This is a genomic window from Streptomyces sp. C10-9-1, assembly GCF_024497955.1.
GTDB lineage: Bacteria > Actinomycetota > Actinomycetes > Streptomycetales > Streptomycetaceae > Streptomyces > Streptomyces sanyensis.
Genome location: NZ_JANHKP010000014.1, coordinates 57,147 through 170,124, shown reverse-complemented (window position 1 = coordinate 170,124; position 112,978 = coordinate 57,147). Strand labels below are relative to the sequence as shown.

The window sequence follows — 112,978 nt, the reverse complement described above, 5'->3', positions numbered from 1 at the left end:
GGCCGGATAGACCTCCGGGTCGCCGCTCCGCCCGCCCTCGGCGGCGACGGCCTGGGCACCAACCCGGAGCAGCTGTTCGCCGCGGGGTACAGCGCCTGCTTCCACAGCGCCCTGGTCATCGTCGGGCGGCGCGCCGGACTCGACCTGAGCGGGTCCACCGTCGCCGCCAAGGTGGGCATCGGCCCCAACAACGCCCGCGGCTACGGGCTCGCCGTGGCCCTGAGCGTCTCCCTGCCCCTGGTCGACCAGGACCTCGCCGCCCGGCTCGTCTCGGCCGCGCACCAGGTCTGCCCCTACTCCAACGCCACCCGCGACAACATCGACGTGTCGATCCTGCTGAGCTGAGCCCCGCCGCCCCCGCGGCCGGGGGCACCGCCGGGGCGTTGCACCATGGGGGGATGCACGCGAGCGAGGGAGCACAGGTGGGGGACGTCCGGGGCACGGTGGCCGAGGGCTACGAGGCGGTCGCCGACGCCTTCGCCCGCAACGCCGAGCAGCGCGGCGAGCGCGGCGCGGCCGTCGCCGTCTACCGGCACGGCCGCAAGGTCGCCGACCTGTGGACCGGCACCCGGGACGTCGACGGCACCGAGCCCTGGGCCGTCGACACCGCGCAGGTGGTGCGCTCGGCCACCAAGGGCGTGGCGGCCGCCGTCGTCCTGCTGCTCCACCAGCGTGGCCAGATCGACCTGGACGCCCCGGTCGGCACCTACTGGCCCGAGTTCAAGGCCGCGGGCAAGGAGCGGGTGCTCGTCCGCCATGTGCTCTCCCACCGGGCCGGACTGCCGGTGCTCGACCAGCCGCTCACCCCGGAGCAGGCACTCGACGGCGTCTCCGGGCCCGCGGCGCTCGCCGCGCAGGCCCCCGTCTGGGAGCCGGGCGCCGAGCACGGCTACCACGCCCACACCTACAGCTGGCTGCTCGGCGAGCTCGTCCGCCGGGTGACCGGGCGCCCCATCGGCCGCTGGGTGGCCGAGGAGATCGCCCACCCGCTGGACCTGGACTTCTGGATGGGCCTGCCCGAGGAGGAGGCCCACCGGGTCGGCCGCGTCGGTCCCGTGCCCGAGCCCGGACCGGCCCAGGGCGGAGGGCCCAGGCTGCGGCCCAAGCGCTCCGTCGCCGCCGCCTACGAGGACCCGGACTCGCTCACCCGCCGCGCCTTCTCCGCCGTCGCACCGCCGCCCGACGAGAACGCCCCCGCCTACCGCGCGGCCGGCCTGCCCGGGTCGGGCGGCATCTGCACCGCCCGGGCCCTGGCCCGCTTCTACGCCGCGACCATCGGCGAGGTCGACGGCGGCCGCCGCCTCTTCGCCCCCGCGACCCTGACCCTCGCCCGGACCGAGGAGTCGGCGGGCCCGGACCGGGTGCTCGTCGTGCCCACCCGCTTCGGGCTGGGCTTCATGCTCCACGGGCCCGCCGCCCCGCTCCTCGGCCCCGGCTCCTTCGGCCACCCGGGGCGCGGCGGCTCGCTCGGCTTCGCCGACCCCGAGTCGGGCACGGCCTTCGGCTATGTGACCAACGGGCTGCGCAAGGGCGTCACCGCCGATCCCCGCGCGCAGGCCCTGATCCGCGCGATACGGTCCACGCTGTAGGGGGTCCGGCGAGGGGGAGTGCCATGAGACGGTTCGACGGGTACGGGGTCCTGGTCACCGGCGGGGCGCGGGGCATCGGCGCCGCGATCACCCGCCGCCTCGCCTCCGAGGGCGCCAGGGTGCTCGTCGCCGACGTCGACGCCGAGGCCGCCGAGGAGACCGCGGCCGCGGTCGACGGCGCCGAGGCATGCCGGGTGGACGTGGCCCACCGCGCCGACGCAGAGGCGGCCGTCGCCCGTGCCGCCGAGCGCTTCGGGCGGCTCGACGTGCTCGTCAACAACGCCTTCTCCGCGATCGACCATCCGGGCCCCTTCGAGGAGCTTCCCGACCAGGAGTGGGCCCGCGACCTGGACATCTGCCTCGGCGGCGCGATGCGGTGCGCCCGCGCCGCGCTGCCGTCCCTGGCCGCCGCCGGGGGCCGGGGCGCGATCGTCAACATCGGCTCCGTCAACGCCGAGCAGTCCTTCGGCGGCCACGCCTACAGCGCGGCCAAGGCCGGGCTCGCCTCGCTGACCCGCACCCTGGCCGCCGAGGCGGCGCCCCGCGGCGTCCGGGTCAACCAGGTCAACCCCGGAACGGTGCGCACCCGCGCCTGGGAGGGCCGGCCGGAGGTCCTCCGCGCACTGGGGGAGGTCTACCCCCTCGGGCGGGTCGGCGAGCCGGAGGACATCGCGGCCGCCGTGGCCTTCCTCGCCTCCGGTGACGCCGCCTGGATCACCGGGACCACGCTGCGGGTCGACGGCGGCCTGCTGGCCGTCAACACGCAGTTCCTCCGGCTGACGGGCCAGGACGGGGGGCCCGCGGGCCCCCCGGAGGCGGGGCCGGCACCGATGTGAGGCCGGCCGGCGCGGCCGGACCGGTCGCGCCGGCCGACCGGGCCTTCCCGGCCCGTTCGCCGTTTGCCATGATCTTGTCATGGACCGCGAGACCTCGCCCGTGTACCAGGCCCGCTACGGCTTCGACCTCAGGACCTCGATGATGGTGGCGCTCTCCGCCGCCTTCACGGCGGCCCTGCTCCTTCCGGACACGCCCCTGTTCGCCCAGGTGCTGGGGCTGCCCCTGTTCGGAGGGGGCGGGCTGTTCATGGCGTACACGGCGCTCAGCCGCAGGGTCGCGTTCCGGGTCGACGGGACGGGCGTGCTCCTCGGCGGGAGCCCCGCCCGGTACCAGGCCACCACCGCCCACGTGCCCTGGGAGGACATCACGGGCTTCGTGCTGTGGCGCCAGGCCGCGGGGTCCGCCTCCGTGCCCTACGTCGGCGTCACCCGGCGGGAGGGCGCCCCCTCGCTGCCCGGGGACGGCCCGAAGGCCCATGCCGCCCTGCGCCTCCTGGTGCCGGTGCCGCCCGGCACCGCGGTCTCCTCCCGGGCGGTGACCGGGTGGCACTTCGACAAGGAGCGGCTGGAGGCCGCCGTCGCCCACTTCGCCCCCGGCACCCCGGTGCTGGACGGCCACTGAGGGCACCGCACGGCCGAGGGCGCCCCGGGGCGCGTACCACCCGGGCGCGCCCCGCCCCTCAGCGGGCGCCCAGCACCGCCGCCACCACGGGGCCGGCCGCGTCGCCACCGTGGCCGCCCGCGGACACCACGGCCGCCGCCGCCAGGTCGTCCGCGAAGGCCGTGAACCAGGAGTTGGACTGCCCCTGGCCGTCGACCTCGGCCGAACCGGTCTTCGCGCCCTTGTCGCCGCCGACCGCGGCCATGGCCTCGGCGCCCGTGCCGCCCGGCGCCGCGCCCGCCCGCATCAGCCCGCGCAGGGTCTCGGCCATGCCGCCCGGCATCCGCTGGGCGACGGCCAGGGGGCGGTCGTCGAGGGACGCGGGCACGATCACCGGCTGGCGGAAGCCGCCGTCCTTCACGGTGGCCGCGATCGAGGCCATGTTGAGGGCGTTCATCTGGACCCGGCCCTGGCCGATGTAGGACGCGGCGGTCTCGGAGCCCGTGGAGGCGGGCACCGAGCCGTCGCGGGTCACGACCCCGCTCTGCCAGTCCTTCCCTATGCCGAAGTACTGCGCGGCCGTCTCGCCGAGCGCGCTGCCGGCCGCGGCGCCCAGCGGCTTCACGGGCTTGATGAAGGTCGTGTTGCAGGAGCGGGCGAAGGCCGTGCGCAGGGTGGCGCCGGGCACCTCGAACTTGTCGAGGTTCTGGAAGGTGCGCTCCCACACGACCGTGGGCGGGCACTCCACCGGGGAGTCGGCGCCGTTCACCAGCCCCCGGTCCAGCATCATCGCGGCCGTCACGATCTTCATCGTGGAGCCGGGGGCCTGACCGCCCTGGAGCGCCGTGTTGAAACCGGCGGCGGGGCTGTTGGCCACCGCCCGGATGTGCCCGGTGCTCGGCTCGACGGCGACCACGGACGCCTTGCCGTAGCGGCTGACCGCCTGCTCCGCCGCGGCCTGCACACCGGCGTCCAGATAGGTCGGCACCGTGCCGGGCTCGCCCTCCGCCAGGGTCAGCAGGGTCCTGTCCGGCACGCTGCCGTCGTCGGAGGCGAGCACCAGCTCCACGCCCGCCGTGCCGCCCGCCTCGGCGCCGTACTTCTCGCGCAGCTCGTCGAGGATCCCGGCGAGCGAGGGGAACTTCTCGGCGGTCAGCTCCACCCCGTCCCTGTCGACCGCCCTGATCGGCGGCGCGGTGGACTCGGAGGTGCTGAGCGAGGTTCCCTCGGTCAGCTCGGGGTGCACCACCGAGGGGTCCCAGTCGACCACGGCCCGGCCCGTGCTCAGCCCGCGGACCACGGTGAGGCGGGAGGCGTACTCCCAGGTCTCGGAGGTGCCCTCGTACTCCACGGTCGCCGAGACGGTGAACGGGACGGTGGCTCCCGTCGCCGGTCCCGGGGTGATCTCCGCCCGGGTCACGTGGGCCGACGCGGAGTACCCGGCGAGCACCGCCTCGGCGGCCACCGGGTCGTTGGTCAGCCGTGCGGCCGCCGAGCCCTCACCGGACGCCCAGGCGGTCAGGAAGCGTCCGGCGGCCTCCTCCGTCTCGGCCGCGTCCGGCGGCCCGGTCTTCCTGGGGGCGGACCTGGTGGAGAGCCCCCCGTCCCCGCCGTCCGCGACCGAGCCGACGAGGTTCCACCCCGCGTACCCCACGCCCCCGGCCACGACGGCGAACACCCCGCCGACGACGGCGACCTTCATCCCGCTGCGCATCCCCCTGCAACCCCTCCCCGAGGTGTGCGCACCCCTGGGTCTGAACATGTTCAAGGGGCGCGTCGGGTGCAGCCTACGGGACGGGTGAGCCGCGAGCGGCGGCCGTTATCCGACCGGGACGCGACCGCACGGATCCGGCCGACGCGGCTTCGGCCGGATCCGTGCGTCCGCCGCACGCCCTCAGATCCACATGTCCAGCCACATCCTGTTGCGCCACTCCTCCATCGGGAGCGGAGCGCCGGTGTAGATCGGATGGAAGTAGACGAAGTTCCACACGATCAGCAGCACCAGCACCCCCGAGCCGATGGCGCCCACCGCCCGCCGCCGCTCGTCGCAGCCCGCCGGGCCGAGCAGCGCGCCGATCATCATCGCCACCGCCAGGCACAGGAAGGGGACGAACACCACCGCGTAGAAGTGGAAGATCGTGCGCTCCTGGTAGTGCAGCCAGGGCGCCCAGCCGGCCAGGAAGGCGCACAGGATCGCCCCCGCCCGCCAGTCGCGGCGGAACAGCCAGCGGTAGCCGACGTACAGCAGGGCGAAGCAGGCCGCCCACCACAGCAGGGGGGTGCCGAGGGCCAGGACCTCGCTCGCGCACTTGTCCGCCGTGCCCTGCGGGCAGCCGCCGGTGCCCGGTGCGACGTCCTGGTAGTAGTAGGAGACCGGGCGCCCGACGACCAGCCAGCTCCACGGGTTCGACTCGTAGGTGTGCCCGTCGGTGAGGCCGACGTGGAAGGTGTAGACCTGCGACTCGTAGTGCCACAGGCTGCGCCACCAGTCCGGGAACAGCCAGCTCCAGGAGCTGTCCCGCCCGGGACCGGAACTCGCCCACTGCCGGTGGTAGCCCCCGGAGGTGGCGATCCAGCCGGTCCACGACACCACGTACGTCGCGAGCGCCACCGGCACCGTGGAGGCGAACGCCGGGACCAGGTCGCGGCGGAGCACGGCCGCGTACGGGCGGACCGCACCCGCGGTGCGCCGCGTCCCGACGTCCCACAGCACGCTCATCACACCGAAGGCCGCCAGGATGAACAGGCCGTTCCACTTGGTCCCGGCGGCCAGGCCCAGCATCACGCCCGCGGTCAGCCGCCAGGGCCGCCACCCCAGGCGCAGGGTCTCGGCGACGGTGCGGTCGGGCCGCAGCACCCCGTCCCCGTCCACCGGGAGGGCCGCCGCCATGCGGCGGCGGCTCGCGTCGCGGTCCAGCAGCAGCGCACCGAAGGCGGCCAGCACGAAGAACATCAGCACCAGGTCGAGCAGCGCGGTACGGCTCATCACGAAGTGCAGCCCGTCGACCGTCAGCAGCAGCCCCGCCAGGCAGCCGAGGAAGGTCGACCGGAACAGCCGCCTGCCGATCCGGCACAGCATCAGCACGGACAGCGTGCCGAGGACGGCCACCATGAACCGCCAGCCGAACGGCGTGAAGTCGAAGAGCTTCTCGCCGAGGCCGATGACCCACTTGCCGACCGGCGGATGCACCACGTAGCCCGGGTCGGCCGGCGGCAGCACCGCCGATCCGTCCCGCAGGATGCGCTGGTCCACGTCCTTGGGCCAGCTGCCCTCGTACCCCTGGTTGACCAGCGCCCAGGCGTCCTTGGCGTAGTAGGTCTCGTCGAATATCACCGCGTGCGGCCTGCCGAGGTTCCAGAACCGCAGCAGTCCCGCGATCAGGGCCACCAGCAGCGGGCCGCCCCAGGCGGCGATCCGCGCCAGCACGGCGCCGTCGCCGGGCCGCACCCCCAGCGCCCGCCAGAACCCGGCCGACGGGCGGACGAAGGGCGGCACGAGGCGGTCGCGCAGGCCGGTCACGGGGCGGGGCACGTAGCCGAACCGGCGCAGCCGGTCGAGCCGCCCGGGCTGCGGCCCGGCCTCCTGGCCCTCGATGGTGTGGGGCGCGGTACTGGTCACCGCGCCATCGTAGGGAACGAGGCCGTGCCCGTGGCGGCTGCCGTCCTGGGAGGATGGAGTCGTGACTTCCAAGCCCGGCACCCTCGTCCTCGCAGGCACCCCCATCGGCGACGTCGCCGACGCACCGCCCCGGCTCGCCGCCGAGTTGGCGGACGCCGACATCGTCGCCGCGGAGGACACCCGGCGGCTGCGCCGCCTCACCCAGGCGCTCGGTGTGCAGACCTCCGGGCGCGTCGTGTCCTACTTCGAGGGCAACGAGGCCGCCCGGACGCCCGAGCTGGTCGAGGCGCTCGCCGGAGGTGCCCGGGTGCTGCTGGTGACCGACGCGGGCATGCCCTCGGTCTCCGACCCCGGCTACCGGCTGGTCGCCGCCGCCGTCGCGCGGGACCTCCGGGTCACGGCCGTGCCCGGCCCCTCCGCCGTCCTGACCGCCCTGGCGCTGTCGGGTCTGCCGGTGGACCGCTTCTGCTTCGAGGGCTTCCCGCCCCGCAAGGCCGGGGAGCGGCTGGGCCGGCTGCGCGAGGTGGCCGGGGAGCGGCGCACCCTCGTGTACTTCGAGGCCCCGCACCGCCTCCACGACAGCCTGGCGGCGATGGCCGAGGTCTTCGGCGCGGACCGGCGGGCCGCCGTGTGCCGGGAGCTCACCAAGACCTACGAGGAGGTCCGCCGCGGCGGCCTCGGGGAGCTGGCCGAGTGGGCCGCGGAGGGCGTCCGGGGCGAGATCACCGTCGTCGTCGAGGGAGCGCCCGCCGCGGACCCCGGCGATCTCGGCCCCGAGGAGCTGGTGCGCAGGGTGCGGGTGAGGGAGGAGGCGGGGGAGCGGCGCAAGGAGGCGATCGCGGCGGTGGCCGCCGAGGCCGGGCTGCCCAAGAGGGAGGTGTTCGATGCCGTCGTGGCGGCAAAGAATGCGGCACGGCCCGCACCGTGAGACGGTAAAGGACTATCGTAAAAGGCAAAGCGCAGACCGTGCCCCGGCCGTCAGTGCATGGGAATCCCCAAATGCGCGCCATATTGTCGGAAGGCGCCTGTGCGCTCCCGCCGGAAAGGGCGTCCACTGGACACAGTGGAGAGGAGCTGGCATGAGCGAGATCACGGACACCACCCCTACGGTGCACGAGGCCTATTCCTTCGCCTGCATGCGCTGCGGATACGGCTGGGAGCAGTCCTACGAGATAGAGCACCACGTCGACACCAAGGGCCGGGCGTTCGTCGTCTACCGGGCGGACGGCGAGCGGGTGCCGTCTCCTCTGTCCAGCCCCACCTGCCTCAACTGCGGGGGGCACGTCGTCCGCATCATGCGGGCCGGGAGGGTCTCGACCGTCCAGGAGTTCATGGAGCACGGCCACGCCACCGAGCCCCACGAGGACCGGCCCGCGGCCGCCTCCGTGCCGGCACCCGCCGCCGAGGAGCCGCGGCCCTCGTCCGAGGCGGCCCCCACCGGTCGGCACCGGCGCCTCTCCGACCTGCTGCACCCCTTCCACCACCGCAGATGAGCGGTGCCGCCGGGGCCGGTCGTCCACCGGGCCGGGCCCCGCACCGCGGACGGGCGGCGGCCCGTCGCCCGCACCCTCCGGCGGAACGCGCCGGTGTGGGGGGCGGGGGGCGGGCCTCGTAGGATCGCGCCCATGAGTTCGAAGTCCGCACCGCCGCCGCTGCCCGAACCGCTCGGGGTGGCGGTCGCCGATTCGCACACCCACCTGGACCTCCAGGACGGCACCGTCGAGGAGGCCCTTGCCCGGGCCGCCGCGGTGGGCGTCACGACCGTGGTGCAGGTGGGCTGCGACGTCAAGGGCTCCCGCTGGGCCGCCGAGACCGCCGCCGCCCACCCGCAGGTGCACGCGGCCGTCGCCCTGCACCCGAACGAGGCCCCCCGCCTGGTGCTCGGCGACCCGGGCGCCGATCCGTCCGGGCCGGGCCGGGTGCGGCCCGGGCGCGAGGCGGGGGGCGACGCGGCCCTCGACGACGCGCTCGCCGAGATCGACCGCCTGGCCGCCCTCGACGAGGTGCGGGCCGTGGGCGAGACGGGGCTCGACTACTTCCGGACCGGCCCCGGGGGAATCGCGGCCCAGGAGCGCTCCTTCCGCGCGCATATCGAGATCGCCAAACGCCACGGAAAGGCGCTGGTGATCCACGACCGGGAGGCGCACGCCGACGTGCTGCGCATTCTGGCGGAGGAGGGCGCACCGGAGCGCACCGTGTTCCACTGCTTCTCGGGCGACGCGGACATGGCGCGCGTCTGCGCGGCGGAGGGCTATTTCCTGTCCTTCGCGGGCAACGTCACCTTCAAGAACGCGCAGCCGCTGCGCGACGCGCTCGCCGCCGCCCCCGCGGAACTGGTGCTCGTGGAGACCGACGCGCCCTTCCTCACCCCCGTGCCGTACCGGGGCCGCCCCAACGCCCCCTATCTGATCCCGGTCACCCTGCGGGCGATGGCCGCGGTCAAGGGGCTCGGCGAGGACGCCATGGCGGCGGCCGTCGCCGACAACACCGCACGCGCCTTCGACTACTGACCCTCCAAGCCCCCGGGAGGACGCCCCCGCCGTCCCGCCGGGCCCCCGGAGGGACGCCCCCGCCGGTGACCGATCGGGCTCCCGGAGCGTTGTGCCCGGCGTGCAGGGCAGACATCCCCCGGCGTACCCCGCCGCACCGGCCGCGGCCCCCGCGGCCGCGCCGACCCTCGTCGCCGGCTCGGCGCGGCGGTCGCGGCCGCCCGGCGCCGCCGTGCCCCCGCCGCCCGGCGCGCCGGGCCGCCCGCCCGCCCCGACGCCCCGGGCACCGGCCGCCCCCGCCGATCCCGGGCACACCGTCCTCGACGTCCGGGTCGCGGCCGCCTACGCCCCCACCGTCGCCCACCTGGACCTCTCCGAGGCCCCCGGGACCGCCCCGCCCCGCGGGGAGGGCGCGCCCCCGCCGGCCCGCCGCCGCGCCCGCAGGGGTGCCCGGCGGCGCGGCGGGCGGCGCGCAGGGCGCGGTGCCCGGCGCCGGGCACCGGCACCCGGCACCGGGGCGCTGCGGCGGCTCCTGCCCCGGGCCCTGGTCCTGGCCTTCCTGGCGGGCGGCACCACCGCCTTCCTCGCCGCGGACAAGGAGGTGCGGCTCTCCGCCGACGGCGACTCCCGCACCCTGCACACCTTCGCCGGGGACGTCGAGGCCCTGCTGCACGAGGAGGGCCTCCTGCTCGGCCCGCACGACACGGTCTCCCCGCCCCGGGCCGCCGGACTCGACAGCGGCGACCGCGTCGAGGTCCGCCGCGGACGGCCCCTCGTCCTCACCCTCGACGGCCGCCGCCGCACCGTGTGGACCACCGCCGCCACCGTGGACGAGGCGCTGCGCGCCCTGGGCGTGCCGGCGGACGGGCCCCGCCCGGCGGCCGCCCGCACGCCCATCCCCCCGACCGGTCTCGCCCTCGACGTCCGCACCGGGCGTACCGCGCCCCTGCCGGCCGGCCACCCAGAGGCGCGCCCGAGCGCGCCCGGTGCAGCGGGTGGCGGATCCGCCGCCGCACCGCGGCCGTAGGCTGTATCGGTGAGCACCACTGACCCCGACGCCCTGCTCGGCCCCGCCGACATCCGAGAACTGGCCGCCGCGCTGGGCGTACGCCCGACCAAGCAGCGCGGGCAGAACTTCGTCATCGACGCCAACACCGTCCGCCGGATCGTGCGCACCGCGGAGGTCCGGCCGGACGACGTCGTCGTCGAGGTGGGCCCCGGACTCGGCTCGCTGACGCTGGCCCTGCTGGAGACCGCCGACCAGGTCGTCGCCGTCGAGATCGACGACGTGCTGGCCGGGGCCCTGCCGGCCACGGTCGCCGCCCGGCTGCCCGAGCGGGCCGAGCGCTTCCGTCTCGTCCACTCGGACGCCATGCGGGTGCAGGAACTGCCCGGGCCGCCGCCCACCGCGCTGGTCGCCAACCTGCCGTACAACGTGGCCGTACCGGTGCTGCTGCACATGCTGGAGCGCTTCCCGAGCATCGAGCGCACCCTCGTCATGGTGCAGGCCGAGGTGGCCGACCGGCTCGCCGCCCGGCCGGGCGGCAAGGTCTACGGGGTGCCGTCCGTGAAGGCCAACTGGTACGCGGAGGTCAGGCGGGCCGGGGCCATCGGCCGCAACGTCTTCTGGCCGGCCCCCAACGTCGACTCCGGCCTGGTGTCCCTGGTGCGCCGCAGCGAGCCGCTCGCCACCACCGCCTCCCGGGCCGAGGTGTTCGCCGTCGTCGACGCGGCCTTCGCGCAGCGCCGCAAGACCCTGCGCGCAGCCCTGGCGGGCTGGGCCGGGTCGGCGGCGGCGGCGGAGGCCGCCCTGGTGGCGGCAGGCGTCTCCCCGCAGGCACGCGGGGAGTCGCTGACGGTGGAGGAGTTCGCGCGGATCGCGGAGGCGAAGCAGTGAGTGTCACCAGGGGCGTCACGGTACGGGTGCCGGCCAAGGTCAACGTCCGCCTCGCGGTCGGCGGAGCCCGGCCGGACGGCTACCACGACCTGGCCAACGTCTTCCTCGCCGTCGGCCTGTACGACGAGGTCACCGTGGCCGAGGCCGCGGCACCGGCCGTCACCTGCGAGGGCCCGGGGGCCGGCCAGGTGCCGCTGGACCGCACCAACCTCGCCGTCCGCGCCGCCGAACTCCTCGCCGCACGGCACGGCATCACCCCGAACGTGCACCTCCACATCCGCAAGGACATCCCCGTCGCCGGCGGGATGGCGGGCGGCTCCGCGGACGGCGCGGGCGCCCTGCTCGCCTGCGACGCCCTGTGGGGCTGCGGCTCCTCGCGGGAGGAACTGCTCTCGCTCTGTGCCGAGTTGGGCTCCGACGTGCCGTTCAGCCTGGTCGGCGGAGCGGCACTCGGCACCGGCCGGGGCGAACTGCTCACCCCCCTGGAGGTGGGCGGCGCCTTCCACTGGGTGTTCGCCATGGCGGACGGCGGCCTGTCGACTCCCGCCGTCTACGCCGAGTTCGACCGGCTGAACCGCGGTACCGAGGTCCCGACCCCGGCCGCCTCGCCCGCGCTGCTGGAGGCACTGCGCACCGGCGACACCGCGGGCCTGGCGGACGCCCTCGGCAACGACCTCCAGCCGGCCGCCCTCTCGCTGCGCCCCTCCCTCGCGGCCACCCTGGCCGCGGGCACGGACGCCGGAGCGCTCGCCGGACTGGTCTCCGGTTCGGGCCCCACCACGGCCTTCCTGGTGAAGGACGCCGAGGCCGCCGAGTCGGTGGCCGCCGCGCTGCGGGCCTCGGGCACCTGCCGCGAGGCACGTCCGGCCCTCGCTCCGGCACCCGGGGCGACGGTCGTCGCCGGGGGCTGAGCACTCCGCCGCGGCACCGCGCGCCCGGTCACGGCGGCGCCGGGTACTCAGACGGGACCTGAGTACCCGGGCGCTGTCCGCCGCCCCGGGCGGGCGGCACCGTGGCCCCCATGACCACGACCACCGTCCGCGAGCTCGCCCGGAACACCCCCGGAACCCGCGACCGCTACGCCGACCTGCTGCGGGTCGCCTCACTCGCCACCGTCGTCTGCGGGCACTGGCTGATGGCCGCCGTCACCGCCGACGGGCGGGTCGGCAACCTGCTCGCCTCCCTCCCCGGGCTCCAGGTCCTGACCTGGGTGCTCCAGGTGATGCCGGTCTTCTTCTTCGTCGGCGGCTTCGCCCACGCGCTCACCTTCCGGTCCCTGCGCCGCCGCCTTCCGGCGCGGAGCGTCTACGCGGCCTTCCTGCACGGCCGGTCGCGGCGGCTGCTGGTGCCCACCGCGGCGTTCGTGCTCGTCTGGACGGCCGCGGCCCTGGTCGCGGCCGTCCTCGGCGCGGACCGCGGGCCCGTGGGCGCGGCGCTGCGACTGGTCGCGCAGCCGCTGTGGTTCATCGGCGTCTACCTCGCCGTGGTCGCCCTCACCCCGCCGCTGCTGCGGCTCCACGAGCGGGCCGGAGCCCGGGTGCCCCTCGCCCTCGCCGGGGCGGTCGCCGCCGTCGACCTGCTGCGCTTCGCCTTCGGCGTGCCGTACGTGGGGTACCTCAACTTCGCCCTCGTCTGGCTCGCCGTCCACCAGCTCGGCTTCCTGCGCGCGGACGGCATGATCCGGCGCCCCGGCCTGCTCGCCGCCGGCGGACTCGCGGGCGCCGCCGCGCTGGTGGCCCTCGGCCCCTATCCGCTCTCCATGGTGGGCATGCCCGGCGAGGAGGTCTCCAACATGGCCCCGCCGACCCTCGCCCTGCTCTGCCACGCCCTCTGGCTGGTCGGCGCCGTGGAGCTGCTGCGCGGGCCCGGCACCCGGCTCGCGGGCAGGGCGCGCGTGTGGCGGGCGGTCGTCGCCGCCAACGGGGTCGCGATGACCGCGTTCCTGTGGCACCTGACCGCGATGCTCGGTGTCTACGCGGCGCTGCTCGCCGTCGGTGCGCCGCTGCCCGCACCCGCCACGGGGGCCTGGTGGGCGCAGGTCCCGCCGCGGCTGGCGGCCGCCGCGGTGTTCACCGCCCTGCTGGTGGCGGTCTTCCGCCGCTTCGAGATGCCGGGCACTCCGGGTGCCTCGCCCCGGCCCGGTTCGGGACCCCTCGCGGCGGTCGGCGCCGCACTCTGCCTCTTCGGGGTGCTGGGCCTGTCCCTGGTGGGCTTCGGCGGCATCCTGGACGGCCGGACCGCCGTGCTCGTCGCGGTGCCGGTCTCCGCCCCGTCCGCGCTCGCCATGGTGCTGGGCGGCTGGCTGCTCGTCGCCCGGGCCGGCCGCCCCTCCGCACCGGTCGAGCCGCGCGTGTGGCGGCGCTGAGGGGCGGCGCGCGGGCTCGGGGGCGCTCCGCCGCCCCCCCCGGCGGACCGGCGCGCGGGCCCGCAATGCGGCGCGCGGCGCGGCGGGGGACGCCCCGTGCCGGGTGCGCTCCGGGGACGCGGCGACGCGGCGGGGTGCCGCGGCCGCCGTCGTGCGCCCGCCGGGGACCGCGGCACAGCCCTTAGGCTGGGACGTCGTTCGTTCCCCCTGGCAGGAGAGTCATGGCCGTCAACCTGGTCAACGTCGAGGCAGTCAGCAAGGTCTACGGCACCCGTGCCCTGCTGGACTCCGTCTCGCTGGGCGTCTCCGAGGGCGACCGCATCGGCGTCGTCGGGCGCAACGGCGACGGCAAGACCACCCTCATCCGGATGCTGGCCAAACTGGAGGAACCCGACAGCGGGCGGGTCACCCAGAGCGGCGGGCTGCGCCTCGGCGTGCTGACGCAGCACGACTCGCTCGACCCCGAGGCCACCATCCGGCACGAGGTCATCGGGGACCTGGCCGACCACGAGTGGGCGGGGAACGCCAAGATCCGCGACGTTCTCACCGGCCTCTTCGACGGCCTGGACCTCTCCGGCTTCCCGCAGGGGCTCGACACCGTCATCGGCCCGCTGTCCGGTGGCGAGCGCCGCCGGATCGCGCTCGCCAAGCTGCTCATCGCCGAGCAGGACCTGATCGTCCTCGACGAGCCCACCAACCACCTCGACGTCGAGGGCATCGCCTGGCTCGCCCGCCACCTCCGCGAGCGCCGCTCCGCCCTCGTCTGCGTCACCCACGACCGCTGGTTCCTCGACCAGGTCTGCAGCCGGATGTGGGACGTCCAGCGCGGAGCCGTCCACGAGTACGAGGGCGGCTACAGCGACTACGTCTTCGCCCGGGCCGAGCGCGAGCGGATCGCCGCGACCGAGGAGGCCAAGCGGCAGAACCTGATGCGCAAGGAACTCGCCTGGCTGCGCCGGGGAGCGCCCGCGCGCACCTCGAAGCCGCGCTACCGCATCGAGGCGGCCAACGAGCTGATCGCCGACGTGCCCCCGCCCCGCGACACCTCCGAGCTGATGAAGTTCGCCTCCGCCCGGCTCGGCAAGACCGTCCTGGAGCTGGAGGACGTGACCGTCCAGGCCGGTCCCAAGGTCCTGCTCCGGCACGTGACCTGGCAGCTCGGGCCCGGCGACCGCATCGGCCTGGTCGGCGTCAACGGGGCCGGCAAGACCTCGCTGCTGCGCGCCCTCGCGGACGCCGTCCGCACCGGGGGCGAGGTGCAGCCGGCCGCGGGCCGTGTGGTGGTCGGCAAGACCGTCCGGCTCGCCTACCTCTCCCAGGACGTCACGGAACTGCCCGGGAGCCTGCGGGTGCTGGAGGCCGTGCAGCAGATCCGGGACCGGGTGGACCTGGGCAAGGGGCGGGAGATGACCGCCGGTCAGCTCTGCGAGCAGTTCGGCTTCGCCAAGGACAAGCAGTGGACCCCGGTCGCCGACCTCTCCGGAGGCGAGCGGCGCAGGCTCCAGCTGCTGCGCCTGCTGATGGACGAGCCGAACGTGCTCTTCCTCGACGAGCCCACCAACGACCTGGACATCGAGACCCTGACCCAGCTGGAGGACCTCCTCGACGGCTGGCCGGGGTCGATGGTGGTCATCTCGCACGACCGGTTCTTCGTCGAGCGGACCACCGACCGCACCTTCGCCCTGCTCGGCGACGGCGCGCTGCGGATGCTGCCGCGCGGCATCGACGAGTACCTGGAGCGCCGGGCGAGCCTGGTGGCGGCCGCCGCCCCGGTGCCCGCGGCGGCGCCCGCGCCGACGGCGGGCAGGGAGCGCTCGGCCGCGGACGCGCGCGCCGCCAGGAAGGAGCTCCAGCGCATCGAGCGCCGGCTCGACAGGATCTCCGACAAGGAGACGACCCTGCACGCGCAGATCGCCGACAACGCCACCGACTTCGAGAAGGTGGCGAGGCTGGACGCGGAGTTGCGTGAACTCGGGAGCGAGCGCGAGGAGTTGGAGATGCAGTGGCTGGAGCTGGCGGAGGACGCCGGCTGAACGGGCCCCCCGGCGCACCCCACTCCCCTGGCCGCGGGGCGCCGGAGGCGGCGGCTCCGGCCGTGAACTCCCGTGCCCGGGCGCCGGTTCCGTGGCCGGATGTGGTTCGTGGAGGCGCCGTGGAAAGCGCATAACAACAGCGTCACGGGCCGGTCCTCCCTTGGGAACAGGGGAGAAGCGGCCCGTTTTCGCGTTCGTCGCGGGTGATACAAAGAAGCGCGCCCGACCACGGTCGGCCGAAAAGAAACAAGCGACGGACACGTCCGATCAGCTCCTTCCGGACCTGGGTGCTCCCACCGCGCCCCGGACGCCGGTGCACACGGGGGTGGGGGACCTTTCGGCAGCGCCCGGGCGGGAGACCGACGGGGTGCCGGGAGCAGCAGACCGGAGGAGAAGTACGCCATGACACAGCCGCCGCAGCCGGGCTTCGGAGCCCCCGAGGACCCGCAGGGCGTCTCCCCGCGGCCCGCGCAGCCTCCCCAGGCTCCGCCCGCCGGCCCGCCGCCCGGCTACGGCTACCCGCAGGCCGGGCAGCCGGGCCAGGCCCCCGGCTACGGCTACCCGCAGGCCGGGCAGCCCGGCCCGTACCAGCAGCCCGGCCCGTACCAGCAGCAGCCCGGCCCCTACAACCAGCCGGGCCCCTACGGCTACCCGGGGCAGCCCCAGTACCCCGGCGCCCCGACCCCGCCCCCCGGCAAGCGCCCCGGCTCCCCCTTCAAGGGCAGGACCGGTGCCGTCGTCGCCGCCTCCGTTGCCGGCCTCCTCCTCGTCGGCGGCGGGACGTACCTGGCGCTGAGCGGCGGCGGGAAGAAGGACGCCCCCGTCGCCGCCGAGTCCGGCGCGGCGACGCCGACCCCCGCCGCGGACGCGGACGGGGGCGGGGACGAGGTCGACAAGGGCGACGGCAAGGGCCCCGGCGGGGGCCGGGAGCAGGCGGAGGACCTCAACGCCGGACGCAAGGACGGCGAGTCCAGGGTCCTGTTCCTCACCAAGAACGACGTCGACCTGCCCCGCGGCGGCGCCCGGGTCTTCGGCCCGTGGACCGTCGGCGACACCGTGGTCAAGGCCATGTACCGGGAGATCGCCGGGTACTCGGTGAAGGACGGCACCAAGAAGTGGAGCGTCCCGGTCGCCACCACCGTGTGCTCGGCGCCCGACGCCCCCTCCGCCGACGGCCGGATCGTCTTCGGCATCGAGGACGGCCTGACCGACAAGGCCAAGTGCAACGACCTCCAGATGGTCGACCTCAGGACCGGCAAGGCGGGCTGGAAGAAGTCCATCCCGAAGCCGAGCGGCGCCTTCGCCTCCCTGGCCGACTACACGCTCGCCATCTCCGGCAGCACGCTGGCGGTCGCGGGCGGCAGCAACTCCCACGGCTTCTCGCTCGCCGACGGCAGGCAGCTGTTCGGCAAGCCCGCCGGCGACTGCAAGCCCTTCGCCTTCGCGGGCGGCCCGAAGCTGATCGCCGCCGCCAGCTGCCCGACGGGCGACTACAAGAACCCCAAGCAGCAGCTCCAGGGGATCGACCCGGCGACCGGCAAGCCGCGCTGGACCTACGACACCCCCGAGGGGTGGGAGATCGACAAGGTCTTCTCGGTGAGTCCGCTGGTCGTGTCGATCAGGCAGAACGAGCCCAAGAAGTGGTCGATCCTGTCGCTCACCGACAACGGCAGCCAGCGGGCGACGATCCAGGGCGGGGACGACTCGTACGCCCCCCGCTGCAACGGCGGCGCCTTCGTCGTCTTCGGCCAGAACCTCCAGGGCTGCACCGGCGTGGCCGCGGACTCCCGCTACTTCTACATGGCGACGGACACCGGCTTCGGCAAGGCCAACGAGGTCGTGGCCTTCGGCCTGGACACCGGCAAGCCGGTCTGGCGCACCAAGGCCCCCGCCGAGCGGGAGATGACCCCGCTGCGGATGGAGGGCGGCCGGGTCCTCGTCTACATGACCGCCCGCCACGACACGGGCGGCACCCTCGCCACCATCGCCCCGGCCGGCGGCGCACCGAGGACGGTGCTGCAGAACCCCGCCTCGACCGCGCGGATCGAGAGCTCCTTCCACTCGCCGAGGACGGCGTACGCCGACGGCCGCTTCTTCCTCGCCAGCGGGCGGGTGAGTGCCAGCAACGACGAGGAGGAGCTGGAGACGAAGACGCTGATGGGCTTCGGCTCCTGACGCCGCCCCGTCCTCCGCTCCCCGCCTTTCCCTCCCGTACGACGAGGTAGACGCAGATGACCCAGCCCCCGCCGCCCCACCAGCCCCCCGCGGATCCCCCGTCCGGGAACTCCGGGGGCGAGACCCCGGCCCCACCGCCGCAGGGTCCGCCCGCCGCCGGTCCCCCGGCCGGGCGCCCGGCAGGCGAGGCCCCCGGCGCACCGGCCTCCCAGGGCTTCGGGGCGCCCCAGGAGCCGCCCGCCGGAGGCTTCGGCGCACCCGTCCCGCCGCCGGCCGGGGCACCGCAGGACGCGGGCGCCTACGGCTACCCGCAGGGCCCGCCCCCCACCCAGCCGTTCGGGGCCCCGGGGGCCGCGCCCACCCAGCCCTACGGCCATCCGCAGCAGGGCGCCCCCGGGCAGCCGTCCTACGGCTATCCGCAGCAGGGCGCCCCGGGGCAGCCGCCGTACGGCTACCCCACCCAGCCGACGGCGCCTCAGCCGGGCCCCGGCGGACGCCGCGGGATCAGCACCTCGACGAAGATCGTCATCGCGGCCTGCGTCGCGATCGTGCTGATCGTCGGCGGCGGCATCGTCTACGCCTCGGTGAGCGGCGTCGAGGGCAAGGAGGAGGCCGGCAGCAGCGCCGGGGGCTCCTCAGGGGGCCAGGGGGGCCAGGGCGACTCCGGCAAGGCCCCGGACGGGTCCGGTCAGGAGAAGCCCGGCGCCCGCACCGCCTCGAAGGTCGCCTACCAGCTGCCCGAACCCGCCCGCGAGGACCTGATGGCCGTCCCCGGCTCCTGGGTGACCGACAAGACGTTCGTGAAGCCGGGCGCCGACTCGCTCGTCGGCTACGACGTGGCCGAGGGCACCGTCCTGTGGACCACGCCGCTGCCCGGCCAGGTCTGCGGAGCCTCCCGCCACACCACCGAGGACGGCCTGACCGCGATCCTCTTCGAGGCCAGGAAGCGCACCGCCCCCAAGTTCTTCGAGCGCTGCACCGAGGTCGGTGTCGTCGACCTGGGCACCGGCGCCCTGAAGTGGAGCACCTCCGTCAGCGGGGGCACCACGGGGGACGACAAGACGCAGTTCGAGCAGGTGACGCTGAGCGGCGCCACGGTCGCCGCCGGAGGGCTCTACGGCGGCGCCGCCTTCGACCTCGCCACCGGAAAGGTCAAGTGGAAGCCGACCGTCGACGCGCAGAACTGCCGCGACATCGGCTACGGCGGGGGAGAGGCCCTGGTCGCCGTGCGCACCTGCGGCGAGTACGGCAGCCGCACGGCGACCGTGCAGCCGGTCGACCCGGACAGCGGCGCCCCGCTGTCGAGTTTCGCGATGCCCGACGGCGTCGAGGACGCCCGGATCGTCTCCACCGACCCGCTCGTGGTCGCGGCCGACGTGGGCGACACCGGCTCCTACGGCATCTCGGACTTCTTCTCGATCGATGCCGCGACCGGCAAGCTGCGTGCCAAGATCGCCGCTCCCGGCGACAACTACCTGGCCCGCTGCTCGGCCAGCGACGGCGTGGAGGGCTGCCAGTTCGTGCTGGTGGGGAACGGCAAGCTCTACCTCCCGACCGCCGAGCACGAGGGGAGCGCCGACAGCACGGGCCGCACCAACGAGATCGTCGCCTTCGACCTGGCCACCGGGAAGGGCGCACCGGAGCGCGCGGACGCGGGAGAGGGCTACTACGCGCTGCCGCTCCGCATGGACGGAGGCAACCTGATCGTCTACAAGCGGCCCCCCTACGACAAGGGCGGGCAGGTCGTCAGCATCGACGGGGCCACGTTCAAGGAGACGCTGCTGCTGGAGAACCCCTCGGACCGGTCGGTGAGGGACGTCGAGACGCGCTTCACGGAGAGCGGGTCCGAGTACCGCTACCACGCGGGCCGGTTCTTCATCTCGCAGGACCTGCTGAGCAAGCCCCGTGAGAACGACTCGCAGTTCGGCAAGGAGTACCTGGCGGTCGCCTTCTCGGCCGTCGACTGACCCGCCGTCCGTCCGCCGACCGCGGACGCGGCGGGGGACACACCCCACGGGCCCGGCCCGCCGTTCCGCGGCGGCCCGGGCCCGCGGCGTCCCGGGGCACCGGGGCGCCCCCGGCGGGGGGCCGACGGGCTCCCCGGGCGGTCCGGTGCGCCGGGAACGGGCCGCTCCGGGCACCGGATCCACGGTGATCTGCGGTGATCGGCGGGCGCCCGGCGGTGCGAGCGTGTAGCTTGCCGGGGGTCAGGAGGGCCGGGGGGTCCGCTCCGACGGGGAGGGTTGATGGGCGTGCGGCTCATCGTGGTCGACGACCACAGACTGCTCGCCGAGGCTCTCGCCTCGGCGCTGAAACTGCGTGGGCACCGGGTGCTCGCCGCGGCCGCTCCGGCGGCCGGGGCGGCGGACCTGGTCGTGGCCCGCGCTCCGGAGGTGTGCCTGCTGGGCACGCAGGCGCCGGCGGCACCGGGGGCGTTCGACCCCGTGGTGCGGATCAAGCGCGAACGGCCCCAGGTGGCGGTGGTCGTCCTGGGGCCGGTGCCCAGCCCGCGGGGCATCGCGGCGGCCTTCGCCGCCGGGGCCTCCGGGTACGTGCGCCACGACGAGCGGATCGAGGGCGTCGAACGCGCCCTGCTGAAGGCGCGCGCCGGTGAGGCGGCGGTGGCCCCGCTGCTCCTGCACGGGGCCTTCGCCGAACTGCTGAACCCGGCGGCCCAGCCGGACGACGAGGGCCAGCGGCTGCTCGCCCTGCTCACCCCGCGCGAGGTCGAGGTGCTGGTGCGGGTGGCGGAGGGCGAGGACACGCGCCTGATCGCGGCGGGGATGGGCATCGCCCCGAGCACCGCCCGGACCCATGTCCAGCGGGTGCTGATGAAGCTGGGGGTCGGCTCCAGGCTGGAGGCGGCCGCGCTCGCGGCCCGCACCGGCCTGCTGGACCGCGCGGCGCACGCGGCGTCCGCACCCGAGTAGCGGGGCGCGCTCCGGCAGCCCCGCCGCGCCCGGCCCGTGCGGTGCTGCCGGAGCCGTCCCAGCCCGTCCGAGCCGATCGGCACGGGGACGGCCGCGGCACCGCGCGGCACCGCGCGGACCATGCGCGCCGATCCCGACGGGGACGACGGGGCGGAGCGGAGGCGCCCGCGTACGCCCGCGTGGCCCAGCGCACCGGCCGGTCAGGGGGCGCGCGGGCTCCGCGGTACGCGCCACCGGGTTCCTGTGCGCCCCGTGCGCCTCCGCCAGCTCCCCGCAGCCCCGGCCGCCCCGTGTATCCCCGCCGCGCGGCACCGGTCCGGCCCGTGCCCCTCGGGCCGGGTGCCCCGCCTCGGGAGCCCTTGCGCGACGTGAGCTCTTCACCGGCCGACGCACTAACGGCAAGCTGAAGTTCCTCGCGGGTTCCGAGTCCGGCATGAACGTGTTCACCAACGACGTGCCGCCGGAGCCGGCGGCCGTGCGACTGCGAGAGGTAGCGAGCTAAGTGAGCAAGAAGTACCTGGTCACGGGCGGTGCGGGCTATGTGGGCAGCGTGGTCGCCCGGCATCTGCTGGAGGCCGGACACCGCGTGACCGTGCTGGACGACCTCTCCACCGGGTTCCGGGAGGCCGTGCCGGACGGGGCGGAGTTCACCGAGGGCCGCGTCCAGGACGCCGCCCGGTGGCTGGACCCCTCCTACGACGGTGTCCTGCACTTCGCCGCGTTCTCGCAGGTCGGCGAGTCGGTGGCGCACCCGGAGCGCTACTGGTCCAACAACGTCGGCGGCAGCATGGCCCTGCTGGACGCCATGCGCGCCGCTGAGGTGCGCACCCTGGTGTTCTCCTCCACCGCCGCCACCTACGGGGAACCCGAGACCACCCCCATCACGGAGTCCGCCCCGACCGCCCCCACCAGCCCCTACGGAGCCTCCAAGCTGGCGGTCGACCACATGATCTCCGGGGAGGCCGCCGCCCACGGACTGGCCGCCGTCTCGCTGCGCTACTTCAACGTGGCCGGCGCCTACGGGGAGTGCGGGGAGCGGCACGACCCCGAGTCCCATCTCATCCCGCTGGTCCTCCAGGTGGCCCTCGGCCGCCGCGCGCACATCTCCGTCTACGGCGAGGACTACCCCACGCCCGACGGCACCTGCGTGCGCGACTACATCCACGTCGCCGACCTCGCCGAGGCGCACCTCCTCGCCCTGGAGGCGGCCGCGCCGGGCGAGCACCTGGTCTGCAACCTCGGCAACGGCAGCGGCTTCTCGGTGCGCGAGGTGATCGAGACCGTCCGCGAGGTCACCGGACACCAGGTCCCCGAGCTGGCGGCGGAGCGCCGCCCGGGCGATCCCGCGGTGCTGGTCGCCTCCGCGGAGGCCGCCCGCAAGCGCCTGGGCTGGCGGCCCTCCCGGACGGACCTCGCCGGGATCGTCTCCGACGCCTGGGACTTCGCCCGGGCGAGGTCCGGGGCCTGAGCCCGTGAGGGCCCCGGCCCGAGCCCCCGCCGGGCCCCGGCCCGAGTGCGGGCCGGGCACCGGGCCGGGGCCGCCGCCGACGGCCGCCGGGGGCGGAAGGCGTCGACTTGCGTCGCATTCCGAACACCCGCCACACCCGGAACACCGGGCGCGATCAGTTCTGCAAAAGGGCTTCCGCCGCAGCCCACCGTCCGTACTCTGATGCACACGCCGGTGGGGGCCGGTGTTGTTCAGGGGGCGAGACCGTCGGATACGGCGCCCCGGGCGGGGTATCACTCAGGGCACGGCGGCGGCCGGGTCCTGCGCCACTCCCTTCCCGGGCGCCGTGCCCGCGCAGCTCCGTCCTCCCCGGCACTGGGGGTGCTTGTGGTTCGTATCCGGGTTCTGGTCGTGGACGACCACCGAATCTTCGCCGAGTCGCTCGCCGCGGCTCTCGCCGCCGAGCCCGACGTCGAGGTCGCCGCGGCCGGCAGCGGCCCTGCCGCGCTGCGCTGCCTGGAGCGCGCGGCGGCGGAGGGACGGCGCTTCGACGTCATGCTGGTCGACGCCGACCTGGGCATACCGGCCGTGCCCGCACCGCGGGCGGTCGGCCGCTCGGACGAGGGGGCCGTGGACGGCATCTCGCTCGTGGCGGGAGTGCGCTCGCACCGAATCCCGGTGCGTTCCGTGGTCCTCGCCGAGAAGGACGACCCCGCGCGCGCCGCGCTCGCCCTCCAGGCCGGTGCCTCCGGGTGGATCGCCAAGGACTGCTCGCTCCAGCGGCTGCTGGCGGTGATCCGCGGGGTGCTGCGCGAGGAGACCCATCTGTCGCCGACCCTGCTGACCGGGGTGCTGCGCGAGCTCACCGCGGCGCGCCGGCACCGCACCGAGAGCGAGCGGCTGGTCGAGTCGCTGACTCCGCGCGAGCGGGAGGTGCTGCGGTGCATGGTCGCGGGCCTGGGGCGCAAAGCCGTCGCCGAGCGCCTCTTCCTGTCCCCGCACACCGTCCGCACGCATATGCAGAACGTGCTGGGCAAGCTCGGCGTGCACTCCACGCTGGCCGCGGTCGCCCTGGCGAGGCGGGCGGGTGTGGGGCCGGCCGACCTCTCAGGGGAGGTTGTCGAACGGGGCGGTCAGCTGGCGTAGCAGCCCGGCCAGCTCGGCGCGCTCGGCGCGGGAGAGCCGGGAGAGGATCGCCCGCTCCTGGGCGAGCAGCCCCGCCAGCGCCTGGTCGGCACGGTCCCGGCCCTCGGGCGTCAGCCGCACCAGGACACCGCGCCGGTCGCTCGGGTCGGGCAGCCGCTCGACCAGGTTCTTCTTGGCCAGCCGGTCGATGCGGTTGGTCATCGTGCCGGAGGTGACCAGGGTCTGCGTGAGCAGCTGCCCGGGGGAGAGCTGGTAGGGGGCCCCGGCGCGCCTCAGCGAGGTCAGCACGTCGAACTCCCACGGCTCCAGCTGGTGCTCGGCGAAGGCGATCCGCCGGGCGCGGTCGAGGTGGCGCGCCAGGCGTGAGACGCGGCTGAGTACCTCGAGCGGTTCCACGTCGAGGTCGGGGCGCTCGCGGCGCCAAGCTGCGACCAGTCGATCGACCTCGTCCTCCATGGCGATCAGTGTAGAGGGTCTGTCGACATGAAGTCTCTTGACGTCAAGATATATTTCCCGTGAGTATGGGGCAGGGTCGGGCCGGAACGCCGTCCGCTCGGCACCTTTCTTTCCTGCAAGGGGGAACGATTCATGCATTCCGTACCCACCTGGGATCCGGAGCAGTACCTGCGACACGCCGGACACCGCAGCCGTCCCTTCCTCGACATGCTGGGGCGGATACCCCATCTGCCCTCGGGCGGGCGGCCCCCGCGGATCGCCGACATCGGGTGCGGCCCCGGCAATGTGACCGCCCTGCTGGCCGACCGCTGGCCGGACGCGCACATCACCGGATTCGACGTCTCGCGGGAGATGCTCGCCCAGGCCCGCAAGGACCACGAGGGCGCCACCGCGGGCGGGGGGATGATCGACTTCCGGCAGGCGGACGCCGCGCACTGGACCCCGGAGGAGCCCTACGACCTGATCGTCTCCAACGCGGCCCTCCAGTGGGTACCGGGCCACCCCGAGTCCTTCGCCGCCTGGATCGAGGGCCTCACCCCCGGCGGAACCCTCGCCTTCCAGGTCCCCGGCAACTTCACCTCGCCCAGCCACGCCCTCCTCGGCGAGCTCTGCGACGCGCCCCGCTGGCGCGACCGCCTCGGCACCCACGGCCGCCGCTACGTCCACATCCTGGAGCCCGGGGACTACCTGGTGCGCCTCGCCGACCTCGGCTGCGACGCCGACGCCTGGGAGACGACCTACTACCAGCTGCTCGGCGGCGAGGACCCGGTCCTGGACTGGGTCAAGGGCACGGCCCTGCGCCCGGTGCTCACCGAGCTCGCCGACGACCCCGCCGCCGCGGAGCGGTTCCTCGGCGAGTACCGGGACCTGCTGCGCGCCGCCTACCCCCCGGGCCCGCACGGCACGGTCTTCCCGTTCCGGCGCATCTTCGCGGTCGCCCGGAAGGTCTCCTGATGCTCGCCGCCGTCGACCACGTCCAGCTCGCCGCGCCCCCCGGCTCGGAGGGCGCCCTGCGCGCCTTCTACACCGGGGTCCTCGGCATGGCGGAGGTACCCAAGCCGCCCGCGCTCGCCGCCCGCGGGGGGTGCTGGTTCGCCCTCGGTGCCGTCCGGCTCCACCTCGGCGTCGAGGAGGACTTCCGGCCCGCCCGCAAGGCCCACCCCGGACTGCGCGTCACCGGGATCGGGGCCTTCGCCCGGCGGCTGGAGGCCCGCGGGGCGAAGGTCGTGTGGGACGACCACCTGCCGGGTCACCGGCGCTTCTACTCCGAGGACCCCGTGGGCAACCGCCTGGAGTTCCTGGAGCCCGACGCCTGAGGCCGCGAGCCCCCGCCGGGGCCGGCCGCCGCGGCACGCACGGCGCCCCGCCGCGGATCCGCGGCGGGGCGCCGTGCACCGTCCGGCTCAGCTCTTCCGGTGGCCTATCAGCCGGGGCTTCGGCTCCAGACCGTCGAGCCCGTGCCACGCCAGGTTCACCAGATGCGCCGCGACCTCGGCCTTCTTCGGCCGGCGGGCGTCCAGCCACCACTGTCCCGTGAGCGCCACCATGCCCACCAGCGCCTGGGCGTACAGCGGCGCCAGCTTCGGGTCGAAGCCGCGGTTCTTGAACTCCATGCCGAGGATGTCCTCGACCTGCGTGGCGATGTCACTGATCAGAGAGGCGAAGGTGCCCGTCGACTGGGCCACGGGGGAGTCCCGCACCAGGATGCGGAACCCGTCCGTGAACGTCTCGATGTAGTCGAGCAGCGCGAACGCCGCCTGCTCCAGCAGCTCCCGCGGATGCCCCGCCGTCAGCGCACCGGTGACCATGTCCAGCAACTGGCGCATCTCGCGGTCCACCACGACCGCGTACAGGCCCTCCTTGCCGCCGAAGTGCTCGTAGACCACCGGCTTGGAGACCCCGGCCTTGGCCGCGATCTCCTCCACCGAGGTGCCCTCGAAGCCCCTCTCCGCGAACAGGGTCCGGCCGATGTCCAGCAACTGCTCCCGGCGCTCGGCACCCGTCATCCGCACCCGGCGGGCCCGCCTGGCCGAAGGCCTGGTCTTCTCCGTGCTGCTGCTACCGCCGTCAATCGCCACGTCGTCCATCATGCCGCGTCGGCCGCGCCGCTCCCGCCGGGGGAGGACGTCCGGCGGGCGTCCAGACGGGACTGCTGGGGCCAGCGCACGTCGTACGCCCAGCCCGCCCGCTCGAACCAGCGGATCAGCCGGGCGCTGGAGTCGACCTGGCCGCGCAGTACGCCGTGCCGGGCGCTGGTGGGGTCCGCGTGGTGCAGGTTGTGCCAGGACTCGCCGCACGACAGCACCGCCAGCCACCACACGTTCCCCGAGCGGTCCCGGGACTTGAACGGGCGCTTGCCGACCGCGTGGCAGATCGAGTTGATCGACCAGGTCACGTGGTGCAGCAGGGCGACCCGCACCAGCGAGCCCCAGAAGAACGCGGTGAACGCGCCCCACCAGGACATCGTGACCAGGCCGCCGACCAGCGGCGGGATCGCCAGCGAGACCACCGTCCACAGCACGAACTGCCGGGAGATCCGGCGGAGCACCGGGTCCTTGACCAGGTCGGGCGCGTACTTGTGCTGCGGGGTCTGCTCCTCGTCGAACATCCAGCCGATGTGCGCCCACCACAGGCCCTTCATCAGGGCGGGCAGGGTCTCGCCGAAGCGCCAGGGGGAGTGCGGGTCGCCCTCGGCGTCCGAGAACCTGTGGTGCTTGCGGTGGTCGGCGACCCAGCGCACCAGCGGCCCCTCGACGGCCAGCGACCCCATGACCGCCAGCGCGATCCGCAGCGGGCGCTTGGCCTTGAAGGAGCCGTGCGTGAAGTACCGGTGGAAGCCGATGGTGATGCCGTGGCAGCCGATGTAGTACATCGCCACCAGCAGGCCGAGGTCGAGCCAGCTCACACCCCAGCCCCAGGCCAGCGGCACCGCCGCGAGCAGGGCGAGGAACGGCACCGTGATGAACAGCAGCAGCGCGATCTGCTCGATCGACCGCTTGCTGTCCCCGCCGAGCGTGGCGGAGGTCGTGGAGGAGGCTGTTCCGGCGGAGTCCCGGGGAGGGGCGCCGTCGGCGGACGCCGTGCCGGCGGATCGCGCCGTCGCGGCGTCGTCCAGCAGGTCGGGGCCAGTGGTCATGAGGATTCCCTGGGGGTGGGGGAAGGGGGACGTGAGGCAGGGCCTCCGGGCCGCGGACCGGTCGGGGTCCCGGGGCCGGGGGCTCTGGGCCGTCCGGTGGATCGCGGCCATGGCTCTGATCCGCCGGGACGGCCCCGAGGCTACGGAACCGTAACCTACGGCGACGTAAGTATGGCAGTGCTCAGCATCACGGCAAGAGACCTGTGGACAACGTCGGGAAAATGGACACCTATCCTTGGGGACGTCGGACAGCGCGGTCCGCAAGCCTCCAGAACACCTCCAGACGTGCTCAAACACTGCAAGGAGCCGCACCTGTGAGCAGTGCCGACAAGACCCCTACCGCCTCGGCCGAGCTGCGCGCCGACATCCGCCGACTGGGCGACCTCCTCGGCGAGACCCTCGTACGGCAGGAGGGGCCCGAGCTCCTCGACCTCGTCGAGCGGGTCCGCGCGCTGACGCGCGAGGACGGGCGGGCCGCGGCCGAGCTGCTCGGCGACACCGATCTCGACACCGCCGCCAAGCTCGTCCGTGCCTTCTCCACCTACTTCCACCTCGCCAACGTCACCGAGCAGGTGCACCGCGGCCACGAGATGCGCGAGCGCCGCGCAGCCGAGGGCGGCCTGCTGGCCCGCACCGCCGACCGGCTGAAGGACGCCGATCCCGAGCACCTGCGCGAGACGGTGCGCAACCTCAACGTGCGCCCGGTCTTCACCGCCCACCCCACCGAGGCCGCCCGGCGCTCGGTGCTGAACAAGCTCCGCCGGATCGCCGAGCTCCTGGAGAACCCGGGCATCGCCGCCGACCGGCGCCGCCACGACCTCCGCCTCGCCGAGCACATCGACCTCATCTGGCAGACCGACGAGCTGCGCGTGGTCCGCCCGGAGCCCGCCGACGAGGCCCGCAACGCCATCTACTACCTCGACGAGCTGCACGCGGGGGCCGTCGGCGACGTCCTGGAGGACCTCGCCGCCGAGCTGGAGCGGGTCGGCGTCGAGCTGCCGCCCGGCACCCGGCCGCTGACCTTCGGCACCTGGATCGGCGGCGACCGCGACGGCAACCCCAACGTCACCCCGTCCGTGACCTGGGACGTGCTGATCCTCCAGCACGAGCACGGCATCACCGACGCCATCGAGGTCATCGACTACCTGCGCGGACTGCTGTCGAACTCCATCCGCTACGCGGGCGCCACCGAGGAACTCCTCGCCTCCCTCCAGGAGGACCTGGAGCGCCTGCCGGAGATCAGCCCCCGCTACAAGCGCCTCAACGCGGAGGAGCCCTACCGCCTCAAGGCCACCTGCATCCGGCAGAAGCTCCTCAACACCCGCGAGCGGCTCGCCAAGGGCACCCCGCACGAGGACGGCCGCGACTACCTCGGCACGGCCGAGCTGATCCGCGACCTGACCGTCGTCCAGACCTCGCTGCGCGAGCACCGCGGGGGCCTGTTCGCCGACGGCCGCATGGACCGCGTGATCCGGACGCTGTCGGCTTTCGGCCTCCAGCTCGCCACGATGGACGTCCGCGAGCACGCCGACGCCCACCACCACGCCCTCGGCCAGCTGTTCGACCGGCTCGGCGAGGAGTCCTGGCGCTACGCCGACATGCCGCGCGACTACCGGCAGAAGCTGCTCGCCAAGGAGTTGCGCTCCCGCCGTCCGCTGGCCCCCACCCCGGCGCCGCTCGACGCCGCGGGCGAGAAGACGCTCGGTGTCTTCCACACCGTCAAGCAGGCGTTCGAGCGCTTCGGCCCCGAGGTCATCGAGTCGTACATCATCTCGATGTGCCAGGGCGCCGACGACGTCTTCGCGGCCGCGGTGCTCGCCCGCGAGGCCGGGCTGATCGACCTCCACGCCGGCTGGGCCAAGATCGGCATCGTGCCGCTGCTGGAGACCACCGACGAGCTCAAGGCCGCCGACGTCATCCTGGAGGGCATGCTCGCCGACCCGTCCTACCGGCGGCTCGTCTCGCTGCGGGGCGACGTCCAGGAGGTCATGCTCGGCTACTCCGACTCCTCCAAGTTCGGCGGCATCACCACCAGCCAGTGGGAGATCCACCGGGCCCAGCGGCGGCTGCGCGACGTCGCGCACCGCCACGGCGTGCGGCTGCGCCTGTTCCACGGCCGCGGCGGCACCGTCGGCCGCGGCGGCGGCCCCTCGCACGACGCCATCCTGGCGCAGCCCTGGGGCACTCTGGAGGGCGAGATCAAGGTCACCGAGCAGGGCGAGGTCATCTCCGACAAGTACCTCATCCCCTCGCTGGCCCGGGAGAATTTGGAGCTGACGGTCGCCGCCACGCTCCAGGCGTCCGCCCTGCACACGGCGCCCCGCCAGTCCGACGAGGCGCTGTCCCGCTGGGACGCGGCCATGGACACCGTCTCGGACGCCGCGCACGACGCCTACCGCCGCCTGGTCGAGGACCCCGACCTGCCCGCGTACTTCTTCGCCTCCACGCCGGTGGACCAGCTGGCCGAACTCCACCTCGGCTCCCGGCCCTCGCGGCGCCCCGACTCAGGGGCGGGCCTCGACGGGCTGCGCGCCATCCCGTGGGTCTTCGGCTGGACCCAGTCGCGGCAGATCGTGCCCGGGTGGTTCGGGGTGGGCTCCGGCCTCAGGGCACTGCGCGAGGCGGGCCTGGACACGGTGCTGGCCGAGATGTACGGGAACTGGCACTTCTTCCGCAACTTCGTCTCCAACGTGGAGATGACGCTGGCCAAGACGGATCTGCGGATCGCCCGGCACTACGTGGACACGCTGGTGCCCCAGAACCTGCGGCACGTGTTCGAGACGATCGAGGCCGAGCACGCCCTGACCGTCGCCGAGATCCTCCGCGTCACGGGCAACGAGGAACTGCTGGGCTCCCAGCCCGCGCTGGCGCAGACCTTCTCCATCCGGGACGCCTACCTGGACCCGATCTCCTACCTCCAGGTCGCGCTGCTCAAGCGCCAGCGCGACGCGGCGGAGCGGGACGAGGAGCCGGACCCGCTGCTGGCGCGCGCGCTGCTGCTGACCGTCAACGGCGTCGCCGCCGGCCTGCGCAACACGGGCTGAGCGCCCCCGCCCGGCGCACCGCCGCCCCCGGCCCTGACCAGGGCCGGGGGCGGCGGTGCGTTCGGTCGCGCGGCGCGCGGGCCGGGGGCGCGGCCCCCGCGGACCGCTCCGCGGGGGCGCGTCGGGCCGCGGGCCGTGCGGGCCCGGCCGTCCGGCCCCGGATCAGCTCCGGGTCGCGGTGCGGCGACGGGCCAGCAGGTATCCGCCGGCGCCGACCAGCAGTGCGGCGCCCGCGGCCAGGGCGCCCACGGGGGTGCCGCTGCCGGTCTCCGCCAGGTTGCCCGAGGTGTCGTCACCCGGGACGGGAGCGGCGGACTCCGAGGACTCCGGTGCGGGCCCGGTTCCGCCGGGGGCCGGCTTGGTCTCGCCCGGAGTGGGCTCGGTCTCGCCAGGGGTCGGCTTGGTCTCGCCCGGAGTGGGCTCGGTCTCGCCAGGGGTCGGCTTGGTCTCGCCCGGAGTGGGCCCGGTCTCGCCGGGGGTCGGCTTGGTCTCGCCCGGAGTGGGCCCGGTCTCCCCGGGCTCGCACGCGGACTTGAAGACCTTGTGCTTGGCCTTGCCCTTCTCGCCCTCGAAGGTCCAGAAGAGCTTGTACTGCCCGTCGGCCAGCCGCATGTCCTCGGTGCGCCCGTGGCCCTCCTCGTCGAGGGTCAGGGAGCCGGACTCGACGACCGTGCCCTTCTCGAGGTCGTTGCCGGCCCAGGCCTGGATCTCCCAGTTCGCCTTCTGGCCCTCGTCGAACGTGAAGGCCGCGAGGTAGAAGTCGCAGACCTTGGGCTCGTTCTTCACCAGCTCCTGGCCGGTACCGGCTTCGTGGATCTTCACGGTGCCGTTGTCGCCCTTGGCCGCGGGCAGAGCCGCGTGCGCGGCCGGAGCCGCGAGCGCCGTGAGGGCGGTCGCCGTCATGACGGCACCTACGGGAAGGAATCTACGCATGGCAGTCCATCTGCAGAAGGGCCGTGGGGGGCAGCTCAGCGTCCTCGGGAACAGGGATGCCGGTCAAGTCACGTGAGCCCTCTTTCACCACAAGAGCCCCGTTTCCTGCCGATAGTCCTGCTAACAATCAGGTCAAGATGACTACGCGTCATGCTCCGGAGTGGTCAGAGCGCGAGGAAGGACGCCAGCAGCAGCAGGCCGCCCGCGGCCGCCGCGGCCCAGGCCGTACGGGTGAGCCGCAGCCCGGCGCCGATGACCGGGGAGGCCAGCAGCAGGGCGCCCCCGAGCGGCATCCAGGCCAGCAGGGCGCCCGCGGGTCCCGTGCGCAGCGCCTCGGTGGTGCCGGGGCGCAGCACCACGGAGAGGATCTCGCCCTTGCGCACGGCGACGGACTCCTCGATGGTCACACCCTCGCGGCCCGGGGCCGGCTCCTGGGGCGTGTACGGGCCCGTGCACACCTCGTCCGCGCACTGCCCGACCGACAGGGTGCCGTGCTCGCGGCCCTTGGAGAGCAGGATGTGCTGGGCGTCGCCCCAGGACGTCCAGAAGCCCGCGGCGAGCAGGAGCGCGGCGACGAGGCCCGTCGCCGCGGTGCGGGTGTGATCGAGTATCCGGCCGGAGGAGTTCCGCTTCATGGGGCGCGATCCTTGGCCATGGGAGTGCGCCGGGTCAACCTCCTCCCGTCCGGGGTGAGGAAGGTCCCGGCGCTGGCCGCTCAGGAGTTGTACGTCCCCTGGGCGCGCTCCAGACCGTCGAGCACGAGGCACTCCACCGCGTCGGCGGCCCGGTCCACGAAGTAGCCGAGTTCCTTGCGCTCCGCGGACGCGAAGTCCTTCAGGACGAAGTCCGCCACCTGCATCCGGCCGGGCGGGCGCCCGATGCCGAAGCGCACCCGGTGGTAGTCCGGGCCCATGGCCTTGGTCATCGACTTCAGCCCGTTGTGCCCGTTGTCCCCGCCGCCCAGCTTCAGACGCAGCGTCCCGTAGTCGATGTCGAGTTCGTCGTGGACCGCCACCACCCGGTCGGTGGGGACCTTGTAGAAGTCGCGCAGGGCCGTCACCGGGCCGCCCGAGAGGTTCATGTACGACATCGGCTTCACCAGCACCACCCTGCGGCTCGCCGGCCCCGCGGGCCCGATGCGCCCCTCCAGCACCTGGGCCTGGGCCTTCTGGGCCCGCTTGAACGAGCCGCCGATCCGTTCGGCCAGCAGGTCGGCCACCATGAAGCCGACGTTGTGGCGGTTGCCCGCGTAGCCGGGTCCCGGGTTGCCGAGCCCCACGACCAGCCAGGGGGCGTTCACGTCCGACATCTGCGCCGCGTCTCCTCGTCACCGGACCGAACAGGAAAGGGAAGCGGGGTGGCGGGCCGCAGCCCGCCACCCCGCGCAAAGCCTCGGGGAGAGCTTACGACTCAGGCCTCGGCGGCCTCGTCGCCCTCGCCCTCGGCGGCCGGCTCCTCGGCCTGCGCGGCCAGGACCTGCAGGACGACGGCGTCCTCCTCGACGGCCAGGGAGACGCCCTTGGGCAGGGTGATGTCCTTGGCGAGGACGGAGGCGCCGGCCTCCAGACCCTCGATGGACACCGAGACGGACTCGGGGATGTGGGTGGCCTCGGCCTCGACCGGCAGCGCGTTGAGCACGTGCTCCAGCAGGTAGCCGCCGGGGGCCAGGTCGCCCTCGGTCTGGACCGGGATCTCGACCGTGACCTTCTCGCCGCGCTTGACGAGCAGCAGGTCGACGTGCTCCAGGAAGCCCTTCAGCGGGTCGCGCTGCACGGCCTTCGGGATGGCCAGCTCGTTCTTGCCCTCGATGTCCAGGGCGATCAGGACGTTCGGGGTGCGGAGCGCCATCAGCAGGTCGTGGCCCGGCAGGGTGATGTGGACCGGGTCGCTGCCGTGGCCGTACAGGACGCCGGGGACCTTGTCCTCGCGGCGGATGCGGCGGGCAGCGCCCTTGCCGAACTCCTTGCGGACGGAGGCGGCGAGCTTCACCTCGGACATGTGCACTCCTCGTGTAAACAGGATGGGTAACAGGTGGCGGTCACCCGGCCACGACTGGCCTGCTACGAAGAGCGCGTCGATAACGGACCGCCGCACCGTGGGGTGCGGCCTCCCTCGCCGAGCAACCCGGTCATTCTAGCCACCGCCCGCGGCACCCCCAAATGGATCACCGAGGGGCCCGCGGGGCGGCATGCGAAAGGGCCGCCCCGCGGCGAGCGCGGGGCGGCCCCTGCATCCCCCGGGACGGCTGCCCGGGCGTGGCTGCTAGCGGTCCTCCTCGAAGAGGCTGGTGACCGAGCCGTCCTCGAAGACCTCGCGCACCGCGCGGGCGATCGTCGGCGCCATGGAGAGCACCTTGATCTTGTCGAGCTCCAGCTCGCCCGGCGTCGGCAGGGTGTTGGTGAGCACGAACTCGCTGACCTTCGAGTTCTTCAGGCGGTCCGCCGCCGGCCCCGAGAGGATGCCGTGGGTCGCCGTCACGATGACGTCCTCGGCGCCGTTGGCGAACAGCGCGTCCGCCGCGGCGCAGATGGTGCCCGCGGTGTCGATCATGTCGTCCACCAGGACGCAGACCCGGCCCTCGACCTCGCCGACGACCTCGTGGACCGTGACCTGGTTGGCCACGTCCTTGTCGCGGCGCTTGTGGACGATCGCCAGCGGTGCGTCCAGCCGGTCGCACCAGCGGTCCGCCACCCGCACGCGGCCGGCGTCGGGGGAGACGATGGTCAGCTTGGTGCGGTCGACCTTGGCGCCCACGTAGTCCGCGAGCACGGGCAGCGCCGACAGGTGGTCGACCGGCCCGTCGAAGAAGCCCTGGATCTGGTCCGTGTGGAGGTCCACGGTGAGGATCCGGTCGGCGCCCGAGGTCCTCAGCAGGTCGGCGATCAGGCGGGCCGAGATGGGCTCGCGGCCGCGGTGCTTCTTGTCCTGGCGGGCGTAGCCGTAGGACGGGATGATCACGGTGATGCTCCGGGCCGAGGCCCGCTTGAGAGCATCGATCATGATCAGCTGCTCCATGATCCACTTGTTGATGGGGGCCGTGTGGCTCTGCATCAGGAAGCAGTCGGCACCGCGCGCCGACTCCTGGAAGCGGACGTAGATCTCGCCGTTGGCGAAATCGAAAGCCTTCGTCGGGACGAGGCCCACACCCAACTGGTGTGCAACCTCCTCGGCCAGCTCGGGGTGGGCGCGGCCGGAGAAGAGCATCATCTTCTTCTCGCCGGTCGTCTTGATCCCGGTCACAGCACTGTCTCCTCAGACGTGTTCTCTGGCCGCGGGAGTCCAGGGGGTCCCTGGAAGGCCCGACGCGAGCCAGCCGAATTTGTGTGCACGTATCACGGTACGCCGAGTTCGGCGCACTCGTTTCCGGTCAGTTCTCCTCGGAGGCTTCCCCGGCCGCCGCCGCGGCGGCCTGCGCGGCGGCGCTCCCCGGTCGCTTGCGCGCCACCCAGCCGTCGATATTCCGCTGCTGGCCGCGGGCGACGGCCAGTGCGCCGGCGGGCACGTCCTTCGTGATCACCGAGCCGGCGGCGGTGTAGGCGCCGTCCCCGACCGTGACAGGAGCCACAAACATGTTGTCGGAGCCCGTCTTGCAGTGCGAGCCGATCGTCGTGTGGTGCTTGGCCTCGCCGTCGTAGTTCACGAAGACGCTCGCCGCGCCGATGTTCGAGTACTCGCCGATCGTCGCGTCGCCCACGTACGACAGGTGGGGCACCTTGGTGCCCTCGCCGATCACCGCGTTCTTGGTCTCGACATAGGTGCCGATCTTGCTCTTCACGCCGAGCCGGGTGCCCGGCCGCAGGTAGGCGAACGGCCCCACGGAGGCCCCCTCGCCGATCTCGGCGGACTCCGCGACGGTGTTGTCCACCCGGGCGCCGGCCCCCACGGCGGTGTCCCGCAGGCGGGTGTTCGGGCCGACCTCCGCGCCCTCGCCGACGTGGGTGGCGCCGAGCAGCTGGGTGCCCGGGTGGACCACGGAGTCCTGGCCGAAGGTCACCGTGGCGTCGACGAGCACCGAGGCCGGGTCGACGACGGTCACCCCGGCGAGCATGGCGCGCTCCAGCAGCCGCTCGTTGAGCAGGCGGCGGGCCTCGGCGAGCTGCACGCGGTTGTTGATCCCGAGGATCTCCCGGTGGTCGCCCGCGACCGAGGCGCCCACCCGGTGCCCCGCCTCGCGCAGGATGGACAGGACGTCCGTCAGGTACTCCTCGCCCTGGCTGTTGTCCGTGCGCACCTTGCCCAGGGCGTCGGCCAGCAGCGCCCCGTCGAAGGCGAAGACCCCGGAGTTGATCTCCCGGACCGCCCGCTGCTCCTCGGTGGCGTCCTTGTGCTCCACGATCGCGGTGACCGCGCCGCTCGCCGGGTCCCGCACGATCCGGCCGTAGCCCGTCGCGTCGGGCACCTGCGCGGAGAGCACCGTGACGGCGTTGCCGTCCGCGGCGTGGGTCCCCGCGAGCGCCGCCAGCGTGCCGCCCGTCAGCAGCGGGGTGTCGCCGCAGACCACGATCACCGTGCCGTCCGGCTCGCCGCCCAGCTCCTCCAGGCCCATCCGCACCGCGTGCCCGGTGCCGTTCTGCTCGGCCTGGAAGGCCGTGCGGGTCCCGGCGTAGTGGCTGCCGAGATGGGCCTCCACCTGTTCGCGGGCATGGCCGACGACCACGACGAGCTGCTCGGGCTGCAGCTCGCGGGCGGCCGAGACGACATGGCCGACGAGCGACCGCCCGGCGATTTCGTGCAGGACCTTGGGGGTCTTCGACTTCATGCGGGTGCCCTCACCCGCTGCGAGAACGACGACGGCTGCCGGGCGGTTGGCGCTCACGGATATGCCCTTCGGCTTCGGGTGGATGTCAACCGCAGGATACCGGTGGGTTTCGAACGGCAGACGCGCGCGGGCCCCGACCGGTGAGGTCGGGGCCCGCGCGCGTCGGGTGGGGAAGAGCTCCGCCGCCAGGACTCGAACCCGGACATAAGGCACCAAAAGCCCCAGTGCTGCCAATTACACCACGGCGGAACGCGGCGTCCGGCGGGCGTCCTTCGAGGAGGGGGCCCGCGGGCATCCCCTACTATGCCGCACCGCCGCCCCCCGGCGCGACGGGCCACGGCGCGGCGGTCCGGAGCCCGAACACCCCCGCCCCCGAAGGCTCCAGGGGCGGGCGGCCCCTCCCGCCCCGGTCCCTGCGCCCGTGCACCCCGGCCGCCCGCGGGCGGACCGCCCCCTGGCCCCCGGCCCCCCGCCCGGCCCGCGGACGCACACCCCGTGGAACGACCGGCGCCCGCCCTTAGTCTGGGGGGCATGACCGCAACGGGGGCAGACCGGGACGCCGCGGGTTCGACCGCCCGCGCGTTCCTGTGGTGGGGACGGCGGCGCAGCGCCGTGCTGGACGTGGGGCTGGCGGCGGTGTCGGCCGCGGAGTGCGCCGTGCAGGGCGTCGGCTTCGCGCACCAGGCCGCGCTGCCGGTGCCGGTGGGGGTGGTGTTCGGGTTCCTCGTCGGGTCCGTGCTCGTGGTGCGCCGGCGCTGGCCCATCGCCGTGGTGCTGGTCTCGGTGGCCACCACGCCCGCCGAGATGGGCTTCCTGATGGCGGTCGTGGGCCTCTACACCCTCGCGGCCTCGGAGGTGCCGCGCCGGATCGTGGCGACCCTCGCGGGGATGTCGCTCGCCGCCACCTTCATCGTGACCTTCGTGCGCGTCCGCCAGGACGTGCTGGGGGCCGGGGGCCACGCCTGGTACGAGCCGCTGACCGCGGGCTTCATGTCGCTGGGCCTCACCGCGCCCCCCGTGCTGTTCGGCCTCTACATCGGCGCGCGGCGCCGGCTCATGGAGAGCCTGCGGGAGCGGGCGGACAGCCTGGAGCAGGAGCTCTCGCTGCTCGCCGACCGCGCCGAGCAGCGCGCGCAGTGGGCCCGGCAGGAGGAGCGCACCCGGATCGCCCGGGAGATGCACGACGTGGTGGCCCACCGCGTCTCGCTGATGGTGGTGCACGCGGCCGCGCTCCAGGCCGTGGCCCTGAAGGACCCGCAGAAGGCCGTCAGGAACGCCGCCCTGGTGGGGGAGATGGGCCGGCAGGCGCTCACCGAGCTCCGCGAGATGCTCGGCGTACTGCGCAGCGGCGATCCGGAGGCCGCCGCCGCGGCGCCCCCGCAGCGGCCCGCCGCCGAGGGGGTGCCGCTCGCGGCGGTCGGCGCCGCCGCCGCTGCCGCCGCCGCTGCCGCCGCGGGGGACGGACCGAGCCTCGCGGACATCGAGGCCCTGGTGGGGCAGTCGAGGATGACGGGGATGGTGGTGGAGTTCGCCGTCCACGGGGACGCCCGCGGCTACGCCCCCGAGGTGGAGCAGACGGCCTACCGGGTGGTCCAGGAGGCGCTGACCAACGTCCACAAGCATGCGGCGGGAGCCGACGTGAGGGTGCGGCTCGCCCACCGCGAGGCCGAGGTGGCGATGCAGGTGGAGAACGGCGCGCCCGGCACGGCGGTGGCGGCGCCCGGTCTGCCGAGCGGCGGCAACGGGCTGCTCGGGATGCGCGAGCGGGTGACCGCCCTGGGCGGGGTCTTCGTCTCCGGGCCGACGGACGCCGGCGGTTTCCGCGTCTCCGCGGTGCTGCCCGACCGCGGCCGCGCGGCCTGAGCCCGGCACCGCGCCCGCGGGGCGCGGGTGCGGCGGCAGGGCGCACCGGGCCGGCGGGCGGCACCGGGCGGCGTCAGCCCCCGGCGGTGAGACGTGCCGGCTGTGTCCCCGTGACCAGCGTGGACAGTGCCTCGTCGATGTCCGGGCCGAGGTACCAGTCGCCGGTGTGGTCGATGCTGTAGACCCGGCCCTCGGCGTCCATGGCCAGCACGGCCTGGTGGTCGCCCTCCCGTCCCAGCGGCGACACCTCCGTCTCCAGCGCCCGTCCGAGGTCGCCCAGGGTGCGGGCCAGGTGGAGCCCGGCCAGCGGGTCGAAGACCACGGGCGCCGGCGCGTGCTGGCGACCCGGACCCGGTGCCACCAGCCTCAGTCCCCCGAACTCCGCCCACGCCTCCACCACGGCGGGGAACACGCTGTGCCGGTGCCCGGCCGGCGAGGTGTGGGCACGCAGGCTGTCCGCCCAGTGCTCCGCCTGCTGTATGTCCCAGCGGCCGGGTTGCCAGCCGGCCTCGCGCAGGGCCGCGTCCACGGCCACGGGGAAACGGGTGGTGCTCAGGTGATCGGGCATGGGTGGGTCGCGTCAGCCGTTCTCGGGTGCGGTCGGGTCCACGGCACGTACGCCGAAGTGGTCCAGCAGGGCGGTGCAGGAGCGGCACGGCGGTGCGTAGGTGCCGTGCAGCGGATCGCCGTCCTCGCGGATGCGCCGGGCGGTGAGCCGGGCGTGCTTGAGGGAGCGCCGGGCCTCGCTCTGCGTCAGGGGCTTGCGCTGGGCGCGCTTGGAGCGTCGCCCCTCGGCGGCGGCGAGGTGCCGGGAGAGCAGGATCGCCTCCGGGCACCGGCCCGTGAAGCGCTCGCGCTGGCCGCTCGTCAGGGTGTCGAAGAAGTCCTGCACCAGCGGATGGAGGGGCGGCGGGCGCTCGCTCCTGCCCGCGGTGCCGGTGAGCGTCTCCCCGCGGACGGAGAGCGCGGCGGCCACGGCGGGCAGGATGCCGTCCCGGCGCTGGCGCAGCACGGGCGGTCGTGGCGCCTCGTCACTGCTCCAGCTGAGGCGCGGGTCGCCCGTGGTGCCGGGCGCCGAGCCTGGTTGCGCTGCGTGCATGGTCCTGTGGATCCCCTCCGTGCACTCCCCCGAGTCATGCAAAGGGACAGCCTGCCAAAGAGGGCGGGTCATGGGGAAGCTGGGTCGCCGAAACGCGTCGCCGCGGGGCGTGTCGTGTCACCCGGAAGTGACTGTTCGTTACGGAGGCGACGGGCCGGAGGCCCCTCTTGCCGTACCGCATAGGCTGTGCTGCACCAGCCAGACGCCACAGGGGGCAGAACGCCATGACGACAGGTCGGCAGGGCCTGGGGGCAGCCATGAGCCCCGGGGCCGGCGCCGGTGCCGCGCCACCGAACGCGGCCTACGCCGGGCAGGTCGTGCACTTCCCGGACCCGGTACGCGCGGCGCGCCACCCTCAGGGGGTGCGGGTCGACACGCACGGATACCCGGACTTCTCGCCGTACGCGCGCGCGGCCGCCGAGATCGCGGAACCGCCCGAGGGCTTCGGCGTGGACGAACTGCGCCTGACCGACTACGTGTCGGCGAACGCCGCCCTGCACGCCGGGGGGCACCCCCTGTGGGAGGGGCTGCCCGCCGTGGCCACCCCGCACGGCTGGACCTGGCACCACGTGGCGGGCACCCGGCGCCTGGAACTGGTGCCGGTAGAGGTGAAGGCGCTGCTGCGCCACCACGGGGGCCTGGCCACGGCCCGGGTCGACCAGGACAAGCGCGGTACGCGCCCCCTCCAGGAGACCCGTCCCGCGCACTTCGCCGTCCCGCGGGGCGCCGTGTCGGTGAGCGAGCACCAACTCCAGGGCGTGGAGGAGGACCTGGGCTACCGGCTGCCGGGCGCCTACCGCACCTTCCTCAAGGCGGCGGGCGGTTGCGCCCCGGTGGGGGCGGCCCTCGACGCGGAGCTCGGGCTCCTGGTCGACCAGCCGTTCCTCACGGTCCGGGACGAGGCGGCCGTCAACGACCTGGTCTACGCGAACAAGTGCCTGCGCGACCACCTCACCAAGGACTACCTGGGCGTCGCCTTCGTGCAGGGCGGGATCCTCGCGGTCAGGGTGAAGGGCACGGGCACCGGTTCGGTGTGGTTCTGCGCCCACGACGACGCCCGCGACCGGGACGGCATGGGCGTCCAGGAGCGCACGGAGCGGCTCCTGCTGCCGTGCGGCGAGGACTTCGACGACTTCCTCCAGCGCCTCGCGGGCAGTCCGCCGGAGCTGGAGACCGTGGCGAATCTGATGGTGGACGGCGGCTTCGCACAGGCCGTGCCGGTCCGCGAGCCGGGCGAGGGGTGATCGGCCGATGGTGACGTTCGCGCAGGCGCAGGAGCGCGCCGAGGAATGGGTCAACGGCGACGTGCCCGCCTACCAGCACCGTGAGGTGCGGGTGCGGGAGTTCGAACTGGGCTTCGTCGTCTGGGCGGAGGACCGCGAGGGAGTCGCGCGCTCGGACGGCGGCCGCCAGCGGCTGGTGATCGCCCGGGACGGCGGCGAGGCCACCCTGTGGCCCGGACTCCCCGTCGGCGAGGTGATCCGCCGCTACGAGGAGGAGTACGGGTCCCGGGCGGCCGCGGCCCCGCCCGAGGCCGGGGCCCCGGAGCGGATCGACCTGAACCAGACCTCCTTCCTGCTGACCCCGCCGGAGTGGCTCCAGGAGGCCGCGGACCGGCTGGGCATCCCGGACCACCGCACCTCGGGGGCGGACGCCCGCGGGACGGCCGGCGGCCGCGCTCCCTCGGACGCCGAACCGCCGGACGCGGGGCCCTCCGGCGCCGTGCCCGCCGACGCGGTCCCCGCCCGTCGGGCGGAGCCCTCGGACGCCGCCCCCGCCCCCGCGGACACCGGGGACACCGGCGGTGGTGCGCCCGCCACCCCGTGGCCCGCTCCGCGCGGTGCGGAGGGCCACGAGCCGACCGCGCAGGACGGCGTGCCCGCCGCCCCGGGCGGCACCGGCTGGACGGACACCAGCGGCACGGACGGCGGCGACGCCTCCGTACCGCTGCCCGCGACGGTCTTCGCACCGCCGCTCGGCGGCGACGACACGCCTCCGCCCGTACCCGCCGACACCCCCACCGCACTGATGCCCGGCGGCAGTGCCCTGCCGCCCACGGCGGTGGCCCCCGCCCTGGACGCCTCCCCCGCGGCCGCCGCCCCGCCCCCGGGTGCCACGCCCCCGCCCCCCGGCGCGGCGGACATCGCCGAGGCGGCCACCGGCAAGGCCGCCGCACCGCCGCGCGGAGCGCGGTCGGCAGGGGCCGGCGGCACGCCGCCCCCGCCGCCCGGAGCCCCCACCCCGCCCCCGGGCGGCTACCAGCCGACCGCAGTGGTGCCCCAGGCGGGGCCGGGTGTCCCGCCGCCTCCGGGTCCTCCCGGTCCGCCGCCTGCTCCGGGGTCGACTCCGCCGCCCGGCGCGGGGGCGGGGCCGGTTCCGCCGTCGGGCGGGGGCGGCACCCCGCCGCCCGCGGGCGGCGTGCACCATGCGGCGACGATGCTGGCCGATCCGGGCCGGCCGGGGCCGGGTGTCCCGCCGCCTCCGGGTCCTCCCGGTCCGCCGCCTGCTCCGGGGTCGACTCCGCCGCCCGGCGCGGGGGCGGGGCCGGTTCCGCCGTCGGGCGGGGGCGGCACCCCGCCGCCCGCGGGCGGCGCGCACCATGCGGCGACGATGCTGGCCGATCCGGGCCGGCCGGGACCGGGCGCCCCGCCGCCCCCCGCTCCTCCCGGCCCCGTGCCGGGAGCCCCCGGGGGCTACGGCTATCCCCAGCCGCCCACGGGTGCGCCGATGGTCGGTCCCGGCTACCAGGCGGTGCTGCGCTACCGCGCCCCCGACGGCTCGGAGGCGCAGCTGATCCGCCGCTCGGCCCCCGGCACCCCGCACCCCGAGTGGCAGATGCTGCACGAGCTGCGGGCGATGAACGTGCCCCCGCAGGCGGTGCTGGAACTCCACACCGAGCTGGAGTCCTGCGAACTCCCGGGTGCCTACTGCGCACGGATGATCCGCGAGACCTGGCCCCAGGCACGGATCACCTCGATCGCCCCGTACGGCGCGGACCACGCCTCGCGCCGGCAGGGCGTGCGGCAGCTCCTCGCCCACCAGGGCGAACTGCACCAGGTGGCGGACGGCCCGGCCCGTCCCGCTCCGGTGCGGGCACCGCTGCCGCAGGTGCAGCCGGCGCCGCCGGTCCCGCCGGAGGGCGCCGCGCAGGAGCTGGCCGCCGCCTTCGGGCCCGCCCTGCTGCGGTTCGACCAGCGCGCCGTCTCGCGCCAGGGGGTCCCGGAGATCGTGGCGGCCACCCTGGTGTGGGCCGGACTGCCCGCCGACTTCAACCCCTTCTTCTGGGTGCAGCCGGCGCACCCCGTGGTGCCGACGCTGGCGGAGCTGGCCGCCCAGCGGCAGCTGCAGCCCGCGTCGGACGCCGCCTCGTACCTCGTCCTGGGCAGCGACTTCGGGCGGGCGATCTGCGTCCAGTACGGCACCGCGCACATCGTGGCCGTGCCGGTGGAGGCAGGTCCCGGCGGGCAGTCCGTGGCGCCGCAGTTCGTCAACACCGGACTGCCGGAGTTCGTGCGGTGCATGGCCCTGCTCGGGCGGATGTGGCGGCTGCGCTACGGCCTGAACCCGGAGCAGGCGGGCCGGTGGACCGTCGACTTCCAGGCGCAGCTGGCGGCCCTGGACCCGGCCGCGCTCTCCTCGCCGGAGAGCTGGTGGTCGGTGCTGCTGGAGCAGATGTGGGACGGTCTGCTGTGAGCCGCCCGCACGGCTGAGGCCACGGCGGGGCGCCCCGCCGCGCGACACGAGGGGGCGCCCCCGGTCACCGGACCGGGGGCGCCCCCCTTGCGTGCCCGCGCCCGCTCAGGCGGGGGCGCGCTCCGGCGCGGGCACGCCCGCCAGGATGGTCGCCTCGACCTCCTCGTACCGCAGCCGCTCCGCGTCGGGGCCCCGCCGGCGCTCGGAGAGCAGGGTGCCGAGCCAGCCCGCGAGGAAGCCGAGCGGCACCGACACCAGACCGGTGGTGGTGTAGGGGAACCAGTGGAAGTCCACGTCGGGGAAGACCGCCTGGGGCGAACCCGACACCAGGCTGGTGCCCGTCATCAGCAGCAGCGCCGAGCCGGTGCCCACGACGAGGGTGCCGAGCAGCCCGGCGCGGGAGAAGCGGCGCCAGAACAGGCTGTACACCAGGGCCGGTGCCACGGCGGAGGCGCCGATGCAGAAGGAGAGCATCAGCAGCGCCTGGAGGTTGAGGTGCCGGGCCACGGCCGCGACGGCCAGTGCGGCCAGGCCCACGCCGGCCGCCGCCGCGCGTGCCACGGCCATCTCGGTGGTGTGGCTCAGCCGCCTGCGGCGCAGGCCGTGGGCGATCAGGTCGTGCGCGAGGGTGTTGGCGCAGGCCAGGGTGATGCCCGCGACGGAGGCCAGGAGGGTGAGGAAGACGGCGGTGGCGACGGCGGTGAACAGCAGCGTCTGGGCCGGGTTCGGCTCGCTGCCGAGGACCGCCTGGGTGACCAGCAGATAGGCCGTCTTGCCCTGCGGATCGCCCTGCACGAGGCCCTGGTGGCCGACGAGGGCCGCGGCGCCGAACCCGATCACCGCGATCAGCAGGCAGAGGACGACGACGGTGGACACGGCCCACGACATGGACCGCCGCACCGCGCGGGCGCTGCGCGCGGTGAACATGCGCATGGTGATGTGCGGCAGGACCGCCGCGCCGAGCACCACGGTCAGCTGCGCGCTGATCATGTCGAGGTCGTCCCCGCCGAACTGGAGCCCGGCGGTCAGGTAGGCGTCCCCGGCACCGCTGCCCGCCGCCGCGGCGCCCAGCAGCGCGGGCAGGCTGAAGTCGTGCCGCTCCAGCACCAGTACGGCCACCGCCGTCGAGGCGCCGAGCAGCACCACGGTCTTGACGATCTGGATGAACGCGGTGCCCTTCATGCCCCCGATCGCCGCGTAGGCGATCATCAGCAGGCCGAGGAAGACGATCGCCCCGGTCTTGAAGCCGTCGGTGTCGAAGCCCAGCACCACGGCGAGCAGGTCGCCCGCCCCCGCGAGCTGGAAGACCACCAGCGGCACCAGGGCCAGGAGGGTGACCGCGGCCGTGGTGATGCGCACGGCGGGCCCGGGGGTGCGCCGGGTGAGGACGTCGCCCATGGTGAACCGGCCCGCGTTGCGCAGCGGTTCGGCCAGCAGGAACATCATCAGCACCAGGGAGAGCACCGTGCTCAGGGTGAGCGAGAGCCCGTCGTAGCCGAGCAGGGCGATGATGCCGATGGTGCCGAGCACGGTCCCCGCGGAGATGTAGTCCCCGGCGATGGCCAGGCCGCTCTGCACCGGGGACAGGGAGCGGTAGCCGGTGTAGAACTCGCCGAGGTCGTCGCGGTCGGGGCCGGTCATCACGCACAGCAGCAGGGTCACGGTGATGACCGTGATGAAGGCGATGAGCGACAGGGTCTGCGCCTCGGAGCTGAATCCGGTCAGGCCGTTCATACGAAGGCACCCCCCGGGGCGCGCCGGGCGGCGGTCCGCTCGTCGTCGGCGGCCGCCTCGGCGGCCCGCTCGCGCATCCCCGCGGCCAGGGGGTCGACGCGGCGGCGTGCGATGGCCTCGTACAGGGCGATGGCCCCCAGAGCGACCGGGAGCTGGACGAGTCCGAGCAGGACGCCGGTGGTGAGCCCGCCGCTGACGGAGCCCGTCATCAGCCCCGGCGCGTAGGCGGAGAGCAGCAGGTACAGGACGAAGTAGCCCAGCGCCGTGAGGGTGGCGACGCGCCGCAGCAGCCGGTAGGCCGAGCCCAGCCGGCGCACCGCTCCCCGCTCGTCGGCGGGCCCGGGCGCGCGCGGGGTGCCGAGCGGGGTGCCGTGCGTGCCCGCCCAGGGGTCCCGGGCGGGCTCCGCCCAGGTACCGGCCGCGGGGTCGGCCCAGGTGTCGGCCGCGGGCTCCGCCCAGGGGCCGTACCCGGCCGGGCGGCCGGGGTGCGGGGAGCCGTGTGCGGGGCCGGCGCTCCCGGGGCGGGCGCGGTGGGCCCCGGAACCGTGCCGGGGCGGCGGATCGGGGAAGGGCGGGTGGTACGACATCGGCATGCTCCTTGCCGCCCGAGGGGGACGGGGCGGGTGGCGCGGGTGGTCCGGGTACGTTACTCACCGGTAGAGGGCGCCGTAAGGGGTTACCGACCGTACGGTATGTCGGTTCGGTGACGATTCTGTGCGCGGCCGGCCGCGCCGTCCCGGCCGCGCCGCGCCGCCCGGGCCGGGCGGCGCGGCGTACCCGCGGCCCCGGGCCCTGCTCCTTTCGCCGTACCCGCGCCTCCGCCCCAGGGTGGACACCCCTAAGGGCCGTCCCTTACCCGGGACCGGGAAGCGTTCGTCCCGGCGGACGACGTGGCCGGAACATCTCTTTCCTTACCGTGTCCTTACGCCCTGAGGGGGGCGCCCGGCGCACGGGGGTGGGGAAAACCCCCGCCTCACGACTGCGCCGTGCACCAGGGCTTTTCCCTCCCCGGGCCGGAAGACTCGAAGCACCCCCGGCGGCGGCCCGCCCGCCCCGGGGGCCACCGCACCCCAGAGCTAGGAGACCGACCGTGACCACGGCTGTGACCACCCCCGCACGCGGGGAGACCGGAGGGTCGGCCGTCGCCGCCCGGGGGCGGCAGGTCGTCAAGGCGTACGGCGACGGCGAGACGCGCGTCGTCGCCCTCGACCACGTCGACGTGGACATCCACCGCGGGCAGTTCACCGCGATCATGGGCCCCTCCGGCTCGGGCAAGTCGACGCTGATGCACTGCCTCGCGGGCCTGGACACCGTGACTTCGGGCCAGATCTCCATCGACGACACCGAGATCACCGGCCTCAAGGACAAGAAGCTCACCCGCCTGCGCCGGGACCGCATCGGTTTCATCTTCCAGGCGTTCAACCTGCTGCCGACGCTCAACGCCCTGGAGAACATCACCCTCCCCATGGATATCGCCGGCCGTCGGCCCGACGCGGCCTGGCTGAACCGCGTGGTCGAGACCGTCGGCCTGGCGGAGCGGCTCAAGCACCGGCCGACCCAGCTCTCCGGCGGGCAGCAGCAGCGCGTGGCCGTCGCCCGCGCCCTGGCCGCCCGTCCCGAGATCATCTTCGGCGACGAGCCCACCGGCAACCTGGACTCCCGCGCCGGGGCCGAGGTCCTGGGCTTCCTGCGCCGCTCGGTCGACGAACTCGGCCAGACCATCGTCATGGTCACCCACGACCCCGTCGCCGCCTCCTACGCGGACCGGGTGCTCTACCTCGCGGACGGCCGCATCGTCGACGAGATGCTCCGGCCGACGGCCGAGGCCGTCCTCGACCGGATGAAGGACTTCGACGCCCGGGGGCGCACCTCATGACCGTCCTCAAGACCTCGCTGCGCAACTTCCTCGCCCACAAGGGCCGGATGGCGCTCTCCGCGGTGGCGGTCCTGCTGTCCGTGGCCTTCGTCTCGGGGACCCTGGTGTTCACCGACACGATGAACACCACCTTCGACAAGCTCTTCGCGGTCGCCTCCGCCGACGTCACCGTGAGCCCGGAGGGCCCCGACGACGACGGCAGGCCCGCGACCGGCGTCCCCAGGACGCTGCCCGCCTCGGTGGTCGACGAGGTGCGCGCCGTCCCGGGCGTGGAGTCCGCCCAGGGCGCCGTCGCCACGCTCAGCGTCACCGTGGTGAACGCGGACAACGAGAACGTCGGGTCCACCAGCGGCGCCCCCACCATCGCCGCCAACTGGACCGACAACGACCTCAAGTCGATGAAGATCACCTCCGGGCAGGCGCCGCGCGGGCCCACCGAGGTGATGGTCGACGGCGACACCGCCGACAAGCACGGGCTGAAGCTCGGCGACGAGCTGCGGACCATCGCCGTCACCGGCGACTTCACCGCGCGGATCTCCGGCATCGCCTCGTTCCAGGTCACCAACCCCGGTGCCTCGATCGTCTACTTCGACACCGCCACCGCGCAGCGCAACCTCCTCGGCGAGGAGGGGGTCTTCACCGAGATCCTGGTCACCGGCGAGGACTCCGTGACGGACGAGCGCCTCAAGCGGGACCTCGACGCCGCGCTCGACGCCCCCTACACGCTCCGGACCGCCGAGGAGGCGGCCGACGCGGGCCGCGAGCAGGTCGGCTCCTTCCTCGACGTGATGAAGTACGCCATGCTCGGCTTCGCCGGCATCGCCCTGCTCGTCGGCGTGTTCCTCATCGTCAACACCTTCTCCATGCTCGTCGCCCAGCGCACCCGCGAGATCGGGCTGATGCGGGCGATCGGCGCCGACCGCCGCCAGGTGAACCGGTCCGTGCTCACCGAGGCGCTGCTGCTCGGCCTCGTCGGCTCCCTCGCGGGCGTCGCCGCCGGTGTGGGGCTGGCCGTCGGCCTCATGAAGCTGATGTCGGCCGTGGGCATGAACCTCTCGCTCGACGACCTGACGGTGAAGTGGACCACCCCCGTGGTCGGGCTCGCGCTCGGCGTGGTCGTCACGGTGGTCGCCGCCTACCTGCCCGCCCGCCGGGCCGGGAAGATCTCCCCCATGGCGGCCCTCCGGGACGCGGGGACGCCCTCCGACGGCCGCGCCGGGCGCATCCGCGGCGCGGTCGGCCTCGTCCTGTCGCTGGGCGGCGGTGCCGCGCTCCTCGCCGCGACCCGGGCGGAGAAGGCGTCCGAGGGGTCGGTCCTGCTGGGCCTCGGCATCCTGCTGTCACTGGTCGGCTTCGTGGTCGTCGGCCCGCTGCTCGCCGGCGGCGTCGTGCGGGTCCTCGCCGCGCTCGTCCTGCGGGTGTTCGGCCCCGTGGGACGGATGGCCGAGCGCAACGCGCTGCGCAACCCCCGCCGCACCGGGGCCACCGGCGCCGCGCTGATGATCGGGCTCGCCCTGGTCGCCTGCCTGTCGGTGGTCGGCTCCTCGATGGTCGCCTCCGCCACGGACGAACTCGACCGCTCGGTCGGCGCCGACTTCATCGTCCAGTCCGCCGCCCAGGACGGCGCTCCCATCGTGCCGAAGGCCGGGGAGGCCCTGGAGGGGGCCGAGGGCCTGGCCCACGTCACCGGCTACCGCCCCGTGGCGGCGACGATCACCGCCCCCGACGGCTCCGCGGAGCCCGCGGACCTCGTGGCCGCCGACGCCACCTACGCCGAGGACGTGCGCCGCGAGACGCTGGAGGGGGACCTCGCCGCCGCCTACGGGCCGGACGCCCTCTCGGTGGGCTCCGACTACGCGGAGCAGCACGGCGTGTCCGTCGGCGACACCGTCGAGCTGGAGTTCCGCGGGGGTGCCACCGCGCGCCTCACGGTGGCCGCCGTCACCTCCGACGACACCAACATCGACCGGGGGGTCAAGTACTTCTCGATCGCCACCGCCGAGAAGTACCTCCCCGCGGACCTGATGCCGCAGAACATGATCATGTTCGCGACGGCGCAGGAGGGCCAGGAGGAGGCGGCCTACGCCGCCCTGAAGTCCGCGCTCGCGGAGTACCCGCAGTACACGGTGAAGAACCAGACCGACTACAAGGAGGACCTCAAGAACCAGATCGGCCAGCTGCTGAACATCGTCTACGGCCTGCTGGCGCTGGCGATCATCGTCGCGGTGCTCGGCGTGGTGAACACCCTCGCCCTGTCGGTGGTGGAGCGGACCCGTGAGATCGGCCTGATGCGGGCCATCGGACTGTCCCGCAGGCAGCTGCGGCGCATGATCCGCCTGGAGTCCGTCGTCATCGCCCTGTTCGGTGCCCTGCTCGGCCTCGGCCTCGGCATGGGCTGGGGCACCGCCGCCCAGAAGCTCCTGGCGCTGGAGGGCCTGGAGGTCCTGCAGATCCCCTGGCCGACCATCGGCGCGGTGTTCGTGGGCTCCGCCTTCGTCGGCCTGTTCGCGGCACTGGTGCCGGCCTTCCGCGCGGGGCGGATGAACGTCCTGAACGCGATCGCCACCGAGTAGGGGCACTCCCGCACACGCGGCCGCCGCCGGGGGGAAGGGCCCCGGCGGCGGCCGCCCGTGTTCCCCGGGCCGCCCGCCGGGCGCCTGTGCGGAGCGTGGCCGTCCGGTGGCCGAACGTGCCCCCCGCCCGCGGATCGCCCGCGCGGGTGTCCCCCGCGCGTCGTAGGCTGGAGCCCCCGGCCCGCCCCGCGTCCCCGACGCGGGGCCCACGACGCGCCGGGCCGTTTGCGTTGCCCACCCCCCTCGATTCCTGGACGGAAGCCCTTCATGAGCCTGCACGGTCTCCTCGATGCCGTCGTAGCCGACCCGGCGCTCGCCGAAGCGGTCGCGGCGGCCACGGACGGCCACCGGACGCATGTCGACCTCGTCGGTCCGCCCGCCGCCCGGCCCCTGTCGGTGGCCGCGCTCGCCCGCGGCGCGGGCCGCCCGGTGCTGGCCGTCACGGCCACCGGCCGCGAGGCCGAGGACCTCGCCGCCGCGCTGCGCTCCCTGCTGCCCGGTGACGGCGTCGTGGAGTTCCCCTCCTGGGAGACCCTTCCCCACGAGCGGCTCTCGCCCCGCTCCGACACGGTGGGCCGCCGCCTCGCGGTGCTGCGCCGCCTCGCCCACCCCTCCGCGGACGACCCGGCCGCAGGGCCGGTGAGCGTGGTCGTCGCACCCGTGCGCTCGGTGCTCCAGCCGCAGGTCAAGGGGCTGGGCGACCTGGAGCCGGTGGCGCTGCGCACGGGGATGCGGGCGGATCTGGACGAGGTGGTCGCCTCGCTCGCGGCCGCCGCCTACTCCCGTGTCGAACTGGTCGAGAAGCGCGGGGAGTTCGCCGTCCGAGGCGGCATCCTGGACGTCTTCCCGCCCACCGAGGAGCACCCCCTGCGGGTGGAGTTCTGGGGCGACGACGTCGAGGAGATCCGCTACTTCAAGGTCGCGGACCAGCGCTCCCTGGAGGTCGCCGAGCACGGGCTGTGGGCACCCCCGTGCCGGGAGCTGCTGCTCACCGACGACGTGCGCCGCCGCGCCGCGGAGCTCGCCGAGGCCCACCCCGAACTCGGCGAGCTGCTGGGGAAGATCGCCGAGGGCATCGCCGTCGAGGGCATGGAGTCCCTCGCGCCCGTGCTCGTCGACGAGATGGAACTCCTGCTCGACGTGCTGCCGAAGGGCTCCATGGCGGTGGTCTGCGACCCGGAGCGGGTGCGCACCCGGGCCGCGGACCTCGTCGCCACCAGCCAGGAGTTCCTCCAGGCGTCCTGGGCGGCCACCGCGGGCGGCGGAGAGGCCCCGATCGACGTGGGCGCTGCCTCCCTGTGGGGTATCGCCGACGTGCGGGACCGGGCCCGGGAACTCGGCATGATGTGGTGGTCCGTCTCGCCGTTCGCGGCCGACGCCGAGGACGCGGACGAGGACACCCTCCGCCTGGGCCTTCAGGCGCCCGAGGCGTACCGGGGCGACACGGCCCGCGCACTCGCCGACACCAAGGGCTGGCTCGCCGACGGCTGGCGCACGGTCTACGTCACCGAGGCGCACGGCCCGGCCTCCCGGACGGTCGAGGTCCTCGGCGGCGAGGGCGTCGCCGCCCGCCTGGACGCGGACCTGACGGACCTCTCGCCCTCCCTGGTGCACGTGGTCCGCGGCTCCGCCGACCACGGCTTCGTGGCCCCCTCGCTGGGTATCGCGGTGCTGACCGAGACGGACCTGTCGGGACAGAAGGCGGCGGGCAAGGACGGGCAGCGGATGCCCACCCGCCGCCGCAAGACCATCGACCCGCTGACCCTGGAGACCGGGGACCACATCGTCCACGAGCAGCACGGCGTCGGCCGGTACATCGAGATGGTGCAGCGCACCGTGCAGGGCGCCACCCGCGAGTACCTCCTCGTCGAGTACGCGCCCGCCAAGCGGGGGCAGCCCGGTGACCGGCTCTACATCCCGACCGACCAGCTGGAGCAGGTGACCAAGTACGTCGGCGGCGAGGCCCCCACGCTGCACCGCCTCGGCGGCGCGGACTGGACGAAGACCAAGGCACGGGCGAAGAAGGCGGTCAAGGAGATCGCCGCCGACCTGATCAGGCTCTACTCGGCCCGGATGGCCGCCCCCGGACACGCCTTCGCCCCCGACACGCCCTGGCAGCGGGAGCTGGAGGACGCCTTTCCCTACGCGGAGACGCCCGACCAGCTCTCGACCATCGCCGAGGTCAAGGAGGACATGGAGAAGACCGTTCCCATGGACCGCCTGATCTGCGGCGACGTCGGCTACGGCAAGACGGAGATCGCGGTCCGCGCCGCCTTCAAGGCGGTCCAGGACGGCAAGCAGGTCGCCGTCCTGGTGCCCACCACCCTGCTCGTGCAGCAGCACTACGGCACCTTCAGCGAGCGCTACGCGCAGTTCCCCGTCGCCACCCGGGCGCTGTCGCGGTTCCAGAGCGACACCGAGGCCAAGGCCACCCTGGAGGGGCTGCGGGACGGCTCCGTCGACATCGTCATCGGCACCCACCGGCTGTTCTCCTCGGAGACGAAGTTCAAGGACCTCGGACTCGTCATCGTCGACGAGGAGCAGCGCTTCGGCGTGGAGCACAAGGAGCAGCTGAAGAAGCTGCGGGCCAACGTCGACGTGCTCACCATGTCGGCGACCCCGATCCCGCGCACCCTGGAGATGGCGGTCACCGGCATCCGGGAGATGTCCACGATCACGACCCCGCCGGAGGAGCGGCACCCCGTGCTGACCTTCGTCGGCCCCTACGAGGAGAAGCAGATCGGTGCCGCGATCCGGCGCGAACTGCTGCGCGAGGGGCAGGTCTTCTACATCCACAACCGGGTGGAGTCCATCGACCGGGCCGCGGCGCGGCTGCGCGAGATCGTGCCCGAGGCGCGGATCGCCACCGCGCACGGCCAGATGTCGGAGCAGGCACTGGAGCAGGTGGTGGTCGACTTCTGGGAGAAGAAGTTCGACGTGCTGGTCTCGACGACGATCGTCGAGTCGGGCATCGACATCTCCAACGCCAACACCCTCATCGTCGAGCGGGGCGACAACTTCGGCCTCTCCCAGCTGCACCAGCTGCGAGGGCGGGTCGGCCGGGGGCGGGAGCGCGGCTACGCGTACTTCCTCTACCCGCCGGAGAAGCCGCTGACCGAGACCGCCCACGAGCGCCTCGCCACCATCGCCCAGCACACCGAGATGGGCGCGGGCATGTACGTCGCCATGAAGGACCTGGAGATCCGCGGCGCGGGCAACCTCCTCGGCGGCGAGCAGTCCGGCCACATCGCGGGCGTCGGCTTCGACCTGTACGTGCGGATGGTGGGCGAGGCGGTCGCGGACTACCGCGCCTCCCTGGAGGGCGGCACGGAGGAGGAGCCGCCGCTGGAGGTCAAGATCGAGCTCCCGGTGGACGCCCACGTCCCGCACGACTACGCCCCCGGGGAGCGGCTGCGGCTCCAGGCGTACCGTGCCATCGCCTCCGCCGCCTCCCAGGAGGACATCGCGGCGGTGCGCGAGGAGCTGACCGACCGCTACGGCAAGCTCCCCGAGCCCGTGGAGAACCTGCTGCTGGTGGCCGGGCTGCGGATGCTGGCGCGGGCCTGCGGGGTCGGCGAGATCGTGCTCCAGGGGCCGAACATCCGCTTCGCACCGGTCGAGCTGCGCGAGTCGCAGGAGCTGCGGCTGAAGCGGCTGCACCCTCGGGCGGTGGTCAAGCCCGCCGTCCACCAGGTCCTGGTGCCGCGGCCCACCACCGGGAAGATCGGCGGCAAGCCCGTGGTCGGGCGCGAACTGCTCGCGTGGACGGGTGAGTTCCTCACCACCGTCCTCGGTTCCTGACACGGTCCGCCCGCCCCGGCGGCCCCGGTGGCCGACCGGGGCGGCGGCGTTCCGGCGAACGGCCCCGTACCGTAGGGGGCGTGAGGGGAACACGGAGCATCAGGGGCGGGGCGGCGGCGCTGCTCGCGGTGGCACTGCTGGCAGGCTGCGAGGACATCGGGCGGGGCGGGGCCGGACCGGAGCCGGACACCGCCGCGCCCGCCGCGCGGGGCACCAGCCCGCTCGACAACCCGGACGGCACCCGTGCCGGCCTGGCGGCCCTGCCGGAGGGGCGGCTGGCCGAGGCGCGGAGCCTGATCGAGGGCCTGGCCGTCAAGGGGCGCGGCCCGAAGACCGGTTACGACCGGGACGAGTTCGGCTACGCCTGGATGGACACGGCCGACGGGGTGCCGCTGGCGCGGAACGGGTGCGACACGCGGAACGACCTGCTGCGGCTGCACGGGCGGAACGTCCGCTTCCGTGAGGGCTCCGACTGCGTGGTCGTCTCGATGGACCTGCACGACCCCTACACCGGCAAGGACATCGCCTGGCGCAAGGCGAAGGCCGCCGAGGTGCAGATCGACCACGTGGTGCCCCTGTCGTACAGCTGGCAGCTGGGCGCGGCGCGCTGGCCGGAGGACAAGCGCCGGCGGCTGGCCAACGACCCGCTCAACCTGCTGCCGGTGGACGGCCGGGAGAACTCCGCCAAGGGCGACTCCGGCCCGGCCTCGTGGCTGCCGCCGGACAGGACGGTCCGCTGCTCGTACGCGGTGCGGTTCGCCCAGGTCGCCGACGCGTACGAGCTGCCGGTGACCGGCGCCGACAAGCAGGCCATGCTCCGCTGGTGCGGGGGCTGAGGCCTGGGAAAACCGGTGGGAGAGGTGGGTTCGGCGCGGTTAGCCTGCGCCGCATGGACCTGATGATCACCACCTTGGCGGAACGCCCCGAACTGCGACCCCTGCTGTGGGAGATGCCCGACACCTGGGAGTCGTTCATCGGCGAGGACCCCGTCGGCTGGGCGAACATCGGCCGGATCATGGCGGAGCTGCCGGAGTACGTGCTCGTGGCGACCGACGGCCCCGAGGGGCCGGTCGTGGCCAAGGCGTTCAGCGTGCCCTTCGTCCTCGACATGGACGGGCGCCGGGAGCTGCCCGACCGGGGCTGGGACCAGGTGGTGCTGTGGGCCTTCTCCGACCTGCGCCACGGACGCCGCCCGGACACGGTCAGCGCCGTGGAGATCACCGTCTCCTCGGACCACCTGGGCCGGGGCATATCGGGCCGGATGCTCCACGCCCTGCGGGAGCTCGTGCGCGGGCGGGGCGTCGCCCAGCTCGTCGCCCCCGTGCGGCCGAGTGCCAAGAGCGCCGAACCGGAGGCCGTGATGGCCGAGTACGCGTTCCGGAAGCGGGAGGGGGACGGCCTGCCGCACGACCCCTGGCTGCGGGTGCACGCCCGGGCGGGCGGTGTGCTGGAGAAGGTGGCCCCGGCCTCCATGACGGTGTCGGGCTCGACGGAGGAGTGGCGCCGGTGGACCGGCCTGGCCTTCGACGTCTCGGGGCCGCTGCACGTGCCCGGCGCCCTGGTGCCGGTGCACGTCGAGGCGGAGCGGGGCTACGCGGTGTACGTGGAGCCCAACGTGTGGGTGCGCCACCGGTTGTGACGCACCCGGGGACGGCGGCGCGGGCCGCTCCCCCGTCGCGGCCCGCACCCTCCCTCTGCCGGAGCGGGGCCCGTGCGGGCCCCGCGTCGGATCAGAGGGTCAGCTCCCACTGGGAGGAGTCGTAGGAGATGCCGGGGGAGATCTCGACGGTCAGGGTCTTGGCGTCGGCCGGGGCGTCGAAGGCGTACACCACGGTGGCCTTCTTGCCGGGCGCGATGGTGCCCTCGAAGCCGCCGCCCACCGTGTCGTCGAAGATCTGCTCGGCCTCCACGCCCTGCTCGCCGGCGCGGGCGTCGGCGGTGGTGAGGACGGTGTCGAACTTCTCCGTACCGGCGTTCTCGATCACGACGGTGACCTGGTAGGCCTTGTTGCCCGAGGTGTGGCCGATGGCGAACTCGCTGGGGGAGTACGCCTTGGGCGCGGAGACGGTGACCGTCACGTCGTCGTCGTAGATGACGGAGTCGCCCGCCGCCAGCGTCTCGCCGGTGGCCGGGGCCTCGCCCTCGGCGGCGGGCTCCTCGGCGGCGTCGGTGGCCTCCTTGGGAGCGCTGGCCTCCACGGCCTTGTTGATCTCGTCGACCGCCTCGTCCACGGCCATCACGGTGACGATGCCCATGAACACGCTGGCGACCAGGGTGAGGGCCGCGAGCACGGTGCCCGCGACGGCCACGCCCTTGTTGGTGGCCTCGCCGCGCTTGGCCCGGCCGAGGCCGACCAGGCCGAAGATCAGGGCGAGCAGGCCGAGGATGCCGCCGAGCCAGAACAGCAGCGGGACGAAGGCGATGAGCAGGCCGATGATGCCGAGCACCAGGGCGGTCGTGCCGAGGCCGTTGCGGGCCTGAGCGGGCGCGGGGCCCGGGTTGTAGGGCTGCGGCGTTCCGTGCGGAGGCTGCTGGGTCGGCTGGGACATGGGTGGATCCCCCCCAAGGGATGTGTGTAGGACCCTGAAGAGGATCCGCTGTGTTCGAGCCAATAAGAACAGAGCCTGTGAACCGAGTCAACAGGGTTATCTTATTGTTGCCTTATGCGGCTGTGAAACTGTCTGTCCCATGGGGCCTGGTTAGGATCGTCGTCACAGCAGCGTGATCAGGTGTCCTGCGACGCGCCGCCGACACGTCGCTCACGAGCCCGAGGGCCTGACGAGGGGAAGCCGGATGCCGGAGAACGCAGCCGAGGTCACCGCGGCGGGCATCGCACGGCTCGCCGGTGTGGGCCGCGCCGCCGTGAGCAACTGGCGCCGCCGCCACCCCGATTTTCCCAAGCCCGTGGGCGGCACCGAGGCCAGCCCCTCCTTCGCGCTCGCCGAGATCGAGCAGTGGCTGCGCGACCAGGGCAAACTCGCGGAGGTTCCGCTGCGCGAGAGGGTCTGGCAGCAGCTTGCCGGGGACCCCGCCGGAGCCGTCACGGCCCTGGTCCGAACGGCCTGCGTGCTCCTCGCCGTCCACGAGCGGCCCACCGACTGGCCCGCGCTCGCCGCGGCCCCCGAAGAGCGCTTCGGCACAGGGCTGGGCGACGTGCTGGACACGGTCCTCGAACGGCGCTTCGGCGCCTCGCGCGCCGTTCCCACGCCGTCCCCGCAGCAACTGGACGACTCCGCACCGCTGCTGCGTGCGGCCGCCGAACTCGCCGCCGCGACCGGCGCACGCCAGACCTTCGAGTTCCTGCTGGGCCGCCACCTCGACGCCAACCCCCGGCAGTACACGCTCACCCCGGCCCCGGCCGCCGAGCTCATGGCCGACCTGGCGGGCGACGCCGGAACCGTGCTCGACCCCGCCTGCGGGACCGGCGCCCTGCTGCGGGCCGCCCGCCGCCCGACCGCCCTGTGCGCCCAGGACGCCGACCCCGACCTGGCGGCGCTCACCGCCCTCCGGCTTGCCCTGCACGGCGGCTCCCCGGTCCGCGCCGCCGGGGGCGACGCCCTGCGCTCCGACGGCCACGAAGGGCTCGCCGCCGACACCGTGCTGTGCCACCCGCCGTTCAACGAACGCAACTGGGGCCACGAGGAACTGGCCTACGACCCCCGCTGGGAGTACGGCTTCCCGGCCCGCACGGAATCCGAGCTGGCCTGGGTCCAGCACGCCCTGGCCCGGCTCCGGCCCGGCGGGACCGCCGTGCTGCTGATGCCCCCGGCCGTCGCCTCCCGGCGCTCGGGCCGACGCGTCCGCGCGGGGCTGCTGCGCCGCGGCGCGCTGCGCGCGGTCGTCGCCCTGCCCGCGGGAGCCGCACCCCCGTACGGCATCCCGCTGCACCTGTGGCTGCTGCGCAGGCCCGCCCCCGGCGGCCCGCCCGCCTCCGAGCTGCTGCTCGTGGACACCGCGGCCCTTGCGTCCCCCGAGGACGGCGGGCGCGGCGACGGCGCGCGCGAGCGGCTCGACTGGACGGCGGTGCGCACCGCCGTCCTCGACGCCTGGCGGGCCTTCGACCGCGGCGGCACCCCGCCGGAGGCCCCGGGGGTGAGCCGCGCCGTGCCCGTCGTCGAACTCCTCGACGACGAGGTGGACCTGACCCCCGCACGCAGCCTGCCGCCCCCCGCCGCGGCGGGGGGCGCCGAGCTGTCACGGGTCGGCGAGGACCTCTCCCGCGCCCTCGCCCGCGCCACCGCGCTGACCCCGGTCCCCTCGGAGGCAACGGGCACCGCCGCGAGCCGCCCGTCGGCCACGGTCGGCGAACTCGCCCGCGCCGGGGCCCTCCAGCTGCGCTCCGGCGGTGCCGGGGGCTCCCCGGCCGACGGCCGCCCGCCCGTGCTCACCGAGCAGGACCTGATCGCCGGACGCCCGCCCTCCGGCATGCTCCCCGACGCCCCCGGGGAGGAACCGGTGCTGATCGCGCCGGGGGACGTGCTGGTGCCCGTGCTCGGCGGCGGAGCCTTCGTCCGGGTCGCGGACCCCTCCCTCGCGGGAGCCGTGCTCGGCCGCCACCTGTACCTGCTGCGCCCCGACCCGGCCACCCTCGACCCCTGGTTCCTCGCGGGCTTCCTGCGCGGCAGCGCCAACCGGCGCCAGGCCAGCAGCCACGCCTCCACCGCCTCCCGGCTCGACGTCCGCCGGCTCCAGCTGCCCCGGCTGCCTCTCGGCGAGCAGCGGCGCTACGGTGAGCGCTTCCGCGCCCTGAGCGAGTTCGAGGACGCCCTGCGGCTCGCCGCGCGCCTCGGGGACCGGCTGGTGCAGGGGCTCCACGACGGGCTGACGGACGGCCGCGTCCTGCCCTGACGCGTCGGGACGGACCGCGCGGGCACAACGGTTGGGTACAACCCGGAACACGTCACGGGCGTCGGTGTATACGCTTCACCCGCCCCCAGGGCGCCCCGCCCGTCCGCCTCGTCCTCAGGCACCCAGGAGCAGGAATGCACGGCCACGGCCCTGTGCCGCACTCCCCGCGTCCCTCGACGGCGCTGCTCGTCGTCGTACGCGTCGTCCTCGTCGCGCTCTCCGTACTCAGCCTCGGGTCGCTCGCCTGGGCCGCGATGCTGCGCATCGCCGTCCTGCGCCGGCGGCGGTCCGACTGGCTGCTGTGCTGGGGCGCGCTGCTGCTCGCCGTCGCCGCGTTCGTGGTGCTCGGGGTGACCAGCACCGACACGGGGGACCAGGGCGAGCCGGAGACGGGGCCGCTGGACGCCGTCTGCGCGGTGGTCCTCCTCGGCCTCGCCTTCGGGGTGCCCGTGCACTTCCTGATCGCCGACATCAGCCACTACCAGCAGCCGCGGTCCCCCGGCGGCTGGCCGACCGCGCCGGGGCAGGCGGTGTCCCCCTACGGCACGCCGCCGCCCACCGCGGGCCCCTATCCGCGCCCCGGCGCCCATCCGCCCGTGCCGGCCGGCCCGTTCGCCGGTCCGGGCCGGCCGGCGCCCCCTCACCGCCCGCCGTCCGGCCCCGCACCCGGCGCCGGATACGGCTACCCGCCCGCCCCGTCCGTCCCGCCCGCGGCCCCGCCCGCCGCCCCGCCCGGGCCGGGCGTCCCCGGCACCCCCACCGCACCGGGTGCGGCCACACCCCGCATCGACCAGGTGCGCGCCGAACTCGACGAGCTGAGCGACCTGCTGCGCGGACCCGACCGCGGGGACCGCCCCGGCGAGGGGAGCACTCCCGGGAACGGCGGCGGCCGGTGAACGGGCGGATGATCGCCGACCGCTACGAACTCTCCGCCCTGATCGGCCAGGGCGGCATGGGCCAGGTCTGGACCGCCTACGACGGGCGGCTGGACCGCCGTGTCGCCGTGAAGCTGCTCCGCCCCGACCACATGGCCGCCGCCACCGCCGCCGAGGAGATGCGCCGCCGGTTCGTCCGCGAGTGCCGGGTCACCGCCCAGGTCTGCCATCCGGGGCTGGTCACGGTCCACGACGCGGGCAGCGACGGGGACGACCTCTACCTGGTGATGCAGTACGTCGAGGGCGCCGACCTGGCCGACCACCTGGCCGAGCACGACCCCTACCCCTGGGAGTGGGCCGTCTCCGTCGCCGCCCAGCTCTGCTCCGTGCTCGGCGCGGTCCACGCGGTGCCGATCGTCCACCGCGACCTCAAACCGCGCAATGTGATGGTCAAGCCGGACGGCACCGTCACCGTTCTCGACCTCGGCGTCGCCTCCGTCATCGACTCCGACACCACCCGCCTCACCCACACCGGGTCACCGGTCGGCAGCCCCGGCTACATGGCCCCCGAGCAGGCGCTGGGCGGCGCCGTCGGGCCCTACACCGACCTGTACGCCCTCGGGGTGCTGCTCCACGAACTCCTCAGCGGGGACGTCCCCTTCAGCGGCTCCACCGCCCTCGGGGTGCTCCACCGCCACCTCCACGAGGCACCCGTGCCGGTGCGGCGGCTGCGCCCGGACGTCCCCGAGCCCCTCGAAGCCCTCGTACTGAGACTGCTCGCCAAGGACCCCCAGCACCGCCCGTCCGGAGCCCAGGAGGTGTACGCGGCGCTGGCCCCGCTGCTCCCCGCCAGGGGGGCGACCCGCGGCCCGCTCGATCCGACCCGCCCCTTCCTGCGCCCGCACGCGCCCTGGCCCGACGGCACCGCGGCGCCGCCGGGCACGTCCCCGGCCCCGGCAGGCCCTCCGCCGGGGGTGGACGTCGCCGCGGCCGTGGACGAGGTCAAGCGGCTGCTCGGCGAGGGCGGCATCACCCGGGCCGTGGACATCCTCGGCGGCATCCTCCCGGCCGCCGCGGCGCAGCACGGGGAGCACTCGCAGGTGGTGCGGATCCTGCGCAAGCAGTACGCGGCGACCCTGATGGACGACGGCCAGTACCGGAGGGCGCTGCCGGAGCTGCGCCGACTCGCCCAGGAGCGGGCCGCCGAGGCGGGCTGGGCCGACACCCAGGCGCTCCAGTTCCGCCACGACGCCGCCCAGTGCCTGGAGCACCTCGGCGACCCCTCGGCGGCGCTCGCCGAGTACCGCGCGGTGCTGCCGTCCTACGAGGCCGCCGACCGGGACCGGGCGCTCCAGGTGCGCCAGCGGATCGGCCATCTGCTGCTGGCCGTGGGCGACCACACCGCGGCGGGCCACCAGTTCCGCTCCCTGCTGTACGACGCGGAGCGCGCGTACGGGCCGTACCACCCGTTCCCGGTGGAGCTGCGGCGCGCGCTGGAGCGCCAGCAGCAGCTGCGCACCTGAGCGCCCCGCCCCGGACCGGCGCCCTCAGCGGGCGCGCAGGAAGGCCGAGGTGGAGGCCCGGCCCAGCAGCGCCAGCCGCGAGTCCCCGGAGGCCAGATGCGCGTCCAGGGCCGCCCGGACACCGGGCCAGGCCGGGTCGCCGTAGTCGTCGAGGACCACGATCCCGCCCGGTGCGGCGATCCGCTCCACCCAGGACAGGTCCGCCGCGACGCCCTCCTCGGAGTGGTCGCCGTCGACCACGACCACCCCGTAGGCCCGGTCGGAGACCTCCGCGCGGATCTGCGGATCGCCGGAGAAGCCCTGCCTGATGCGGGCGTCGAGCGCCGAACGCCCGCCCGCCAGCGCCAGGTTGGCCCGCAGTACGTCCTCCCGCACGGGTGTGCCCGTGGGGTCGGCCGGCTGGGAGGTGCCGGGCTGGAGCTGCGAGCCCGCCAGCGGGTCCACGATGGTCAGGTCCGGCTCGATGCCCGCCCGGTGCACCATCCGTACCAGCGCGGAGGCGAACAGCCCGTGGAGCGTGCCGATCTCCAGGATGCTCCCGTTCGGAGGGGAGAGCAGCGGCACGGCGGCGAGCTTGCCGCAGATGTTGGGCGTGGACCCCGCCAACCGCCCGATGCCCAGCGCCTCCAGGGCCACCAGCGTCCGGTAGGCGACGACCACTCCCCGGCGGGCGTGCTCGCTGCCGGTGACGGCCCGGACCTCCTCGACCAGGCGGTCGATCTCCCCGGGCGGGGGCATGCGGTGCGGTCCGCGGCCCGTGCCGTCGAGCAGCAGCCCGACCGCGTGGGTCTGCCGGCGCATCTCGTCCACCTCACGGCGGAGCGAGGCCAGTTCGGGTTCGAGGCCGCGTCTCACCCGCCCTTCGAGCACGGTGAGCGCGGGTGCCAGCACCCGCTTCGTCAGGCGGTTGCGGAGAAGAGGCATGACCGGGAAGGTAGCGGGGCGCGCCGCCCCGGCCAACCACCCTCCGGTGCGCGGGGGATGAAGTCTCGGTGTCGTGCGGATGACGGATGTGGGACCGGTGGGCGGGCGGCTCCGTGACGTGTGGCGAGGGGCCGGGCGCCCGGCTCCGGCAGATCCCCCGTCGCCGCTCCGCGCCCGCCCCGCGCCGGGTAGGATGATCACATGCAGACGTTCCTGACGCCGCCGCCGCCCGCCGTCTGAGGCGGGCAGCCCATGCAGAGCCGTCCCGGGGCTACCGGGACGGCGATCTGAGTTGCCCTCGAGAAGCATCGTGATGCCCTTCAATCGAGGAGACCTCAGTTGCAGTCCTCTTCTGCCCTGCCCGTGCGGCGGGGTGTTCTCTATGTCGCGATCGCGGCCACAGCATGGGGTACCGGCGGTGCCGTGGCCGCCGAGCTGTACGACGTCGGCGGGATCGGTCCCGTCTCCGTGTCCTTCTGGCGCTTCCTCGCCGGACTGGGGCTGCTCCTGCTGGCCCACCTGGTCCGGCGGTCCCGGCGACCGCGGACGGCGCAGTCCCTGCGCGCGACGTTCGCGGCGAACCCCCGTCGGGCACTGATCACGGGCTTCGGCCTTGCGGTCTACCAGACGGCCTACTTCGCCTCCGTCCAGCAGGCCGGGCTGACCGTGGCCACGGTGGTGACCCTGGGCTCGGGCCCGGTGCTGGTCGCCGTCGGCGCGCGGTTCACGCTCGGCGAGCGCACCGGCGTCGCCGGAACCGCCGCCGTCGGCAGCGGCGTCGTGGGCCTGGTGCTGCTGATGGGGGGCGCGGACGGGAGCACCGGACCGGCCCCCGTCCTGGGCATCGGGTACGCGCTGCTCTCCGCCGCCGGCTACGCGGGCGTGACCCTGCTGGGCCGCTCCTCGGGCCGGAAGAACGCCGGCGGCGCCTTCGAGTCCACCGTGACGGGGTTCGCGGTGGGCACGGTCTGCCTGCTGCCGATGGCGCTCGTGGAGGGCCTGCTCCCGGACATGGATCAGGCGGCGTGGACCCTCGGCCTGATCCTCTACCTGGGGGCGGCGCCGACGGCACTGGCGTACACGCTGTTCTTCATCGGCCTCGGGGCCGTGCGGGCGACGACGGCCTCCGTGGTCGCCCTGGTGGAGCCGCTCACCGCGGCTGTCATCGGGGTCCTGGTCTTCGGCGAGCGGCTCAACCCGGTCGTTCTCGCCGGCACGGCCCTGCTGATGTTCGCCGTCCTCTTCCTCGCCGTCGACGAGGGGGGCGGTCGAGCGGGTTCCCGGAGTCCGGCCGGACCGGATCCGGAGCCCGGCCGGCGTGCCGCGGAGCCGACGCTGCGGGTCAAGGACTGACCTCGGCCACTCTCGTGCGTCTCCGAGGGCCGTGGGTGGCGTGATCACGCCACCCACGGCCCTCGGCCTTCCTCTGATACCAGACCTGTCAAGACCCTCCATCGCGTCACGATCTTGGGGCGATGTAGATCTTCATGAGGTAAGGAAGTTAGATTATTCGTGTGGCCATGTCATTGGCATGGGAAACAGGTATATGTCAGGGGGAAGTGTGGACGTAGCGTCTCCGTTAGCCGGCCGGAAGTCGGCATTGGACGCCTATCCCGTGGTCGCGGAGGTCTCCTCATTTCTGGGGACTCCCGCCGACGAACTCGACGCGTCGCTGGGCGCCGAGAAACGCGCAGCCCTCCGCGCGGCCGTCGGTGAACTCAACGCAAAGGCGGCGACGGGTGATCCGGCCGCCTTCTACGGGCAGCAACTGCTGCTGTCCCGCCTCTACGGGCTCTCGATGCAGCTCCCCGAGGGGCCCAGCGCCGAAGGCTCCCTGGTCGTCCAGGAAGTCCTCCGCCTGCTGGAACAGGCCACCATGGCCGCCGAGGACGCCATGCTGGGGCCCGGCATCCTCGACGCGGCACCGGCCGAGCCCGCCGCCTTCCTCTCCTGGCTGAAGAAGTCCGCCCGCGCCCACCGCGTTTACAAGCACCCGTACTACCGGGAATTCATCCGCGACCAGGCCACGGCGGACGACCTGCGGAACTACGTCATCCAGGAATCCGTCGTCGACGGGCGCTTCGACGATCTGCTCGCACTGATGCAGGTCGGCACCGCCGGTGCCGCGAAACTGGAGATCGCCGGCAATTTCTGGGACGAGATGGGCAACGGTGAGCCCTCCGAGGTCCACACCCATCTCTTCAACCAGATCTTCCGGGTCTTCGACATCTCCGCCGAGGAAATGGAGCGGTCGCTCACCGCCAACGCGCTGCTGTCCGGGAACCTCGCCGTGCTGCTGTGCCGCTACCGGCACCTGTACGCGGAGGCCGTCGGGTTCCTCGGCATGACCGAATGGCTGGCGCCCGACCGCTTCGTGCAGGTCGTGCACGCCTGGGAGCGGCTCGGACTGCCCGACGTCGGCATCGTCTACCACAAGCTGCACATCACCATCGACTCCCGTCACGCGGCGGGCTGGTTCCACAACGTCGTCGTCCCCGCTGCCGAGTCCGAGCGCATGCGGCGGGCGATCGCCCGCGGAACGCTGTGGCGGCTCAACTCCTCGGCGCGCTACCTCGACGAACGCATGCCCGTTCCCGCCGCTCACTGACCGGCCCGACAGGAAGGCTCCGAGCCATGGCACTCGGCCCCCAGGGGTTCTCGGTCATCGACGTACCCCCGGCCGCACCGGAGGTGCTGGAGAGTTACGAGGACCTCCCGCTCGACCCGTACATGGGCAACGGCACACGCTTCAAGCGGTTCGCGCAGTACCGGGTCGCACCGGAACCCGGACGCGACCGGGGCTGGCGGTACGAGAAGCTCCCGCAGCGCGACTACACGACGTACCGGACGTTCAACGACGTGGGCGGCGGCATCCGCCGCTCCTACGAACCGGTGCGCGTCGACTTCACCCCGATGATCACGCTCGGTGCGGACGCGATCGGCCTGGACCGCGGCGAGGACTGGCAGATCAACGTCCACCAGAACCGCACCAGGGCCGACGGCCGGCGCCCCGGGCCGCTGACCCCGGAGGGCGTGCACCACGACGGCCACGAGTACGTCATGATCGCCGTCCTGCGGCGGAACAACGTGGGCGGCAGCGAGACCCGGCTGTGGAAGCCCGGCGCCGGAACGCCCTTCTGGACGGGCACCCTGGAGGCCGGCCAGGCCGTCCTCCTCGACGACAGGGCGCTCCAGCACGACGTCACCGACGTGGTCTCCGCCGACGGCGGACCCGGCCACCGGGACATCGTGATCGTCGCCTTCTCGCGCTGGAAGGACAAGTGGTACGGCGACGAGCACGACGCCGCTGCCCTCGCCGACCGCCCGCGGAGCTGAACCCGCGGCGCACGCGCACACACCCCGCCGGGCGTGCGGCCGTGAGGGCCCGCATGCCCGGCGGCAGCCCGGGCGGGAGCGCGGCGGGACCACCGCGGCCACCTGCCCCGGACCGCGCACGAGGCGGCACACCACTCCCCGGCCCACGCCGCCGCACCGGAGCACGGCCCGGCGCAGGGGGAAGCGGTACCGGAATCTCACGGAAGGAGAGGCGGCGCATGAGCGTCACCCAGGTCCCCGGGGCGTGCCCGCTGGACTGCCCGGACGGCTGCAGCTGGCAGGTCACCGTCCGGGACGGTGAGGCCGTCGCGCTGCGCGGCACCCCGGACCACCCGTACACCCGGGGGACGCTGTGCGTGAAGGTCAACCAGTTCCTCGAGCACACCAGGGCACCCGACCGGCTGCTCCACCCGCTGCGGCGCGTCGGCCGCAAGGGCGAGGGGCGGTTCGAGCGGATCAGCTGGGACAGCGCGCTGGAGGAGATCGCGCGACGGCTGGCGGAGACGATCGAACGCCACGGCGGCGAGGCGATCTGGCCGTACCAGGGCACCGGGACCCTCGGCTTCCTCCAGGGGCTCCAGGGCCGGGCGGGCAGCCGTCTGTGGAACGTCCTGGGGGCCTCCCGCCATGACATGACGATCTGCTCGATCGCCGGTGTCGCCGGCCTGCGGTACACCCTCGGCACGAGCACCGGGATCGACCCCGAGAGCCTGGAGTACTCCCGGCTGATCCTCCTGTGGGGGAGCAACCCGCTCACGACCCACCACCACCTGTGGAAGGTGATCCAGCGTGCACGGCGGGACGGCGCCCACGTCGTCGTCGTCGACCCGGTCCGCAGCCGTACGGCCGCGCAGGCGGACGAGCACCTCGCGCCCCTGCCCGGCACGGATGCCGCCCTCGCCCTGGGCCTGCTCAACGTGGTCCTGGCGGAGGGCGCCGAGGACCGCGCGTACCTGGAGAAGCACACCGTGGGATGGGAGGCGTTCCGGGAGAGGGTGCTGGAGTTCGACCCGGCGCGCACGGCGCGCGAGACGGGCCTGGCCGAGGAGGAGATCGTCCGGCTCGGGCGGCGCATCGCCCGGACCCGGCCCACCGCCGTCCGGGTGTCGCAGGGCATCCAGCGCCACGCCGGCGGAGGCACCGCGCTGCGGACCCTCGCCTGCCTGCCCGCCGTGACCGGCGACTGGCGGCGGCCCGGCGGCGGCCTGCTCTACTCCACCGACGGCTACTTCGGCGGGAACCGCGAGGCCCTCCACCGGGACGACCTGCTGGACCGTCCGGTGCGGACCCTTTCCATGACGCGGCTGGCGGAAGGGCTGCTGGAGGTCGACGACCCGCCCGTCGAGGCGCTGGTCGTCTACGGCGCCAATCCCGTGGCCAGCTCCCCCGACCAGAACCGGATCCGCCGCGGCCTGGCCCGGGAGGACCTGTTCACCGTGGTCATGGACCACTTCCGGACCGACACCGCCGACTACGCCGACATCGTGCTGCCCGCCACCATGCAGCCCGAGCACCTGGACGTCCACGACGGCTACGGCCATCTGTACGTCACCTGGAACGAACCGGCGGTCGCCCCGCCCGGGGAGTGCCTGTCCACCACCGAGACCTTCCGGCGCCTGGCCCGGGCCATGGACCTGAAGGAACCGGCGCTGTACGCCGGAGACGAGGAACTGGCCGGCGAGCTCCTCGACTCCGGGCACCCCTCGCTGGCGGGCATCACCCCGGAGGGACTGCGCGAGCGGGGATGGGCGCGGCTCTCCTACCCGGCCCCGAAGGAGTTCGCTCCCTACGCGGACGGGTTCCCGACCCCCTCGGGGAAGCTGGAGTTCGTCTCGGAGACCGCCCGGGCGGACGGGCACGACGCCCTGGCCGGATACGTACCGGCCGCCGAGCCGGGCGACGGGGAACTGGCGCGGGCCTACCCCTTCGTCCTCATATCGGTCGCGAACCACTTCTTCCTCAACACCGTCTTCGGGAACAAGCCGGCACTGCGCCGGAGGGCCGGCGGGCCCTCCGTCGTGCTGCATCCCAAGGACGCCGCGGCGGCCGGGATCACGGCCGGCGACCGCGTCCTGATCGGCAACGGCCGAGGCGAGTTCGAGGCCGTGGCCGTGGTCGACGAGGTCGTACGGCCGGGCGTCGCGATGACGGCCAAGGGCCACTGGCCCAAGCTGACCGGCGGCCGCGGCCCGAACGCCACCGTGGAGGAACGGGACGCGGACATGGGCGGTGGAGCGGTCTTCCACGACAACCGCGTGCGGATCACACCCCTGCCTCCGCGCGGGGACGACAGCAGTGAGGACTGAGCATGGAATTCAGGCGTCTGGGCCGCAGCGGGCTCCAGGTCAGTGAGATCGCCTACGGCAACTGGCTCACACACGGGTCCCAGATCGACGAGAACCGCGCCGTCGCCTGCGTCCACGCGGCGCTCGACGCGGGCATCACCACGTTCGACACGGCCGACGTGTACGCGGGCACGGCCGCCGAGGCCGTGCTCGGCAGGGCGCTGAAGGGCCTGAGGCGCGAGTCCCTGGTGCTCTCCACCAAGGTGTTCTTCCCGACCGGCCCGGGGCCGAACGACGGCGGCCTGTCGCGCAAGCACATCACCGAGGCGGTCCACGGCTCGCTGACCCGGCTGGGCACCGACTACGTCGACCTGTACCAGGCCCACCGCTTCGACGGCCGCACCCCGCTGGAGGAGACCCTCAGGACCTTCGACGACCTCATCCGGCAGGGCAAGGTCCTCTACATCGGTGTCTCGGAATGGACGGCGGACCAGATCGCGCGGGCCCTGGAGGTGGCCGGCGAGCTGGGACTGGACCGCTTCGTGTCCAACCAGCCCCAGTACTCCATGCTCTGGCGGGTCATCGAGAAGGACGTCGTGCCGCTCTGCGAACGGGAGGGGCTCGGCCAGATCGTCTGGTCGCCGCTCGCCCAGGGCGTGCTCACCGGCAAGTACCGCCCCGGGCAGCCGCCGCCCGAGGGTTCGCGGGCCGCGGACGAGGTGGGCTCCGGCTGGGTGAAGGCCTTCCTGCGGGACGAGGTGCTGGAGCGCGTGCGGCAGCTCGCCCCCCTCGCCCAGGAGGTGGGGCTGACCCAGGCCCAGCTCGCCGTCGCCTGGACGCTGCAGAACCCGAACGTCGCCGCGGCGATCGTGGGCGCCTCCCGGCCCGAGCAGATCCGGGGAAGCGCGAAGGCGGCGGGTGTGCGCATCGACCCCGAGCTGATGCGCCGTGTGGACGCACTCCTCGACCCGGTCGTCGAACGTGACCCGGCCAAGGTGGACAGCGCCGGGTAGGCGCGCCTCCGCCCCGCTTCCCGTCCATCCGAACCGCCGAGCGCCCAGGGGGACGCACCCATGACCTTCACCCCGTTCGACCTGCTGGACTGGCAGGGGAGACTGGGAGGCACCGCCACCCACAGCCTGGCCGACAGCGGCTGCCGTCCGGTCCGGCTCCGTGACATCGTCGACAGCGAGCAGGCGCTGGACCGGCTGCTCTCCAGCGAGCTCGGCTACCCGCCGACCTGCGGCACGGACCTGCTGCGCACGGAGATCGCGCAGTGGCACGCGGGGAGCGCGGACCACGCCCCGGAGGTCATCGTCACCGTCGGCGCGGCGGAGGCCAACACGGTCGCCGTCGAGACCCTGGTACGCCCCGGGGACCACGTGCTGACCATGGCGCCCGGCTACCGGCAGGTCTGGGGAGCCGCCCGCAACCGGGGCGCCGAGGTCGAGGACTTCCCCCTGGACCCGCGGCGCGGCTGGCGCCCCGACATCGACGCGCTGGCGAGGGCGGTCCGCCCGGACACCCGGGCCATCTCGGTGACGACCCCCAACAACCCGGCCGGCACCGTCCTCACCGTGGAGGAGACGGAGGCGATCGTCGCCATCGCCGACCGGGTCGGCGCGTGGATCCTCTCCGACGAGGTGCACCGCGGGACCGAGCTCCGCACCGACGAGGTCAGCCCCTCCTTCTGGGGCCGGTACGACCGCGTGGTGTGCGTCGGCAGCCTCTCCAAGGCGCTGGGCATGCCGGGGCTGCGCCTCGGCTGGCTGGTCGCACCCGCCACGCTCGTGCCGCAGCTCCGCCGGCGGCACGAGTACGCGACCGTCTCCGCGGCCGGTCCGGCGATGGCCGTCGCCGAGCTGGCACTCGCCCCCGCCACCCGCACCCGGCTGCTGGACCGCTACCGCGGCTTCCTCCGCGAGAGCTGGACCCAGATGCAGCAGTGGATCGACGCCCACGACCCGCTGCTGTCGGTCGTCCCGCCCGAGGCGACCTCCCTGGCCTTCGTCCGCTACGACCTGGACCTCCCCAGCGTCGAGGTCGCCGAGGCGCTGCACGCCCGGGGCGGTGTGCTGGTCGGCGCCGGGGCCCACTTCGGCACCGAGCAGCACCTGCGGTTCACCTACGGGCTGGAGCCGGCGAAACTGGCCGCCGCTCTGGAGAAGACCTCCCTGGTGCTGAAGGAACTGAGCGCGTGAACCCCGCCGCACTGCGCCGGGTCGGCGCCGACGAGCTGGCGCGCCTGCTGCCGATGCCGCAGGCCGTCCGTGCCGTCGAGGCGGCCCTGCGAGCGGGGCTCGACCCGGAAGCGGATATTCCGCGGACGGTGCACGAGGTCGCCGCAGGGCAGCTGCTGCTGATGCCCTCGGCGAACTCCTCGTACGCCGGGGTGAAGATCGCCGGGGTCGCACCCGGCAACCCCGGCCGGGGGCAGCCGCGCATCATCGCCTCCTACCTCCTGATGGACGCGGAGACGCTCCGTCCGGCAGCCCTGATCGACGGCTCCGCACTGACCCTGCTGCGCACCCCGGCGGTTTCCGCCGTGGCCGTGGACCACCTGGCGGTTCCGGCTGCCGAACGGCTCGTGGTCTTCGGCGCCGGGCCGCAGGCGCGCGGCCATGTGGAGGCGGTCCGGGCGGTGCGCCCTCTCTCCTGGGTGGGTGTCGTCGCGCGCCGCCCGCAGCAGGCCGCGGAGCTCGTGGAGCACTGCGGGGAAGCCGGTCTGGACGCGGAGGCGGTCCCCCCGGAAGCCGTCGCCACCGCCGACGTCGTGGCCTGCTGCACGACGTCCCGTACACCGCTGTTCCCGGCCTCGGCCGTCGCACCCCACGCGGTCGTCGTGGCCGTCGGATCGCACGAACCGACGGCCCGGGAGGTGGACACCGAACTCGTCGCCACGGCGACGGTCGTCGTGGAGGCCCGCGCCGCGGCGCTGCGCGAGGCGGGCGACCTCCTGATCCCGCTGGAATCCGGCGACATCGGCCCGGACCGGATAGCGGGCAACCTGGCCGAACTCGTGCGCGGAGCCGTGGAGGTCGGCGCTGGGGGACCGAAGCTCTTCAAAAGCGTGGGCATGTCATGGCAGGACCTGGTCGTGGGAGCCGCCGCCGTCGAGCGGGCCGGCGCGGGGGCCGCACCGTAGCCCGGGTGGACCGGCCGGGGACGCCGGGTGCGCCGCGTCAGCCGCCGCAGGGCCGGCCCCGTGCCGGGCGTCTCCGGCGCCTCCGCGGTGCGCCGCGGCCGGAACTCGACGCACGCTGACAGTCCCGCCGCTGTCACCCCAGCGTGACGAAGTCCATGCTGACAGTTGTGAACGACACCTTCGACACCGCAGTCCACACCGTCGTCGTGCTGGCCGTGCTGGCCGTCGTGGCGGTCCCCGCGATCATCGGAGCCGTAAGGGACCGCCGCGACGGCACCCGGCCGCGGGACGCGGAGGACCGCCGGGACCGCCGCACCGGTGTCCTGCTCGTCTTCGACCTCGCCTACGGTCCGCACGAGGACAGGGTCGCCCGGGCGCGTGCGCGCCGCGGCACCGGCAGGGGCCCCGGAGGCGCCGCCGGGGGCGGGCGGCGGTGATCCCGGCGGGCCGGAGCCGCGGCACCGGCCGGCCCGGGCGTCCGGCGGCTGCCCGGTCTCAGCGCAGGCGCCGGACCATCCTGCGTACCACCGGGTTGCGCCGCAGCGCCTCGCCGCGGACCGGGGCCGTGGCTCCGGGCAGGCCGAGACCGGTGAGCCGCCGGCGCTTGAAGTAGCGCGTGAGCCGCTCCTCGGGCAGGCCCGACAGGTACGCCTCGGCGGATCCGCGCAGCTCCGGGTGCGCCTTGTGCTGCATGCAGTACCCCACGGCGCGGACCAGGCCGGTGACGTCCGCCCCGAGGTCCACGGGCCGCCCGGCCCGTTCCGTGTCCGAGACGTCCGGGACCAGGGCGTCCACCAGGGTCAGCGGGATCCGGTTGCTGTTCTGGTAGGGCGTGATCCGCTCCAGCAGCAGCTCCGTGCCCACCCGCGCCGCGGGAATGCCGTACAGGGCGGCCGCGGTGACCATGGCCGTGGAGAAGCACCCCACCACCAGCTCGGGCCGGGCCCGCTCGTACACCGTCTCCGCGAGCACCGGGTCCCGCATCACGTGCAGGTCGACGTCCAGCTCCCCGGCGAGGTCCTCCAGTGCCCGGGTGGAGTCGGCCGGGGCGCTGGGGTGCGGCTTGAAGGTGATCGAGCGGTGGCCGAGGGCGGCGGCGCCGCGCAGCATCCGCAGGTGCAGCCCCGCCTCCTCCTCCGGGCTGATCAGTCCCAGCGCGGACAGGTACTGGCCCAGCAGCAGCGCGGTGGCGCCCGCCCCGCCCGCGGCCGCGCCGGACCCGACGGCCGCGGCGATCGCCGCGAGCACCGCCCGGAACTCCGCGTCCGGCACCGCCACCGGCTCCACCCCGTGCTCGGAGAGCAGCAGCGGCCGCAGGCCCGGCACCAGGTCGAGGTGGATCAGGCGGCGGATGCGGCTGCTCATCGGCAGCGGGATGTGGTTGCGGGTGGGCCCGTAGCTCATGAGGCCGTCCGCGTACACGTGGATCGGGCTGTCCGCGAAGATGGCCGCGACGGCCCGGGAGGGGTTGGCCTGGATGGACTCGCAGGCGATCTCCACCGGCCCGTCGCCCAGGTCCCAGGCCAGGCGCAGGCTGCGCTCCCACAGGACGGCGTCCTGGGCCCGCGGCGACCACCCGGCCGGGTGGTGCGGGCGGATGGCCTCGTTCCAGGAGCGCACCTCGTCGAACTCCCCGCGCAGCGCCTCGAAGCCCGCCATGGCGTCCAGCGGGACCCCCACCTCCGGGGCGGCCGAGGTGTCGCTGACCAGCAGGATGCGCCGGTGCTCCGCCCGGGGGCCGAACATCCCGGCCCGGATCGCGGCGGTGACGGTCGCCGCCGCGTACTGGGTGGCCGCGCAGAAGATCTGGATGGTCATGCCGCCGCCTTCCGCACGAGGGTGCGCCGTTCGTCGTCGAGTCCGTCGAGTGTCGCCTCCAGCACGTCGGCCGGTATGCGCCGCAGGGCGGTGGAGACCCGGGTCCGCAGCTCCCGGGCGACGGGGCGGCTGAAGCGCTGCCGCTCCCGCAGGTGGTGCGCGACGACGACGCAGTAGCCGCGGACGGCCTTGGGCATCAGCACCTCCCGCTCGGGGTCGTCCGCGACTTCGGCCAGCACCTGGTCGAAGGCCCTGACGAAGTCCAGCTGCCGCACGTCCCCGATCTGGGTGAGCGAGCCGGCGACGCCCCGGCGGTAGAAGACGCCGTGCAGGGGGACCACCGCGTAGGAGTCCGCCCGGCGGTGCAGCTGCCAGATCCAGGGCCGGTCCTCCGCGGTCCGCAGCCCGTCCGTGAAGCGGAGCAGTCCGCGGTCGAGCAGGGCCGCGTCGTAGACGCCCGCCCACGCGTAGGGGTAGTCGACCATGCTCGACTCCCCGACGGGGAGGATCGAGGTACGGGGGTCCAGCACCTCGCCCCGCCGCCCCTCGGGCGCCCTCTGGAGGGTGCGCTGCGCGCCGTTCACCTGCACGTGGTCGGTGCGGACGAAGTCCACGCCCAGCCGCTCGATCGCCTCGACCAGACCGGCCAGATGGCCGGGGCCGAGCCAGTCGTCGCCGTCGAGGAAGGTCAGGTACCGCCCGCCGGCCCGGTCGATCCCGGTGTTGCGGGCCGAGGCCAGCCCCCGGTTCTCCTCGTGGCGCACGACGACGGAGCGCGGCAGGCGGGCGGTGAGCGCGGTCAGGGCCTCGAAGGTGTCGTCGGTGGAGCGGTCCTCCACGAACACGAACTCGAAGTCGTCCCGGGCGTTGTTCGCCAGCCCTGCCACGGTGTCGGCCAGATAGGCCGACACGTTGTAGCAGGGGACGATGACGGAGAGCATGGTCACCGGGCGAGGCTAGGCGCCGCCGGTGGAGCACTCGCCGACCGCAGCATGAGCACCAGGTGAACGCCCGGTGAGCGTCGGAGTCGGAGCCGCGCCGGCCGCGGTCCGTGGGCCCGGGCGCCCGCTCGCGGCGCACTCCCGGCACCGGGCGCCCGGCACCGGGCACGCCGTGTCGGGGCCGCCGCATCCCGCCCGCCTGCGGAATCGTTTGGCGAATCAGTGGCCTGGGCCACTCCGACTGCCTACCATCGATCACCGCAAGGTCTTGTGCACCGAAGCACAATCACGCCGGGAGGCTCCTTTGCACCGCCGTCGTCGCACCGCGCTCACCCTCTCCGCCGCCCTCGTCTCCGCGCCGCTGCTGGCCGCCTGCGGCAGCCAGGCACACCCCGGGGCCGCCGCCGTCGTGGGCGGCGAGCGGATCGAGGTGTCCACCGTGCAGGCCCAGGTCAGAGACGTACGCGAGGCGCAGCAGGACGCCGAGGAGAGCGCCCGGATGATCAGGGACACCGGGCAGCTCGGCCGGGCCAAGCTCTACGACCTGATCGTGGACCGGATCGTCGAGAAGGCCGCCGCGGACGCCGGGATCACGGTCAGCCGGAAGGAGGTGCAGGACGCCCGGGCCGAACTCGCCGGCCAGTCCGGCGGCCAGGAGCAGATGGCGGCCCTCTACCTCCAGCAGCGCGGTGTGGCTCCGGACCAGCTCGACGACCTCGTCCGCCGGGACGTCCTGGTCGGCAAGCTGGCGGAGAAGCTGGGCGCCGGGAACACCCCCGAGGGCCAGGAGGCGATGAACGAGGCCTTCACCGCCGCGGCCCGGTCCCTGGACATCGACGTGAACCCCCGCTTCGGTGCCTGGGACGACGGCAAGCTGGAGCTCGGCGCCTACAAGGCCCCCTGGATCTTCCAGGTCTCCCCGGGGCAGGAGCCCGAGGCCGCCGGCGCCTGACCGGGAGGTAGGTTCGACGGATGACCGAGGAAGCATCCGCCGACGCCGGCCGTCTCGTCCTGCTCACCGCCAGTCACCGGGTGGCCCCGGGGCTGCTGTCGTGGCCCGCCTGGGCGGCCCTGCGCGCGGCCGACCTGGTGCTCTGCGCCGACGAGGCGCACCCCCAGCTCCCGTACCTGCGGGAGGCGGGCGTCGTCGTGCGCCCCGGGGTGCCCGGTGCCGAGGAGCTCGTGGCGGCCTGCGCCGGCGGCCGGACGGTGGTGGTCGTCACCTCCGGCACCGGCGACCGGCCGCTGACCGACGCCCTGGCCCGCCTCGGCGGCTCGGGCCGGGTGCGGATGCCGGAGCTGGAGCTGCTGCCCGGCTCCTACGACCTGCCGGGCGCCCGGCTGCTGGACCTGGTCGAGGTCATGGACCGCATCCGCCGCTCCTGCCCCTGGTCCTCGCGCCAGACCCACCGGGGCCTCGCGAAGTACGGCATCGAGGAGGCGTACGAGCTGGTCGAGGCGATCGAGGACGGCGACCGCACGGAACTCCGCGAGGAACTCGGCGACGTGCTGCTCCAGGTGGTCTTCCACGCCCGGATCGCGGAGGAGGACGAGGAGGAGCCGTTCTCCGTGGACGACGTGGCCGCCGGGATCGTGGAGAAGCTGATCCACCGGCACCCCCACGTCTTCGGCGACGCGCACGCCGAGACCCCCGAGGACGTCAAGGCGCACTGGCTGCGCACCAAGGCCGTGGAGAAGCAGCGCACCTCGGTCACCGAGGGGGTGCCGCTGGGCCAGCCCGGCCTGGCGCTCGCCGCCAAGCTGGCCTCCCGGGCGCGTACGGCGGGCCTCGCCGTGGAACCGCCGCCCGGTGAGGGGGTCGGCTGGGAGCTGCTGCGCCTGGCGGTGCGCGCGGAGGCGGACGGCACCGACCCCGAGGCCGCGCTGCGGGCGGCGGCCCGCGCCTACCGGGACGCGATCCGTGCTGCGGAGGGCGGCCCGGGTAGCGTCGAGGGGTGAACGCCCCGAGCACCCCGAGTACGCCGAACACCCCGGACGAACGGCCGGAGCCGCCCGCCTCGCGGCGGTCCCCGGCGGCGGACGCGCCGCGTCCCGGTTCCTCCGCACCCGCCGGTCCGGGCGCGGGGGGCAAGCAGCCCGGGGCCGCGTCCGGCGGATGCCCCCGCACGGGTGCCGGCGGGCCCGTCCCCCCGCTCTTCAGCCGGGAGTTCGCCACCGACCCCTATCCGGCCTACGCCTGGCTGCGCGAGCACGCCCCGGTGCACCGCACGGTCCTGCCCTCGGGCGTGGACGCGTGGCTGGTGACCCGCTATGCCGACGCCCGCCAGGCCCTCGCCGACCAGCGGCTGTCGAAGAACCCGGCGCACCACGACGAACCGGCGCACGCCAGGGGCAGGACCGGCATCCCGGGGGAGCGCAAGGCGGAGCTGATGACGCATCTGCTCAACATCGACCCGCCCGACCACACCCGGCTGCGCAGGCTGGTCTCCAAGGCGTTCACGCCGCGCCGGGTCGCCGCCTTCGCCCCGCGGGTGCAGGAGCTGACCGACCGGCTCATCGACGGTTTCGCGGCGAAGGGCGAGGCGGACCTGATCCACGCGTTCGCGTTCCCGCTCCCCATCTACGCCATCTGCGACATGCTCGGCGTCCCGCGCGAGGACCAGGACGACTTCCGGGACTGGGCGGGGATGATGATCCGCCACGGCGGCGGCCCCCGCGGGGGCGTGGCGCGCTCGGTGAAGAAGATGCGGGGCTATCTCGCCGAGCTGATCCACCGCAAGCGGGCGGAGCTCGGCGAGGGCGGGGCCGACGACCTGCTCTCCGGGCTCATCGACGCCTCGGACCACGGCGAGCACCTGACCGAGAACGAGGCCGCGGCGATGGCGTTCATCCTGCTGTTCGCCGGGTTCGAGACCACCGTGAACCTCATCGGCAACGGGGTCCACGCACTCCTGCGCCACCCGGAGCAGCGGGCGCTGCTCCAGGCGTCGCTCGCGGCCGGGGAGAGCGGGCTGCTGGAGACCGGGGTGGAGGAACTCCTGCGCTACGACGGGCCGGTGGAGCTGGCCACCTGGCGGTTCGCCACCGAGCCCCTCACCCTCGGCGGGCAGTCCGTCGGGGTGGGCGACCCGGTACTGGTGGTGCTCGCGGCGGCGGACCGGGACCCCGCCCGCTTCAACGCCCCCGACACCCTGGACCTGTCCCGCCGCGACAACCCGCACCTGGGCTACGGGCACGGCATCCACTACTGCCTCGGCGCTCCGCTGGCACGGCTGGAGGGGCAGACGGCCCTCGCGACCCTGCTGACCCGTTTGCCCGATCTGCGATGTGCGGGGGATCCGGACGATTTGCGGTGGCGTGGGGGGCTCATCATGCGCGGATTGCGCACTCTGCCGGTCGAGTTCACCCCGGAGAGTAGTTGACGCCCCGTCAGGGTCGTGACTTTTACGTGATCTGCGCTGCATCGACTTGTGACTTACGTTCGAATGCGGCTACGTTCACGTCGACCTCGGCGGGTGAACGACCGCCGCACGGTCCCCTGTAGTCACGCGAAAGGCAACCGCATGCTCTCCGGGAACGGACGCCACCGCCGCCCCCGCCAGGCACCGGCCATCGTCGTCGCGGCGGGGGTGACGGGATCGGCCATCGCCATTCCGCTGCTCGGCGCCGGATCCGCCTCCGCCGCCGACGCCGCGACCTGGGATCGCGTCGCCGAGTGCGAGTCGGGCGGCAACTGGTCGATCGACACGGGCAACGGCTTCTACGGAGGGCTCCAGCTGTCCCAGGAGGCGTGGGAGTCCTTCGGCGGCACGGCGTACGCACCGACCGCGGACCTGGCGAGCCGCTCCCAGCAGATCACCGTCGCGGAGAAGGTGCTGGACGCGCGGGGTGCCGGCACCTGGCAGGCGTGCTCCGTCGTGGCGGGGCTGACCGACGACGGCCCCGACAGCGCCCTCGACCCCGGCCTGGAGCCGGAGGCGGCCGTTCCTGCCGCAGAGGCCCCGGGGACCGGCTCCCCGAAGAGCGGGCCGGCGGCGGACGGGCCGGGCCCCAGGCCGGGCGAGCGCGCGGCGGAGCAGGCTGCCGCCTCCCCGTCCCCGTCCGGGGCACCCGAACCCGAGGCGGCCCCGTCCGCCGCTTCCGTGGAGCCCTCCTCGGAGCCGTCCGCGGAGCCCTCCGCACCGGCGGAGCCCGCCACGGGCGCCCCCGGGGCCGAGGGCTCCGCGGAGGAGCACGAGGGGGCCGTCGGCTCCGCGGGCGGCGGCAAGCACCGCGGCGCCCCCGCGGAGGAGGCGGGCCAGGCCCGGGCGGACGAGGCGCGCGGCGGCGGCGGCCACCCCTCGCGCGGCGACGGTTCGGTGCGCGACGGCGCGGCCGGGGACGCACCGGAGGGCTCCTACACCGTGCAGGAGGGCGACAGCCTCTGGGGCATCGCCGAGCAGGGCGAGGTCCCCGGCGGCTGGTCGGCGCTGTACGAGGCCAACGAGGCCGTCGTCGGCGAGGACCCGGACCTGATCCTCCCCGGCCAGACTCTCGAACTGGGCGCGGAGCCTGCGGAATCCCCCGCTCCGTAAGCCCCGTCCATCCGGCGATAGGTCCGGAGTTGTCCGTTCTGCGCAAGTGAGACAAGGGTCTCTTCGCCGCAACTGGCCGGTTTCGCCAGTCGATTTCGGTCACCTCTACCTCTACCTGCGGAAACGGTTCATTCAGCCCTGGCGGTTCGTCCGGTTTCTCCCCGATGTTCGTATTCGAACATCGGGGAGAGGTGTGTTTACCGTCGGAACCGCTCGCCACCGGTGGGCACCGCTGACCGTCACGCCGAATCCTGCCGTCGGTCGGGGGGAACAGTCGACGCTCGAAAAGCGCCGAAGGCAGGAGCGGGGGACCCAAGGTAAGTCGCCGGTCCCGGCGGCCCGGAAGGGGCGCCAGGGGACGGCTCGGGGTGAAGCCGCGCGCATCCGTGCAGCGCGGCCGGGCATTCCTTCCGGCCCGAACCCGACAGCTCACCTCGCAGGCGTCGGTGAGGAGTCCATCCATGCTGCGTTCCGGCACCGCCAAGCACCGTCGTCCGTCCCGCGTCTCGCGCGTCGCCGCCCTCGTCGGCGTCGCCGGAGCGGCCGTCGCCGCCCCGCTGCTCACCGCCGGCCCGGCCTCCGCCGCGACCGCCGCCGAGTGGGACGCCGTGGCCCGGTGCGAGTCCGGCGGCAACTGGTCCATCAACACCGGCAACGGCTACTACGGCGGCCTCCAGTTCTCGGCCTCCACGTGGGCCGCCTACGGCGGCACCGCCTACGCCGCCACCGCCGACAAGGCGTCCAAGGCCCAGCAGATCGCCATCGCCGAGAAGGTCCTCGCGGGCCAGGGCAAGGGCGCCTGGCCGAGCTGCGGCGTCAACCTCTCCAGCACTCCCTACGGCGGCGCGGCGGCCGAGCAGCCGCAGCAGCGCGCCGAGGTCCCGACCACCCGCTCCGAGCGGTCCGAGGCTCCGAAGCAGTCCGCCCCCGCGAAGCCGGAGACCGTCAAGAAGGGCGACGGCGAGTACACGGTCAAGGCCGGCGACACCCTGAGCGCCATCGCCGAGGCCGAGAAGGTCGACGGCGGCTGGAAGAAGCTCTTCGAGCTGAACAAGGACGTTCTGCAGAGCGCCGACGTGATCTACCCGGGCCAGCAGCTCCACCTGCGCTGACCCCTCCGCCTCCGCCGCGGGCGGCGTCCCGCTCCGCCCCGGCGGCCACGGCCGGCCCCGGCCCGGCGCACCTTCCCCCGAACGCGCCGGGCCGGGGTCCTTGCACTCCGGGGCCCCGTTCCCCCGCCCCTGCCGGAGCCCCGCGGAGCTACCGGCGGGTAGATGGCCGTCGTTTGTCCGGTTCGACGGGTTGTGATGTCCTTTTTCGTCCCACGGGGCGGGCATCGGCCGGGCTTTGACCCCGGGGCGGTTAGGCTCTTGGCGCAAGGCCAAGCAGACCCTGCACCTATCTCGCGTCACATCCCAGAAGGAGATGCTCGTGCCGTCCATCGACGTCGTCGTAGCCCGGGAAATCCTGGACTCCCGAGGCAACCCCACGGTCGAGGTCGAGGTCGGCCTCGACGACGGCAGCACCGGCCGTGCTGCCGTCCCCTCCGGCGCCTCCACCGGCGCGTTCGAGGCCCTCGAACTCCGCGACGGTGACCAGAACCGCTACCAGGGCAAGGGCGTCGAGAAGGCCGTCCTCGCCGTCATCGAGCAGATCGGCCCGGAGCTCGTCGGCTACGACGCCACCGAGCAGCGCCTGATCGACCAGGCCATGTTCGACCTGGACGCCACCCCGGACAAGTCCTCGCTCGGCGCCAACGCCATCCTCGGCGTCTCCCTGGCCGTCGCCCACGCGGCCTCCGAGGCGTCCGACCTGCCGCTCTTCCGCTACCTCGGCGGCCCGAACGCGCACCTGCTGCCCGTGCCGATGATGAACATCCTCAACGGCGGCTCGCACGCGGACTCCAACGTGGACATCCAGGAGTTCATGATCGCCCCGATCGGCGCGGAGTCCTTCTCCGAGGCGCTGCGCTGGGGCACCGAGGTCTACCACACCCTCAAGAAGGTGCTGAAGACCAAGGGCCTGTCCACCGGCCTCGGCGACGAGGGCGGCTTCGCGCCCAACCTGGACTCCAACCGCGCCGCCCTCGACCTCATCATCGAGGCGATCAAGGAGGCCGGCTACGTCCCGGGCAAGGACATCGCGCTCGCCCTCGACGTCGCCGCGTCCGAGTTCTACAAGGACGGCGTCTACGAGTTCGAGGGCAAGTCCCGCTCGGCGGCCGAGATGACCGAGTACTACGAGGAGCTCGTCGCGGCCTACCCGCTCGTCTCCATCGAGGACCCGCTCTTCGAGGACGACTGGGCCGGCTGGAAGGTCATCACCGACAAGCTCGGCACCAAGGTCCAGCTCGTGGGCGACGACCTGTTCGTCACCAACCCCGAGCGCCTCGCCCGCGGCATCGACGAGGGCATCGCCAACGCCCTGCTGGTCAAGGTGAACCAGATCGGTTCGCTCACCGAGACCCTGGACGCCGTCGAGCTCGCCCAGCGCAACGGCTTCAAGTGCATGATGTCGCACCGCTCCGGCGAGACCGAGGACGTCACCATCGCCGACCTGGCCGTCGCCACCAACTGCGGCCAGATCAAGACCGGTGCCCCGGCCCGCTCCGAGCGCGTCGCCAAGTACAACCAGCTGCTGCGCATCGAGGAGATCCTCGACGACGCCGCGGTGTACGCGGGCCGCTCCGCCTTCCCCCGGTTCCGCTCCGCGGACCAGTAGGCGCCCGGCGCCCCCGGGACCGCCGAGTCCGCCCCGCGGACCGGCGGCCCCGGCGGCCGCCCAGTGCACCACGCCTCCGTACGTCCCCGTCCCCGGTCCCGTACCGTGTCCGGGGACGTACGCGTGTGAAGGGGAGGCGAGACCATGGCGCGCAGGCCGGAGCCCGACCGGTTCTCCACCGCGACCAGGCTGCGGCTGCTCGGGGAGCAGACCGCCGCGCGCGTCTACCGGTCCCAGAGCCGCCGCCAGGACCGCCGCTCCCGGCTGACCGGCCGGGCCGCGTTCCTGGCCCTCGTCGTCTGCTCCCTGGTCGTCGCGCTCGCCTACCCGATGCGCCAGTACGTCTCGCAGCGTGCGGAGATCGCCGAGCAGGAGCGGCTGATGGACGAGGCACGCGCCCAGGTCGAGCGGCTGCGCGACGAGAAGGCCCGGCTCCGGGACGACGCCTACGTACGGCGGCTGGCCCGGGAGCACCTGCACTACGTACTCCCGGGCGAGACCGGCTACACGGTGATCGACCCGGAGGCGGCCCAGGAGCGCCGGGAGGACCCGGGCGCCAGCGACCGGCCCTGGTACTCGAACGTGTGGAACGGGGTCGACGACGCCGACCGCGAGTAGAGGACGCCGGCCGCACCCGGCCGGGCCGCCGGCGCATCCGGCCCCGGGCCGCACCCGGACCCCCGCGCCGCGACCGGCGCACGGCACCACACCAGCGAACGAACCCATCAGCGGACAGAGCAGCAAGGCAGGCATGGACACCCCTCCTCCCACCACCGAGCACACCGAGCCGACCGAGGCGGACGTGATCGCGTTCGAGCAGCAGCTCGGCCGCCCGCCGCGCGGACTGCGCGCGATCGCCCACCGCTGCCCCTGCGGCCGCCCGGACGTCGTCGAGACCGCCCCGCGCCTGCCGGACGGGACTCCCTTCCCCACGCTCTACTACCTGACCTGCCCGCGTGCCGCCTCCGCGATCGGGACCCTGGAGGCCGAGGGCGTGATGAAGGAGATGCAGGCGCGCCTCGCCACCGATCCCGAGCTGGCCGCCGCCTACCGCGCGGCCCACGAGGACTACATCGCCCGCCGCGACGCCGTCGAGGTCCTCCGGGGCTTCCCGAGTGCCGGGGGCATGCCCGACCGGGTGAAGTGCCTCCATGTGCTCGTCGGCCACTCCCTCGCGGCCGGGCCGGGCGTCAACCCGCTCGGCGACGAGGCGCTGGCCATGCTCCCCGAGTGGTGGCGCAAGGGCCCGTGCGTCTCCGGCTGCGCCGAGGACGGCGAGTCCGGGGAGGGCGCCCGATGACCCGCGTCGCCGCCGTCGACTGCGGCACCAACTCCATCCGGCTCCTGGTCGCCGACGTCGACACCGCCACGGGGCGGCTCGCCGAACTCGACCGCCGGATGACGATCGTGCGCCTCGGGCAGGACGTCGACCGCACCGGCCGCCTCGCGCCCGAGGCCCTGGAGCGCACCTTCGCCGCCTGCCGCGAGTACGCCGCCGTGATCGGGGACCTCGGCGCCGAGGCGGTGCGCTTCGTCGCCACCTCCGCCTCCCGCGACGCGGAGAACCGGGACGACTTCGTCCGCGGTGTGCGCGACATCCTGGGCGTCGAGCCCGAGGTGGTCACCGGGGACCGCGAGGCGGAGCTCTCCTTCACCGGGGCCACCCGGTCGCTGGCCGGCCGCGAGGACCTGGACACCCCCTACCTGGTGGTGGACATCGGCGGCGGCTCGACGGAGTTCGTGGTCGGCGGCGGGGGCGCCGAGGACGGCGGCCCGGGCCTCGCCGCACGGTCCGTGGACATCGGCTGCGTGCGGCTGACCGAGCGGCACGCCCCCGGCAGCCCCGCCACGGAGGAGCAGATCGCCGCGATCCGCGCCGACGTCGAGGCCGCCCTGGACCTCGTGGAGCAGAGCGTCCCCCTGGCGAAGGCGCGGACCCTGGTGGGGCTGGCCGGGTCGGTGACCACCGTAGCGGGGATCGCCCTCGGGCTGGACGCCTACGACTCCGAGGCCATCCACCACGCCCGCATCCCCGTCGAGCGGGTCGCGGAGATCTCCCGGATGCTGCTGGGCGCCACCCACGACGAGCGCGCCGCGATCGGGGTGATGCACCCCGGCCGGGTCGACGTCATCCAGGCCGGAGCGCTGGCGCTCCTCACGATCATGGAGCGAACGGGGGCCCGCGAGGTGGTCGTCAGCGAGCACGACATCCTCGACGGGATCGCCTACTCCGCGGCGGGCGGGGTGCGCTGAGGCGCGCCGTCCGGCGGCCCGGCTGCCGGTCGGAGCGTCACGGCCTGCGGTGGGCGTCCCGCCGGTCGCCCGTCTCGGCCACGAGGGCGGCCGGGCCCGCCCGTGGCCCGGCCGCCTCCGGTCCGGAGCCGGTGGAGCCCTGACGGGGAGCGCTGAGGGGCGTTGTCAGGCCGGGCGGGGCGTCACAGGTTGCGGTAGACGTCGCGCCGGTCGCCCACCTTGACCACGAGGACGACGAGTTCACCGTCGTGGATCTGGTAGGCGACCCGGTAGCTTCCGACCCGGAGCCGGTAGAGGCCCGACGGGCCGGCGAGCTTCTTGACGTCGGCGTCCTGGCGGTACGGGTCGTCGCCGAGTGCGGTCAACGCGGTCAGGATGCGCATGGCGTCGGGGCGGCTGATGGCCCGAAGCTGACGCTGTGCCGCCGCGGTGAACCGAAAGGCGTACTTCACGCCGCTTCGCCACCGTGCTCGGTGAACAGGTCCGCGAGCAGTTCCGCCATGGTCACGGTGCTGCCTCCCTCGGCCAGCACCGCTTCGGCCTCCCGCGCGAGCATCACGTCGGCGGCTTCCTCCAGCGCTTCGAAGTCCGAGATCGGGACCACGGCTGCGACCGGGGCGCCATTGCGCGTGATGACGGTCGGGACACCTTCCTCGGCCCGGTTGATGTGATCGGCGAGGTGCGCGCGGGCTTCCCGTACGGTCACGGTGTTCTCAGTCATGACATCAGTGTACGCGTCATCGTGTACACGGCACTGTGGGAGGAATCGCGTTCGTGCGCGATCCCCGACGGGATCGCCTACTCCGCGGCGGGCGGGGTGCGCTGAGGCGCGCCGTCCGGCGGCCCGGCTGCCGGTCGGAGCGTCACGGCCTGTGGTGGGCGTCCCGCCGGTCGCCCGTCTCGGCCACGAGGGCGGCCGGGCCCGCCCGTGGCCCGGCCGCCTCCGGTCCGGAGCCGGTGGAGCCCCGGCGGGCCGGCGCGGCCCCGGGTCAGGGCCGCGGCGGGGCGGGCGTCAGGACGACGAACTCCGCGCCGTCCGGGTCCGTGCACACGGCCAGCCGGCCGACGCCCTCGGCGTCCTCGGGTCCCATGGACACCCCGCCGCCGTTCTCCCGGACCAGCGCCACGGTGGCATCGCAGTCCGCCGAGCCGAACACGGGATGCCAGTACGGCCGGGCGCCGCCCGAGGCGAACATGCCGGGCACCGCCATCACCCCGCCGAACATCCGCTCCGGCGGCTGCCCCTTCGGCGTCACCATCGTGTACGCGCCGCTCTGGCCGGGCAGCTCCATGTCCTGGCCCGTCCAGCCGAACACCTCGCCGTAGAAGCGCTGCGCCGCGGCCGAGTCGGTCGTGTAGAGCTCGACCCAGCCGAGGCTGCCGGGGCCGTCGACCGCCTGGAGGCCCGGGTAGCTGCCCGGCTGCCAGACGGCGAACTGCGCGCCCTGGGGGTCGGTGAGCTGGGCGAAGCGGCCCTCCTCGGCGACCTCGGAGGCGGGTGTGCGCACGCTTCCGCCCGCGCGTTCGGCGGCCGCGACGGTCTCCTCGATCGCCGGGGTGCTGAAGTAGACCATCCAGGCCGGGCGGGCGCCCTCCTCGGTGAGCTTCCCGAGCGCTCCCACCGTCCTGCCGTCGAGTTGCAGCATCCGGTAGTCGCCGTCGCCTTCGCCGTCGCCTTCCGCTCCGGAGCCGGGGGCCATCGAGGCGGTCCGCCAGCCGAAGACGGCGCCGTAGAAGGCCGCCGCCGCGTCGAGATCGGGCACGCCCAAGTCCAGCCAGCACGGCGAGCCGGGCACGAAGTCCGTGGTGATCATGGTCCCTGCGCCTCCTGAGCGCTCCCGGGGGTGTCGGCCCTCCCAGCCTTGCACCGCGTGCCGGGGCCCGCGCGCCGAGCGCGCGCCCGCACCGGGAGGCCCGGCGCCCGGCCGGTGCGCGACCGGCCGGGCGGGGCGGTGTCCGGCTTCCCCTGGTGCCTCCTCCTCGGCGCCGGACGGGAGAGTGGTTCGAGTGGGTGGAGGACGGCTCGGGGCCGGGGATTCAGAGGGAGCGGTCGTGCCGTGCGGGGCCGTACGGACCGGGCGCCGCGGCGGTGGGCGGTGTGTGGGGCACCGCCCGCCCGCCCACCCGAGAAGGGGGCGCCCGGAGCACCGTCCACCCGGTCGGTGGAAGGGATCACCGCCTGCCGCCGACCGGGTGTCGTCGGTACGCCGTGAACATAGTGCGGTCGACGGGGGGTTGACCACGGCCGAAACAGGCGTGGCCGAATGCGGACAGACCGGTCGCGCGCCCGCACCGACGGCCCCGGGGCCGCCCGGGGGGTACTAGGGTCGGCCCATGTCGGCCACGGACCCCCAGCGACCCGGTACCGCACAGCCCACCGGCGAGGGCGGTCCCGCCCTGCCGGAACCCGCGGGCGCCGACCCCGCCGGCGGACTGCCCGAGGAGGTCCGCCGCTGGCTCGCGGAGCGCCGGCTCGCCGACACCGCCACGGACCGCCCGGCCGCACCGGAGCGGGCCCTGCACGAACTGCTGCTGGAGCAGCGCGGACGGGTGGAGGCCCTGCACCGCACCCTCGACGCCTTCGACGACGTCCTCCGGCTCATGCCCGGCCTGAGGACGAGCGGCCGCCAGACGCTGGAGGCGGAGTTCTTCTCGGACCGGGCGGTGCTGAGGCAGCGGATGGAGGACCTCGACGCCCTGTGCCGGGACGAACTGCTCGCGATGCGCGCGGTGTTCCCCGGCCCGGAGGTGATCGACGCGAGCCTGGAGGGCGACATGCGGATGCTGGAGCGGGGCGTCGACCTGACGCTGCTGGTCTCCACCCGGGCGACCCGCCAGACCGGGGTGGCCCGCTATCTCGCGACGCTGCTGGAGCACGGCGCGCGCATCCGCACGGCCACCACCGTCCCCCTCCACCTCAACGTCGTGGACCGTGCGGTGACCGTGATGGCGCTCGGGCCGCCGCAGCCGAGGGGCGGCGACGGCGAGGACGTGATCCTGCACGGGGCCCGGCTCGCGGAGTGCTTCGCCCAGGTCTTCGACCACCACTGGAGCACCGCGCGCCCCTACGACGTCCCGCTCCGGGAGGGGACGGCGGGCGGCTCCGCGGCCGAGGACTACACACCGCGGGAGCGCGAGGTGCTGGCCCTGCTGGCGGCGGGCGCCAAGGACGAGGCCATCGCGCGCCGGCTCGGCTGCTCCGAGCGGACCCTGCGCCGGCTGCTGACCGGGCTGGTCGCGAAGCTCGGGGCCCAGAGCCGTTTCGCGGCCGGTGTGCGGGCCGCGGAGCTGGGGCTCGTCGGCTGAGCGGGGCGGTCGGCTCCCCGTCCCGGGCGGTGCGCGGGGGCGGTCCGCCGGCGGCGCGGTCCGCGGGTCCGGGAGCGGGACGGCCGCCTCCGGGGGCGACGCGGCGGTAACCTACCGGTGGGTTCCGCGCCCCTTCCGGTGCCGCCGGGGCCCCTTGGCCGGGAAAGTTCGTGAACTTCTTCACAAGGAATTCGGTCCCGATGGGCCCGTTCGGCCCTTGAAACCCCCGCTCCGGGCGCCGGTTGGGCTTCGGAAGAACGATTCTGCGACCCCCGGTGGAGGCTCCGCACCGCCGGGCCGCGGCCGTGGGAGGCTCCGCCCGGCGGCAGAGCGGGCAGCTCACGAGGGGTGCACAACGTCCCCGGACCCGTGGTGGTTCCCTTCGGCCCCCATGACCTGGGTCACGTGGGCGGCGGAGTGTAGCAGAAGGCCCCGGAAACCTTGTGAAGGGGCTCACGAGCCCCCCCTCCGAGGGGGGTGGATACTCGATGCCATGAGCACCACGGAGCGTCCCCGGATCCTCGTTGTAGGCGGTGGGTACGTAGGCCTGTACGCAGCACGTCGCATCCTGAAGAAGATGCGTTACGGCGAGGCGACCGTCACGGTCGTCGACCCGCGGTCGTACATGACCTACCAGCCCTTCCTTCCCGAAGCTGCCGCCGGCAGCATCTCGCCTCGGCACGTCGTCGTCCCGCTGCGGCGCGTGCTGCCCAAGGCGGAGGTCCTCACCGGCCGTGTGACCACCATCGACCAGGACCGCAAGGTCGCCACGGTGGCCCCCCTGGTCGGCGAGGCCTACGAGCTGCCCTTCGACTACCTGGTGATCGCCCTCGGCGCCGTCTCCCGCACCTTCCCGATCCCCGGCCTCGCCGAGCAGGGCATCGGCATGAAGGGCATCGAGGAGGCCATCGGGCTGCGCAACCACGTGCTGGAGCAGCTCGACAAGGCCGACTCCACCACCGACGAGGAGGTGCGCCGCCGGGCGCTCACCTTCGTCTTCGTCGGCGGCGGCTTCGCCGGTGCCGAGACCATCGGCGAGGTGGAGGACCTGGCCCGCGACGCGGCCCGGTACTACAACAACGTCAAGCGCGAGGACATGCGGTTCATCCTCGTCGACGCCGCCGACAGGATTCTTCCCGAGGTCGGGCCCAAGCTGGGCACGTACGGCAAGGAGCACCTGGAGGGCCGCGGGGTCGAGGTCTACCTCTCGACGTCCATGGACTCCTGCGTCGACGGCCACGTGGTGCTGAAGAACGGCCTGGAGGTCGACTCCAACACCATCGTGTGGACCGCCGGTGTGAAGCCGAACCCGGCGCTCGCCCGCTACGGCCTCCCGCTCGGCCCCCGCGGCCACGTGGACTGCAACGAGAAGCTCCAGGTCAACGGGACCGACTACATCTGGGCCGCCGGCGACAACGCCCAGGTGCCGGACATGGCCTCCCGCGAGGCCGGTGTCGAGAACGCCTGGTGCCCGCCGAACGCCCAGCACGCGCTGCGCCAGGCCAAGGTCCTCGGCGACAACGTGATCTCCGGGATGCGCGGCTTCCCGCAGGAGACCTACAAGCACGCCAACAAGGGTGCCGTCGCGGGCCTCGGCCTCCACAAGGGCGTCGCGATGATCGTCATGGGCAAGATGAAGATCAAGCTCAAGGGCCGTCTCGCCTGGTACATGCACCGCGGCTACCACGGTCTGGCCATGCCGACCTGGAACCGGAAGATCCGCATCTTCGCGGACTGGACGCTCGGCATGTTCCTCAAGCGCGAGGTCGTCTCCCTCGGTGCCATGGAGACGCCGCGCGAGGAGTTCTACGAGGCCGCCAAGCCCGCCCCGGCTCCCGCCGCGGCGAAGCCGGAGGCCGAGAAGGCCAAGGCGTCGTAGCACGACCCGTTCCGAAGGGGCCGTCCGCCATCCGTGGTGCGGGCGGCCCCTTCGGCGTTCCCGGCGTTCGTCCGCCGCCCGCACCGGCGACCTCCGCCCGCCGCACGCCCGTCCACCGCACACCCGTCCGCCGCCTGCCGCCGTGCGGGGGGCGATCCGGTGCCCGATCCGGGAAGTCCCGGCCGCGGTCACCCTGTTGTCGGTAGAGAGCGTTTCGTGCACGAGCGTTTCGTGGGAACCACCGTCACGGAGGTGTGTGCCATGGCCGACGCCGCACTGCGGCTGACCACTCTTGCGGAAGAGGTGCTGGGAGCCCCGCTCCCGCTGCGCGTCCGCGCCTGGGACGGCAGCGAGTCGGGACCCCCCGACGGCCCCGTCCTCGTCGTCCGCCACCGCAGGGCCCTGCGGCGGCTGCTGTGGAAGCCCGGCGAGCTCGGGCTCGCACGCGCCTGGGTGGCCGGCGAGATCGACGTCGAAGGAGACCTGTACACCGCGCTGGACCGGCTCACCGGCATCCTGTGGGAGCGGGGGCCCGCGGCCGCTCCGCCCGCGCTGCGCGACCCGGCGGTGCGGGCCGGGGCCCGGGGCCTGCTGAGGCTGGGCGGTGTCCTGCCCCCGCCCCCGCCGCCGCCGGAGGAGGTGCGCCGCCACCGCACCGGTGCGCAGCACACCAGGCGGCGCGACAAGGCGGCCGTCAGCCACCACTACGACGTGGGCAACGACTTCTACTCCCTCGTCCTGGGCCCGTCGATGGTGTACTCCTGCGCCTACTGGGGCGGCCCCGAAGGGACCCTGGAGGAGGCCCAGCGGGACAAGCTCGACCTCGTCTGCCGCAAGCTGGCCCTCCGGGAGGGTGACCGGCTGCTCGACGTCGGCTGCGGCTGGGGCGCCCTGGCCGTCCACGCGGCGCGCGGTTACGGGGCCCGCGTCACGGGTGTCACGCTCTCCCGGGAGCAGGCCGCCCACGCCCGCAAGCGGATCGCCGAGGAGGGGCTCGCCGACCGGATCGAGATCCGGGTGCAGGACTACCGCGACGTCCGCGACGGCCCGTACGACGCCGTCGCCTCGATCGGCATGGCCGAGCACGTGGGGGAGGTGCGCTACCGCGAGTACGCCGACCGGCTCCTGTCCCTGCTGCGGCCCGGCGGGAGGCTGCTCAACCACCAGATCGCCCGGCGCCCGGAGGCCGACGAATCGGCCTACCGGATCGACGAGTTCATCGACCGCTACGTCTTCCCCGACGGGGAGCTCTCCCCCCTGGGGCGGACCGTCGCCACCCTGGAGGAGGCGGGCTTCGAGGTCCGTGACGTCGAGGCGCTCCGGGAGCACTACGCCCGCACCCTGCGCGCCTGGGTGGCCAACCTGGAGTCCTCCTGGCGCCGGGCCGCCGGCCTCACCTCGCCCGGCCGGGCGCGGGTCTGGCGGCTCTACATGGCGGCCTGCGCCGTCTCGTTCGAGCGCAACCGCATCGGTGTGAACCAGGTCCTCGCGGTGCGCACCGCCGCCTCGGGCGGGTCCGGGATGCCGGCGCGGACGCGCTCCTGGTCCGGGCCGCCGCCCGGCTGAGGCGCCGTGCCCGTGCGCGAGGGCCCGGCCGGGCGCGTCCGACGCGCCCGGCCGGGCCCTCGCGGGGACCGCCTGCGGCTGCCGCTACTCCGCCTTGATGGCCGCCAGCATGTTCAGACGGGCGGCGCTGCGGGCGGGCCACTGCGCGGCCAGCACCCCGACCAGCCCGGCGAGCAGGAGGAAGATCCCGATCCGGCCCCAGGGCAGGACCAGCGCGTATCCGGGGATGTTCCCGCGGATGGACTCGCCGATCGCCCAGCCGAGGAACGAGCCCAGCCCGATGCCGACCAGGGCGCCGAACAGCGAGATGACCACGGCCTCCAGACGCACCATGCGCTTGACGCGGCGCCGGTCGAGCCCGATCGCCCGCAGCATGCCGATCTCCTGCTGCCGCTCGAACACCGACATCGCCAGGGTGTTCACCACACCGAGGACCGCGATGATCAGGGCCATCGCCAGCAGGCCGTACATGATGTTCAGCAGGGTGCTGATCATGCCGCCGAACTGGTCGCGGATGTCCTGCCGGTCCATCACGCTGATGGCCGGGTTCTCGCCGAGGGCGCTGATGAGCGCCTTCTCGTTCGCGGCGGTCTGCCCGCCGTCCGTGGCCACGAAGATCTGCGGGATGTAGGGCTTGAGCTCGTGCGGGTCGGCCACCGCGGTGTCCAGCAGCACGGGGGAGAGGAACTCGCTGCCCTTGAAGACGGCGCCCACCGCCAGGTTCCCCCTGGCGCCGTCGCCGAAGACGACGGGAAGCGTGTCGCCCACCTTCCAGCCCCGGCTCCGGGCGGTGTCCTCCGCGACGGCGACCTTGCCGGCGGCCAGGGACGCGAGGTCGCCGTCGACCACCTCCACGTTCAGGACCTCGCCGACGGCCCCGGGCGTGACTGCCGAGGCGGAGGCCGTGCGGCCGTCCAGCTCGACGTTGACCGACTGCTGCGGGGACACGGCGGTGACGCCCGGAGCCTTCTCCAGTGCGGCGAGCGCGGACCGGTCGAGCGGTCCGCCGTTCGCCATGGTGACCATGTAGTCGGCCTTGATGTTGTCCGTGGTCATCTTGTCGAGCGCGGTGCCGACGGTCACCCCGAGCACGGACAGCCCGGTGACCAGGGTCAGGCCGATCGCCAGCGCGGAGGCGGTGGCGCCGGTCCGGCGCGGGTTGCGCACCGCGTTCTGGCCGGCCAGCTTCCCGGAGACCCCGAACGGGCCGACGAGCACGGGGCGCAGGGCGGCGATCACCGGACGGGAGAGCAGGGGGATCAGCACGATCACCCCGACGAGGGCGAGGAAGGCACCTCCGGCGATGAGCATCCGCCCCTCGTCGCCGCCCGTTCCCGCACCCGCGACGATCCCGGCGGCACCGATCCCGGCGACGACCGCGCCGATGGAGTTGCGGACCACGAGGGACTTGGTGGTGGCCACGGCGTGGACGCTGCCCATCGCCGCCACCGGCGGGATCTTCGCGGCCCTGCGGCCGGGCAGCCAGGCGGCGAACATGGTGATCAGGACGCCGACCGCCAGCGAGGCCAGAACCGGGGCGGAGGAGATGACCAGAGGGCCGTCCGGGACCTTCATCCCGAACGCGGCCATGCCGGAGCGCAGCCCGACCGCCAGGCCCACACCGAGCGCGAAGCCGATCGCGGAGGCGACGGCACCCACCACGGCGGCCTCGGTCAGCACCGAGCGGGTGATCTGCCGGCGCGAGGCACCCACGGCGCGCATCAGCGCGAGCTCCTTGGTGCGCTGGGCGACCAGCATGCTGAAGGTGTTGGAGATGAGGAACACGCCGACGAACAGGGCGATCGCGGCGAAGCCCAGCAGGACCTGCTTCAGGGCGCCCAGGCCCGACTCGATGTCGGCGGCCTGCTCGTCGGCGAGTTCGCGGCCCGTCCTGGCCTCGGCCCCCTCGGGGAGCAGCGGCTCGACGGCGTCGAGGATGCGGGCGGCGTCGGCTCCCTCGGCGGCCGTGACGGTGATGTCCCGGTAGAAGCCGGTCTTCAGGTACTGCTGCTGGGCGACGGAGTTCTCGAAGAGCACCAGGCTGCCACCGGCGTTCACGGCGCCGTCCCCGGTGGTGAAGACGCCGCTGAGGGTGTACTCCCTCACCGGCCCGTTGGTGGCCACCCGCACCCGGTCGCCGACCGCGTACTCGCCCTGGGCGGCGGAGTCGGCGTCCAGGGCGATCTCGCCCGCCTCGCGGGGCCCGCTGCCGTCGGTGAAGGTGTAGGCGGGATCCTCGCCGTCCCGGCCGGGGGCGAAGTTGGCGCCCTTGTTGGACCAGCCGACGCCGATCAGCCGGCCGTCGGGGTCGGCGACGCCCGCGAAGCCGTCGATCCGGCCGTGGGCGTCGGCCACCCCGTCCAGGGCGCGGATCCGGTCGAGCGTCCGCTCCGGCAGGCCGGGCTGCTGCCGGGGGTCGTTCTCGTCCGCGTAGGAGGTGACGGCGACGGCCACGTCGTCGTAGCTCTTCGCCGACTGGCTGCGGAAGGCCTGGGAGAGGGTGTCGGTGAAGACCAGGGTGCCGGAGACGAAGGCCACGCCGAGCACCACGGCGAGTACGGTCATCAGCAGCCTGGCCTTGTGCGCGAGCACATTGCGCAGGGCGGTACGGAACATCGTGTCTGTCCTGGGAGAGGGAGGCCGACGAGGGCCCGCGGCTTCGGGGCGCGGGCCCTCCGACGTGAGGTGGGTGTTCGGTGGGCGCCCTCGGGGGCGCACGGGACGCCGCGCGGGGCGGGCCCCCGCGCGGCTCGGCGCGCGGGGGCCGGTCACCGGCCGCGGCGGACGCGGGTCAGCTGGTGCGGCCCTTGCCGTCGAAGGCCTTCATGCGGTCCAGGACGCCGTCGGCGCTCGGGTCGATCATCTCGTCGACGATCCGCCCGTCCGCCAGGAAGACCACCCGGTCCGCGTAGGAGGCGGCGACCGGGTCGTGGGTGACCATGACCACGGTCTGGCCGAGTTCGCGCACCGAGTTGCGGAGGAAGCCCAGGACCTCGGCGCCGGAGCGGGAGTCCAGGTTGCCGGTGGGCTCGTCGCCGAAGATGATCTCGGGACGGGAGGCGAGGGCGCGGGCGACGGCCACGCGCTGCTGCTGCCCGCCGGAGAGCTGGTTCGGCCGGTGGCCCAGCCGGTCGCGCAGTCCGATCATCCCGATCACGCGGTCGACCCACTCCTTGTCGGGCCTGCGCCCGGCGATGTCCATGGGGAGGGTGATGTTCTCCAGCGCGGTGAGCGTCGGCAGCAGGTTGAACGCCTGGAAGATGAAACCGATCTTGTCCCGGCGCAGCTGGGTCAGCTGCTTGTCCTTCAGCGACCCGAGCTCGGTCTCGCCGATCCGCACCGATCCGGAGCTGAAGCTGTCGAGCCCGGCCACGCAGTGCATCAGGGTCGACTTGCCCGAGCCGGACGGGCCCATGATCGCCGTGAACTCCGCCTGGCGGAAGTCGATGCTGACCCGGTCGAGCGCGACCACCCGGGTCTCGCCCTGTCCGTACACCTTGGACAGGTCCGTGGCGCGGGCGGCCACGGCGGTGGCGCGGTGAGCGATGGGGGCGGTGGTCACGGGAGGACTCCTGTGGGGCTGTGCTGCAGGGACCGTTCCATGGTGTCCCCGCTCCCCGGCCCGGGCGTCAGTCCCGCTGCCCCTTTCCGGGGCCCTCTGCGGTCGGACCGCGCGCGGGGGGAGTCATCCCTGGGTATGACGCCGTCCCTGAGAGGGGCCGAACGCGGCAGTCGCGGTTCATATACGGAGCAGAGGCGGCATTTTTCCGTCAATCAAAGGCCCCGCACACCTCCTGGTTCCGCCCTGTCCCTTCTGGAGCCACCCGCTCCGACCTGCACTGACACCCCATCAAGCACCAATAAAATACGACAGTATCGGGCCATCGCCACTCATCGTGGAGCGATCGCCACCGATAGTCTCCGTGCTGACGCTGACCGCGTGCACGCCCGGATGGTGGAATGCAGACACGGCGAGCTTAAACCTCGCTGCCCCTCGGGGGCGTGCCGGTTCGAGTCCGGCTCCGGGCACAGAGCGCACCGGCCCCGGCGGATCGCCGTCCGGTCCGTGCGGGAGCCACCGGGACCACGAGGTGTTCGCATCCGCACCGTACCGCGACAGGGCGGCGGAGCCGCCGGACGCCGTCCGCGACGCGGGCGGACGCCTTCGCGCGGGGCCGCCCCGCGACCAGCCCGTGCCCCCTCCCGGAGGGCGCGGTCCTCACGCGGAGGAGCGCGACAGCTCCTCCAGCAGGTCCACCGCCCGGGCCGCGTGCTCGTGCGGCACGAAGAGGTGGTCGTGGTGGAAGCCCGCGGCGACGTTGCAGCTGAGACCCGCGTCCGCGAGGACCCGTGAGACCGAGGCGGTCAGCCCGACCGCGTCGAGCGCCGAGTGGACGCGCAGGGTGATCCACCCCGCGACGTAGTCGTAGGCCAGGCCCGCCGCGTCGGCCGCCTCCTCGGGGACGACCAGGGTCAGTCCCTCCGGCTCCGACACCGTGACCACGGGCGCCAGGCCCTCGGGCACACCTCCGGTCACGGAGGTGAAGACGTAGCGGCCCGGGTTCAACTCCGGTCGCATGGCGCTCAGCAGGGCCCGCAGATCGCTCTCACCCGTCATGCCGCCAGCCTAAGGGCTGTCCGGCCCGCCCCGTCCGGACCGCACGCCCGCCCGCGGCGTCGCCGGCCGCCGGCGCGGCGGTCCGCGCTCCTCCCCGGCATGCACCGGAGGAGCTGAGCCCCGCGCGCCGGGTGGACGACGCCCTGCCGGGCAGGCCCCGGGGCGACCCGGGGCGCGCGGCGGGCGGCGCCGGGGCCGGGTCCGGGTGCCCGCCCCCTGCGCACCCCGCACGGCTCCGGGCGCCGCGCGGACCGCCCGCCCGTGCCGGGACCGACCTAGCGGCGGACTCCGGACACGGGCGGGGCGGCGTCGGTCTGGCGGAGTTCCGCCAGCAGCTCGTTCTGCCCGGCCAGCAGCTCGGTGAGGATGCGCCGGGCGGCCCGCAGCAGCTCCGCGACATCGCCTCCGGCGAGCGCGTAGCTGACCGTGGAGCCCTCCCTGATCGAGACCACGATGCCGGAGCGCCGCAGCACGGCCAGCTGCTGCGACAGGCTGGACGGTTCGATCTCGATGTCGGCGAGCAGGTCCCGCACCGGTACGGGGCCGTTCTGGAGCAGCTCCAGGACCCTGATGCGCACCGGATGCCCGAGCATGCGGAAGAACTCCGCCTTGGCCTGGTAGAGGGGTACTTGCATGCGCGCTCGCTCCCTGGCGGGTGGGGGGGATGACGTCCTGGGTGCGGCGGCACCCCGGTGTGCCGCCGCAGAACCTGCCCTTACCTGGCGATCCATCCTCAGGGAGCACGGTCTCCGCGATCCGTGAGTTGGGATCTTGCTGATGTGCCGACTTGAAGAATTCTTCACATCATGGGCATGGAAAAGGGCCGGACTCGGGTAGGTGTCAAACCTCCAGTTGCTCCTCGACGCGACGCAGCTGGTGCCGGGCCATCGCGAGGTTCGAGCGGCCCTTGTCCAGTACGAGGTAGAGGAACAGTCCGTGCCCGGAGCGGCCGCCGACCAGGCGGATCAGGTGGTACTGCCCCGCGAGCGTGATGAGGATGTCCTCGATCTCGCTGCGCAGGCCCAGCTGCTCCATCGTGCGGACCTTGGCCCGGATCACGTCGGTGTTCCCCGCGGCGGCGACCGTCAGGTCGAGATCGCCGCCCCCGCCCAGGGTGCCCAGCGCCATTCCGCTGGTGTAGTCGACCACGGCCGCTCCGAGAGCGCCCTCGATCCCGGTCATCATCTCCTTGAGCGACACTTCCACACTCGCCACGCTGTCTCCCCTTCTGGTGTGCGGTGGGCCGGAGTTGCCCCCGGCACATTCGGTTCTGGAACCGTAGGCCGCCGGCGGGCCGCCCGGCGGAGGGTGATCGCTAATGGCCAATGTTGATCGAGACATGATCGAAGTGGGCTCCGCTCCGCCCTGTGGTGTGCGCTCACGGGGGCCTCGGCGTCCGATCCGGCGCCCGGCCCCCGGGCGCGGCTCACCCGGACGGGCTCCGGAGGGGCGCGACACGGCGTCACCCGTCCGGAGGGCACCGGGCCGCCCGGGCGGCCCCGGGGGACGGGCGGGCGTTCGCCCAGGGTGGACACGATCTCCTAAAGATCCTCCTCGGGCACTAGAGTGTTCCCTTTGCTTGCCTATTACTCTTGGGTCAAGGCCGCGCCCGGCGGCCATGGAGGAGTGAGATGAGGAGCAGTAACCCGGTCTTCTCGCGACGGGGGTTCAGCCGCGACAACGGCTACGCCGGCTTCAACGCGCAGCAGTCGCAGGCCGGGGGCCCCGCCGCAGGTGCCAATCCGTACGCCCAGGGTGCGGGCAACCCGTACGCGACCAACCCCTACGCCACCGCCGACGCCACGCTCGGCGCCCCGCCGCAGGCCCCCGCCCGCGCGGACGTGATGACGATCGACGACGTCGTCACGCGGACCGCCATGACGCTGGGCACGGTCGTGCTCACGGCTGTCCTGTCCTGGGTGCTGCTGCCCGTGGACGGGGACAACCTCGGCAAGTCGTACGGCATCGCCATCGGGGCCGCCCTGGTCGCGATGGTGCTGGCCCTCGTGCAGTCCTTCAAGCGCAAGGCCTCGCCCGCGCTGATCCTGTCCTACGCGGCCTTCGAGGGCGTGTTCCTCGGTGTGATCTCCAGCGCGGTGTCCACCTACATCGCCGACGGTGTGGTGGCCCAGGCCGTGCTCGGCACGATGGCGGTCTTCGCCGGTGTGCTGTTCGCCTACAAGATGGGCTGGATCCGCGTCACGCGCCGCTTCTACGGCTTCGTGATGGCCGCGGCCATGGGCTTCGTGCTGCTGATGGCCGTGAACCTGCTCTTCGCCGTGATCGGCGGCGGTGACGGGCTCGGCTTCCGCAGCGGCGCCCTCGGCATCCTGTTCGGTGTCATCGGCATCATCCTGGGTGCCTGCTTCCTCGCCCTGGACTTCAAGCAGGTCGAGGACGGCATCGCCTACGGCGCGCCGCGCGAGGAGTCCTGGCTGGCGGCCTTCGGCCTGACGCTGACCCTGGTGTGGATCTACCTGGAGATGCTGCGTCTGCTGTCCATCCTGCAGGGCGACGACTGACGCACGGCCACGGCGCCGCGTCCCCGCGGCGCAGCCGGCACGAGGAAGGGCCCGCCCCTCAGGGCGGGCCCTTCCGCTGTCACCGGCACCCGGCCGCCGACGGGAGCGCCGGGCGCGAGGGCCCGGGGCGGGGAATCGTGGACGGCACCGCACTCCGCCGAGCGGCCGCGCGGCGCCCTGGGCTCCTTCCTCCGGCGTGCGCCGCGCGGGACGGGGCCGGGGCGCCACGGCCCCGTCCCCGTCCGGCTCTCAGAGCAGCTTGCGGGCCGCCCGCCTCAGGTCGTGCTCGTGGATGATCGCCTTCGCGTGTCCGTAGGAGAGGTCGTGCTCGCCGCGGAGCCAGCTCACCTTCTCCTCGAAGCGGAAGAGCGACGGGCCCTCGTCGACGGTGCGCAGCCAGTCGGAGATGTCACGACCGGTGCACTCCGGGATGCGGGAGATCAGGTTGCGATGGGTCTCTTCGGAGAAGACATGGGACATCGGCGCCTCCGGACGCAGTGCACATGGTGCTCTTGACGCCACGGTGCCCGAGAGTGCCCGCGTTGGCAACACTCCCGCGGGGACGCGTAGGGTCGCGGGGTGCTTGATACGACGGAATTCGACGCCTGTGTGGAGCGCCTCTCCGACCGTCTGAGGGCCGCGCCGCAGAGCCGTCTGCAGCAGGGGGCCGCGGCGGAGGGGCTGGCCCTCGCCAGGGAGTTGTCCCGTCGCGCCCAGCGCCTGGAGGGTGCCGCGGACCCGCTGCGGACCATGCCGGACGCGGGTGTGTTCGCCGTCGCCGACCAGCTGCTGGTCGCGGGCCGGGATCTGGCCGAGGTGCTGCGGGTCGCCGGCCCGGAGGGTGCGGCGGAACGCGACGCGGCCGTCGCGCTGGTGGTGTCGGCCGGCCGGCGGGCCGGCCTCTAGGCCCCGCCCGGGCGGGCTGCGCGGCCGGGCCGGCCGTCAGTGGGAGGCGATCACGCGGTCCGCGAGGATGTAGACGCTCTCCCCGCCGCAGGCGAAGGTCAGCGCGTAGGCGCCCGACACCCCGGAGCCGCCGAGGAGGACCGGCGAGCTGCCCGCGCGGACGGCGTCGGCGAGGCGCTCCGCGGTCTCGCGGTGCCCGGGCGTCATGCACAGTGTGGTGCCGTCGGTGAAGACGTACACGTCCAGCGTGCCGAGCGGCCCGGGGCGCACGTCGGCCAGCTCGGTGCCGTCCTCGGCCAGCGCCTCCAGGCGGGCCACCGTGCGCTCGTGGTCGGTGACCACCGGGGTGCGCACCGGGACGAAGTCCGGGTGCGAGGGGTGGCGGCGGCGGGCGGCCGCCAGCTCCGGGGAGTCCTCGGCGAACTCGGTGGACTCGGGGAGGTCCGCCATGTCGTCCAGCGCCTCCACGGCCTCCAGGTCCATCGCCTCCAGGCCCGCGAAGTCGGCCTGCCGCGGCACGTAGAAGGGCGTGGTGTCCTCGCCCGCGTCGACGAGGCCGCCGAGCGGGGAGGAGTCGCCGGGGAAGCGGGCGGAGGCGTCGGCCGCGTCCCGTGCCTCCTGCGCGGCCCAGAAGGCCCGGGCCTCGGCCAGCTCCCGCTCCCGCTCCTCGGCGAGCGCCTCGGCGACCGCCGCGCGTATCTCGGCGGCGTCGCCGGTGCGGGCACCGGGCACGGGCACGGTGCGGCCGGTCGCGTGGGACTCCGCGATCTCCTCGCGCAGGGCGGTGACCTGCTTGCGCAGCCCGTGGGCGGCGTGCAGGGCAGCGGCGCCCACGGCCGTGGCGGCGGCCGTGGTCAGCAGCAGGGCAAGAGACATGGCGCTCACTGACGTACTCCCGGTTTCAATCGACACCCCCGACTTTCCTAGCATCAGCTTGCGATGAGCCACCCCTGTCTGTCAGTGCATTACGTCACGAAACGGACAGGACTTTGGGCTCCAGGTTTGGTCGGACAACTGCTGTGACCTGCGAAAAGGCCGCTCCCCCAGGAGATAGGTCACATCCTGGGGGAGATTGAGTCACGAACGGGGCTCCGCGGGCCGCGGCCGCGGCCCGCGGAGCCCCCGGGGCCGGGTCAGCTCAGGCGCTCGACGACCATCGCCATGCCCTGGCCGCCGCCGACGCACATCGTCTCCAGGCCGAACTGCTTGTCGTGGAACTGGAGGCTGTTGATCAGCGTGCCGGTGATCCGGGCTCCGGTCATGCCGAAGGGGTGGCCGACGGCGATGGCGCCCCCGTTGACGTTGACCTTGTCCAGGTCGAAGCCGAGATCGCGGTAGGAGGGGATCACCTGCGCGGCGAAGGCCTCGTTGATCTCGACCAGGTCGATGTCGGAGGTGGTCAGCCCGGCCCGCTTCAGGGCCTGCCGGGACGCCTCGACCGGGCCGAGGCCCATGATCTCGGGGGAGAGCCCGGAGACGCCGGTGGAGACGATCCGGGCGAGCGGGGTGAGCCCCAGCTCGCGGGCCTTGGTGTCGCTCATGATGACGAGTGCGGCGGCGCCGTCGTTCAGCGGGCAGCAGTTGCCCGCCGTGACCAGGCCGTCGGGGCGGAAGACCGGCTTGAGGCCCTGCACGCCCTCCATCGTGACGCCGGCGCGGGGGCCGTCGTCCTTGGACACCACGGTGCCGTCCGGGGTCGTGACCGGGGTGATCTCGCGCTCCCAGAAGCCGTTCTTGACGGCCTCCTCCGCCAGGTTCTGGGAGCGGACGCCGAAGGCGTCCATGTCCTCGCGGGTGACGCCCTTCAGGCGGGCCAGGTTCTCCGCGGTCTGGCCCATGGCGATGTAGGCGTCCGGGACCAGGCCGTCCTCGCGCGGGTCGTGCCAGGTGGAGCCCTCGGACTCGGCGACCGCGGCCGTGCGCGCCTCCGCCTCGGCGAAGAGCGGGTTGTGGGTGTCCGGCAGGGTGTCGGAGTTGCCCTTGACGAACCGCGAGACCATCTCGACGCCCGCGGAGACGAAGACGTCGCCCTCGCCCGCCTTGATGGCGTGCATGGCCATGCGCGAGGTCTGGAGCGAGGAGGAGCAGTACCGGGTGACGGTGCAGCCCGGCAGGTGGTCCATGCCCATCTGCACGGCCACGATCCGGCCCAGGTTGTTCCCCTGCTCGCCGCCCGGGAGGCCGCAGCCGAGCATCAGGTCGTCGATGTCGCGCGGGTCGAGCTCGGGGACCTTGGCGAGCGCGGCCTGGACGATCGTCGCGGTCAGGTCGTCGGGCCGCAGCTCCTTCAGGGAGCCCTTGAAGGCCCGGCCGATGGGCGAGCGGGCGGCAGAGACGATCACGGCTTCGGGCATCACGGCTCCATGAGGGGAGGGAGGTCGGCTCACTGGGAAGTTACCCGTACGTATGCCCGCGGTCACGGCGCGGGCCGTGTGATGCGGGCCTCTTTTCTAAGCGTGCGCTTGCTCAGTCCAGTGTGCCATGCCCGGCCCCGAAGCGCGCCGCCGTTCCGGGCGGCGGAGCCCGCCGCCCCCGGCCCCGCCGGGCGGCCCTCAGCGGCGGTGTGCCCGGTCCGGAGGGTTCCGGTCCGCCCCCCGGTCGCGGCCTCCTTCCGGGACCGGGCCGCCCCCGGGGGCCCGCTCGGCGGGCGCCCCGTCGCCGGCCGCCCCCTGCGCGGCGCCCTGGCCGGCCTCCGCCGCGGGCAGCCTACGGCGCCTGCGGTGCTTGAGCAGTGCCCAGGGAGCCCGGGCCCCCGTCACCTCCGTGCCCGCCTCCGAGGCCGCCGTGGCCGCCGCACGGGCCACCGGCAGCAGATCCTCGTGGCGGTCGGCCTCCAGGGCGTCGCCCTCCGGCCACAGGCCCAGCGCGGCGCACAGCGTCGGGAGCATGGCCATCGCCGCCGTCGCGTACCCCTCCGCCGAGGGGTGGTAGTTGTCCGCCCCGAACATCTCCCGGGGATTGGCGGCGAACTCGGGGCCCAGCAGGTCCCCGAGCGAGACCGTGCGGGCGCCCTGCTCCACCGCCACGATCGTCTGCGCCGCCGCCAGCTGGCGGCTGGCCCGCCGGGCGAGCCAGCGCAGCGGCTGGTAGACCGGTTCGATGGTGCCGAGGTCGGGACAGGTGCCGACCACCACCTCCGCACCGGCGGTGCGGAGCCTGCGCACCGCCGCGGCCAGGCAGCGCACCGACTGCGTGGCGGGCATCCGGTGGGTCACGTCGTTGGCGCCGATCATGACGACGCAGAGGTCCGGGGTGCGTGTGCGGTCGGCCAGCAGCCGGGTGACCTGGCGCTCCAGGTCGTCGGACTGCGCACCCGGCAGGGCGATGTTGCGGACCTCCACCGGCCGCTCCGCCACCGCCGCCAGCCCCGAGGCCAGCAGCGCCCCCGGGGTCTGCCCGGCCCGGTGCACCCCCTGGCCCGCCGCCGTCGAGTCGCCGAGGACGGCCAGGTGCAGGGGGTTCTCGCGGCCGAAGGACAGTCCGTACAGTCCGTTGCCGCGCGGTGGGACGGGTGCGGTGCCCCCGCCCACCGACCGCTTCGCCAGCTGGACCTCCGCGAGCAGCACCCCGACCGCGGCCACGCCCACCAGCCCGATGCCGCCGCCGCCGTACGCCGCGCCAGCCGCGATCCGCCTGGCCACCCTCGCCCTGGACACAGCCACCTCCTCGCGGCCGTCTCAGGCCGCAGTCTCGCCCCTACAAGACGTAACTGCCCCGTTGTGCACGTCGCCCAATCACTCCCGCATCCGGCATACGCTGGCGGCATCATGACGGAGACCCCGGAGAAGACAGTGCGTATCCACGACTCGATGATCAGCCTCGTCGGCGACACCCCGCTGGTGAAGCTGAACAACGTGACCGACGGCATCTCGGCGACGGTGCTGGCCAAGGTCGAGTACTTCAACCCGGGCGGTTCGGTGAAGGACCGGATCGCCCTGCGGATGATCGAGGCCGCCGAGCAGAGCGGCGAGCTGAAGCCCGGCGGCACGATCGTCGAGCCGACCAGCGGCAACACGGGCGTCGGCCTGGCGATCGTGGCCCAGCAGAAGGGCTACAAGTGCATCTTCGTCTGCCCGGACAAGGTGTCCACCGACAAGATCAACGTGCTGCGTGCCTACGGCGCCGAGGTCGTGGTCTGCCCGACCGCCGTCGACCCCGAGCACCCCGACTCGTACTACAACGTCTCCGACCGCCTGGTCCGCGAGACGCCGGGGGCCTGGAAGCCCGACCAGTACTCCAACCCCAACAACCCGCGCTCGCACTACGAGACGACCGGCCCCGAGCTCTGGGAGCAGACCGAGGGGCGGATCACCCACTTCGTCGCGGGCATCGGCACGGGCGGCACCATCTCGGGCACCGGGCGCTACCTCAAGGAGGTCAGCTCCGGCGCGGTGAAGATCGTCGGCGCCGACCCCGAGGGCTCGGTCTACTCGGGCGGCTCCGGGCGCCCGTACCTGGTCGAGGGGGTGGGCGAGGACTTCTGGCCCACGGCCTACGACCGCGAGGTCACCGACGAGATCGTCGCGGTGTCCGACAAGGACTCCTTCCAGATGACCCGGCGCCTGGCCAAGGAGGAGGGGCTGCTCGTCGGCGGCTCCTGCGGCATGGCGGTCGTCGCGGCGCTCCGTGTCGCCGAGCGGCTCGGCCCCGACGACGTGGTGGTGGTCCTCCTGCCGGACAGCGGTCGCGGCTACCTCTCGAAGATCTTCAACGACGAGTGGATGGCCGACTACGGCTTCCTGGAGAGCGGCGGCGCCAGCGTCGCCGACGTGCTCCGCCACAAGGAGGGCGGCGCCATGCCCAGCCTGGTGCACATGCACCCGGACGAGACGGTCGGTCAGGCCATCGAGGTGCTCCGCGAGTACGGCGTCTCCCAGATGCCCATCGTCAAGCCCGGTGCGGGCCACCCGGACGTGATGGCCGCGGAGGTCGTCGGCTCGGTGGTCGAACGGGAGCTGCTGGACGCGCTGTTCACCAAGCGCGCCTCGCTGGGCGACCCGCTGGAGAAGCACATGTCCGCGCCGCTGCCGCAGGTCGGCTCGGGCGAGCCGGTCGCCGACCTGATGTCGGTGCTCGGGGAGTCCGCGGACGCGGCGATCGTGCTGGTCGAGGGCAAGCCGACCGGTGTGGTGAGCCGTCAGGACCTGCTCGCGTTCCTGGCCGGCGAGACCAAGTGACGGTGGTCCCGGGGCAGTCCGGGCGGCTGCCCCGGGATCCGCGGAGCTCGGGCCGCGCGCCCGTGTGACGTGCCGTCGGACGGGCTTCGCGGAACCGGTACGAGCACGTCACGTCCGCGCAGCACCGGCTTAACACGCACCCGGCACAGTGGTCGGCGTCGGCAGGGGAACCGGGCAGGTGAACCGACCCGACAGGACGGCGTCCAGGACAGACGGAGCGGCTCCCGGACCTCCAGGACGCCCGGACGCGCCGACCGGTCCTGACCCGGTCCGTGTCCCTCGCGGGGACCGCCGTCGTCCCGCCCCCCGGCGCGGCCGGGGGTGCGGCGGTCCCCGCGCACGACCCCCCGCCCCGGGCACCGCGGCGGTGCGCCCCGGGGGCGCGCCCCTCGCGGCGCACGGCTCAGGTGCCGGACCCGCCCCCCGTGCCCCGGCGTTCGCGCTGCCACGGCCATCGCCGCGAGGCGTGGGCGGTGCTGACCCCGACGATGCCGAGCCAGGTGATGAGCAGCCCGGGCAGGCCGGCGTGGGAGGCTCCGATCGCGGAGAGCGGGATCGCCAGCACCAGTGTCACGACGGCGACGCCGTAGCGGCCGCCGAAGCCGTGCTCCGCGTCCCGGGCCGCGGTACGGGTGCCGCCGCGCGCGACGACCATCTGCTGCTCGGCGAGCTGCCTGCGCACACGGCGGTCGACGGTGGTGTCGAGCCGCTGCTCGACCTTCTCCAGAAACGACTCGACCAGGGCCGAGTCGTAGTCCTCGCCGAGTTCGCGGCGGGCGTCCAGGGTGGCGGCGAGCTCCTTCTCGAGCTCCTTGTCGCGGGCATCCATGCGACGACGTTATGCCCCGGGGGGCGCCCCGTCACTGGGGACAGCCCCCGGGAGGACCGGGGGCTGTCCCCGCCGGGCCCGCGGCGTCCGCCCCGCCCGGCCCGGGCGGCTCCGGCACCGGAGGCCCGGACCTACCCGGGCGTACCGCTTGCCGCCCTGTATAAGGTCATGCAGAGTTCTCGATGACTGAATACCGGGCCGGGAGGAGGGCGAGGGGCGTGAGCGAGGGCCCTGCCGCACGGCTCCAGGAGCTCTTCGAGGGGCACCGGCTGACCCCCACCCAGCGGCGCATCGCCCACAGCATGGTCCGCCGCGCCGCCGACGTGCCCTTCCTGTCCAGCGTGGAGCTGGCCGAAGTCGCCGGGGTCAGCCAGCCGTCCGTGACCCGCTTCGCCGTGGCCCTCGGCTTCGACGGCTACCCGGCGCTGCGGCGCCACCTGCGCGAGGTGGCGCCCCCCGAGGCGGCCCCGGTGCCCCAGGACGCGCCGAACGAGTACCAGCAGGCCGTGCACGCGGAGATCGAGAACCTGCACCACCTGGCCGCGCTGCTGGCCGACCCCGAGCCGGTCGAGCGGGCCGGCCGGCTCCTGGCCGCCTCCCGCCCCCTTCCGGTGCTCGGACTGCGGGCCGCCTCCTCGCAGGCCCGGGGCTTCGCCTACTTCGCCGCCAAGGTCCATCCGGACGTGCGGCTGCTCGACGAGGGCGGCTCGATGCTCGCCGACCGCATCGACTCGGCACGCCGGGCGGGCGCGAGCGTCCTGCTCTGCTTCGCGCTGCCGCGCCATCCGCGGGAGGTCGTGGAAGCGCTGGAGCACGCCCGGGCCGCCGGTCTGACGGTGGTGACCGTCGCCGACTCGGCCTTCGCGCCGGTCGCCGCCCACAGCGACCTGCTGATCCCGGCCCCCGTCGGCACGGGACTGGCCTTCGACACCGCCTGCGCGCCCATGCTGCTCGGCCGGGTGCTGCTGGAGGCGCTCTGCGACGGGCTGCCCGACGCCCAGGCCCGCCTGGAGGACTTCGACGCGCAGGCGGCGGAGCGCGGACTGTTCGTCGACTGACCCGGTTCCCGCGCACCGCACCGCGCCGCCCGCTCTCATGCTCCCCTCAGACGGGGCCGCTATCCTCCCCGGCCGGACACGCATTCCGAGGAGGGAGCGGCAGGTGGCACGCGGACGGGTTCGGAGCAGGTCGGAGAAGGAGGCCGCCGCGGCGGCCGGGCCCGGGGCGCGCCCCGCGGCCCGGGATCGCGGGACCCGGTCGCTCGCCCGGGTCGCCGTGGCGGTGCGCGCCCCCGCCGCTCCGCTGTGGTGGCTGGGCGTGGTCGCCGCGGCCGTCGGGCTGGCGGTGCCGGGGCTCACCGGCCGCCGGATCGGCGTCCTGGCCGGGGCCGCCCTCTTCCTGGTGGCGGCCGCCGTGGCCGCCCTGTTCCGCCGGGGGCGCTACACCCACTTCGCGGAGAGCGCGACCCGGGCGGGGCGCCACGACCTGCTCCAGGACCGGCGGGTGACGCTCCGGCTGCGCCGCCGGGCCCTGCGCGGGCGGCTGTCGGCGGCCTTCCTCGCCGCCGTGGCCTCCGCGTTCGCGGTGCCCGCGGCGGGCGGGGCGGTGCTGGCCGGAGCGGCGGCCGGGCTGTGGTTCAAGGCGCTGTGGATCGGCCGCCGCGAGCAGGCGGCCGAGACCCTGCTGTGGGTGCGCACGGACTGGCTCCCCGGCGGGCCCGTGGGCCCGAAGGCCGGGGGCTTCCGTGCCACGGGGATCGCGGCGGGCGACGCCGCGCCCGGTGGGGCGCGGCGCCGGGCCTGACGGCGGGGAGCGGCCGAACGCCGGTACCTCAGACCTCCAGTTCGTTCTCGATCTTCCGGAGCTGGTGGCGGGCCATCGCCAGGTTGGCCCGGTCCTTGTCCAGCGCCAGGTAGAGGAAGAGCCCGGCCGAGGTCCTGCTCTTCAGCAGCCGGATCAGGTGGTACTGGGTGCCCAGGGTGATCAGGATGTCCTCGATGTCCTCCTTGAGGCCCAGGTGCTCCATCGTGCGGACCTTGGCGCGCACCACGTCGGTGTTGCCCGCGGCGGCGACGTTCAGGTCGAGTTCCTTGCCGCCTCCGATGGTTCCCAGCGCCATGCCGCTGGAGTAGTCGACGAGGGCGGCACCGACCGCCCCTTCGATGGTGAGGGCTTCCTTGAGGGCGGTCTCGGTGTTGGCCATGGCAGGCGTACGTTCCTTCCGTCTGGTCTTGCTGATCTGGTTCTGCCGGTGTGCGTGCGGCGCGTGCCGGACGCACGGGTGGTACGGGTCGGACGGGGTGGGGTGGAGCGGCGGCTCCGGGATGGTCCCGCGGACCGGGGGTCAGCCCTCCTGGGTCCGCTCCAGGGCGCCGTCGACGAGTTCGCCGATGCGGGCGCCGGTGCGGCGCGCCTCCAGATGGAGCCGGCCGACGTTGATGCGGGGCTCGGCCAGCACGGTGAGTACCGCGGAGGCCCCGGCCGCGTACGTGGCCACATAGCCCCGCTCGCCGCGGACGAGCAGTTCCTTGAAGCCGCCCTGCCCGGTCGCCTCGGTCAGGCGCAGCCCCACGCCGAGCGCTGCGGCGGTGAGGGCGGCCACGCCCTCCGCCTCGGCGGTGTCCGCGGCCAGGACCAGCCCGTCGGAGCTGGCGGCGAGGGCTCCGGTCAGCTGCGGCACCCGTGCCCGCAGCCTCCTGATCTCGCCGAGTACGTCGGCCTCTGCCGTCATGAGCAGTCTCCTCTCGGCGCGCAGCCGCAGCGCGCGCCTCATGACGGTTCGCGCCGGGCCCGGTGGGTCGGGCGGTGAATCACAGGCTTGCCTCCAGTGCGTCGCGGAGCCGGCGTAACAGGGCGATGTCCGGGTCGTCGGAGAAGTCCGGGACCCAGTCGGGAAGCCGGGCGCGAGGTGTGCAGGCCGGGTCGGGCGGGGTCTCGACGAGCCCCGCCGCCGCCATCCGCCGCACCTCCACCAGCGTGTTGAACGCGGGCCGTCCGATCACCCGCGCGATCGCCGGCGGGGTGCGCACGCCGTCGGCGAGGGCGAGCAGCGCCCGCTGCCTGCGGGACGCGCCGGGGGAGGCCGGCGCCGGGCGCAGTGGTGCGGTGTCCACGCCGGGGTAGGGCCACAGGGCCTCCAGCAGCCCGCGGCGCCGACTGGCCTCGCGGGCGACGTCCGCGGCGGGCACGGGCCGGATGCTGCCCATCCAGTGGGCGACCCCGTAGCGGAAGCGGGTCGGGCCTCCGGCCGGACCCAGGGTGAAGAACGCGGCGTCGTGCAGGGCGGCGAGGTGGCAGAGTTCCAGTTCCCCGCCGGTCACCTGCCCGCTGTCCACGAGGAAGCGGCCCACCTCGCGGCGGGCGCCGGCCCGGGCGACGGCGTCGTCCCAGCCCGTGCGCCCGAGTCGGCCGCCCGCGATGAGCAGCACGTCCAGGCCGGGTGCGGCGGGGCTCTCCGCGTGCACCACCTGGCCGTCCGACAGGTACAGGGCGCCGTGGTCCCGGACGAGTACGCCCGTCGCCCGTTCCTCCGCGAGCCGGGTCAGCGTCGGGGAGACGGCGGCCGTCGGGGTGCTCATGCGAGGACCAGCCGCTCGGCGATGTCGGCCAGCCGGAGTCTGGCCAGGGCGAGGTTGCCGGTGTCCCGGTCGAGCCACAGGTGCAGGAAGACGCTGCTGTCGAAGGTGGTCTCCACGAAGCGCATCACGTGGTAGCCGGAGCTGGTGGTGACGATCACGTCCTCGACGGGTAACCCCTTCGCCCCGGTCCCCTGCCGGGCGGGGGCCTCGCCGGGGGGCTGCGCCGCCTGGGGCGAGAACGACCGGTACTCGGTGGCCATGCGGGCCATCTCGGCGGTCTCCGCCGCCGTCGCCTCCACGTCGCCGCCGGGGCTCTCCCCGATGGCGCCCAGGGCGAGTCCGCTGGTCCAGTCCACGATCGTCGCGCCCCGTGCTCCGGGCACCACCATGGCCTGAAGCAGGCACTCGTCGATTCCGGGCACGTGGATCTCCCTCCCCACCTCGGTGCGGCGTGCACATATGGCGCGCGCCGGTGACGGAGAGGTTACGCAACGTGCTGTGCCGAGGAGGGAGTTCTGGCATTTTCCATCGGGACTTGCCCCGAAGGCTGTACGCTCCGCGCCCCATATGTGCACAACGCGGCGAGACGTCCGCCGGAGCACTCGTTTCCGGCCGGATTCACGCCGTGCCCCGGGCCCGGCTCCGGGGCGGTGCCGCCCCGCCTCTCCCGGGGCTCTCCCCGGCGGCCCGGACCCGCGGGGGCGTCCTCCTCAGGGGTGCCGCGCCTCCGCCGCCCGCGCCATGTCCGCGAGGTCCCGGGCGATCGCGCGGCGCGCGGCGCGGGCCCCGACCGGGCCGAGGAGGCGGGCGAGCAGGCCCCGGGGGCCGTCGGGGAGCGAGGCGGAGAAGGTCATGCGCACGGTCGTGGCGCCCTCTCCCGCGGTCAGCAGGAGGAACTCCGAGACGTAGTGCGTCCCGTGCGAGTCGGCTTCCACCACGTAGCGCTCGGGCGGCTCGCAGGCGGTGACCGCCATCTCCTCGGTGCCCTCCGCGCCGAGCATCCGGCGGGTCTCGCGCCAGCGGGTGCCCACACCGAACCCGCCGGGCGTCAGCACCTGGACCCGGTCGACCCCGGTGAGCACCTCCTCCCAGCTGCCGATGTCGGTCATGGCCTCCCACACCGGGCCGGGAGGCGCCTGGACGAGTTGCTCGACGACGATGCTGCGGGCTGTCATGCCTTCATGGAATCACCGGGGTCCGACAGGCGCCCCCGGGCCGCCGGCAGGGCCAGCAGCGCGTCCCGGTGCCCGGCTCCCGCCTCGGCGACGATCTCGCCGGCCCGCTGGGCCTCGCGGACGGTGGTGAAGGAGATCCCCCCGGGGCCCTCGGTCCAGCCGTGGACGGCGACCCGGGGCAGGCTGTTGTAGCCGTAGTGGCTGGCGAAGCAGTACGCCCCGGTGTCCAGTGCGGCCACCACGTCCCCCGGGTGCAGCAGCGGCAGCGGGCGCCGCTCGGCGAGCAGGTCGCCCGCGAAGCACGCCGGTCCCGCCACGTCCTGCTCCACGGCGGGACCGGTGCGCGGTGCGCCGGCCGCGTCGTAGGCGGCGATCCGCAACGGCCAGGACTCCGGTGCGTAGACCGTGCGCGTGGCGACCTGCACCCCGGCGTGGGTGATCGCGATCGGCCTCCCGCCCGCGCTCTTGGTGTACTCGACCCGGGCGAGGACCAGGCCGTGCTTGGCGACCAGGGAACGGCCGAACTCGGTGACCAGCCCGTACCGCCCGTCGAACAGACCCGGGACCCGCGCGGCCAGCAGCCCGGCGTACTCCCGGAAGGAGGGGGCGTGCTCCTCGGAGGCGAAGTTCACGGGGAGCCCGCCGCCGATGTCGACCGTGTCGATCCGGCGCTCCCCGGCCGCCGCGTTGATCTCCTCGGCGAGCAGGTACGCGGCCTCCACGGCGTCGGCCATCCGGTCCAGGGCCATCCCCTGGGAGCCGGAGTGGGTGTGCAGCCGGGTCAGCCAGGGGCGGTCGACGGCGGTGCGGACCAGGTGCCGCCGGGCCCCGGGGTCGGTGAGGGGGAAGCCGAACTTGGAGGTGGCCGTCGCGGTGGACAGCGCCCCGATGCTGCCGCCGCCGACCTGCGCGTTGACGCGCAGTCCGATCGGGGACGCGGTGGGCGCGGCGGCCGTCAGGGCGTCGAGCCGGGCGAGTTCCTGGGGGTTGTCGGCGTTCACCGCGACACCGAGGGCGAGTGCCTCGCGCAGCTCGGCGCGGGTCTTGGCGGGGGAGTCGAGGACGATCCGCTCCGGGGGCAGTCCGGCGGCGCGGGCGATCGCCAGCTCGCCGGGGCTGGCCGCCTCCGCCCCGAGGCCCTCGGCGTGCAGCAGGGCGAGCACCGGTACCAGCGGTGCGGCCTTCACCGCGAAGGCGTGCAGCACGGGTGCGCCGGTCACCGCGGCGAAGGCCGCGCGCAGGGCGGCGGCGGAGGCGCGCAGACCGGCCACGTCGAGGAGGGCGGTCACCGGCTGCTCCCCGCCGAGGAGCCCCTGTTCCACGGCCGCGCGGACGGCCCGGTCGCGGAGGTCGGAGGTCATGGGCGCCAGCCAATCACCGGTCCCGACCCGCCGCAGCTGTTGACTAGAAGTATTCATCCCATCAGGATGTGAATACCTGGTTCACACCCGGTACATGCCGGCTTGTCGCGAGGAGGCACCCGCCCATGTCAGGACCCCGCCCCGTACGGGCACCGCGCGGTACGTCGCTGAGCACCCTGGGGTGGCAGCAGGAGGCCGCCCTGCGGATGCTCCAGAACAACCTCGACCCCGAGGTCGCCGAGCATCCGGACAAGCTGGTGGTCTACGGCGGCACCGGCAAGGCCGCCCGCGACTGGCGCTCCTTCGACGCCATGGTGCGCACCCTGCGGACCCTCAGGCAGGACGAGACGATGCTCGTCCAGTCCGGCCGCCCCGTGGGCGTGATGCAGACCCACGAGTGGGCCCCGCGGGTCCTCATCGCCAACTCCAACCTGGTGGGCGACTGGGCCACCTGGGAGGAGTTCCGCCGCCTGGAGCAGCTGGGCCTGACCATGTACGGCCAGATGACGGCCGGCTCCTGGATCTACATCGGCACCCAGGGCATCCTCCAGGGCACCTACGAGACCTTCGCCGCCGTCGCCGCCAAGAAGTTCGGCGGAACCCTCGCCGGGACCATCACGCTCACCGCCGGCCTCGGCGGCATGGGCGGTGCCCAGCCCCTGGCCGTCACCATGAACGACGGCGTCGCCCTGTGCATCGACTGCGACCCGCGCGCCATCGAGCGCCGCATCGAGCACCGCTACCTCGACGTCAGGGCCGACTCGCTCGACGAGGCCCTGCGCCTGGCGGTGGAGGCCCGCGACGCCCGCCGCCCCCTGTCCATCGGCCTGCTCGGCAACGCGGCCGAGCTGCTGCCGCGGATGCTCGCCGAGGGCGCGCCGGTCGACATCGTTACCGACCAGACCAGCGCGCACGACCCGCTGTCCTACCTTCCCGTCGGCATCGCCTTCGAGGACATGGCCGAGGCCGCCGCCAAGGACCCCGCGGGGTTCACCGACCGCGCCCGCGCGTCCATGGCCCGCCACGTCGAGGCGATGGTCGGCTTCATGGACGCGGGCGCCGAGGTCTTCGACTACGGCAACTCGATCCGCGGCGAGGCCAAGCTCGCCGGCTACGCGCGGGCCTTCGACTTCCCCGGGTTCGTCCCCGCCTACATCCGGCCCCTGTTCTGCGAGGGCAAGGGCCCCTTCCGCTGGGCCGCGCTCTCCGGAGACCCGGCCGACATCGCCCGCACGGACAAGGCCGTCCTCGACCTCTTCCCGGAGAACGAGTCGCTGGCCCGCTGGATCCGGATGGCGGGGGAGCGGGTCAGCTTCCAGGGCCTGCCCGCCCGGATCTGCTGGCTGGGCTACGGGGAGCGCGACCGGGCGGGCGAGCGCTTCAACGACATGGTCGCCCGCGGCGAGCTGACCGCCCCCCTGGCCATCGGCCGCGACCACCTGGACTGCGGCTCGGTCGCCTCCCCGTACCGCGAGACCGAGGCCATGCGGGACGGTTCCGACGCCATCGCGGACTGGCCCCTGCTCAACGCCATGGTCAACGTGGCCTCGGGCGCCTCCTGGGTCTCCCTCCACCACGGCGGCGGCGTCGGCATGGGCCGCTCCCTCCACGCGGGCCAGGTCACCGTGGCCGACGGCACCCCGCTGGCGGGCGAGAAGATCCGCCGGGTGCTCACCAACGACCCCGGCATGGGCGTCATCCGCCACGTCGACGCGGGCTACGACATCGCGGAGTCGGTCGCCGAGGCCAAGGGCGTGCGCGTGCCGATGCGCGAGGGCGGGCAGGAGCAGGCGTGAGCGACTCGTTCCACCGCATGTGGGCCGACCTGGCCCCCGTCGGCCGCCATCCGGACTCCGGCGGCTACCGCCGCTACGCCTGGACCGGCGCGGACACCGACTGCCGCGCCTGGTTCAGGGCCCAGGCGGAGGCCCGCGGCCTCGACTGCGAGACCGACCGCAACGGCAACCAGTGGGCCTGGCTCGGCGACCGGACCGCCGGTGACGCGGTGGTCACCGGCTCCCACCTGGACTCGGTACCCGACGGCGGGGCCTTCGACGGCCCGCTCGGCGTCGTGTCCTCCTTCGCCGCGCTCGACGAACTGCGCCGCAGGGGGGCGCGGTTCACCCGGCCGCTGGCCGTCGCCAACTTCGGCGACGAGGAGGGCGCCCGCTTCGGGCTCGCCTGCGTCGGCTCCCGGCTCGCCGCCGGGCAGCTGACCCGGGAGGCCGCCTTCGCCCTGCGCGACGCCGACGGCGTCAGCCTGCCGCAGGCCATGGAGGCGGCCGGCCACGACCCCGAGGCCATCGGGCCCGACCCGGAGCGGCTGGCGGGCATCGGCGCCTTCGTCGAACTCCACGTCGAGCAGGGGCGGGCGCTGGACCTCACCGGCGACGCCGTCGGCGTCGCCTCCGCGATCTGGCCGCACGGGCGGTGGCGGTTCGACTTCCGCGGGGAGGCCAACCATGCGGGCACCACCCGGCTCGCCGACCGCCGCGACCCCATGCTGACCTACGCGGAGACGGTGCTCGCCGCCCGTCGCGAGGCCGAACTGGCGGGCGCGGTGGCCACCTTCGGCAAGGTCGCCGTCGAACCCAACGGGGTCAACGCCATCCCCTCCCTGGTGCGGGGCTGGCTCGACTCCCGCGCCCCCGACCAGGCCGCGCTCGACACCGTGCTGGCCGCCGTCGAGCGGGCCGCCAGGGAGCGCGCCGAGCGCGACGGCACGGACGTGGCGGTGGTGCGCGAGTCCTTCACCCCCGTCGTCGAGTTCGAGCACGCCCTGCGCGACGAGATCGGCCGGATCCTCGGCGGCTCCGTTCCGGTCCTGGGCACCGGCGCCGGACACGACGCGGGCATCCTCTCGGCCTCGGTGCCGACCGCCATGCTGTTCGTGCGCAACCCCACCGGCGTCTCCCACTCCCCGGCCGAGTACGCGGCCGAGGACGACTGCGTCGCGGGTGTCCGCGCGCTCGCCGACGTACTGGAGGGACTCGCGTGCGGATGACCGCCTACTGGCTGGAGCACGCCTGGCTCGGCGACCGGGTCGAGCCGGGCGTCGTGCTGGAGGTCTCCGGCGACCGCATCGCCGCCGTGCGCACCGGCACCCCGGCGCCGCCGCCCGGCGCCGAGGTGCTGAGGGGCCTCACCCTCCCCGGGCTCGCCAACGCCCATTCGCACGCCTTCCACCGGGCCCTGCGCGGCACCGTGCAGACCGGCTCGGGCACCTTCTGGACCTGGCGCGAGGTGATGTACCGGGTGGCCGACCGGCTCACCCCGGACAGCTACTTCGCGCTCGCCCGCGCCGTCTACGCGGAGATGGCACTCGCCGGCGTCACCGCCGTCGGCGAGTTCCACTACGTCCACCACGCGCCCGGCGGGACGCCCTACGCGGACCCCAACGCCATGGGGGAGGCCCTGATCGCGGCGGCTGCCGAGGCCGGCATCCGGATCACCCTGCTGGACACCGCCTACCTCTCGGCGGGTTTCGGCGAGCCCCCCGGCCCCCACCAGCTGCGCTTCTCGGACGGCACGGCCGAGGCCTGGGCCGAGCGCGCCTCGGCGCTGAAGGAGTCCCCGCACGCCCGCGTCGGGGCGGCCGTCCACTCCGTGCGGGCCGTTCCCGCCGGCCAGCTGGCGACCGTCGCCGCCTGGGCGGCCGAGCGCGGCGCGCCGCTGCACGTCCACCTCTCCGAGCAGACGGCGGAGAACGAGGCGTGCCTGGCCGCGCACGGCTGCACACCGGCCCGGCTGCTCGCCGACCACGGTGTGCTCGGGCCGCGTACCACCGGAGTCCACAACACCCACCTGACCGACGAGGACATCGCGCTCGTCGGCGCCTCGGGCACCGGCACCTGCATGTGCCCCACCACCGAGCGGGACCTCGCCGACGGCATCGGCCCCGCCCCCGCCCTCCAGGCGGCCGGCTCGCCGCTCTCGCTCGGCAGCGACAGCCACGCCGTGGTCGACCCCTTCGAGGAGGCCCGCGCCCTGGAGCTCAACGAGCGGCTGCGCAGCCGCACCCGGGGCCACTGGACGGCCGCCGCCCTGCTGCGCGCGGCCGCCGAGGACGGCCACCGGGCCCTGGGCTGGGAGGGCGCGGGACGCCTGGCGGCGGGCGCGCCGGCCGACTTCGCCGCCGTCGCCCTCGACTCCGTGCGCACCGCCGGCCCGGAGCCCCTGCTCGCCGCCGAGACCGCGGTCTTCGCGGCGAGCGCCGCGGACGTGCGGGACGTCGTGGTGGGCGGCTCCCGGATCGTCCGGGACCACGGGCACACCCGCGTTCCCGACCCGGCGGCCGCCCTGTCCGCCGCCGTCTCCGCCCTGCGCGGCTGACCCCGCCCCCGCCGGCCCCGACCCCCGGCCCCGCACCCGGCCCCCGGATTGGACCCATGACCACCACGCTCCTCACCGGCATCGGCAGTCTCGTCACCAACGACCCCTCCCTGGGCGACCTCAGCCCCCTCGGCGTCGTGACGGACGCCGCGCTCGTCATCGACGGCGACGGGACCGTCGCCTGGGCCGGGCCCGCGGCGGGTGCCCCGGCCGCCGACACCGTCCACGACGCCCGGGGGGCCGCCTGCATCCCCGGTTTCGTCGACTCCCACTCCCATCTGGTCTTCGCGGGCGACCGGACCGCCGACTTCCACGCCCGGATGTCCGGCCGCCCCTACTCCGCGGGCGGCATCCGCACCACGGTGGCGGCCACCCGCGCCGCCACGGACGAGGAGCTGGAGGCCAATCTCACCCGCTACCTGGGCGAGGCC

At 74.3% G+C, this 112,978-nt stretch carries 98 protein-coding genes, 2 tRNA genes, 1 pseudogene and 1 riboswitch (2 of these 102 only partly in view); of the genes and pseudogenes, 62 read left to right on the top strand and 39 right to left on the bottom strand.

Annotated features, from left to right (window positions below):
* The 4 genes from NPS70_RS21025 to NPS70_RS21010 all read left to right on the top strand — a co-directional run.
* Positions 1–345: the 3' portion of an organic hydroperoxide resistance protein gene (locus NPS70_RS21025; protein ID WP_256525902.1), read on the top strand. The gene continues 105 nt to the left of window position 1, outside the view; the window shows 345 of its 450 coding nt (coding positions 106–450); the start codon falls outside the window, past its left edge; its stop codon occupies positions 343–345.
* A 53-nt stretch (positions 346–398) separates the two neighbouring features.
* On the top strand, positions 399–1,589 hold the full coding sequence (locus NPS70_RS21020; RefSeq protein ID WP_256525901.1) for a serine hydrolase domain-containing protein: 1,191 nt from the start codon (positions 399–401) through the stop codon (positions 1,587–1,589).
* Positions 1,590–1,612: 23 nt separating this feature from the next.
* A complete protein-coding gene (locus NPS70_RS21015; protein ID WP_256525900.1) occupies positions 1,613–2,425 on the top strand; it encodes an SDR family NAD(P)-dependent oxidoreductase in 813 nt (270 codons plus the stop codon).
* A gap of 79 nt (positions 2,426–2,504) precedes the next feature.
* Positions 2,505–3,047 carry a hypothetical protein gene (locus NPS70_RS21010; protein WP_256525899.1) on the top strand — a complete coding sequence of 181 codons (543 nt, stop codon included), beginning with the start codon at positions 2,505–2,507 and terminating at the stop codon, positions 3,045–3,047.
* Between the two features lie 58 nt (positions 3,048–3,105).
* Here the strand turns inward: NPS70_RS21010 and NPS70_RS21005 are convergent, their stop codons facing one another.
* Together NPS70_RS21005 and NPS70_RS21000 are read right to left on the bottom strand one after the other, a co-directional pair.
* Positions 3,106–4,740: a penicillin-binding transpeptidase domain-containing protein gene (locus NPS70_RS21005; RefSeq protein ID WP_256525898.1), complete on the bottom strand. Its 1,635-nt coding sequence runs from the start codon at positions 4,738–4,740 to the stop codon at positions 3,106–3,108.
* A 180-nt stretch (positions 4,741–4,920) separates the two neighbouring features.
* Complete coding sequence (locus tag NPS70_RS21000; RefSeq protein WP_256525897.1) at positions 4,921–6,645, bottom strand: phospholipid carrier-dependent glycosyltransferase; 1,725 nt, start codon at positions 6,643–6,645, stop codon at positions 4,921–4,923.
* Positions 6,646–6,706: 61 nt separating this feature from the next.
* On the opposite strand from NPS70_RS21000, the gene rsmI reads away from it, so the two are divergent.
* The 14 genes and pseudogenes from rsmI to NPS70_RS20930 all read left to right on the top strand — a co-directional run bounded on the left by rsmI (position 6,707) and on the right by NPS70_RS20930 (position 23,127).
* On the top strand, positions 6,707–7,573 hold the full coding sequence (gene rsmI / locus NPS70_RS20995) for a 16S rRNA (cytidine(1402)-2'-O)-methyltransferase (RefSeq protein ID WP_256525896.1): 867 nt from the start codon (positions 6,707–6,709) through the stop codon (positions 7,571–7,573).
* Positions 7,574–7,724: 151 nt separating this feature from the next.
* Positions 7,725–8,138, top strand: a complete 414-nt coding sequence (locus NPS70_RS20990; protein ID WP_256525895.1) for a hypothetical protein — start codon at positions 7,725–7,727, stop codon at positions 8,136–8,138.
* A 132-nt stretch (positions 8,139–8,270) separates the two neighbouring features.
* Complete coding sequence (locus NPS70_RS20985) at positions 8,271–9,155, top strand: TatD family hydrolase (RefSeq protein ID WP_256525894.1); 885 nt, start codon at positions 8,271–8,273, stop codon at positions 9,153–9,155.
* A 100-nt stretch (positions 9,156–9,255) separates the two neighbouring features.
* Positions 9,256–10,161 carry a ubiquitin-like domain-containing protein gene (locus NPS70_RS28755; RefSeq protein WP_308315035.1) on the top strand — a complete coding sequence of 302 codons (906 nt, stop codon included), beginning with the start codon at positions 9,256–9,258 and terminating at the stop codon, positions 10,159–10,161.
* Positions 10,162–10,170: 9 nt separating this feature from the next.
* Positions 10,171–11,031 (top strand): 16S rRNA (adenine(1518)-N(6)/adenine(1519)-N(6))-dimethyltransferase RsmA, encoded by an 861-nt coding sequence (gene rsmA, locus NPS70_RS20975; protein WP_256525893.1) that lies wholly within the window; start codon positions 10,171–10,173, stop codon positions 11,029–11,031.
* Positions 11,028–11,942 (top strand): 4-(cytidine 5'-diphospho)-2-C-methyl-D-erythritol kinase, encoded by a 915-nt coding sequence (locus tag NPS70_RS20970; RefSeq protein ID WP_256525892.1) that lies wholly within the window; start codon positions 11,028–11,030, stop codon positions 11,940–11,942. The genes rsmA and NPS70_RS20970 overlap by 4 nt, the downstream gene beginning before the upstream one ends.
* Before the next feature lie 110 nt (positions 11,943–12,052).
* Positions 12,053–13,396 carry an acyltransferase gene (locus tag NPS70_RS20965; RefSeq protein WP_256525891.1) on the top strand — a complete coding sequence of 448 codons (1,344 nt, stop codon included), beginning with the start codon at positions 12,053–12,055 and terminating at the stop codon, positions 13,394–13,396.
* A 221-nt stretch (positions 13,397–13,617) separates the two neighbouring features.
* Positions 13,618–15,429, top strand: a complete 1,812-nt coding sequence (locus NPS70_RS20960) for an ABC-F family ATP-binding cassette domain-containing protein (protein ID WP_256525890.1) — start codon at positions 13,618–13,620, stop codon at positions 15,427–15,429.
* Positions 15,430–15,831: 402 nt separating this feature from the next.
* Positions 15,832–17,604: a PQQ-binding-like beta-propeller repeat protein gene (locus NPS70_RS20955; RefSeq protein ID WP_256525889.1), complete on the top strand. Its 1,773-nt coding sequence runs from the start codon at positions 15,832–15,834 to the stop codon at positions 17,602–17,604.
* A gap of 56 nt (positions 17,605–17,660) precedes the next feature.
* A complete protein-coding gene (locus NPS70_RS20950; protein ID WP_256525888.1) occupies positions 17,661–19,571 on the top strand; it encodes a PQQ-binding-like beta-propeller repeat protein in 1,911 nt (636 codons plus the stop codon).
* Positions 19,572–19,850: 279 nt separating this feature from the next.
* Positions 19,851–20,534, top strand: coding sequence for a LuxR C-terminal-related transcriptional regulator (locus tag NPS70_RS20945; protein ID WP_256525887.1), 684 nt, complete (start codon positions 19,851–19,853; stop codon positions 20,532–20,534).
* Between the two features lie 370 nt (positions 20,535–20,904).
* Positions 20,905–21,036, top strand: a pseudogene (locus tag NPS70_RS20940) (galactose-1-phosphate uridylyltransferase); the annotation flags it as partial.
* Complete coding sequence (gene galE, locus NPS70_RS20935) at positions 21,037–22,002, top strand: UDP-glucose 4-epimerase GalE (RefSeq protein WP_256525886.1); 966 nt, start codon at positions 21,037–21,039, stop codon at positions 22,000–22,002. It begins immediately after the preceding pseudogene.
* 366 nt (positions 22,003–22,368) lie between these two features.
* On the top strand, positions 22,369–23,127 hold the full coding sequence (locus tag NPS70_RS20930; RefSeq protein WP_256525885.1) for a response regulator transcription factor: 759 nt from the start codon (positions 22,369–22,371) through the stop codon (positions 23,125–23,127).
* On the opposite strand, the gene NPS70_RS20925 is transcribed toward NPS70_RS20930, so the two are convergent.
* Positions 23,089–23,583: a MarR family winged helix-turn-helix transcriptional regulator gene (locus tag NPS70_RS20925; RefSeq protein WP_256525884.1), complete on the bottom strand. Its 495-nt coding sequence runs from the start codon at positions 23,581–23,583 to the stop codon at positions 23,089–23,091. The genes NPS70_RS20930 and NPS70_RS20925 overlap by 39 nt on opposite strands.
* Positions 23,584–23,715: 132 nt before the next feature.
* Between NPS70_RS20925 and NPS70_RS20920 the strand changes: the two genes are divergently transcribed.
* Together NPS70_RS20920 and NPS70_RS20915 are read left to right on the top strand one after the other, a co-directional pair.
* Positions 23,716–24,537 carry a trans-aconitate 2-methyltransferase gene (locus NPS70_RS20920; protein ID WP_256525883.1) on the top strand — a complete coding sequence of 274 codons (822 nt, stop codon included), beginning with the start codon at positions 23,716–23,718 and terminating at the stop codon, positions 24,535–24,537.
* Positions 24,537–24,899, top strand: a complete 363-nt coding sequence (locus tag NPS70_RS20915) for a VOC family protein (RefSeq protein ID WP_256525882.1) — start codon at positions 24,537–24,539, stop codon at positions 24,897–24,899. Before NPS70_RS20920 ends, NPS70_RS20915 begins: the two co-directional genes overlap by 1 nt.
* 87 nt (positions 24,900–24,986) lie before the next feature.
* Here NPS70_RS20915 and NPS70_RS20910 read toward each other — a convergent pair whose 3' ends face one another.
* Positions 24,987–25,670, bottom strand: a complete 684-nt coding sequence (locus tag NPS70_RS20910) for a TetR/AcrR family transcriptional regulator (RefSeq protein WP_256525965.1) — start codon at positions 25,668–25,670, stop codon at positions 24,987–24,989.
* Positions 25,670–26,719: a fatty acid desaturase gene (locus NPS70_RS20905; RefSeq protein ID WP_256525881.1), complete on the bottom strand. Its 1,050-nt coding sequence runs from the start codon at positions 26,717–26,719 to the stop codon at positions 25,670–25,672. The genes NPS70_RS20910 and NPS70_RS20905 overlap by 1 nt, the downstream gene beginning before the upstream one ends.
* 314 nt (positions 26,720–27,033) lie before the next feature.
* On the opposite strand from NPS70_RS20905, the gene ppc reads away from it, so the two are divergent.
* Complete coding sequence (gene ppc / locus NPS70_RS20900; RefSeq protein WP_256525880.1) at positions 27,034–29,763, top strand: phosphoenolpyruvate carboxylase; 2,730 nt, start codon at positions 27,034–27,036, stop codon at positions 29,761–29,763.
* Between the two features lie 162 nt (positions 29,764–29,925).
* On the opposite strand, the gene NPS70_RS20895 is transcribed toward ppc, so the two are convergent.
* From NPS70_RS20895 to NPS70_RS20865, 7 genes are all read right to left on the bottom strand, one after another.
* Entirely contained in the window at positions 29,926–30,666 is a 741-nt protein-coding gene (locus NPS70_RS20895; RefSeq protein ID WP_256525879.1) for an LPXTG cell wall anchor domain-containing protein, read from the bottom strand.
* A 194-nt stretch (positions 30,667–30,860) separates the two neighbouring features.
* Positions 30,861–31,331 (bottom strand): hypothetical protein, encoded by a 471-nt coding sequence (locus tag NPS70_RS20890; RefSeq protein ID WP_256525878.1) that lies wholly within the window; start codon positions 31,329–31,331, stop codon positions 30,861–30,863.
* A gap of 80 nt (positions 31,332–31,411) precedes the next feature.
* Complete coding sequence (gene pth / locus NPS70_RS20885; RefSeq protein ID WP_256525877.1) at positions 31,412–32,005, bottom strand: aminoacyl-tRNA hydrolase; 594 nt, start codon at positions 32,003–32,005, stop codon at positions 31,412–31,414.
* Between the two features lie 101 nt (positions 32,006–32,106).
* Positions 32,107–32,694 (bottom strand): 50S ribosomal protein L25/general stress protein Ctc, encoded by a 588-nt coding sequence (locus tag NPS70_RS20880; protein ID WP_256525876.1) that lies wholly within the window; start codon positions 32,692–32,694, stop codon positions 32,107–32,109.
* A gap of 264 nt (positions 32,695–32,958) precedes the next feature.
* On the bottom strand, positions 32,959–33,936 hold the full coding sequence (locus tag NPS70_RS20875; protein ID WP_256525875.1) for a ribose-phosphate diphosphokinase: 978 nt from the start codon (positions 33,934–33,936) through the stop codon (positions 32,959–32,961).
* A 127-nt stretch (positions 33,937–34,063) separates the two neighbouring features.
* The gene (glmU, locus tag NPS70_RS20870; protein ID WP_256525874.1) at positions 34,064–35,512 is read right to left on the bottom strand and encodes a bifunctional UDP-N-acetylglucosamine diphosphorylase/glucosamine-1-phosphate N-acetyltransferase GlmU; all 1,449 of its coding nucleotides are present in this window, start codon (positions 35,510–35,512) and stop codon (positions 34,064–34,066) included.
* A gap of 120 nt (positions 35,513–35,632) precedes the next feature.
* A tRNA-Gln gene (locus NPS70_RS20865) sits at positions 35,633–35,704 on the bottom strand.
* Positions 35,705–35,986: 282 nt separating this feature from the next.
* Between NPS70_RS20865 and NPS70_RS20860 the strand changes: the two genes are divergently transcribed.
* On the top strand, positions 35,987–37,318 hold the full coding sequence (locus NPS70_RS20860) for a sensor histidine kinase (protein ID WP_256525873.1): 1,332 nt from the start codon (positions 35,987–35,989) through the stop codon (positions 37,316–37,318).
* A gap of 73 nt (positions 37,319–37,391) precedes the next feature.
* Here NPS70_RS20860 and NPS70_RS20855 read toward each other — a convergent pair whose 3' ends face one another.
* Both NPS70_RS20855 and NPS70_RS20850 read right to left on the bottom strand, forming a co-directional pair.
* Entirely contained in the window at positions 37,392–37,886 is a 495-nt protein-coding gene (locus NPS70_RS20855) for an SUKH-3 domain-containing protein (RefSeq protein WP_256525872.1), read from the bottom strand.
* Positions 37,887–37,898: 12 nt separating this feature from the next.
* Positions 37,899–38,417 (bottom strand): YwqJ-related putative deaminase, encoded by a 519-nt coding sequence (locus NPS70_RS20850; protein ID WP_256525871.1) that lies wholly within the window; start codon positions 38,415–38,417, stop codon positions 37,899–37,901.
* A gap of 224 nt (positions 38,418–38,641) precedes the next feature.
* Between NPS70_RS20850 and NPS70_RS20845 the strand changes: the two genes are divergently transcribed.
* Together NPS70_RS20845 and NPS70_RS20840 are read left to right on the top strand one after the other, a co-directional pair.
* Positions 38,642–39,661: an SMI1/KNR4 family protein gene (locus NPS70_RS20845; protein WP_256525870.1), complete on the top strand. Its 1,020-nt coding sequence runs from the start codon at positions 38,642–38,644 to the stop codon at positions 39,659–39,661.
* Positions 39,662–39,668: 7 nt separating this feature from the next.
* Entirely contained in the window at positions 39,669–42,110 is a 2,442-nt protein-coding gene (locus NPS70_RS20840; protein WP_256525869.1) for an SUKH-4 family immunity protein, read from the top strand.
* Between the two features lie 105 nt (positions 42,111–42,215).
* On the opposite strand, the gene NPS70_RS20835 is transcribed toward NPS70_RS20840, so the two are convergent.
* Positions 42,216–43,844, bottom strand: coding sequence for a cation acetate symporter (locus NPS70_RS20835; protein WP_256525868.1), 1,629 nt, complete (start codon positions 43,842–43,844; stop codon positions 42,216–42,218).
* Positions 43,841–44,431 carry a DUF485 domain-containing protein gene (locus tag NPS70_RS20830; protein WP_256525867.1) on the bottom strand — a complete coding sequence of 197 codons (591 nt, stop codon included), beginning with the start codon at positions 44,429–44,431 and terminating at the stop codon, positions 43,841–43,843. The genes NPS70_RS20835 and NPS70_RS20830 overlap by 4 nt, the downstream gene beginning before the upstream one ends.
* A gap of 503 nt (positions 44,432–44,934) precedes the next feature.
* On the opposite strand from NPS70_RS20830, the gene NPS70_RS20825 reads away from it, so the two are divergent.
* The 5 genes from NPS70_RS20825 (at position 44,935) to NPS70_RS20805 (ending at position 53,733) form a co-directional block, all read left to right on the top strand.
* A complete protein-coding gene (locus NPS70_RS20825) occupies positions 44,935–45,720 on the top strand; it encodes an ABC transporter ATP-binding protein (RefSeq protein WP_256525866.1) in 786 nt (261 codons plus the stop codon).
* Positions 45,717–48,293: an ABC transporter permease gene (locus tag NPS70_RS20820; protein ID WP_256525865.1), complete on the top strand. Its 2,577-nt coding sequence runs from the start codon at positions 45,717–45,719 to the stop codon at positions 48,291–48,293. The genes NPS70_RS20825 and NPS70_RS20820 overlap by 4 nt, the downstream gene beginning before the upstream one ends.
* Positions 48,294–48,560: 267 nt before the next feature.
* Positions 48,561–52,094, top strand: coding sequence for a transcription-repair coupling factor (mfd, locus tag NPS70_RS20815; protein WP_256525864.1), 3,534 nt, complete (start codon positions 48,561–48,563; stop codon positions 52,092–52,094).
* Between the two features lie 80 nt (positions 52,095–52,174).
* Positions 52,175–52,930 (top strand): HNH endonuclease family protein, encoded by a 756-nt coding sequence (locus NPS70_RS20810; RefSeq protein WP_256525863.1) that lies wholly within the window; start codon positions 52,175–52,177, stop codon positions 52,928–52,930.
* 53 nt (positions 52,931–52,983) lie between these two features.
* Positions 52,984–53,733 (top strand): N-acetyltransferase, encoded by a 750-nt coding sequence (locus NPS70_RS20805; RefSeq protein WP_256525862.1) that lies wholly within the window; start codon positions 52,984–52,986, stop codon positions 53,731–53,733.
* 91 nt (positions 53,734–53,824) lie between these two features.
* On the opposite strand, the gene NPS70_RS20800 is transcribed toward NPS70_RS20805, so the two are convergent.
* The gene (locus NPS70_RS20800; protein WP_256525861.1) at positions 53,825–54,643 is read right to left on the bottom strand and encodes a DUF4190 domain-containing protein; all 819 of its coding nucleotides are present in this window, start codon (positions 54,641–54,643) and stop codon (positions 53,825–53,827) included.
* A 244-nt stretch (positions 54,644–54,887) separates the two neighbouring features.
* Here NPS70_RS20800 and NPS70_RS20795 point away from each other — a divergent pair, with 244 nt between their 5' ends.
* From NPS70_RS20795 to NPS70_RS20785, 3 genes are all read left to right on the top strand, one after another.
* Positions 54,888–56,942: an N-6 DNA methylase gene (locus tag NPS70_RS20795; protein WP_256525860.1), complete on the top strand. Its 2,055-nt coding sequence runs from the start codon at positions 54,888–54,890 to the stop codon at positions 56,940–56,942.
* 134 nt (positions 56,943–57,076) lie between these two features.
* Positions 57,077–57,838 (top strand): hypothetical protein, encoded by a 762-nt coding sequence (locus tag NPS70_RS20790; protein ID WP_256525970.1) that lies wholly within the window; start codon positions 57,077–57,079, stop codon positions 57,836–57,838.
* A complete protein-coding gene (locus NPS70_RS20785) occupies positions 57,835–59,340 on the top strand; it encodes a serine/threonine-protein kinase (RefSeq protein ID WP_308315034.1) in 1,506 nt (501 codons plus the stop codon). The genes NPS70_RS20790 and NPS70_RS20785 overlap by 4 nt, the downstream gene beginning before the upstream one ends.
* A 24-nt stretch (positions 59,341–59,364) precedes the next feature.
* On the opposite strand, the gene NPS70_RS20780 is transcribed toward NPS70_RS20785, so the two are convergent.
* The gene (locus NPS70_RS20780) at positions 59,365–60,264 is read right to left on the bottom strand and encodes a class I SAM-dependent methyltransferase (protein WP_256525859.1); all 900 of its coding nucleotides are present in this window, start codon (positions 60,262–60,264) and stop codon (positions 59,365–59,367) included.
* A gap of 339 nt (positions 60,265–60,603) precedes the next feature.
* Here NPS70_RS20780 and NPS70_RS20775 point away from each other — a divergent pair, with 339 nt between their 5' ends.
* The 8 genes from NPS70_RS20775 (at position 60,604) to NPS70_RS20740 (ending at position 69,467) form a co-directional block, all read left to right on the top strand.
* Positions 60,604–61,617 carry a DMT family transporter gene (locus NPS70_RS20775; RefSeq protein ID WP_256525858.1) on the top strand — a complete coding sequence of 338 codons (1,014 nt, stop codon included), beginning with the start codon at positions 60,604–60,606 and terminating at the stop codon, positions 61,615–61,617.
* 247 nt (positions 61,618–61,864) lie between these two features.
* A complete protein-coding gene (locus NPS70_RS20770) occupies positions 61,865–62,872 on the top strand; it encodes an iron-containing redox enzyme family protein (protein ID WP_256525857.1) in 1,008 nt (335 codons plus the stop codon).
* Positions 62,873–62,898: 26 nt separating this feature from the next.
* Entirely contained in the window at positions 62,899–63,600 is a 702-nt protein-coding gene (locus tag NPS70_RS20765) for a 2OG-Fe dioxygenase family protein (RefSeq protein ID WP_256525856.1), read from the top strand.
* A gap of 218 nt (positions 63,601–63,818) precedes the next feature.
* Entirely contained in the window at positions 63,819–65,906 is a 2,088-nt protein-coding gene (locus NPS70_RS20760) for a molybdopterin-dependent oxidoreductase (protein ID WP_256525855.1), read from the top strand.
* A 2-nt stretch (positions 65,907–65,908) separates the two neighbouring features.
* Positions 65,909–66,898: an aldo/keto reductase family protein gene (locus tag NPS70_RS20755; RefSeq protein ID WP_256525854.1), complete on the top strand. Its 990-nt coding sequence runs from the start codon at positions 65,909–65,911 to the stop codon at positions 66,896–66,898.
* A 60-nt stretch (positions 66,899–66,958) separates the two neighbouring features.
* Positions 66,959–68,086: an aminotransferase class I/II-fold pyridoxal phosphate-dependent enzyme gene (locus NPS70_RS20750; RefSeq protein WP_256525853.1), complete on the top strand. Its 1,128-nt coding sequence runs from the start codon at positions 66,959–66,961 to the stop codon at positions 68,084–68,086.
* Positions 68,083–69,030, top strand: coding sequence for an ornithine cyclodeaminase family protein (locus tag NPS70_RS20745; protein WP_256525852.1), 948 nt, complete (start codon positions 68,083–68,085; stop codon positions 69,028–69,030). The genes NPS70_RS20750 and NPS70_RS20745 overlap by 4 nt, the downstream gene beginning before the upstream one ends.
* A gap of 155 nt (positions 69,031–69,185) precedes the next feature.
* Complete coding sequence (locus tag NPS70_RS20740; RefSeq protein WP_256525851.1) at positions 69,186–69,467, top strand: hypothetical protein; 282 nt, start codon at positions 69,186–69,188, stop codon at positions 69,465–69,467.
* A gap of 58 nt (positions 69,468–69,525) precedes the next feature.
* Here the strand turns inward: NPS70_RS20740 and NPS70_RS20735 are convergent, their stop codons facing one another.
* Positions 69,526–70,848, bottom strand: coding sequence for an alpha-2,8-polysialyltransferase family protein (locus NPS70_RS20735; protein WP_256525850.1), 1,323 nt, complete (start codon positions 70,846–70,848; stop codon positions 69,526–69,528).
* Positions 70,845–71,795 carry a glycosyltransferase family 2 protein gene (locus tag NPS70_RS20730; protein ID WP_256525849.1) on the bottom strand — a complete coding sequence of 317 codons (951 nt, stop codon included), beginning with the start codon at positions 71,793–71,795 and terminating at the stop codon, positions 70,845–70,847. The genes NPS70_RS20735 and NPS70_RS20730 overlap by 4 nt, the downstream gene beginning before the upstream one ends.
* A gap of 298 nt (positions 71,796–72,093) precedes the next feature.
* On the opposite strand from NPS70_RS20730, the gene NPS70_RS20725 reads away from it, so the two are divergent.
* The 9 genes from NPS70_RS20725 (at position 72,094) to NPS70_RS20685 (ending at position 81,298) form a co-directional block, all read left to right on the top strand.
* Positions 72,094–72,741, top strand: a complete 648-nt coding sequence (locus tag NPS70_RS20725) for a SurA N-terminal domain-containing protein (protein ID WP_256525848.1) — start codon at positions 72,094–72,096, stop codon at positions 72,739–72,741.
* 20 nt (positions 72,742–72,761) lie between these two features.
* A complete protein-coding gene (locus NPS70_RS20720; RefSeq protein WP_256525847.1) occupies positions 72,762–73,748 on the top strand; it encodes a nucleoside triphosphate pyrophosphohydrolase in 987 nt (328 codons plus the stop codon).
* Complete coding sequence (locus NPS70_RS20715; RefSeq protein ID WP_256525846.1) at positions 73,745–75,172, top strand: cytochrome P450; 1,428 nt, start codon at positions 73,745–73,747, stop codon at positions 75,170–75,172. The genes NPS70_RS20720 and NPS70_RS20715 overlap by 4 nt, the downstream gene beginning before the upstream one ends.
* Positions 75,173–75,313: 141 nt before the next feature.
* On the top strand, positions 75,314–76,324 hold the full coding sequence (locus tag NPS70_RS20710; protein WP_256525845.1) for a transglycosylase family protein: 1,011 nt from the start codon (positions 75,314–75,316) through the stop codon (positions 76,322–76,324).
* Positions 76,325–76,603: 279 nt separating this feature from the next.
* Positions 76,604–76,782: riboswitch (cyclic di-AMP (ydaO/yuaA leader) on the top strand.
* Positions 76,783–76,785: 3 nt separating this feature from the next.
* Positions 76,786–77,436 carry a transglycosylase family protein gene (locus NPS70_RS20705; RefSeq protein WP_256525844.1) on the top strand — a complete coding sequence of 217 codons (651 nt, stop codon included), beginning with the start codon at positions 76,786–76,788 and terminating at the stop codon, positions 77,434–77,436.
* Between the two features lie 313 nt (positions 77,437–77,749).
* Positions 77,750–79,045 carry a phosphopyruvate hydratase gene (gene eno / locus NPS70_RS20700; protein ID WP_256525843.1) on the top strand — a complete coding sequence of 432 codons (1,296 nt, stop codon included), beginning with the start codon at positions 77,750–77,752 and terminating at the stop codon, positions 79,043–79,045.
* Positions 79,046–79,189: 144 nt separating this feature from the next.
* Complete coding sequence (locus NPS70_RS20695) at positions 79,190–79,663, top strand: septum formation initiator family protein (RefSeq protein ID WP_256525842.1); 474 nt, start codon at positions 79,190–79,192, stop codon at positions 79,661–79,663.
* A gap of 133 nt (positions 79,664–79,796) precedes the next feature.
* Positions 79,797–80,345, top strand: coding sequence for a DUF501 domain-containing protein (locus tag NPS70_RS20690; protein WP_256525841.1), 549 nt, complete (start codon positions 79,797–79,799; stop codon positions 80,343–80,345).
* Positions 80,342–81,298 (top strand): Ppx/GppA phosphatase family protein, encoded by a 957-nt coding sequence (locus NPS70_RS20685; RefSeq protein WP_256525840.1) that lies wholly within the window; start codon positions 80,342–80,344, stop codon positions 81,296–81,298. The genes NPS70_RS20690 and NPS70_RS20685 overlap by 4 nt, the downstream gene beginning before the upstream one ends.
* Positions 81,299–81,480: 182 nt before the next feature.
* On the opposite strand, the gene NPS70_RS20680 is transcribed toward NPS70_RS20685, so the two are convergent.
* The 3 genes from NPS70_RS20680 to NPS70_RS20670 all read right to left on the bottom strand — a co-directional run bounded on the left by NPS70_RS20680 (position 81,481) and on the right by NPS70_RS20670 (position 83,112).
* Positions 81,481–81,750 carry a type II toxin-antitoxin system RelE/ParE family toxin gene (locus NPS70_RS20680; RefSeq protein WP_256525839.1) on the bottom strand — a complete coding sequence of 90 codons (270 nt, stop codon included), beginning with the start codon at positions 81,748–81,750 and terminating at the stop codon, positions 81,481–81,483.
* Positions 81,747–82,019: a type II toxin-antitoxin system Phd/YefM family antitoxin gene (locus NPS70_RS20675; protein ID WP_256525838.1), complete on the bottom strand. Its 273-nt coding sequence runs from the start codon at positions 82,017–82,019 to the stop codon at positions 81,747–81,749. Before NPS70_RS20675 ends, NPS70_RS20680 begins: the two co-directional genes overlap by 4 nt.
* Before the next feature lie 268 nt (positions 82,020–82,287).
* On the bottom strand, positions 82,288–83,112 hold the full coding sequence (locus NPS70_RS20670; RefSeq protein ID WP_256525837.1) for a VOC family protein: 825 nt from the start codon (positions 83,110–83,112) through the stop codon (positions 82,288–82,290).
* Positions 83,113–83,632: 520 nt separating this feature from the next.
* Between NPS70_RS20670 and NPS70_RS20665 the strand changes: the two genes are divergently transcribed.
* From NPS70_RS20665 to NPS70_RS20655, 3 genes are all read left to right on the top strand, one after another.
* Positions 83,633–84,604, top strand: coding sequence for a LuxR C-terminal-related transcriptional regulator (locus tag NPS70_RS20665; RefSeq protein ID WP_256525836.1), 972 nt, complete (start codon positions 83,633–83,635; stop codon positions 84,602–84,604).
* A gap of 493 nt (positions 84,605–85,097) precedes the next feature.
* Complete coding sequence (locus tag NPS70_RS20660) at positions 85,098–86,483, top strand: NAD(P)/FAD-dependent oxidoreductase (protein WP_256525835.1); 1,386 nt, start codon at positions 85,098–85,100, stop codon at positions 86,481–86,483.
* Positions 86,484–86,744: 261 nt separating this feature from the next.
* Positions 86,745–88,049, top strand: a complete 1,305-nt coding sequence (locus NPS70_RS20655; RefSeq protein ID WP_256525834.1) for a cyclopropane-fatty-acyl-phospholipid synthase family protein — start codon at positions 86,745–86,747, stop codon at positions 88,047–88,049.
* Positions 88,050–88,133: 84 nt separating this feature from the next.
* On the opposite strand, the gene NPS70_RS20650 is transcribed toward NPS70_RS20655, so the two are convergent.
* Both NPS70_RS20650 and NPS70_RS20645 read right to left on the bottom strand, forming a co-directional pair.
* The gene (locus NPS70_RS20650) at positions 88,134–90,665 is read right to left on the bottom strand and encodes an ABC transporter permease (RefSeq protein WP_256525833.1); all 2,532 of its coding nucleotides are present in this window, start codon (positions 90,663–90,665) and stop codon (positions 88,134–88,136) included.
* A 175-nt stretch (positions 90,666–90,840) separates the two neighbouring features.
* The gene (locus tag NPS70_RS20645; protein ID WP_256525832.1) at positions 90,841–91,611 is read right to left on the bottom strand and encodes an ABC transporter ATP-binding protein; all 771 of its coding nucleotides are present in this window, start codon (positions 91,609–91,611) and stop codon (positions 90,841–90,843) included.
* A 384-nt stretch (positions 91,612–91,995) separates the two neighbouring features.
* Here NPS70_RS20645 and NPS70_RS20640 point away from each other — a divergent pair.
* Positions 91,996–92,078: transfer RNA gene (locus NPS70_RS20640), tRNA-Leu, on the top strand.
* Between the two features lie 190 nt (positions 92,079–92,268).
* On the opposite strand, the gene NPS70_RS20635 is transcribed toward NPS70_RS20640, so the two are convergent.
* From NPS70_RS20635 to NPS70_RS20625, 3 genes are all read right to left on the bottom strand, one after another.
* The gene (locus NPS70_RS20635; protein ID WP_256525831.1) at positions 92,269–92,667 is read right to left on the bottom strand and encodes an ACT domain-containing protein; all 399 of its coding nucleotides are present in this window, start codon (positions 92,665–92,667) and stop codon (positions 92,269–92,271) included.
* Between the two features lie 275 nt (positions 92,668–92,942).
* Positions 92,943–93,302 carry a helix-turn-helix transcriptional regulator gene (locus NPS70_RS20630; protein WP_256525830.1) on the bottom strand — a complete coding sequence of 120 codons (360 nt, stop codon included), beginning with the start codon at positions 93,300–93,302 and terminating at the stop codon, positions 92,943–92,945.
* Between the two features lie 205 nt (positions 93,303–93,507).
* Positions 93,508–93,882, bottom strand: coding sequence for a hypothetical protein (locus NPS70_RS20625; RefSeq protein WP_256525829.1), 375 nt, complete (start codon positions 93,880–93,882; stop codon positions 93,508–93,510).
* Positions 93,883–94,298: 416 nt separating this feature from the next.
* On the opposite strand from NPS70_RS20625, the gene NPS70_RS20620 reads away from it, so the two are divergent.
* Positions 94,299–95,189: a Bax inhibitor-1/YccA family protein gene (locus NPS70_RS20620; protein WP_256525828.1), complete on the top strand. Its 891-nt coding sequence runs from the start codon at positions 94,299–94,301 to the stop codon at positions 95,187–95,189.
* A 249-nt stretch (positions 95,190–95,438) separates the two neighbouring features.
* Here the strand turns inward: NPS70_RS20620 and NPS70_RS20615 are convergent, their stop codons facing one another.
* A complete protein-coding gene (locus NPS70_RS20615) occupies positions 95,439–95,669 on the bottom strand; it encodes a DUF4287 domain-containing protein (RefSeq protein ID WP_256525827.1) in 231 nt (76 codons plus the stop codon).
* 99 nt (positions 95,670–95,768) lie between these two features.
* Between NPS70_RS20615 and NPS70_RS20610 the strand changes: the two genes are divergently transcribed.
* The gene (locus tag NPS70_RS20610; RefSeq protein ID WP_256525826.1) at positions 95,769–96,095 is read left to right on the top strand and encodes a hypothetical protein; all 327 of its coding nucleotides are present in this window, start codon (positions 95,769–95,771) and stop codon (positions 96,093–96,095) included.
* A 36-nt stretch (positions 96,096–96,131) separates the two neighbouring features.
* Here NPS70_RS20610 and NPS70_RS20605 read toward each other — a convergent pair whose 3' ends face one another.
* The 3 genes from NPS70_RS20605 to NPS70_RS20595 form a co-directional block, all read right to left on the bottom strand.
* A complete protein-coding gene (locus NPS70_RS20605) occupies positions 96,132–96,971 on the bottom strand; it encodes a hypothetical protein (protein WP_256525963.1) in 840 nt (279 codons plus the stop codon).
* A 257-nt stretch (positions 96,972–97,228) separates the two neighbouring features.
* Positions 97,229–98,449: an acetyl-CoA C-acetyltransferase gene (locus NPS70_RS20600; protein ID WP_256525825.1), complete on the bottom strand. Its 1,221-nt coding sequence runs from the start codon at positions 98,447–98,449 to the stop codon at positions 97,229–97,231.
* A gap of 198 nt (positions 98,450–98,647) precedes the next feature.
* A complete protein-coding gene (locus tag NPS70_RS20595) occupies positions 98,648–99,736 on the bottom strand; it encodes an SGNH/GDSL hydrolase family protein (protein WP_256525962.1) in 1,089 nt (362 codons plus the stop codon).
* Positions 99,737–99,886: 150 nt separating this feature from the next.
* Here NPS70_RS20595 and NPS70_RS20590 point away from each other — a divergent pair, with 150 nt between their 5' ends.
* The gene (locus NPS70_RS20590) at positions 99,887–101,272 is read left to right on the top strand and encodes a cystathionine beta-synthase (protein ID WP_256525961.1); all 1,386 of its coding nucleotides are present in this window, start codon (positions 99,887–99,889) and stop codon (positions 101,270–101,272) included.
* 403 nt (positions 101,273–101,675) lie between these two features.
* Here NPS70_RS20590 and NPS70_RS20585 read toward each other — a convergent pair whose 3' ends face one another.
* Entirely contained in the window at positions 101,676–102,101 is a 426-nt protein-coding gene (locus NPS70_RS20585; protein ID WP_256525824.1) for a hypothetical protein, read from the bottom strand.
* 218 nt (positions 102,102–102,319) lie between these two features.
* Here NPS70_RS20585 and NPS70_RS20580 point away from each other — a divergent pair, with 218 nt between their 5' ends.
* Positions 102,320–103,159, top strand: coding sequence for a MurR/RpiR family transcriptional regulator (locus NPS70_RS20580; protein WP_256525823.1), 840 nt, complete (start codon positions 102,320–102,322; stop codon positions 103,157–103,159).
* A 217-nt stretch (positions 103,160–103,376) separates the two neighbouring features.
* Positions 103,377–103,904, top strand: coding sequence for a hypothetical protein (locus NPS70_RS20575; protein WP_256525960.1), 528 nt, complete (start codon positions 103,377–103,379; stop codon positions 103,902–103,904).
* A gap of 28 nt (positions 103,905–103,932) precedes the next feature.
* Here NPS70_RS20575 and NPS70_RS20570 read toward each other — a convergent pair whose 3' ends face one another.
* The 6 genes from NPS70_RS20570 to NPS70_RS20545 form a co-directional block, all read right to left on the bottom strand.
* On the bottom strand, positions 103,933–104,304 hold the full coding sequence (locus NPS70_RS20570) for a hypothetical protein (protein ID WP_256525822.1): 372 nt from the start codon (positions 104,302–104,304) through the stop codon (positions 103,933–103,935).
* A gap of 141 nt (positions 104,305–104,445) precedes the next feature.
* A complete protein-coding gene (locus NPS70_RS20565) occupies positions 104,446–104,832 on the bottom strand; it encodes a roadblock/LC7 domain-containing protein (protein ID WP_374212034.1) in 387 nt (128 codons plus the stop codon).
* A gap of 79 nt (positions 104,833–104,911) precedes the next feature.
* Positions 104,912–105,679, bottom strand: coding sequence for a transcriptional regulator (locus NPS70_RS20560; RefSeq protein WP_256525820.1), 768 nt, complete (start codon positions 105,677–105,679; stop codon positions 104,912–104,914).
* On the bottom strand, positions 105,676–106,101 hold the full coding sequence (locus NPS70_RS20555) for a hypothetical protein (protein ID WP_256525819.1): 426 nt from the start codon (positions 106,099–106,101) through the stop codon (positions 105,676–105,678). Before NPS70_RS20555 ends, NPS70_RS20560 begins: the two co-directional genes overlap by 4 nt.
* A 288-nt stretch (positions 106,102–106,389) precedes the next feature.
* A complete protein-coding gene (locus tag NPS70_RS20550; protein WP_256525818.1) occupies positions 106,390–106,854 on the bottom strand; it encodes an SRPBCC family protein in 465 nt (154 codons plus the stop codon).
* A complete protein-coding gene (locus NPS70_RS20545) occupies positions 106,851–108,215 on the bottom strand; it encodes a diaminopimelate decarboxylase (protein ID WP_256525817.1) in 1,365 nt (454 codons plus the stop codon). The genes NPS70_RS20550 and NPS70_RS20545 overlap by 4 nt, the downstream gene beginning before the upstream one ends.
* Before the next feature lie 125 nt (positions 108,216–108,340).
* Here NPS70_RS20545 and hutU point away from each other — a divergent pair, with 125 nt between their 5' ends.
* The 4 genes in view from hutU to hutI are tightly spaced (at most 56 nt apart) and all read left to right on the top strand, a layout consistent with a single transcriptional unit that may run on beyond the window.
* Entirely contained in the window at positions 108,341–110,011 is a 1,671-nt protein-coding gene (hutU, locus tag NPS70_RS20540) for a urocanate hydratase (RefSeq protein WP_256525816.1), read from the top strand.
* Between the two features lie 17 nt (positions 110,012–110,028).
* A complete protein-coding gene (locus tag NPS70_RS20535; protein ID WP_256525959.1) occupies positions 110,029–111,219 on the top strand; it encodes an allantoate amidohydrolase in 1,191 nt (396 codons plus the stop codon).
* Complete coding sequence (locus NPS70_RS20530) at positions 111,216–112,547, top strand: formimidoylglutamate deiminase (protein ID WP_256525815.1); 1,332 nt, start codon at positions 111,216–111,218, stop codon at positions 112,545–112,547. The genes NPS70_RS20535 and NPS70_RS20530 overlap by 4 nt, the downstream gene beginning before the upstream one ends.
* Positions 112,548–112,603: 56 nt before the next feature.
* Positions 112,604–112,978, top strand: the start of a protein-coding gene (hutI, locus tag NPS70_RS20525) for an imidazolonepropionase (protein ID WP_256525814.1). It continues 801 nt past the right edge of the window; only the first 375 of its 1,176 coding nucleotides appear in the window; it begins with the start codon at positions 112,604–112,606; its stop codon lies beyond the right edge, outside the window.

Excerpts from the sequence above, each read along its gene's own strand:
- NPS70_RS21020 (WP_256525901.1), top strand. The coding sequence starts at position 399 with ATGCACGCGAGCGAGGGAGCACAGGTGGGGGACGTCCGGGGCACGGTG.
- NPS70_RS21015 (WP_256525900.1), top strand. The coding sequence starts at position 1,613 with ATGAGACGGTTCGACGGGTACGGGGTCCTGGTCACCGGCGGGGCGCGG.
- NPS70_RS21010 (WP_256525899.1), top strand. The coding sequence starts at position 2,505 with ATGGACCGCGAGACCTCGCCCGTGTACCAGGCCCGCTACGGCTTCGAC.
- NPS70_RS21005 (WP_256525898.1), bottom strand. The coding sequence starts at position 4,740 with ATGCGCAGCGGGATGAAGGTCGCCGTCGTCGGCGGGGTGTTCGCCGTC.
- NPS70_RS20990 (WP_256525895.1), top strand. The coding sequence starts at position 7,725 with ATGAGCGAGATCACGGACACCACCCCTACGGTGCACGAGGCCTATTCC.
- NPS70_RS20985 (WP_256525894.1), top strand. The coding sequence starts at position 8,271 with ATGAGTTCGAAGTCCGCACCGCCGCCGCTGCCCGAACCGCTCGGGGTG.
- NPS70_RS20965 (WP_256525891.1), top strand. The coding sequence starts at position 12,053 with ATGACCACGACCACCGTCCGCGAGCTCGCCCGGAACACCCCCGGAACC.
- NPS70_RS20960 (WP_256525890.1), top strand. The coding sequence starts at position 13,618 with ATGGCCGTCAACCTGGTCAACGTCGAGGCAGTCAGCAAGGTCTACGGC.
- NPS70_RS20955 (WP_256525889.1), top strand. The coding sequence starts at position 15,832 with ATGACACAGCCGCCGCAGCCGGGCTTCGGAGCCCCCGAGGACCCGCAG.
- NPS70_RS20950 (WP_256525888.1), top strand. The coding sequence starts at position 17,661 with ATGACCCAGCCCCCGCCGCCCCACCAGCCCCCCGCGGATCCCCCGTCC.
- NPS70_RS20945 (WP_256525887.1), top strand. The coding sequence starts at position 19,851 with ATGGGCGTGCGGCTCATCGTGGTCGACGACCACAGACTGCTCGCCGAG.
- NPS70_RS20925 (WP_256525884.1), bottom strand. The coding sequence starts at position 23,583 with ATGGAGGACGAGGTCGATCGACTGGTCGCAGCTTGGCGCCGCGAGCGC.
- NPS70_RS20920 (WP_256525883.1), top strand. The coding sequence starts at position 23,716 with ATGCATTCCGTACCCACCTGGGATCCGGAGCAGTACCTGCGACACGCC.
- NPS70_RS20915 (WP_256525882.1), top strand. The coding sequence starts at position 24,537 with ATGCTCGCCGCCGTCGACCACGTCCAGCTCGCCGCGCCCCCCGGCTCG.
- NPS70_RS20910 (WP_256525965.1), bottom strand. The coding sequence starts at position 25,670 with ATGGACGACGTGGCGATTGACGGCGGTAGCAGCAGCACGGAGAAGACC.
- NPS70_RS20905 (WP_256525881.1), bottom strand. The coding sequence starts at position 26,719 with ATGACCACTGGCCCCGACCTGCTGGACGACGCCGCGACGGCGCGATCC.
- NPS70_RS20895 (WP_256525879.1), bottom strand. The coding sequence starts at position 30,666 with ATGACGGCGACCGCCCTCACGGCGCTCGCGGCTCCGGCCGCGCACGCG.
- NPS70_RS20890 (WP_256525878.1), bottom strand. The coding sequence starts at position 31,331 with ATGAAGCGGAACTCCTCCGGCCGGATACTCGATCACACCCGCACCGCG.
- pth (WP_256525877.1), bottom strand. The coding sequence starts at position 32,005 with ATGTCGGACGTGAACGCCCCCTGGCTGGTCGTGGGGCTCGGCAACCCG.
- NPS70_RS20880 (WP_256525876.1), bottom strand. The coding sequence starts at position 32,694 with ATGTCCGAGGTGAAGCTCGCCGCCTCCGTCCGCAAGGAGTTCGGCAAG.
- NPS70_RS20860 (WP_256525873.1), top strand. The coding sequence starts at position 35,987 with ATGACCGCAACGGGGGCAGACCGGGACGCCGCGGGTTCGACCGCCCGC.
- NPS70_RS20855 (WP_256525872.1), bottom strand. The coding sequence starts at position 37,886 with ATGCCCGATCACCTGAGCACCACCCGTTTCCCCGTGGCCGTGGACGCG.
- NPS70_RS20850 (WP_256525871.1), bottom strand. The coding sequence starts at position 38,417 with ATGCACGCAGCGCAACCAGGCTCGGCGCCCGGCACCACGGGCGACCCG.
- NPS70_RS20845 (WP_256525870.1), top strand. The coding sequence starts at position 38,642 with ATGACGACAGGTCGGCAGGGCCTGGGGGCAGCCATGAGCCCCGGGGCC.
- NPS70_RS20840 (WP_256525869.1), top strand. The coding sequence starts at position 39,669 with ATGGTGACGTTCGCGCAGGCGCAGGAGCGCGCCGAGGAATGGGTCAAC.
- NPS70_RS20835 (WP_256525868.1), bottom strand. The coding sequence starts at position 43,844 with ATGAACGGCCTGACCGGATTCAGCTCCGAGGCGCAGACCCTGTCGCTC.
- NPS70_RS20830 (WP_256525867.1), bottom strand. The coding sequence starts at position 44,431 with ATGTCGTACCACCCGCCCTTCCCCGATCCGCCGCCCCGGCACGGTTCC.
- NPS70_RS20820 (WP_256525865.1), top strand. The coding sequence starts at position 45,717 with ATGACCGTCCTCAAGACCTCGCTGCGCAACTTCCTCGCCCACAAGGGC.
- mfd (WP_256525864.1), top strand. The coding sequence starts at position 48,561 with ATGAGCCTGCACGGTCTCCTCGATGCCGTCGTAGCCGACCCGGCGCTC.
- NPS70_RS20805 (WP_256525862.1), top strand. The coding sequence starts at position 52,984 with ATGGACCTGATGATCACCACCTTGGCGGAACGCCCCGAACTGCGACCC.
- NPS70_RS20800 (WP_256525861.1), bottom strand. The coding sequence starts at position 54,643 with ATGTCCCAGCCGACCCAGCAGCCTCCGCACGGAACGCCGCAGCCCTAC.
- NPS70_RS20795 (WP_256525860.1), top strand. The coding sequence starts at position 54,888 with ATGCCGGAGAACGCAGCCGAGGTCACCGCGGCGGGCATCGCACGGCTC.
- NPS70_RS20790 (WP_256525970.1), top strand. The coding sequence starts at position 57,077 with ATGCACGGCCACGGCCCTGTGCCGCACTCCCCGCGTCCCTCGACGGCG.
- NPS70_RS20780 (WP_256525859.1), bottom strand. The coding sequence starts at position 60,264 with ATGCCTCTTCTCCGCAACCGCCTGACGAAGCGGGTGCTGGCACCCGCG.
- NPS70_RS20765 (WP_256525856.1), top strand. The coding sequence starts at position 62,899 with ATGGCACTCGGCCCCCAGGGGTTCTCGGTCATCGACGTACCCCCGGCC.
- NPS70_RS20760 (WP_256525855.1), top strand. The coding sequence starts at position 63,819 with ATGAGCGTCACCCAGGTCCCCGGGGCGTGCCCGCTGGACTGCCCGGAC.
- NPS70_RS20755 (WP_256525854.1), top strand. The coding sequence starts at position 65,909 with ATGGAATTCAGGCGTCTGGGCCGCAGCGGGCTCCAGGTCAGTGAGATC.
- NPS70_RS20750 (WP_256525853.1), top strand. The coding sequence starts at position 66,959 with ATGACCTTCACCCCGTTCGACCTGCTGGACTGGCAGGGGAGACTGGGA.
- NPS70_RS20740 (WP_256525851.1), top strand. The coding sequence starts at position 69,186 with ATGCTGACAGTTGTGAACGACACCTTCGACACCGCAGTCCACACCGTC.
- NPS70_RS20735 (WP_256525850.1), bottom strand. The coding sequence starts at position 70,848 with ATGACCATCCAGATCTTCTGCGCGGCCACCCAGTACGCGGCGGCGACC.
- NPS70_RS20720 (WP_256525847.1), top strand. The coding sequence starts at position 72,762 with ATGACCGAGGAAGCATCCGCCGACGCCGGCCGTCTCGTCCTGCTCACC.
- NPS70_RS20710 (WP_256525845.1), top strand. The coding sequence starts at position 75,314 with ATGCTCTCCGGGAACGGACGCCACCGCCGCCCCCGCCAGGCACCGGCC.
- NPS70_RS20705 (WP_256525844.1), top strand. The coding sequence starts at position 76,786 with ATGCTGCGTTCCGGCACCGCCAAGCACCGTCGTCCGTCCCGCGTCTCG.
- eno (WP_256525843.1), top strand. The coding sequence starts at position 77,750 with ATGCTCGTGCCGTCCATCGACGTCGTCGTAGCCCGGGAAATCCTGGAC.
- NPS70_RS20695 (WP_256525842.1), top strand. The coding sequence starts at position 79,190 with ATGGCGCGCAGGCCGGAGCCCGACCGGTTCTCCACCGCGACCAGGCTG.
- NPS70_RS20690 (WP_256525841.1), top strand. The coding sequence starts at position 79,797 with ATGGACACCCCTCCTCCCACCACCGAGCACACCGAGCCGACCGAGGCG.
- NPS70_RS20685 (WP_256525840.1), top strand. The coding sequence starts at position 80,342 with ATGACCCGCGTCGCCGCCGTCGACTGCGGCACCAACTCCATCCGGCTC.
- NPS70_RS20675 (WP_256525838.1), bottom strand. The coding sequence starts at position 82,019 with ATGACTGAGAACACCGTGACCGTACGGGAAGCCCGCGCGCACCTCGCC.
- NPS70_RS20670 (WP_256525837.1), bottom strand. The coding sequence starts at position 83,112 with ATGATCACCACGGACTTCGTGCCCGGCTCGCCGTGCTGGCTGGACTTG.
- NPS70_RS20665 (WP_256525836.1), top strand. The coding sequence starts at position 83,633 with ATGTCGGCCACGGACCCCCAGCGACCCGGTACCGCACAGCCCACCGGC.
- NPS70_RS20660 (WP_256525835.1), top strand. The coding sequence starts at position 85,098 with ATGAGCACCACGGAGCGTCCCCGGATCCTCGTTGTAGGCGGTGGGTAC.
- NPS70_RS20655 (WP_256525834.1), top strand. The coding sequence starts at position 86,745 with ATGGCCGACGCCGCACTGCGGCTGACCACTCTTGCGGAAGAGGTGCTG.
- NPS70_RS20650 (WP_256525833.1), bottom strand. The coding sequence starts at position 90,665 with ATGTTCCGTACCGCCCTGCGCAATGTGCTCGCGCACAAGGCCAGGCTG.
- NPS70_RS20635 (WP_256525831.1), bottom strand. The coding sequence starts at position 92,667 with ATGACGGGTGAGAGCGATCTGCGGGCCCTGCTGAGCGCCATGCGACCG.
- NPS70_RS20630 (WP_256525830.1), bottom strand. The coding sequence starts at position 93,302 with ATGCAAGTACCCCTCTACCAGGCCAAGGCGGAGTTCTTCCGCATGCTC.
- NPS70_RS20620 (WP_256525828.1), top strand. The coding sequence starts at position 94,299 with ATGAGGAGCAGTAACCCGGTCTTCTCGCGACGGGGGTTCAGCCGCGAC.
- NPS70_RS20615 (WP_256525827.1), bottom strand. The coding sequence starts at position 95,669 with ATGTCCCATGTCTTCTCCGAAGAGACCCATCGCAACCTGATCTCCCGC.
- NPS70_RS20605 (WP_256525963.1), bottom strand. The coding sequence starts at position 96,971 with ATGTCTCTTGCCCTGCTGCTGACCACGGCCGCCGCCACGGCCGTGGGC.
- NPS70_RS20600 (WP_256525825.1), bottom strand. The coding sequence starts at position 98,449 with ATGCCCGAAGCCGTGATCGTCTCTGCCGCCCGCTCGCCCATCGGCCGG.
- NPS70_RS20585 (WP_256525824.1), bottom strand. The coding sequence starts at position 102,101 with ATGGATGCCCGCGACAAGGAGCTCGAGAAGGAGCTCGCCGCCACCCTG.
- NPS70_RS20570 (WP_256525822.1), bottom strand. The coding sequence starts at position 104,304 with ATGGCCAACACCGAGACCGCCCTCAAGGAAGCCCTCACCATCGAAGGG.
- NPS70_RS20565 (WP_374212034.1), bottom strand. The coding sequence starts at position 104,832 with ATGACGGCAGAGGCCGACGTACTCGGCGAGATCAGGAGGCTGCGGGCA.
- NPS70_RS20560 (WP_256525820.1), bottom strand. The coding sequence starts at position 105,679 with ATGAGCACCCCGACGGCCGCCGTCTCCCCGACGCTGACCCGGCTCGCG.
- NPS70_RS20550 (WP_256525818.1), bottom strand. The coding sequence starts at position 106,854 with ATGACAGCCCGCAGCATCGTCGTCGAGCAACTCGTCCAGGCGCCTCCC.
- NPS70_RS20545 (WP_256525817.1), bottom strand. The coding sequence starts at position 108,215 with ATGACCTCCGACCTCCGCGACCGGGCCGTCCGCGCGGCCGTGGAACAG.
- hutU (WP_256525816.1), top strand. The coding sequence starts at position 108,341 with ATGTCAGGACCCCGCCCCGTACGGGCACCGCGCGGTACGTCGCTGAGC.
- NPS70_RS20535 (WP_256525959.1), top strand. The coding sequence starts at position 110,029 with ATGTGGGCCGACCTGGCCCCCGTCGGCCGCCATCCGGACTCCGGCGGC.
- NPS70_RS20530 (WP_256525815.1), top strand. The coding sequence starts at position 111,216 with ATGACCGCCTACTGGCTGGAGCACGCCTGGCTCGGCGACCGGGTCGAG.